General features: G+C 36.6%; 105 protein-coding genes, 3 tRNA genes, 3 rRNA genes and 1 pseudogene (2 of these 112 only partly in view). 47 read left to right on the top strand and 65 right to left on the bottom strand.

The genetic code is table 11. The features are described from left to right. Window positions 1-247 carry the 3' end of a hypothetical protein gene (locus KIK00_RS18985; protein WP_255813867.1) on the top strand. The gene continues 473 nt to the left of window position 1, outside the view, so only the last 247 of its 720 coding nucleotides appear in the window; its start codon lies beyond the left edge, outside the window; its stop codon occupies window positions 245-247. A gap of 85 nt (window positions 248-332) precedes the next feature. On the opposite strand, the gene KIK00_RS18980 is transcribed toward KIK00_RS18985, so the two are convergent. The 6 genes from KIK00_RS18980 to ruvX all read right to left on the bottom strand — a co-directional run bounded on the left by KIK00_RS18980 (window position 333) and on the right by ruvX (window position 4,738). Next, window positions 333-1,142 carry a hypothetical protein gene (locus KIK00_RS18980; protein WP_255813866.1) on the bottom strand — a complete coding sequence of 270 codons (810 nt, stop codon included), beginning with the start codon at window positions 1,140-1,142 and terminating at the stop codon, window positions 333-335. A gap of 37 nt (window positions 1,143-1,179) precedes the next feature. Next, window positions 1,180-2,052 (bottom strand): hypothetical protein, encoded by an 873-nt coding sequence (locus tag KIK00_RS18975; protein WP_255813865.1) that lies wholly within the window; start codon window positions 2,050-2,052, stop codon window positions 1,180-1,182. A 55-nt stretch (window positions 2,053-2,107) separates the two neighbouring features. Further along, window positions 2,108-2,875 carry a nucleoside triphosphate pyrophosphohydrolase gene (gene mazG, locus KIK00_RS18970; protein ID WP_114820976.1) on the bottom strand — a complete coding sequence of 256 codons (768 nt, stop codon included), beginning with the start codon at window positions 2,873-2,875 and terminating at the stop codon, window positions 2,108-2,110. 247 nt (window positions 2,876-3,122) lie between these two features. Next, window positions 3,123-3,677, bottom strand: coding sequence for a DUF5606 domain-containing protein (locus KIK00_RS18965; RefSeq protein WP_184559709.1), 555 nt, complete (start codon window positions 3,675-3,677; stop codon window positions 3,123-3,125). 75 nt (window positions 3,678-3,752) lie between these two features. Then, window positions 3,753-4,325: a peptide deformylase gene (def, locus tag KIK00_RS18960; RefSeq protein WP_149835105.1), complete on the bottom strand. Its 573-nt coding sequence runs from the start codon at window positions 4,323-4,325 to the stop codon at window positions 3,753-3,755. Next, entirely contained in the window at window positions 4,322-4,738 is a 417-nt protein-coding gene (gene ruvX, locus KIK00_RS18955; protein WP_255813863.1) for a Holliday junction resolvase RuvX, read from the bottom strand. Before ruvX ends, def begins: the two co-directional genes overlap by 4 nt. 115 nt (window positions 4,739-4,853) lie before the next feature. Here ruvX and KIK00_RS18950 point away from each other — a divergent pair, with 115 nt between their 5' ends. Continuing rightward, window positions 4,854-5,330: a histidine phosphatase family protein gene (locus tag KIK00_RS18950; protein ID WP_255813862.1), complete on the top strand. Its 477-nt coding sequence runs from the start codon at window positions 4,854-4,856 to the stop codon at window positions 5,328-5,330. Continuing rightward, window positions 5,311-6,204 (top strand): archaemetzincin, encoded by an 894-nt coding sequence (locus KIK00_RS18945; protein WP_255813861.1) that lies wholly within the window; start codon window positions 5,311-5,313, stop codon window positions 6,202-6,204. The genes KIK00_RS18950 and KIK00_RS18945 overlap by 20 nt, the downstream gene beginning before the upstream one ends. 115 nt (window positions 6,205-6,319) lie before the next feature. On the opposite strand, the gene KIK00_RS18940 is transcribed toward KIK00_RS18945, so the two are convergent. Then, window positions 6,320-7,864 (bottom strand): serine hydrolase, encoded by a 1,545-nt coding sequence (locus KIK00_RS18940; protein ID WP_255813860.1) that lies wholly within the window; start codon window positions 7,862-7,864, stop codon window positions 6,320-6,322. A gap of 88 nt (window positions 7,865-7,952) precedes the next feature. Between KIK00_RS18940 and KIK00_RS18935 the strand changes: the two genes are divergently transcribed. The 6 genes from KIK00_RS18935 (at window position 7,953) to rsmD (ending at window position 11,442) form a co-directional block, all read left to right on the top strand. Beyond that, a complete protein-coding gene (locus KIK00_RS18935) occupies window positions 7,953-8,417 on the top strand; it encodes a hypothetical protein (RefSeq protein WP_255813859.1) in 465 nt (154 codons plus the stop codon). A gap of 87 nt (window positions 8,418-8,504) precedes the next feature. Further along, window positions 8,505-8,954: a hypothetical protein gene (locus KIK00_RS18930; RefSeq protein WP_255813858.1), complete on the top strand. Its 450-nt coding sequence runs from the start codon at window positions 8,505-8,507 to the stop codon at window positions 8,952-8,954. Continuing rightward, window positions 8,954-9,451, top strand: coding sequence for a metallophosphoesterase (locus tag KIK00_RS18925; RefSeq protein ID WP_255813857.1), 498 nt, complete (start codon window positions 8,954-8,956; stop codon window positions 9,449-9,451). The genes KIK00_RS18930 and KIK00_RS18925 overlap by 1 nt, the downstream gene beginning before the upstream one ends. 105 nt (window positions 9,452-9,556) lie before the next feature. Next, window positions 9,557-10,051, top strand: coding sequence for a Smr/MutS family protein (locus tag KIK00_RS18920; RefSeq protein WP_255813856.1), 495 nt, complete (start codon window positions 9,557-9,559; stop codon window positions 10,049-10,051). An 18-nt stretch (window positions 10,052-10,069) separates the two neighbouring features. Then, window positions 10,070-10,786, top strand: coding sequence for a DUF3822 family protein (locus KIK00_RS18915; protein ID WP_255813855.1), 717 nt, complete (start codon window positions 10,070-10,072; stop codon window positions 10,784-10,786). 83 nt (window positions 10,787-10,869) lie between these two features. Continuing rightward, entirely contained in the window at window positions 10,870-11,442 is a 573-nt protein-coding gene (rsmD, locus tag KIK00_RS18910) for a 16S rRNA (guanine(966)-N(2))-methyltransferase RsmD (protein ID WP_255813854.1), read from the top strand. Here the strand turns inward: rsmD and KIK00_RS18905 are convergent. Continuing rightward, a complete protein-coding gene (locus KIK00_RS18905) occupies window positions 11,439-11,786 on the bottom strand; it encodes a helix-turn-helix domain-containing protein (RefSeq protein ID WP_255813853.1) in 348 nt (115 codons plus the stop codon). The genes rsmD and KIK00_RS18905 overlap by 4 nt on opposite strands. 84 nt (window positions 11,787-11,870) lie before the next feature. Here KIK00_RS18905 and KIK00_RS18900 point away from each other — a divergent pair, with 84 nt between their 5' ends. Next, window positions 11,871-12,470 (top strand): NAD(P)H-dependent oxidoreductase, encoded by a 600-nt coding sequence (locus KIK00_RS18900; protein ID WP_255813852.1) that lies wholly within the window; start codon window positions 11,871-11,873, stop codon window positions 12,468-12,470. A gap of 70 nt (window positions 12,471-12,540) precedes the next feature. Here the strand turns inward: KIK00_RS18900 and murI are convergent, their stop codons facing one another. The 5 genes and pseudogenes from murI to KIK00_RS18875 all read right to left on the bottom strand — a co-directional run bounded on the left by murI (window position 12,541) and on the right by KIK00_RS18875 (window position 17,851). Further along, entirely contained in the window at window positions 12,541-13,371 is an 831-nt protein-coding gene (murI, locus tag KIK00_RS18895; protein WP_255813851.1) for a glutamate racemase, read from the bottom strand. A 61-nt stretch (window positions 13,372-13,432) separates the two neighbouring features. Next, window positions 13,433-14,557: a radical SAM family heme chaperone HemW gene (hemW, locus tag KIK00_RS18890; protein WP_255813850.1), complete on the bottom strand. Its 1,125-nt coding sequence runs from the start codon at window positions 14,555-14,557 to the stop codon at window positions 13,433-13,435. Window positions 14,558-14,608: 51 nt separating this feature from the next. Next, window positions 14,609-15,559, bottom strand: coding sequence for a PorP/SprF family type IX secretion system membrane protein (locus KIK00_RS18885; RefSeq protein ID WP_255813849.1), 951 nt, complete (start codon window positions 15,557-15,559; stop codon window positions 14,609-14,611). A gap of 51 nt (window positions 15,560-15,610) precedes the next feature. After that, window positions 15,611-16,686: pseudogene (locus KIK00_RS18880) on the bottom strand (RluA family pseudouridine synthase). A gap of 73 nt (window positions 16,687-16,759) precedes the next feature. Next, window positions 16,760-17,851: a PASTA domain-containing protein gene (locus KIK00_RS18875; protein WP_255813848.1), complete on the bottom strand. Its 1,092-nt coding sequence runs from the start codon at window positions 17,849-17,851 to the stop codon at window positions 16,760-16,762. 156 nt (window positions 17,852-18,007) lie between these two features. On the opposite strand from KIK00_RS18875, the gene KIK00_RS18870 reads away from it, so the two are divergent. The 4 genes from KIK00_RS18870 to KIK00_RS18855 all read left to right on the top strand — a co-directional run bounded on the left by KIK00_RS18870 (window position 18,008) and on the right by KIK00_RS18855 (window position 20,632). Then, window positions 18,008-18,991 carry a D-alanine--D-alanine ligase gene (locus tag KIK00_RS18870; protein ID WP_255813847.1) on the top strand — a complete coding sequence of 328 codons (984 nt, stop codon included), beginning with the start codon at window positions 18,008-18,010 and terminating at the stop codon, window positions 18,989-18,991. Between the two features lie 84 nt (window positions 18,992-19,075). After that, a complete protein-coding gene (gene coaD, locus KIK00_RS18865) occupies window positions 19,076-19,540 on the top strand; it encodes a pantetheine-phosphate adenylyltransferase (protein ID WP_047098871.1) in 465 nt (154 codons plus the stop codon). Between the two features lie 56 nt (window positions 19,541-19,596). Beyond that, the gene (locus tag KIK00_RS18860; protein ID WP_255813846.1) at window positions 19,597-19,824 is read left to right on the top strand and encodes a four helix bundle protein; all 228 of its coding nucleotides are present in this window, start codon (window positions 19,597-19,599) and stop codon (window positions 19,822-19,824) included. Between the two features lie 175 nt (window positions 19,825-19,999). Then, entirely contained in the window at window positions 20,000-20,632 is a 633-nt protein-coding gene (locus KIK00_RS18855; RefSeq protein WP_255813845.1) for a trimeric intracellular cation channel family protein, read from the top strand. Between the two features lie 64 nt (window positions 20,633-20,696). Here the strand turns inward: KIK00_RS18855 and KIK00_RS18850 are convergent, their stop codons facing one another. Then, entirely contained in the window at window positions 20,697-21,266 is a 570-nt protein-coding gene (locus KIK00_RS18850) for a DUF2892 domain-containing protein (protein ID WP_149388540.1), read from the bottom strand. A 75-nt stretch (window positions 21,267-21,341) separates the two neighbouring features. Further along, complete coding sequence (locus tag KIK00_RS18845) at window positions 21,342-21,836, bottom strand: dihydrofolate reductase (protein ID WP_255813844.1); 495 nt, start codon at window positions 21,834-21,836, stop codon at window positions 21,342-21,344. 73 nt (window positions 21,837-21,909) lie between these two features. Between KIK00_RS18845 and KIK00_RS18840 the strand changes: the two genes are divergently transcribed. The 5 genes from KIK00_RS18840 (at window position 21,910) to KIK00_RS18820 (ending at window position 26,350) form a co-directional block, all read left to right on the top strand. Further along, window positions 21,910-22,515: a LemA family protein gene (locus KIK00_RS18840; RefSeq protein WP_047377718.1), complete on the top strand. Its 606-nt coding sequence runs from the start codon at window positions 21,910-21,912 to the stop codon at window positions 22,513-22,515. Window positions 22,516-22,518: 3 nt separating this feature from the next. Then, complete coding sequence (locus KIK00_RS18835) at window positions 22,519-22,947, top strand: TPM domain-containing protein (protein ID WP_185097844.1); 429 nt, start codon at window positions 22,519-22,521, stop codon at window positions 22,945-22,947. Further along, a complete protein-coding gene (locus KIK00_RS18830; protein WP_255813843.1) occupies window positions 22,928-23,740 on the top strand; it encodes a YgcG family protein in 813 nt (270 codons plus the stop codon). Before KIK00_RS18835 ends, KIK00_RS18830 begins: the two co-directional genes overlap by 20 nt. Window positions 23,741-23,935: 195 nt before the next feature. Continuing rightward, window positions 23,936-24,457: an NAD(P)H-dependent oxidoreductase gene (locus KIK00_RS18825; RefSeq protein WP_255813842.1), complete on the top strand. Its 522-nt coding sequence runs from the start codon at window positions 23,936-23,938 to the stop codon at window positions 24,455-24,457. A 3-nt stretch (window positions 24,458-24,460) separates the two neighbouring features. Next, complete coding sequence (locus KIK00_RS18820; RefSeq protein ID WP_255813841.1) at window positions 24,461-26,350, top strand: monovalent cation:proton antiporter-2 (CPA2) family protein; 1,890 nt, start codon at window positions 24,461-24,463, stop codon at window positions 26,348-26,350. 1 nt (window position 26,351) lies between these two features. On the opposite strand, the gene KIK00_RS18815 is transcribed toward KIK00_RS18820, so the two are convergent. Next, a complete protein-coding gene (locus KIK00_RS18815) occupies window positions 26,352-27,176 on the bottom strand; it encodes a GIN domain-containing protein (RefSeq protein WP_255813840.1) in 825 nt (274 codons plus the stop codon). 257 nt (window positions 27,177-27,433) lie between these two features. Between KIK00_RS18815 and KIK00_RS18810 the strand changes: the two genes are divergently transcribed. After that, window positions 27,434-29,575 carry a M3 family metallopeptidase gene (locus tag KIK00_RS18810; RefSeq protein ID WP_255813839.1) on the top strand — a complete coding sequence of 714 codons (2,142 nt, stop codon included), beginning with the start codon at window positions 27,434-27,436 and terminating at the stop codon, window positions 29,573-29,575. A gap of 198 nt (window positions 29,576-29,773) precedes the next feature. Then, window positions 29,774-30,151: a YchJ family protein gene (locus KIK00_RS18805; protein ID WP_255813838.1), complete on the top strand. Its 378-nt coding sequence runs from the start codon at window positions 29,774-29,776 to the stop codon at window positions 30,149-30,151. A 171-nt stretch (window positions 30,152-30,322) separates the two neighbouring features. Here the strand turns inward: KIK00_RS18805 and KIK00_RS18800 are convergent, their stop codons facing one another. Together KIK00_RS18800 and KIK00_RS18795 are read right to left on the bottom strand one after the other, a co-directional pair. Continuing rightward, on the bottom strand, window positions 30,323-30,823 hold the full coding sequence (locus KIK00_RS18800; protein ID WP_047377711.1) for a peptidylprolyl isomerase: 501 nt from the start codon (window positions 30,821-30,823) through the stop codon (window positions 30,323-30,325). Window positions 30,824-30,969: 146 nt separating this feature from the next. Beyond that, complete coding sequence (locus tag KIK00_RS18795) at window positions 30,970-31,218, bottom strand: VF530 family DNA-binding protein (protein ID WP_255813837.1); 249 nt, start codon at window positions 31,216-31,218, stop codon at window positions 30,970-30,972. A gap of 120 nt (window positions 31,219-31,338) precedes the next feature. On the opposite strand from KIK00_RS18795, the gene KIK00_RS18790 reads away from it, so the two are divergent. From KIK00_RS18790 to KIK00_RS18780, 3 genes are read left to right on the top strand one after another with little or no spacing between them, the layout of a single operon-like run. Next, window positions 31,339-31,491, top strand: coding sequence for a hypothetical protein (locus tag KIK00_RS18790; RefSeq protein WP_255813836.1), 153 nt, complete (start codon window positions 31,339-31,341; stop codon window positions 31,489-31,491). 42 nt (window positions 31,492-31,533) lie between these two features. After that, a complete protein-coding gene (locus KIK00_RS18785; protein WP_255813835.1) occupies window positions 31,534-32,739 on the top strand; it encodes an exonuclease SbcCD subunit D in 1,206 nt (401 codons plus the stop codon). 3 nt (window positions 32,740-32,742) lie between these two features. Then, entirely contained in the window at window positions 32,743-35,778 is a 3,036-nt protein-coding gene (locus tag KIK00_RS18780; protein WP_255813834.1) for an AAA family ATPase, read from the top strand. Between the two features lie 68 nt (window positions 35,779-35,846). Here KIK00_RS18780 and KIK00_RS18775 read toward each other — a convergent pair whose 3' ends face one another. Together KIK00_RS18775 and KIK00_RS18770 are read right to left on the bottom strand one after the other, a co-directional pair. Next, the gene (locus KIK00_RS18775) at window positions 35,847-36,872 is read right to left on the bottom strand and encodes an Atu2307/SP_0267 family LLM class monooxygenase (RefSeq protein ID WP_255813833.1); all 1,026 of its coding nucleotides are present in this window, start codon (window positions 36,870-36,872) and stop codon (window positions 35,847-35,849) included. A gap of 223 nt (window positions 36,873-37,095) precedes the next feature. Next, window positions 37,096-39,234: a DPP IV N-terminal domain-containing protein gene (locus tag KIK00_RS18770; protein ID WP_255813832.1), complete on the bottom strand. Its 2,139-nt coding sequence runs from the start codon at window positions 39,232-39,234 to the stop codon at window positions 37,096-37,098. A gap of 351 nt (window positions 39,235-39,585) precedes the next feature. On the opposite strand from KIK00_RS18770, the gene KIK00_RS18765 reads away from it, so the two are divergent. Both KIK00_RS18765 and ygiD read left to right on the top strand, forming a co-directional pair. Next, window positions 39,586-40,098: a YceI family protein gene (locus tag KIK00_RS18765; RefSeq protein WP_047377704.1), complete on the top strand. Its 513-nt coding sequence runs from the start codon at window positions 39,586-39,588 to the stop codon at window positions 40,096-40,098. A 79-nt stretch (window positions 40,099-40,177) separates the two neighbouring features. After that, a complete protein-coding gene (ygiD, locus tag KIK00_RS18760; RefSeq protein WP_255813831.1) occupies window positions 40,178-41,005 on the top strand; it encodes a 4,5-DOPA dioxygenase extradiol in 828 nt (275 codons plus the stop codon). A 69-nt stretch (window positions 41,006-41,074) separates the two neighbouring features. Here ygiD and KIK00_RS18755 read toward each other — a convergent pair whose 3' ends face one another. The 3 genes from KIK00_RS18755 to hutH all read right to left on the bottom strand — a co-directional run bounded on the left by KIK00_RS18755 (window position 41,075) and on the right by hutH (window position 44,671). Further along, entirely contained in the window at window positions 41,075-42,556 is a 1,482-nt protein-coding gene (locus KIK00_RS18755) for a S8 family serine peptidase (RefSeq protein WP_255813830.1), read from the bottom strand. Window positions 42,557-42,647: 91 nt separating this feature from the next. Continuing rightward, the gene (locus tag KIK00_RS18750) at window positions 42,648-43,094 is read right to left on the bottom strand and encodes a GNAT family N-acetyltransferase (RefSeq protein WP_255813829.1); all 447 of its coding nucleotides are present in this window, start codon (window positions 43,092-43,094) and stop codon (window positions 42,648-42,650) included. Window positions 43,095-43,183: 89 nt separating this feature from the next. After that, window positions 43,184-44,671 carry a histidine ammonia-lyase gene (hutH, locus tag KIK00_RS18745; RefSeq protein ID WP_255813828.1) on the bottom strand — a complete coding sequence of 496 codons (1,488 nt, stop codon included), beginning with the start codon at window positions 44,669-44,671 and terminating at the stop codon, window positions 43,184-43,186. Window positions 44,672-44,801: 130 nt separating this feature from the next. Here hutH and KIK00_RS18740 point away from each other — a divergent pair, with 130 nt between their 5' ends. Continuing rightward, window positions 44,802-45,563: a hypothetical protein gene (locus tag KIK00_RS18740; RefSeq protein WP_255813827.1), complete on the top strand. Its 762-nt coding sequence runs from the start codon at window positions 44,802-44,804 to the stop codon at window positions 45,561-45,563. Between the two features lie 86 nt (window positions 45,564-45,649). After that, entirely contained in the window at window positions 45,650-47,443 is a 1,794-nt protein-coding gene (gene uvrC, locus KIK00_RS18735) for an excinuclease ABC subunit UvrC (RefSeq protein WP_255813826.1), read from the top strand. Between the two features lie 443 nt (window positions 47,444-47,886). On the opposite strand, the gene KIK00_RS18730 is transcribed toward uvrC, so the two are convergent. Genes KIK00_RS18730 through KIK00_RS18720 form a run of 3 tightly spaced genes read right to left on the bottom strand, consistent with a single transcriptional unit; the run spans window position 47,887 to window position 50,612 of the window. After that, window positions 47,887-48,627 (bottom strand): hypothetical protein, encoded by a 741-nt coding sequence (locus KIK00_RS18730; RefSeq protein WP_255813825.1) that lies wholly within the window; start codon window positions 48,625-48,627, stop codon window positions 47,887-47,889. A gap of 10 nt (window positions 48,628-48,637) precedes the next feature. Beyond that, the gene (locus tag KIK00_RS18725; RefSeq protein WP_077413805.1) at window positions 48,638-49,720 is read right to left on the bottom strand and encodes a PorV/PorQ family protein; all 1,083 of its coding nucleotides are present in this window, start codon (window positions 49,718-49,720) and stop codon (window positions 48,638-48,640) included. A gap of 13 nt (window positions 49,721-49,733) precedes the next feature. Beyond that, window positions 49,734-50,612 carry a DMT family transporter gene (locus KIK00_RS18720; RefSeq protein WP_255813824.1) on the bottom strand — a complete coding sequence of 293 codons (879 nt, stop codon included), beginning with the start codon at window positions 50,610-50,612 and terminating at the stop codon, window positions 49,734-49,736. Between the two features lie 171 nt (window positions 50,613-50,783). Between KIK00_RS18720 and KIK00_RS18715 the strand changes: the two genes are divergently transcribed. Together KIK00_RS18715 and KIK00_RS18710 are read left to right on the top strand one after the other, a co-directional pair. After that, window positions 50,784-51,305, top strand: coding sequence for a GNAT family N-acetyltransferase (locus KIK00_RS18715; protein ID WP_255813823.1), 522 nt, complete (start codon window positions 50,784-50,786; stop codon window positions 51,303-51,305). A 281-nt stretch (window positions 51,306-51,586) separates the two neighbouring features. Beyond that, the gene (locus tag KIK00_RS18710; RefSeq protein ID WP_255813822.1) at window positions 51,587-53,215 is read left to right on the top strand and encodes an acyl-CoA carboxylase subunit beta; all 1,629 of its coding nucleotides are present in this window, start codon (window positions 51,587-51,589) and stop codon (window positions 53,213-53,215) included. A gap of 79 nt (window positions 53,216-53,294) precedes the next feature. Here KIK00_RS18710 and KIK00_RS18705 read toward each other — a convergent pair whose 3' ends face one another. The 13 genes from KIK00_RS18705 to KIK00_RS18645 form a co-directional block, all read right to left on the bottom strand. Next, complete coding sequence (locus tag KIK00_RS18705) at window positions 53,295-53,492, bottom strand: hypothetical protein (RefSeq protein ID WP_255813821.1); 198 nt, start codon at window positions 53,490-53,492, stop codon at window positions 53,295-53,297. Window positions 53,493-53,982: 490 nt separating this feature from the next. Continuing rightward, window positions 53,983-54,090: ribosomal RNA gene (gene rrf, locus KIK00_RS18700) — 5S ribosomal RNA — on the bottom strand. Between the two features lie 155 nt (window positions 54,091-54,245). Further along, window positions 54,246-57,003, bottom strand: a 23S ribosomal RNA gene (locus KIK00_RS18695). A 153-nt stretch (window positions 57,004-57,156) separates the two neighbouring features. Continuing rightward, window positions 57,157-57,230: transfer RNA gene (locus KIK00_RS18690), tRNA-Ala, on the bottom strand. An 83-nt stretch (window positions 57,231-57,313) separates the two neighbouring features. Beyond that, window positions 57,314-57,387 (bottom strand) — tRNA-Ile (locus KIK00_RS18685). Window positions 57,388-57,583: 196 nt separating this feature from the next. Beyond that, window positions 57,584-59,100 (bottom strand): 16S ribosomal RNA (locus KIK00_RS18680). Together the 16S, 23S and 5S rRNA genes with 2 tRNA genes alongside form the textbook arrangement of a ribosomal RNA operon. A 989-nt stretch (window positions 59,101-60,089) precedes the next feature. Continuing rightward, window positions 60,090-60,467, bottom strand: coding sequence for a VanZ family protein (locus KIK00_RS18675; RefSeq protein WP_255813820.1), 378 nt, complete (start codon window positions 60,465-60,467; stop codon window positions 60,090-60,092). Further along, window positions 60,442-60,819 carry a glycine cleavage system protein GcvH gene (gene gcvH, locus KIK00_RS18670; protein WP_047373847.1) on the bottom strand — a complete coding sequence of 126 codons (378 nt, stop codon included), beginning with the start codon at window positions 60,817-60,819 and terminating at the stop codon, window positions 60,442-60,444. Before gcvH ends, KIK00_RS18675 begins: the two co-directional genes overlap by 26 nt. A 107-nt stretch (window positions 60,820-60,926) precedes the next feature. Beyond that, window positions 60,927-67,961, bottom strand: a complete 7,035-nt coding sequence (gene sprA, locus KIK00_RS18665) for a cell surface protein SprA (protein WP_255816685.1) — start codon at window positions 67,959-67,961, stop codon at window positions 60,927-60,929. 57 nt (window positions 67,962-68,018) lie between these two features. Beyond that, complete coding sequence (ruvA, locus tag KIK00_RS18660; RefSeq protein ID WP_255813819.1) at window positions 68,019-68,603, bottom strand: Holliday junction branch migration protein RuvA; 585 nt, start codon at window positions 68,601-68,603, stop codon at window positions 68,019-68,021. Window positions 68,604-68,795: 192 nt separating this feature from the next. Then, window positions 68,796-71,087 (bottom strand): NADP-dependent malic enzyme, encoded by a 2,292-nt coding sequence (locus tag KIK00_RS18655; protein WP_255813818.1) that lies wholly within the window; start codon window positions 71,085-71,087, stop codon window positions 68,796-68,798. 16 nt (window positions 71,088-71,103) lie between these two features. Next, on the bottom strand, window positions 71,104-71,955 hold the full coding sequence (locus KIK00_RS18650; RefSeq protein ID WP_255813817.1) for an ATPase: 852 nt from the start codon (window positions 71,953-71,955) through the stop codon (window positions 71,104-71,106). Window positions 71,956-72,040: 85 nt separating this feature from the next. After that, complete coding sequence (locus KIK00_RS18645) at window positions 72,041-72,304, bottom strand: hypothetical protein (RefSeq protein ID WP_255813816.1); 264 nt, start codon at window positions 72,302-72,304, stop codon at window positions 72,041-72,043. A 362-nt stretch (window positions 72,305-72,666) separates the two neighbouring features. Between KIK00_RS18645 and KIK00_RS18640 the strand changes: the two genes are divergently transcribed. From KIK00_RS18640 to KIK00_RS18625, 4 genes are all read left to right on the top strand, one after another. Next, on the top strand, window positions 72,667-73,125 hold the full coding sequence (locus KIK00_RS18640; protein WP_255813815.1) for a GtrA family protein: 459 nt from the start codon (window positions 72,667-72,669) through the stop codon (window positions 73,123-73,125). Between the two features lie 3 nt (window positions 73,126-73,128). Continuing rightward, entirely contained in the window at window positions 73,129-73,866 is a 738-nt protein-coding gene (locus KIK00_RS18635) for a 1-acyl-sn-glycerol-3-phosphate acyltransferase (RefSeq protein ID WP_255813814.1), read from the top strand. Between the two features lie 30 nt (window positions 73,867-73,896). Continuing rightward, on the top strand, window positions 73,897-75,342 hold the full coding sequence (locus tag KIK00_RS18630; RefSeq protein ID WP_255813813.1) for an MFS transporter: 1,446 nt from the start codon (window positions 73,897-73,899) through the stop codon (window positions 75,340-75,342). Between the two features lie 94 nt (window positions 75,343-75,436). Further along, window positions 75,437-76,393 (top strand): DUF3810 domain-containing protein, encoded by a 957-nt coding sequence (locus tag KIK00_RS18625; protein WP_370647715.1) that lies wholly within the window; start codon window positions 75,437-75,439, stop codon window positions 76,391-76,393. A gap of 433 nt (window positions 76,394-76,826) precedes the next feature. Here the strand turns inward: KIK00_RS18625 and KIK00_RS18620 are convergent, their stop codons facing one another. Beyond that, window positions 76,827-76,970 (bottom strand): hypothetical protein, encoded by a 144-nt coding sequence (locus KIK00_RS18620; RefSeq protein WP_255813812.1) that lies wholly within the window; start codon window positions 76,968-76,970, stop codon window positions 76,827-76,829. Window positions 76,971-77,311: 341 nt separating this feature from the next. Here KIK00_RS18620 and KIK00_RS18615 point away from each other — a divergent pair, with 341 nt between their 5' ends. The 5 genes from KIK00_RS18615 (at window position 77,312) to KIK00_RS18595 (ending at window position 84,676) form a co-directional block, all read left to right on the top strand. Then, window positions 77,312-78,826 (top strand): thioredoxin domain-containing protein, encoded by a 1,515-nt coding sequence (locus tag KIK00_RS18615; protein WP_255813811.1) that lies wholly within the window; start codon window positions 77,312-77,314, stop codon window positions 78,824-78,826. 188 nt (window positions 78,827-79,014) lie between these two features. Further along, window positions 79,015-81,210 carry a peptidase domain-containing ABC transporter gene (locus tag KIK00_RS18610; protein WP_255813810.1) on the top strand — a complete coding sequence of 732 codons (2,196 nt, stop codon included), beginning with the start codon at window positions 79,015-79,017 and terminating at the stop codon, window positions 81,208-81,210. Between the two features lie 60 nt (window positions 81,211-81,270). Continuing rightward, a complete protein-coding gene (locus tag KIK00_RS18605; RefSeq protein WP_255813809.1) occupies window positions 81,271-81,465 on the top strand; it encodes a hypothetical protein in 195 nt (64 codons plus the stop codon). Window positions 81,466-81,510: 45 nt separating this feature from the next. After that, a complete protein-coding gene (locus tag KIK00_RS18600; RefSeq protein WP_255813808.1) occupies window positions 81,511-82,809 on the top strand; it encodes an HlyD family secretion protein in 1,299 nt (432 codons plus the stop codon). A 1,087-nt stretch (window positions 82,810-83,896) separates the two neighbouring features. Beyond that, window positions 83,897-84,676: a GLPGLI family protein gene (locus tag KIK00_RS18595; RefSeq protein ID WP_255813806.1), complete on the top strand. Its 780-nt coding sequence runs from the start codon at window positions 83,897-83,899 to the stop codon at window positions 84,674-84,676. A gap of 98 nt (window positions 84,677-84,774) precedes the next feature. On the opposite strand, the gene KIK00_RS18590 is transcribed toward KIK00_RS18595, so the two are convergent. From KIK00_RS18590 to greA, 7 genes are all read right to left on the bottom strand, one after another. Beyond that, window positions 84,775-84,848 (bottom strand) — tRNA-Met (locus KIK00_RS18590). Window positions 84,849-84,892: 44 nt separating this feature from the next. Beyond that, entirely contained in the window at window positions 84,893-86,185 is a 1,293-nt protein-coding gene (locus KIK00_RS18585) for a TlpA disulfide reductase family protein (RefSeq protein WP_255813805.1), read from the bottom strand. A gap of 61 nt (window positions 86,186-86,246) precedes the next feature. Next, a complete protein-coding gene (locus KIK00_RS18580) occupies window positions 86,247-86,456 on the bottom strand; it encodes a signal peptidase (RefSeq protein ID WP_255813804.1) in 210 nt (69 codons plus the stop codon). Window positions 86,457-86,461: 5 nt separating this feature from the next. Then, window positions 86,462-88,444, bottom strand: coding sequence for a T9SS type A sorting domain-containing protein (locus KIK00_RS18575; RefSeq protein ID WP_255813803.1), 1,983 nt, complete (start codon window positions 88,442-88,444; stop codon window positions 86,462-86,464). A gap of 74 nt (window positions 88,445-88,518) precedes the next feature. After that, complete coding sequence (gene clpX / locus KIK00_RS18570; RefSeq protein WP_047373877.1) at window positions 88,519-89,706, bottom strand: ATP-dependent Clp protease ATP-binding subunit ClpX; 1,188 nt, start codon at window positions 89,704-89,706, stop codon at window positions 88,519-88,521. A 68-nt stretch (window positions 89,707-89,774) separates the two neighbouring features. Beyond that, complete coding sequence (locus tag KIK00_RS18565) at window positions 89,775-90,164, bottom strand: HIT family protein (RefSeq protein WP_002981730.1); 390 nt, start codon at window positions 90,162-90,164, stop codon at window positions 89,775-89,777. 55 nt (window positions 90,165-90,219) lie between these two features. Further along, complete coding sequence (gene greA, locus KIK00_RS18560) at window positions 90,220-90,690, bottom strand: transcription elongation factor GreA (RefSeq protein WP_047373880.1); 471 nt, start codon at window positions 90,688-90,690, stop codon at window positions 90,220-90,222. A gap of 109 nt (window positions 90,691-90,799) precedes the next feature. On the opposite strand from greA, the gene KIK00_RS18555 reads away from it, so the two are divergent. The 4 genes from KIK00_RS18555 to KIK00_RS18540 all read left to right on the top strand — a co-directional run bounded on the left by KIK00_RS18555 (window position 90,800) and on the right by KIK00_RS18540 (window position 94,233). Next, on the top strand, window positions 90,800-91,255 hold the full coding sequence (locus tag KIK00_RS18555) for a hypothetical protein (RefSeq protein ID WP_255813802.1): 456 nt from the start codon (window positions 90,800-90,802) through the stop codon (window positions 91,253-91,255). An 8-nt stretch (window positions 91,256-91,263) separates the two neighbouring features. Beyond that, window positions 91,264-91,713 carry a D-aminoacyl-tRNA deacylase gene (gene dtd, locus KIK00_RS18550; RefSeq protein WP_047383040.1) on the top strand — a complete coding sequence of 150 codons (450 nt, stop codon included), beginning with the start codon at window positions 91,264-91,266 and terminating at the stop codon, window positions 91,711-91,713. A 9-nt stretch (window positions 91,714-91,722) separates the two neighbouring features. Next, window positions 91,723-92,319 (top strand): hypothetical protein, encoded by a 597-nt coding sequence (locus KIK00_RS18545; RefSeq protein WP_255813800.1) that lies wholly within the window; start codon window positions 91,723-91,725, stop codon window positions 92,317-92,319. Between the two features lie 255 nt (window positions 92,320-92,574). Beyond that, complete coding sequence (locus KIK00_RS18540; protein WP_255813799.1) at window positions 92,575-94,233, top strand: S8/S53 family peptidase; 1,659 nt, start codon at window positions 92,575-92,577, stop codon at window positions 94,231-94,233. 83 nt (window positions 94,234-94,316) lie between these two features. Here the strand turns inward: KIK00_RS18540 and KIK00_RS18535 are convergent, their stop codons facing one another. From KIK00_RS18535 to KIK00_RS18500, 8 genes are all read right to left on the bottom strand, one after another. Further along, on the bottom strand, window positions 94,317-94,829 hold the full coding sequence (locus KIK00_RS18535; protein ID WP_255813798.1) for a hypothetical protein: 513 nt from the start codon (window positions 94,827-94,829) through the stop codon (window positions 94,317-94,319). A 53-nt stretch (window positions 94,830-94,882) separates the two neighbouring features. Then, window positions 94,883-95,422, bottom strand: a complete 540-nt coding sequence (locus KIK00_RS18530; protein ID WP_255813797.1) for a hypothetical protein — start codon at window positions 95,420-95,422, stop codon at window positions 94,883-94,885. Window positions 95,423-95,497: 75 nt separating this feature from the next. Continuing rightward, a complete protein-coding gene (locus KIK00_RS18525; protein ID WP_255813796.1) occupies window positions 95,498-96,184 on the bottom strand; it encodes a DUF1361 domain-containing protein in 687 nt (228 codons plus the stop codon). A 6-nt stretch (window positions 96,185-96,190) separates the two neighbouring features. Further along, the gene (locus KIK00_RS18520) at window positions 96,191-97,561 is read right to left on the bottom strand and encodes a DUF4153 domain-containing protein (RefSeq protein ID WP_255813795.1); all 1,371 of its coding nucleotides are present in this window, start codon (window positions 97,559-97,561) and stop codon (window positions 96,191-96,193) included. Between the two features lie 365 nt (window positions 97,562-97,926). Beyond that, window positions 97,927-98,412, bottom strand: a complete 486-nt coding sequence (locus KIK00_RS18515) for a ubiquinone biosynthesis protein COQ4 (RefSeq protein ID WP_255813794.1) — start codon at window positions 98,410-98,412, stop codon at window positions 97,927-97,929. Between the two features lie 92 nt (window positions 98,413-98,504). Beyond that, window positions 98,505-98,795, bottom strand: coding sequence for a hypothetical protein (locus KIK00_RS18510; RefSeq protein ID WP_255813793.1), 291 nt, complete (start codon window positions 98,793-98,795; stop codon window positions 98,505-98,507). Between the two features lie 65 nt (window positions 98,796-98,860). Then, window positions 98,861-99,151: a transcriptional regulator gene (locus tag KIK00_RS18505; RefSeq protein ID WP_077413729.1), complete on the bottom strand. Its 291-nt coding sequence runs from the start codon at window positions 99,149-99,151 to the stop codon at window positions 98,861-98,863. Window positions 99,152-99,237: 86 nt separating this feature from the next. After that, on the bottom strand, window positions 99,238-99,855 hold the full coding sequence (locus KIK00_RS18500; RefSeq protein WP_255813792.1) for a hypothetical protein: 618 nt from the start codon (window positions 99,853-99,855) through the stop codon (window positions 99,238-99,240). A 131-nt stretch (window positions 99,856-99,986) separates the two neighbouring features. On the opposite strand from KIK00_RS18500, the gene KIK00_RS18495 reads away from it, so the two are divergent. Beyond that, a complete protein-coding gene (locus KIK00_RS18495; protein WP_255813791.1) occupies window positions 99,987-100,502 on the top strand; it encodes a hypothetical protein in 516 nt (171 codons plus the stop codon). Window positions 100,503-100,591: 89 nt separating this feature from the next. Here KIK00_RS18495 and KIK00_RS18490 read toward each other — a convergent pair whose 3' ends face one another. The 3 genes from KIK00_RS18490 to KIK00_RS18480 form a co-directional block, all read right to left on the bottom strand. Further along, window positions 100,592-102,097, bottom strand: a complete 1,506-nt coding sequence (locus tag KIK00_RS18490; RefSeq protein ID WP_255813789.1) for a RagB/SusD family nutrient uptake outer membrane protein — start codon at window positions 102,095-102,097, stop codon at window positions 100,592-100,594. Between the two features lie 11 nt (window positions 102,098-102,108). After that, on the bottom strand, window positions 102,109-105,060 hold the full coding sequence (locus KIK00_RS18485) for a SusC/RagA family TonB-linked outer membrane protein (protein WP_255813788.1): 2,952 nt from the start codon (window positions 105,058-105,060) through the stop codon (window positions 102,109-102,111). Window positions 105,061-105,474: 414 nt separating this feature from the next. Then, complete coding sequence (locus KIK00_RS18480) at window positions 105,475-106,239, bottom strand: enoyl-CoA hydratase/isomerase family protein (RefSeq protein ID WP_255813787.1); 765 nt, start codon at window positions 106,237-106,239, stop codon at window positions 105,475-105,477. A gap of 253 nt (window positions 106,240-106,492) precedes the next feature. On the opposite strand from KIK00_RS18480, the gene KIK00_RS18475 reads away from it, so the two are divergent. Together KIK00_RS18475 and KIK00_RS18470 are read left to right on the top strand one after the other, a co-directional pair. Then, window positions 106,493-107,044 carry a phage tail protein gene (locus KIK00_RS18475; protein ID WP_255813786.1) on the top strand — a complete coding sequence of 184 codons (552 nt, stop codon included), beginning with the start codon at window positions 106,493-106,495 and terminating at the stop codon, window positions 107,042-107,044. Between the two features lie 37 nt (window positions 107,045-107,081). Beyond that, window positions 107,082-107,903, top strand: coding sequence for a T9SS type A sorting domain-containing protein (locus KIK00_RS18470; protein WP_255813785.1), 822 nt, complete (start codon window positions 107,082-107,084; stop codon window positions 107,901-107,903). A gap of 72 nt (window positions 107,904-107,975) precedes the next feature. Here KIK00_RS18470 and KIK00_RS18465 read toward each other — a convergent pair whose 3' ends face one another. Further along, window positions 107,976-108,671 carry an SMUG2 DNA glycosylase family protein gene (locus KIK00_RS18465; protein ID WP_255813784.1) on the bottom strand — a complete coding sequence of 232 codons (696 nt, stop codon included), beginning with the start codon at window positions 108,669-108,671 and terminating at the stop codon, window positions 107,976-107,978. Window positions 108,672-108,673: 2 nt separating this feature from the next. Beyond that, window positions 108,674-109,450 carry a DUF4241 domain-containing protein gene (locus KIK00_RS18460; RefSeq protein WP_255813783.1) on the bottom strand — a complete coding sequence of 259 codons (777 nt, stop codon included), beginning with the start codon at window positions 109,448-109,450 and terminating at the stop codon, window positions 108,674-108,676. Between the two features lie 233 nt (window positions 109,451-109,683). On the opposite strand from KIK00_RS18460, the gene KIK00_RS18455 reads away from it, so the two are divergent. After that, window positions 109,684-110,361: a CPBP family intramembrane glutamic endopeptidase gene (locus KIK00_RS18455; protein ID WP_255813782.1), complete on the top strand. Its 678-nt coding sequence runs from the start codon at window positions 109,684-109,686 to the stop codon at window positions 110,359-110,361. A 60-nt stretch (window positions 110,362-110,421) separates the two neighbouring features. Here the strand turns inward: KIK00_RS18455 and KIK00_RS18450 are convergent, their stop codons facing one another. The 5 genes from KIK00_RS18450 to KIK00_RS18430 form a co-directional block, all read right to left on the bottom strand. Then, window positions 110,422-110,583, bottom strand: coding sequence for a hypothetical protein (locus tag KIK00_RS18450; RefSeq protein ID WP_156118866.1), 162 nt, complete (start codon window positions 110,581-110,583; stop codon window positions 110,422-110,424). A gap of 173 nt (window positions 110,584-110,756) precedes the next feature. Beyond that, window positions 110,757-113,252 (bottom strand): phenylacetic acid degradation bifunctional protein PaaZ, encoded by a 2,496-nt coding sequence (gene paaZ, locus KIK00_RS18445; protein WP_255813781.1) that lies wholly within the window; start codon window positions 113,250-113,252, stop codon window positions 110,757-110,759. 110 nt (window positions 113,253-113,362) lie between these two features. Next, window positions 113,363-114,190, bottom strand: a complete 828-nt coding sequence (locus tag KIK00_RS18440; RefSeq protein WP_255813780.1) for an alpha/beta hydrolase — start codon at window positions 114,188-114,190, stop codon at window positions 113,363-113,365. Between the two features lie 224 nt (window positions 114,191-114,414). Then, window positions 114,415-114,786: a transposase gene (locus KIK00_RS18435; protein ID WP_255813779.1), complete on the bottom strand. Its 372-nt coding sequence runs from the start codon at window positions 114,784-114,786 to the stop codon at window positions 114,415-114,417. A 77-nt stretch (window positions 114,787-114,863) separates the two neighbouring features. Then, window positions 114,864-115,343, bottom strand: the 3' portion of a protein-coding gene (locus tag KIK00_RS18430) for a transferase hexapeptide repeat family protein (protein WP_255813778.1). Its footprint extends 114 nt past the window's final position; 480 of the gene's 594 nt are visible here — the last part of the coding sequence; its start codon lies beyond the right edge, outside the window; the stop codon is at window positions 114,864-114,866.

Genomic DNA, 115,343 nt, shown 5'->3' with positions numbered 1-115,343 from the left:
TCTCAATTTAAATCCATCGGGACAAACCGCTGGAACAGCCAATTCTTATATACAAAAAGTGTCTCCTACACTCACAACTCTTGCAGGCATATCTACAGGACATGGAGAACGCACTACAGGATTGAATCATAATCTGTCATCTATTAACTTTTTCAATACAGGAGAAACTTTCAGAATACGCTGCCGTTATACTCAGGATTTCAGATTGTCAAGTGGTAACATTCATATATCTTACCTTACTCCGTAAACAATACAAATGTCAATCACTTCAATAACATTCATATATTCAAAAACCCCACAGATTTCTCTGTGGGGTTTTATATTTAGTATCATTATGGATATGGAAAGTATAATAATACCTGTCCGTTTGTATCATATTTGTAACCCCATTGACTGCTTGAATGCCCTGGCGGATATGTCATATTGCCATTAGCAGGGTTGGGCAGATATTGACTAATCGTTTCTTTTGCTCTGAAATTATTAGTAGATAAACTTTTTTCGTAAAAATCATCATTGATCAAATACAGTTTTTTGAACGGATTTGCAGCATTATCAAAATCAGAATAGGTAGTAGTCGTTATTTTATTATCTACACCTCCCGTTTTTTCTAACACTTCACTCTTAATAAGATTTTTTTTGCTATCAAAATAATAGGATGTATAAAGTTCCCAACCTCCGCTTTTTTGATAGGTTACTATTTTATCTTGCTCATATGTATAGCTTTTTGATGTTTCCAAGTAGGAAGGATAGCCGGTATAGTTTATATACTTTTCAGCTTTTATGGGTCTGTTATTTTCCATTAAATAGATGACCGTTCCATAACTTACAAATCCCTCTGGTCCGAAATGATCCACTTGCACTTTATTACTAGTATATGTCAGCTGGGTAAGTACATTAGGATTAAAAAAACCACCAATACCTGTAGAATAATAATATTTTCCAAGCATTTTTTTTAACCTTCCATTCTCATAGGCAAACTGGTAATATTTTTCAGGGCTAGGCATCGTAGAAAAACGATAATCCATCTCAAAAATATACCCCTTATCAGGTTCTAACTCCGCTTGCGTACTCTCTATTGCATCATCATTTGTACTGCACGAAAATAAACTTAGTGCAAATAAAATATAAAATAAATTCTTCATATCCATCTAATCAGCCGCAAAAATAGGGATAAGCTGTTTAAAAAGAAAATGTATACACATTTCCACCTTCTTCTTTCCCTTTCTCATCAGCAATCATTAATGTTTTATCATCAAGAAAAACAATAGCTTCCTTCTGGGAATTATGATTCAATGAAATTTTCTGAATTTTAGCAGAACTGAAATCGTTAGCAGTAAAACCTGTAAGGACATGTACATTTTTATGCGTGAGCAACACAATTTTATCTTTCGTACTGTTGATGGTAGCTGAAGTGATAGCAGCATCATTATACCCGCCCTGAAGTTTTAATGTTCCTATTAATTTTGCTTCAAAATCACCCTCTTTATTAGGCACCTGGAATACAAGGAAAGTTCCGTCAAAACCTTTGCTTCTGTTTTTGGTGAATAAGTAAAAGCTACCATCCATCTCTACAAAAGCTTCACAATCATATAACAGGTTTGATTTTTTTGGTGGAAATTCTGTCTGACCCTGATAATGGAATTTTGTGGTCTGAACAACTTTTGTCGTAGTCTGTGCAGTGCTGGTAAGATCAGTTTTTAAAATTGCAAGATCGGTACGGTTGTTATCATTATTACCAAAATCTCCGATATAGATATTTCCCTGAGAATCTGATATGATGTCTTCCCAGTCTGTATTTTCAATATTTTCTACCGGTACTTTTGCTAACATTTCTCCTTTGTTATTGATGCCGTATATTGCATTTTTATTCCCCCTGTCTTCTATCACCCAAATGGTATTCTTATCTTTTGATAAAGCAATTCCGGAAACTTCCTTCAACTTCTTGGGCAAAGGAAACTGTATTTTAAGTTCATCCTCTTTTGCAGGAGAATTCTGAGCTTTGGGATTGCAGCTCAATAAAAACAAAACGGGTAAAATCAGAAAGCGTAGCATATTTATTATTATTTTTTTACTGAACATAAGAAGCATTAATTATTCCAATCAGGAGTTATGAAAGTTTTTTTGCCTTTTCCCAGAGAACATCCATTTCTTCCAGAGACATATCGGCAAGTTTTAAATCCTGTTCTTCGGCAAGCCCTTCCATCTTTTGAAATCGTGAAATAAATTTCAGGTTGGTTCTTTCCAAAGCAGAATCAGGATTAATTCCAGAGATTCTGGCATAATTGATCAATGAGAAAAACACATCACCCAGCTCCTGCTCCTTTTTATCGAGATCCGTCTCAGCATGAAACTCCTGAATCTCCTCATCAACTTTTTTCCATGCATCTTCGGCATCATGAAATTCAAAACCAATTCCTTTTACCTTATCCTGGATTCTGTAGGCTTTTACCAAACTTGGCAAACTTTTCGGCACTCCACCCAAAATGGACTTATTTCCTTCTTTTAGTTTTAATTTTTCCCAATTCTGTTTCACCTCTTCCTCATCTTTCACTTCGGTATCTCCATAGATATGAGGATGGCGGAAAATCAGCTTTTCATTAAGAGAATTGATCACATCTGCGATATCAAAACTTTCTTTTTCAGAACCAATTTTAGCATAAAAAACCAGGTGAAGCAGAACATCTCCCAGTTCTTTTTTTATCTCCTGCAAATCATTCTGTAAAATAGCATCTGAAAGCTCATAGGTTTCTTCAAGGGTAAGATGGCGAAGCGACTCTAAAGTCTGTTTCTGGTCCCAAGGACATTTTTCACGCAGATCATCCATGATATCCAGTAATCTTCCGAAGGCCTCTAGTTTCTCCTGTTTCGTATTCATAAGTAATGGGAAATTCAATCTTATACAAATGTAAGGGTTATTTTGGGTCTGTGGTAGTGGTTATGGGTGAAAGTTTTGGTGTATGGGGTGTGAGATACGGAGTGTGGGGTACCAGATTTAATGTTTTAAAATAAAGCTTGAACTTAGCAGAAATTCCCCTAATCCCTATTATCTGCCATCTAATAAAAAACCAAAAGCCTTGTCAGAAATTTCCTGACAAGGCTTTGTATTTTTAATTCAAATTGAATTATCCTTGTTTTCTGTGCGTACTTTTTGGAGCTGATTTTGCAGCTGAAGTAGCTTTTACTTTTGGTGCAGCAGGTTTTTCTGCTTTTGGAGCTTTCTTAGCTTCTTTTTCAATGTTTAGTTCTTCTGCAGGCTCTCCATCCAAAGTTTCAGGCTCTGCCTTTACAAAACTTTCAGGAGTAATATATCCCGCTTTATGAAGAACATTGTACCACTGAGCCAATTTCTTGATATCAGAAGCATATACTCTTTCTGTATCATAGTTAGGTAAAGAAGACAACATAAATTCCTTCAAGTCTGCATCAGAAGATTTGTGAGAGATTGTTTCCTTGTAGTCGTTGTTTTTAGCAATATTTTCAAAAACTTCGAACAAAGGAACTTCTTTCTCAAATGTAAACATGGCAATATTATCCAACAAACTTACCTGGCTTGAGTTTCCAATACTTACTTTTTTCTTACTGGTAACATCTTCAATGATGAATCCGTTTCTTAATTGAGAAACTAATTTGTAAAGTCCTGGTTTTCCAGAAATTGAAATTATTTTTTCTAACAGCATAATTTTATTTTTTGTAAATTCTGCAATCAGCCTTAAGCTTTTTGCTTTATATTATTTCTTTTATCCTTGTTTAAATTATTTTGGAAATCTCATTTTGTAACCAATGTTTACGTCACCCTGAGAGATTTTTGTCAGTTTACCTTTTACCAGTTTCTTCTTCAGAGCACTCAGGTGGTCAGTAAACAGTACCCCTTCAATGTGGTCATACTCATGCTGAATTACGCGGGCTCTAATATCGGAAAAAGTTTCTGTATGTTTCACAAAATTTTCGTCATAATATTCAATAACGATTGTACCTTTTCTTTTTACATCTTCTCTTACATCCGGAATAGAAAGACATCCCTCATTGAACTTCCATTCTTCACCTGATTCTTCAAGAATTCTGGCATTGATGAATACTTTTTTAAACTCTGCCAGTTCATCTTTAATATCTTCATAATCCTCATCTTCGGCAAGAGGTGTAACATCTATTATAAATACACGGATATCCAAACCGATCTGAGGCGCTGCAAGACCTATGCCATTTGCACTGTACATCGTTTCGAACATGTTATCTATCAATTCCTGTAATTCGGGATAATCTTTGTCTATATCTTTTCCCACTTTTCTCAAAACAGGATCCCCAAAAGCTCTTATCGGTAAAATCATCTTAATCTTTGTTCTAAAAAATTCTGCAATATAATGGTTGCACTTACTTTATCTATTAATCCTTTTTCCTGCCTCTTTTTCTTACTTTTTCCACTTTGGGAAATAAAAAACGAAGCCATTTTGGATGTAAATCTTTCATCAAAACGATGGACCGCAATATCCGAAAATTCTTTTTTAAATTCTTCAATGAATTTTAAAATATCGATTTCTACTTCCGAAACGTTTCCTTTCAAATCTATGGGAAGCCCAACTACTACTTCATCTACCTTATTTTCACTGAAATATTTTTTCAAAAATTCCAATAAAAAGCGGTTCTCTACAGTCTCCAGCCCACTGGCAATAATCTGCATATCATCAGTTGCAGCGATACCACAACGAGCCTTTCCGTAGTCAATTGCAAGGATTTGTCCCATAAGTCTGCAAATTTAGTAAAATTTACTGATTTTATTCATAACGCAGTTTTTTTATATAAATCATGTTTTATTCCATTATTTTTTTTATAATTTTAATCTTCCAAAAAACAATTATATGAAGAAACTCATCCTCGTAAGACATGCAAAAAGCGACTGGCCGGAGGAAACGGAGGACTTTGACAGACCTTTGGCAGACAAGGGTTTGACAGACGCTATGCACATGTCCAGATTCCTTAAAAACAATAATATTTCCATCGATCACTTTGTGTCCAGCCCCGCGGTACGCGCACTGAATACCTGTAAAATTTTTAATCAGGCTTATCAACTTGACTGTTCTACTGATGAAAAATTGTATAATCCTTCGGAAAGAAGTTTTGAATCTGTAATTTATGACCTGGATGATACTCTGAATTCAGTTGCTTTTTTCTCTCACAATAATGGAATTTCCAATTTTGCCAATTCTATTTCTGAAGATATTTTCCATTTTCCCACCTGCGGAGTTGCTGGTTTTGAGGTAGACTGTGAATCCTGGTCCGAATTTGACGGTGCCAAAAAGAAACTTCTGTTCTTTTATGAACCGGGGAAAATATAACGTTACGTCTCTCTTTTTTTATGCAGGTCTGTTCATTCTTCTTTTTTCATGTCAGAAACAGAAGAGATCTTATTTTGAATCAATTGCACTGAATGATATAAAACTCTCGGCTTCTCCAAGACCCGGAAGCTGGCGGTATAATCATGATGAGCATTTCCAGACATTTGAAGATTTTCAGAAATTAAAAAAGATAAAGCCCGAACCTGGAAAAAACACTATTTATCTTCAACCCATCGGAAAGTTTGATGAACTTCAGGAAAAAGAAATAGCACTCACAAAAGAATATTTAAAAATATATTTCCAGCTGGAAACAAAAATCCTTCCCGTTTTACCCAATACGATCTTTCCTGATAAAGTCAAAAGAATTTCAGAGGAAGGAAAGGAACAGATTCTGGCAGGTTATGTACTGGACAGCATTCTAATCAAAAGAAAGCCCAAAGATGCTATAGTACTGATGGGAATTACAGAGAAAGATCTTTTTCCAAAACCGGAATGGAACTATGTTTTCGGGCTTGCATCTTATGAAGACGGTGTAGGTGTAACGTCTATGTACAGATTTGCAAATGGTCATTTAACAGACTCCAAATTCAATGAAAGTCTTCTAAGATTAATAAAGATCAGTTCACACGAGATCGGGCATATGTTCGGAATCAGCCATTGCCTGAATGCCAACTGTGTGATGAATGGAACCAATTCACTTCCGGAAACAGATTCTCATCTTGCAAGAGCTTGCTCATTGTGTCAAAGAAAACTGAATTCCAGCATCCATTATAATGATAGAAAAAGACTTTTGGAATTAAAAAATTTCTTCGAAAAACAGCACCTTAATACAGAACTTACTTTAGCTAATCAGGACCTGAATCTTGCACAGTAACCATCATTTTTTGCCAGAGGTGGTTTAATTTCGGCAAAGCCATTTTCCGCTGTATATAATAAGAAGAACGGGCTAAAGCCCGTTCCTATTAAATATTTTTCTACAATTTTGTCTTTTATTTTCTCTTCAAATCCAGATCATCAAAATCAAAACTGAAATCTGTTACATCAGAAATTGCCTTCAGCCTTGCGGATTCTGCTTTTCCGTTTTCGTCATAACTGAAAATAATATAAGCGTCTGCATCATAGCTTCTATCATCCCATTTGATAATGAAAGAATTGTTGGAATAAGGAAGCAGCTCTCCTTTTAATCTTGGAGAGTTTTTACATGAAATTCTGTATACATTTCCTTCTTGTGCAATTTCTACATCGCCAAACCAAACATCATTATAAGTTCCTGTAAACTGTTCTGCTTTTGGCTGAAGAGATTTTTCTTTTTTGAAGGCTTCTGATTTTGCAAAGGCATCTTTCTTCTGTTTGTTGAACTCAGTCTCCATTTTAGACATTCTGTCGCCATATGTTTTCAGCCAGTTTCTGTCTGCCACGCCAAGATAAGAATCTTTCACTGTATTGGTAATGGTATTGAAAGCAGCTCCGGACTGTTGGTTCGTTAAAACTACAATTCCCAGTTTCATATCCGGGATTAAAGTAAACTGTGTAACCGTTCCAATCAATCCTCCTGTGTGCTGTACCTGTTTATGTCCTTTAACATCACTCAGGAACCAGCCTAAACCATATCCGTAGAAGCTTGTATCGTATGGATTTTTTGCCGCAACTCTGTCAGGGATCTGAAGATTCCACAGTTGTTGAACATTTTTATCTGAAACTAATTTTTTCCCATCCTTGGTGGTGAAATTATTTAACAGACATTCTGCCCAAGCTGTCATATCCTTAATATTACTCATAATTCCTCCTGCAGCATTTGCTGTTTCGTTCCAGTCGTGAGGAACAGCAATGGCTTTTCCATCTACTGGAGCATGAGCGTCAATTTTATTGGCTGTAGTTTTTGCTCTGCTGTAACTTCCAAAGCTTGAAGTCATTCCTACAGGCTTCATAATTCTCTGCTCAATAAATTCTGCCCAGCTTAATCCGGAAACCCTGTGAATCACTTCTCCGGCAACAATAAACATGATGTTATTGTAATCCAATTTTGTTCTGAAAGGATTTTCAGGTTTCAGGTATCTTACGTTGTGAACGATATCATTAACCGTTAAGCTTCCTCCTTCCGGAAAAAACATAAGATCTCCCTGTCCAAGGCCTAATCCAGCTCTGTGCGTAATAAGGTCCTTTATTGTTACATTTTGAGAAACATATGGATCATACATTTGAAACTCAGGAATATATTTGGAAACTTTATCATCCCAGTTCAGTTTTCCTTCATCTGCTAAGATCGCCAGTGCCACACATGTAAAACCTTTAGAGTTGGAAGCAATTCCTACCAATGTATTATCATCCATAGGCTGTTTGGTTGTAAGAGAACGTACTCCAAAACCTTTGGAGTAAATCATTTTCCCGTCTTTTACAATTCCTACGGACATTCCAGGTACATCAAAGGTTTTCAGGGTATTTTGGATCAGTTCATCCAGCTTTTTTTCTTCAACCTGCGCATTAGCCAATCCTACGGTCAAAAGAAAAATGAAAAAAGAAAGTTTCTGTTTCATTGTTTATTTTAATTTTCCCAAATTTACTAAATATTAAGTGATGCTAATTTTAGCAGTGTTAAAACTTTATGATAAATCAGTTGTATTCATGAAAAAGACTATTTGTATCTGTATTTTCTCTCTTTTCGCAGTCAGTGGTATCAAAGCCCAGGACAGAACTTCCAATCCGTTACTTTTACAAACCTGGAATCTCAGTAAAATGGATACTTATATTTATACCTACGAAAAGCAGGATGGTTTTGAGGCAAGAAGAGAAGGAATCAGATTTCAGAAAAATGGAAAAGTAACAGGAAACCTGATTAAATCTACATTAAGATATGATACTTTGGAAGAACCGGTTACTAAAAATGAAAAACCAGACCGTTACATCGGGAGTTGGAAAAAAGCTTCAGATTCTACAGTAACTCTAGTATTTCCTTCCAATACAAATATGACCGGTACTTTTGTTATTTCAAAGCTTACTGAGAATCAACTGAAGCTAAAAAAGGTTTTCAGTGTGGATATAGAAAAGAAACTGGATTCTATCCGAAGAACAAAAAATATTACTGACTGATAATTGAAAATTGCCCTCTGAAAGCAATCATATCTGATAAGTTTGTTAAAGCTTCTTATATTTGCAGTCTTAAAAAAATATCAAAAAATGGCAGTAAACAGATTATTAGCTCTATTTTTATTGATGGTAGGCTGTAATTTATATTTCTCTCAGGATGTAACCATCAAAGATGATAAAGTTTTATTGGATGGGAAACAGATTCTGAAGGCTGAAAAAATCAATGCAGCCCAATATTCATTTTTTTCCATGAAGGATGATGAAGAGATTCTTCTTTACCGATATATGGACAATGAAACTCCAAGCTATGTAAGTGATGATTATTTTATCCTGAATTTTCTGCCTGAAAAAACAAAAGTAGAATCAACAGATATAGCCAAAATTGCCAATTTTATGAATTCTAAAAAAGGAATGGAAAAGCTGGTAAAATGGTTATTAAAAGAAAGAGTGATTAATCATGACGGAGAACTGAATTCTGACCGTGTAGCGATATTCAAAGATAAATACCACGAAAATATTACAGAAAGAACCCTAAGATAATGACAAAGATCCTTCTCCTTTCCGACACTCACTCATATATGGATAACCGGATCCTGGAATATGCTTCTCAGGCCGACGAGGTATGGCATTGCGGAGATTTTGGAAATCTGGATGTCATTGAACAGCTGGAAAAGATAAAACCTCTGAAGGGTGTGTACGGGAATATTGATGATGCTAAAATTCAGGCTGAGTTTCCTGAAGTCAACCGTTTCTTCTGTGAAAAACTGGAAGTTTTGATGATTCACATCGGAGGTTACCCCGGAAGATATACTCCACTTGCTAAAAAAGAAATAACCGAAAAAGCTCCAAAATTATTTATTTCAGGGCATTCACATATTTTGAAAGCGATGTATGATGAGAAAAATCACCTGCTGCACCTTAATCCCGGCGCCTGTGGAAAACAGGGCTGGCATAAAGTAAGAACAATGATGCGCTTTGTGGTAGACGGTGAAGAAATCAAGGATCTGGAAGTTATTGAATTGGGACCGAGAGTCTGATCAATGGGAAAGTTTGAGGATTTAAGGGTAAAGGAGTTTGCCTTCAATACGTTTTACTTTCTACCTTTGCACAAAATATTGGGTTCAGACAATTCTTAAAAAATTATGAAGATCGGCGATAAGGTTTCGGTAGTTGATGAAGATTTAAGCGGAGTAATTACTTCCGTAAAGGGAAATATTGTCGTTTTTAAGGATGAATATGGTTTCACTCACCAGTATGCAAAAGAAAAACTGGTTCCGAAGGATTCAGATCTTTATGAAAATATCAGAGTGGTAAGGAAAGCAGAACCTAAAAAGATCATTTCTAAGAAACACCAGAAAAATCATTTGGTTTTAGACCTGCATTTTCATAATTTGGTGAAGAATCCAAGTGATTATGACAGCTTCGAAAGATTGTTTATTCAAAAGGAAAAACTGATTGAAGTGATTGAGTTTTGCAGAAGAAACAACCTGAAGAGACTGGAGATTGTTCACGGTATTGGTGATGGGATTTTACAGAGGATGGTTCGGGATGTATTGGAAAGCCAGGTTAATATTGATTTTTATAATAAGGAAATACTTCACCATCAATCGGGTGCGGTAATGGTAGAATTTCACTAAATTTGCAGCAATTGAAATATGAACGTACTTAATTTACTTTTTACCAAAGACGGATTGATCTGCCAGATTGTTAAAAACAAAAGCATTCTGGAGGAAAAGTCTTATTTCGTTACTGAAGAGACACCAGCCAATCTTATTGAGCAAAAGCTGGATGAAGTTCTTATCAAGCAGCGCTATGACGAGATTCAGGTGATTTCAGCATTTAATCATTTTACCCTGATGCCGGAAGGTTTTTCTGAGCATGAGGCAGGATTTGACCTGATTGCCTTCAACGCTCCTACTGATAGAGAGAAGGAAGAACTGATGCTTTCTATCAACAAAAAATTCAACATTCAATTTTATTATACTTTCCCGAAGAACTACTATAAGAAAATAAAAGAACTGGCCATACCTGCTCATTTTAATTTCTCCGGAGAAAAGTTCCTAAGCTCAATCAATAACAAAACCAATAAAGAAATTCACATTAATCTTTACCATAATCAATGTGAGTTTTTTGCAATTGATAATAAGAAAATCATTCTTTATAATAACCTTGATGTCAACTCAGAAGTAGATTTCCTTTACTTCATTATGTTTACATTGAGCAAGATAGGATTTGGAATCAACGAAACCAACTTTTATGCTTATGGAGAAACTACGGAAAATGAAACATTCATCTCCGAGCTTCAGAAATTTGTTAAAAATCTGAAAATTGTTTTTGACAATATTCCAAACAAAAATTTTATACTTAATTAGGTTGCAGGCTGCAGGTAACAGGGATTAGAATACCCCAGTAATTACCTAAACCTATAATCTATCACCTAAACCCTAACAAAAATATGTTCAGAATAATATCAGGCAAATGGAAAGCCAAAAAAATTGCCGCTCCTAAAAACTTTGATGTAAGGCCTACTACTGATTTTGCGAAAGAGGCTTTATTCAGTATTCTGGAAAACAAATACGATACGCAGTCGATCTCCGTGCTTGATCTTTTTGCAGGAATTGGTTCTATTACCTTTGAATTTGCTTCCAGAGGATGTAAGAGTGTTACTTCTGTAGAAATGAATCCAAAGCATACGGCATTTATTAACTCTACCGCTTCTGAGCTTGATATGGCACTTCAGATCAATGTGCAGAGAGGTGATGTATTTGACTGGCTTAAAAAATTCAGAAATAAAAAATCATTTGAGATTGTTTTCTCAGATGCTCCCTTTGAAATGGAGGAGAAAAAGTATTATGAACTGATTTCTCTGGTTTTAAACAATAAATACCTGAAAGAAAACGGAGTTCTTATTGTAGAACACCAAAGCCGTATGAAACTGGAGCACCCCAATCTAATAGATACCCGAAAATACGGAAATGTAAGTTTCAGTTTTTTTGAACCGAATAAAGAAGATAATCAGGAACTTTAATTCCTGATTATTTTTTTTGATCTTTCCGGAGCTGTTTTCCCCCAATCTGTAATCGCTTCCAATACGGGAAGAAGGGTTTTTCCAAAGTCCGTTAAGGTATATTCAACCATTAATGGAGGTTTTTCTGTAAATACTTTTCTGTCAATAATATCGTCTTCTTCAAGCTGTTTAAGCTGAAGACTCAGCGTCCTTTCCGTAATGGTAGGAATTAGTTTTCTTAATTCATTGTATCTTTTAGCACCATCTATCAGGTGATATAAAATAACTGCCTTCCATTTTCCACCTATAAACCTCATGGTAACACTGGTACAGCATGGGTATGCTTTATCATCTATTGTATACATTTTTATACTATCCTTTTTTACCGTTATTGCAAAGTTAATAAACTTAAATTAATTTTGTAACTATAAAAATGATAGTACAAAATTATGAACTTTTTAGACAAAATGAAAAACAGATATACTGTAAAAAAGTATAACCCTCAGGGAAAAATCAGTGAAGAACAGATTGAAGAACTTAAAGAAATCCTGAATCTGAGCCCTTCATCTATTAACAGCCAGCCGTGGAACTTTATCTTTGTAAATGATTCTGAATTGAAAAAACAACTGGCAGAAGTTTCTTTTATCAATAAAGAAAAAGTATTAGACTGCAGCCATCTGATTATTTTTCAGGTGCTTAAGAATACAGCAGATTTTGAACAGCAGATTGAAGAAAGTCTTCCGGAAGGTAATATAAACTACTACAAAAACAGAGTAAAGTCAAAAGGTGAAGCCAGCGTAAAATCCTGGCTTGGACATCAGGTTTATTTATCACTGGGAGTACTGCTTTCTGCCTGCGCAGCTATGGGAATAGATTCAACTCCGATGGAAGGAATTGAACCAGAGCAATATGATGATCTACTAAAAAATGAAAAATATGAAACGTTATTTGCAGTTGCTATCGGACAGAAAGATGAAACGGATACGAATCAGCCAAAGTTTAATCCAAAGATGAGACTGAAAGCTGAAAAAGTAATTGTGGAAGCGTAACTTAATCACAAATTATTTCACAAAAGACACTCATAAAAAAGTCTGCCTCATACCGAAGCAGACTTTTTATTTATAATACTTTCAATTCTAAATCTATTGTTTTTCCAAAGAACTTCTTAGAGATCTTTTCAAAATTCTTGGTAAGATCGGAAAGGTAGAAGTGATAATCCGGTTTAGGATTGTTATCATTTAAAAGATTGTATTTATCCAGAATAATCTTCAGATGATTGGCTACAATATTCGGAGAGTCAATAACCCGAACTCTGTTTCCGTAATACTGCTTGATTTCATCAATTAAAAGAGGATAATGGGTACAGCCCAAAATGAGTGTTTCAATATTCTTTAATTTGCTATTACTTAAATAATTATAAATAATAGCATGGGTAATAGGATGATTTTTAAATCCTTCTTCAATAGCAGGAACCAGCAATGGCGTTGCCAGCTCATCCACTTTGATCCATTTATTATGCTTTCGGATACTCTTTTTGTATAATCCTGAATTTACTGTTGCTTTGGTAGCAATAACTCCTACATTATTGTGGATTTCGTAGGATACTTTTTCTGCTACGGGATTGATAACGTCTATGACCGGCACCTTACCTGCAACAGACTGCATAACTTCATTTAAAGCATTAGCTGTTGCCGTATTACAGGCAATCACAATAGCTTTACAGTTCTGCTCCAGCAGAAAATTGGTAATCTTTGTAGAATATTCAATAATGGCTTCCTTTGATTTTTCTCCGTAAGGAAGGTGTTTTGTATCCCCAAAGTAAATCAGATCTTCATTGGGCAGAAGTCTTTTAATTTCTTTGGCAACGGTAAGGCCTCCCACCCCGCTGTCGAAAATTCCGATAGGCTGGCTTGGCGAAAGATGTGAATAATCTTGTTTTTTAGTTTTCAAATGAGCTGAAATTTTATACAAAAATAGTGAATTTTATGGCATATCTGTATACATACAAACATTATACAATAAACAAATCTGATGCAATTCCGTCTGCCATAAACCAATGTTTCTCAGGAATTTTTAAATGATCATTTTCAATGATTAAAATCCCTTCTTCTATTTTCGTTTTGATTTCTGTCTGAAAATGCTCCAGTAATCTATCTGAAAATTTATTTTTTAAGCTCGTAAGATCTACACCCCAGATAGTACGCAGACCAATCATAATCATTTCATTGAACTGATCTTCCTTAGAAAGAATTTCTTCCTCTTTGGCCAACAGTTTATCATTAAGCTTTTTAATGTACTGCTGGTTATTGGCAACATTCCAGCTTCTGACATCAAAGCCGTTATAAGAATGTGCTGAAGGCCCTATTCCCAGATATTCCTGATATTTCCAATACGAAGAATTATGACGGGAGTAGAATCCGGGTTTGGCAAAATTGGAAACTTCATAATGTTCAAAGCCGTTATCTTTTAAAAAGTCGGATAAATAATAGAATTCTCTGTTTTGCTCTTCTTCTTTTGGACTTTTTACCTTTCCTTTTGAAATCCAGTTTTCCAAAGCAGTTTTGGGTTCTACCGTCAAAGCATAGGACGAAATATGCGGAACTTCCAATGCTATTGTTTTATTCAGATTTTCTTTCCAGATCTCAAGATTGGAGGTTGGTGAACCGTAGATCAAATCAATACTCAGGTTTTCAAAGCCAAAATCCTGTGCCCGTTTGATAGAACCTTCTGCCTCGGAAGCAGTGTGCGCTCTGTTCATTAATTTTAGATCCTCTTCAAAAAAACTTTGAGTACCAATAGACAATCTGTTCACTGGTGTTCCAGCTAGCTGCTTTAAAAAACTTTTATCTAAATCATCCGGATTGGCTTCCAGAGTAATTTCAATATCTTTTTCAAAACTGAAATACCGCAACACCTCATCAATTAAGGAATTGATTTCATCAACGGAAAGAATAGAAGGTGTTCCCCCTCCAAAATACAGGGATTTCAGCGTTCTGTTCTGTAATTCATCTTTTCTGAGCATCAGTTCAGTTTTCATTGTACGAAGCATATCATCCTTGAAATTCAGGGATGTTGAAAAGTGAAAATTGCAATAACTGCATTTTTGTTTACAGAACGGAATGTGAATATATATCATAAAAAAAGCTCTGAAATTTTTCAGAGCTCAAATTTATTTAAATTAAATTGATTAGTATCTAAATCCTCTAACATTAATAAAGTTGTCAAAGTTATAACCAAGACCAATCATGAAACTGTTTCCACCATAACTCTGGATATCAGATATTCCAAGGTTATAAGTTGCTCCGATCATGAATTTGTTGAATCTCACTTTTACAATTGGAGAAATACTCAGGTTCTGATTATCAAATCTGTTCTGAACCGTTCTGTAGCTAACCCCGAAAGAGAATGCATTGATATCATTAGAGAATGTAGCCATAAGGTTCCAGTCTATCATTCTCGTTGAGTTTGTATTAAGGTTGATTAATGCTGATGGTGCTAATGTAATATTATCAGCAATGTTCCAGTTATATCCTAAGTTTAAGAAGAATTTAATTGGAGAAGGCTCGTAGTTGTTTACGATAGAAGCATCATTGCTTAATGCGATATCATTTACGGAAACACCTCCGAATAAGCCTCTATAGGTAGCAGCCAAACCGAAGTTCGCATACACCATGAAGATATTACTTTCCTCACCTCTCAATAACGGGTCGCCTCCTTCTTCAGTATTAATTTTAGAATAATCAAAGTTCATGTTATAGAAGTTAACACTTGTACCGAAAGAGAACTGGTCTTTTCTATCTCCTTCACTACTTAGAGGAATAAAATATGAAGCACCAGCTGTGATTCCCCCTGCAGAAATAGGTCCATTACTATCTCTGAATACGGAAATACCAGCACCTACTCTATCAAAGATATTCGCATTAATCCCGATTGACTGTACATTCGGAGAATTGTTGAACTTTGAAAATTGTTGTTGATAATTGGCGTTGAGCTGTACGTAATCTGTTTTTCCGTATTGAGCTGGGTTGAACAGGAACTCACCATCCAAAAGATATTGCTGATAGTATGGTAGTGATTCTTGTGCTTTGTATGCATTTGACAAAAGAGCTAAACATACGATAGCATATAGTTTTCTCATAACAAATCTTGATTTCAATTCAACAAATATAAAAAAATTCTCAATATATTTTTAGTTTTCCAAATAATTTCTCCATTTTTTTACGGCATCCGCCATATCTTTGGGCATTGGGCTCTCAAAATATAATTCCTTTTTAGTCGTTGGGTGTATAAATCCGAGGGTATGGGCATGAAGGGCATGTCTTGGTAAAATTTCAAAAACATTTTTAATAAATTGTTTGTATTTAGGAAGATTTACCCCTCTTAAAGGAGTGTGCCCTTCATATCTTTCATCATTAAACAAAGTATGGCCGATATGTCTGAAATGCGCCCTGATCTGATGGGTTCTTCCCGTTTCAAGTTTACATTCTACCCATGTCATGTATTTGAACCTTTCAAGGACTTTATAATGGGTTACAGCGTGTTTTCCCTGGCTGCCATCTTCATAGACAGACATCTGCATTCTGTTTTTAGGATGTCTTCCGATATGGCCTCTGATTGTACCTTCTTCATCCTGAGGGTTCCCCCACACAAAAGCCCAGTACAGTCTTTTGGTAGTTCTGTTGAAGAATTGTTTTGCCAGAAAGCTCAATGCATACTCATTCTTTGCGATCACCAGCAGTCCGGATGTATCTTTATCAATCCTGTGAACAAGCCCCACTCTGTCAAGATCAGACTTTGCTCCATTCTTTTCAAAATGGAAGGCCAGCGCATTCACCAATGTCCCGTCCCAGTTTCCGAATCCCGGGTGTACTACCATTCCAGCTTCCTTATCCACTACCACAAGGTCATCATCTTCATAAATAATATTTACAGGGATATCCTGCGGAATAATGACATTCTCTCTTGGAGGATGGGTAAGCAGTACCGAAATCTGATCTCCAGGTTTCACACGGTAATTCTGTTTTACCGGAGTACCGTTCACTACAACGTTTCCTGCTCTGCAGGTCTGTGAAATTTTATTCCTTGAAGAATTCTGTCTGTAGATCAAAAGGAACTTATCAATTCTTAATGGCTCCTGTTTGCTGTCAACAGTGATATATTAAGATGTTCATACAATCCTTTATTTTCCTCGTCAATATCGATGTTTTCAATACTGTTGGAATCTAATAATTCTTCATCTAAAAAATCTTCGTTATCTTCTGACATTGTTTTATATTTTTTACACAAAAGGCCTCAACATTTTGCAGTTGAAGCCTGTATTTTTGATATTAATCTGATCTTATTCTACGACTACCTTCTTAGCTTTTGGCTTTTGAGCAGGCTGTTGTGTAGTTGTTGAAGCGGCTGGTTTAGCTGTGTGTACTGTAGTAGAGGCGGCAGTAGAAGTTTTAGGCTTCTCTGTTCCTGAAGCTGCAGGTTTAGAAGTCGTTGTCTGAGTCTTAGGGGTCTCAGTTTTTGGCACTTCAGGTTTTGGAGTCTCTCTTCTAGGTGCAGGAGCTTGTACTGGCGGTGCTTCATAGCTTGGTTCATTGTGCACTTCTTCATATCTTACCGGAGGAAGTGAAGTATCCACTTTCATTCTGTAAATAGAATTCAGCTGCTCTATTTTTGCTCTTAATTCTGCCGGAGTTTTCTTACTGGCCCAAAGGTCAATCTGCATTCCCTGATCACGAACATCTCCTGAAGCCGGGTCCTGATAATAAATAATATCCGATTCATCATTGCTTCCGTCTTCATGCTCTACCAATCCTACTTCAAACATACTTTTGGTAATGACAGCTCTTGCTTCTTTTACCGTAAGTCCTACTACATTTGGAATGGAAATATTTCTCATAGGTCCTGATCCTACCACGACATCAATAACGGAAAATCTAGGTAAACGTGCCCCCGGATTTACAGCATTTCCTTTATATAAAATTCTTAAAAGGGCATCCTTCTGAATACTCGGTTCATAAATGGTATCTCCAATTTTAAGACCCACCTGATCCAATCTCTGGAATGCCAGCCCTGAATATTTATTAATAACATCCGGAACGGCAATTGGAGCCCATGTTCTCGGGTTTACTGTAAGGTGTACTGTTCTTCCGTCCTTTACACGGGAACCCGGTGCAGGATAAACCTGAAGAACCTGGAATGGTCTGTATTTAGGATTATAGTTAGCACTGTCTACTTCATATTCCAATCCGGTATCATCTAAAATTTTAACAGCGTCATGTATAGATTTATTAACAATATTAGGAACAGGTATTTCCTGTCCATGATTTGTATGGTGTTCCAACCAGCGAAATGTGAGCCATACCAACCCTGCAAAAACACCGATGGCTATTACTAAATTCAGTAAAACTTTCCAATTGAAAAGTGATTTAAGCATACTTAAAAATACTTTAATTATAACCGCAAATATAGCTAATAATTTTAGAATGGACTTTTTATTTAACACAATTCATTTTTGATCTTAAAATTTGCCGATTTCCCATATTGCATTACATAAAATGTTTAAATTTGCCTTAATTGATACTATATGGTTATGAACAAAAAAAGTGTTGCCGTAGTAATGGGAGGCTATTCTGATGAATATGTCGTTTCTTTAAAAAGCGGACAATTGATTTATGATTCTTTAGACAGAAATCTCTATGATGTATATAAAGTAGTAGTCCTTAAAGATGAATGGTATTTTTTAGGAGAAAATGATAAAAAATACGAGATCAACAGGGGTGATTTTTCTGTAACATTAGATAATGGAGAAACCTTCAAGTTTGATGTCTGCTTCAATATCATCCATGGAACTCCGGGAGAAAACGGAATTCTTCAGGCATACTGGGATGCAATAGGTCAAAAATATACAGGATGTGATTTTTACCAGAGTGCTCTTACTTTCAATAAAAAAGATACTCTTGCCGTACTATCAAAGTATGGAATTCCTTCCGCGAAAAGCATCTATTTAAGAAAAGGTGAGGAAATCAATGTGGATGAGATTGTATCAGAATTAAATCTTCCATTATTTGTAAAACCTAACCAGTCCGGATCTTCTCTGGGAATCTCTAAAGTAAAGGAAAAATCTGAACTTATTGCCGCTACTGAAATTGCATTCAAGGAAGATAATGAAATTCTGATTGAAAGTTTCCTGGACGGTATGGAAGTTTCTGTAGGAGTTATTGATTTTAAAGGAGAAACCATCGTTTTAGGAATCACAGAAATTGTTCCTACCAATGAGTTTTTCGATTATGAAGCAAAGTATGAGGGTGCTTCTGAAGAAATTACACCAGCAAGAATTGATGATGAAACCACAAAAAGAGTGGAAGAAATTGCTAAAAGAGCATACGATTCATTAGGAATGAGCGGTTTTTCAAGAAGCGAATATATTTTAATGAATGGAATTCCTTACATGCTTGAAATGAATACCAATCCGGGATTCTCTCCTGCAAGTATTCTCCCACAACAGGCAAGACACTATGGAATTTCCATTATGGATCTTTGTGGAAATGAAGTTGAAAAAGCTTTAAATAAATAAAATAGAAGTTAGAAATTAGATGTTAGAAGCTAATTCAAGGTCTATAACAGATAATTCACTAATCAAAATTATAACTCGTACAACATGAAAATTGCTGTTTTCCCAGGGTCATTTGACCCGATTACACTAGGACATTACGATATTATAGAAAGAGCAGCCCCGCTATTTGATAAATTAATCATCGCCATAGGGCAGAATTCTCAGAAGAAATATATGTTCCCTCTTGAAAAAAGAATGGAATTTATCCAGAATTCCGTAGCAGAATTTCCCAATGTGGAAGTAGATTCATTTGAAGGCTTAACGGTAGACTACTGTTTTGAAAAAAATGCTCAATACATTATCAGAGGATTAAGAAACCCTGCCGATTTTGAATTTGAAAAAGCGATTGCCCATACCAACAGAACTTTAGCCCACAAAAAACTGGAAACGGTATTCTTACTGACCTCTTCTGGAAAATCTTTCATCAGCAGCAGCATCGTAAGAGAAATTATCACCCACGGCGGTGAGTATGAACTGATGGTTCCGGACTCAGTGAGAGTGGAGAGATAAATATATAAGTAATGAGTAATGAGCAATAAGTAATAAATCATTTTGATAGGATAGATTTGAACCAGATTTTCAGAGAAAGAACGAAAAGTTTTTCTATTGCTATCATTAAAACACTTTCTTCATTATCCTATTCGGACGATATTTCAATAATAAGGAAACAAATTATTCGATCAGCCACTTCTGTAGCTGCTAATTACCAAGCAGTATCCAGAACGAGATCCGAAAAAGAAAAATTTGCTAAGATGCCCATAGTAGTCGAAGAAATTGATGAAACTCAACTTTAGCTTGAAATTATTGAAGAATTAGAATATAAAAATCCGGAAAAAATTCTACATTTAAAAGCAGAATGTGAAGAACTTGTAAAGGTTATGACTAAATATAAGTTTAAACTTTCTCAAATTTAAATGGCATAATTTTTATTATTCATTGCTCATTACTTATCATTCATACTCATAATATATGCACGAACAGTTCAATTTTGCCATAGAAGTCCTGGGGACCATTGCTTTTTCCATGTCGGGAAGTTTTGCAGCCATGCAAAAACGGCTTGATCCGTTCGGAGTGCTTATTATTGCATTTGTAACTTCTGTGGGAGGCGGAACTGTAAGAGATCTTTTGCTTGATATTCCGGTATTCTGGATGCATGATATTCTGATGTGTACCCTGATCCTGGTGACCAGCATTTTTTCAATGATATTCAAATCTCTTGAGAAAAACTTTAAAGTAACCTTATTTATCTTCGACAGCTTTGGCCTTGGATTATTTACCATTATCGGAGTTCAGAAAGGTTTAAACGCAGGTATACATCCTATGATCTGTATTGCATTAGGAACCATAACAGGTTGTTTCGGAGGGATTATCCGGGATATATTGCTCAACAGGATTCCTTTGATTTTCAGAAAGGAAATTTATGCTACAGCATGTATTGTGGGAGGAGCTGCATTTCTCCTGATGACCAAATACACGCCGCTTTCTTATACTTTTGTACAGGTTTTCACCATTATACTGATTGTTGCCATTCGAACATTTGCTGTAAAGTACCATTGGCAGATACCTAAATTTTATGGTTATGATCAGAACTCAGAAATGTAAAATATATTTTCACAGATATAAAAAAAGCACCTTTTCAGGTGCTTTTGATTTTATTTTTTTCTGACTAGAAGAATTTTCCTCTATTTCTCATATTCGGGTTATGCATATGCTTCTGCATGGTTGGCATCTTCAGCTGATCTTTCATCATTTTGATCTGATCAGTCATCATTCCGGCACTGTCTAATCTTTTGGCTTCTTCCAATAATTTCTGCCCTTCCTGTTTTCTTCCTTTAGAAATAGCTGCTGCTGCAAGATTTAAAGTAGCCATCGCTCTGTCGTGTTTCATATTCAAACCATATTCCAAAGCTTTTTTCATGAAAGGTTCTACTTTTGCCGGGTGATCCTGAGCTTGTGTCAATCCTAATAAATAGTGAAAATATCCATATTGAGTTTTATGAAGCTGTCCTTTGTAATCAGTTATTTTTGACAACCACTCGCCGGCTTTTTCCATATTTTGTTTTCTCAGTTGCCAGAATGCCAACAGGATATATTCATTTTTAAAAAATAATAAGATCGGGATTGCAGCTAAGAGAAAAACAACAATACCCCATCCAAGATTTCTTGTGAAAATCATCAGATAAAGTCCTGCCAGGATAAGAAGTGCTGCTATTGCAATTTTTATGTACTTATTCATTATTAAATTTTAGAAGTGCAAAGATAAATAAATTAGAGATTAGAAGCTAGAAGTTAGAGGCTAGAATTCCTATAACTATTCACTCTTAATTCTTTCAAACGTCTGGAAGCAGAAATCATAGCCATTCTTTTCATCTTTATCATGACAGATTTCGTTTGTTTTTTTCCAGATTTTCGGATCTATTTTCGGAAAGAATGTATCTGCTTCAAGATCTGCTTTCACCAAAGTAACCTCAAGCCTGTCTACAGCTTCTATAGTCTGTTCATAGATGTTTCCTCCACCGATAACAAAAACTTCATCATCAATCTTTTTAGCAAACTTCAATGCTTCCTTAATGCTTCCTACAATAAGGATTCCTTCCTCAAACCAGTCTTTTTTTCTTGACACAACAATATTGGTACGGTTCGGAAGAGGTTTCCCAATACTTTCATATGTTTTTCTTCCCATTATAATCGGATGTCCTGAAGTAATATCTTTAAAATGTTTTAAATCTTTAGGAAGATGCCAAAGCAACTGATTATCAAAACCAATTTCATTTTTCTCTCCCATTGCCACCACTATTGTTGTCATTCAAATAATTTTTTACAAAATTAGCACATAATTTGTATATTTGGTTAGCACAAAAAATTTAAAAAAATAAACTATGAAAAATAAAGGATGTTTGGGCGCCGGAACAATTGGTATTGCCCTACTTATCATTGTTGCTGTTCTATTCTTCTGGGGAAAAAGCGGATATAATAATTTCGTAACCAAAGAACAGACAGTCAACACAAAATGGTCAAACGTAGAGACTGTGTATCAGAAAAGAGCGAACCTTATTCCTAACCTGGAAAGAACTGTAAAATCTTATTCAAAATTTGAACAGGAAACTTTGACGCAAGTTGTGGAAGCACGTTCTAAAGCTACTTCTATCAATATTGACCCTACAAACATGACTGAGGCTGATATTGCTAAGTTTCAGGCAGCACAGGGTGAGCTATCCGGAGCATTGAGCCGATTGATGGCTGTAGTAGAGTCTTATCCTAACTTAAAAGCAGACCAGCAGTATATCAACTTCCAAAGAGAATATACCGCTATTGAAAACAGCATCAGAACAGAAACTGTTTATTACAACGAAGCTGCGCAGGATTACAACACCTCTATCAAGACTTTCCCAAATAATATTTTGGCGAATTTTACCAACTTTAAAGAAAAACCTTATTTCAAAGCTGATGCAGGAGCTCAGAAAGCCCCTGAAGTATTCAAATAAATAATGGGTAATTTCCTAACAAATCAACAGATCGCTTCCCTAGTGGAAGCGATTCAGTCTGCGGAAGATCATTCTACGGGAGAGATCAGGGTACATATTGATTCCAATACGGATAGCCGTGATGCTAAGACGGCATTTGAGGTTTTCAAAAAACTCGATATGGATAAAACCGCTGAAAGGAATGCTGTGCTTTTTCATGTCAATTTCGAGCAAAAATATCTGACTATCATTGGAGATATCGGAATCCATGAAAAGGTAAAACAGTCTTACTGGGATCATCTTCACGACTATATTACTGCTGAATTTGCCAAAGGACATTATTACCAGGCACTGAAAAGTGCTATCCTGGAAACAGGACTTGAACTCAAAAAACATTTTCCTGTGGAAGGAGAAAATCCAAACCAACTCTCAAATGAAATTACGTTCTCTTAAAATAGTATTTTCATTTTTATTGCTTTGCTTTTACACTTTTGTATCAGCACAATACACTATTCCCGAAAAACCTGCCGTTCTTTATCCTGTTTTTGATGAAGCCAATCTGCTTTCTCAGCAGGAAAAAGATGCCCTTAATAATAAACTGATCAAGTTTGCAGATACTACCTCAACGGAAATTGAAGTAGTGATCATCCGCTCTACCAAAGGAGAGGATATCAACTTTCTGGCAACCATGTTTGGGCAGAAATGGAAAATCGGAAAAAAAGGGGTGGATAACGGTGTGGTTTTTCTTATCGCAACGGAAGACAGAACAATGTCTATCCAGCAAGGTCGTGCTGTAGAACAATACCTTACCGCTTCAGTAGCAGGACAGATTTTAGATTATATTGTCACGCCTAATTTTAAGAAAGGGCTTTGGTACGATGGAATCAATGGGGGAACCTCAGCTATTATGGAGGCTGTTCAGGGGAAATTCAAACCTGTAGCAACAACGGCTCCTTCTGGTAATGGAAGCGCTTTTAAAGTTCTTATTATCGCTTTTATTATTTTCATCATTATTGCCATACTTTTCGGTAACAGAGGAGGCGGACGTGGTGGAAATAATGACGACGACGATGATGTGATCATTACAAGAAGAGGACGTAGAAATTATCCCGGTGGTTTCTTCCCATTCCCTGGCAGCTTTGGAGGAGGTGGCTTTGGCGGTGGAAGTTCCGGCGGCGGTGGCGGATTCGGAGGCTTTGGCGGTGGCGGAAGTTTTGGAGGCGGTGGTGCATCTGGCGGATGGTAAATCAGTCAATCATTTTCAGAATATATAACAGATCAGGTCATCACGACCTGATTTTTTATTAAAAACCTAAAATAACATAGATTATTTAACTTTTCTTAATGTTAAATTGATTTTTTCGTATTAAAAAATTAACAAAAGCGTTAAAAAACCAACTTTAATTTAATATTTTTCACTATATTTACTGAAAACAGGATTATGAAGAAGACGCTGGTAGTATTTGCACACCCTTACCTGGAGCACTCCAATTCGAATGTAGAGCTCATCAATTTCTACGTTCGCCACCAGCATTATACCCTAAGAGATCTTTACGAAGAATATCCTGACTTTCATATTGCAGCTTTCAGAGAAAGAAAGCGTCTTAAAAATTACGAACGCTTTGTTTTCCAGTTTCCCCTGATATGGTTTGGAATGCCCCCTCTTCTCAGATTATGGATTGATGAAGTTTTCGACAGAGACTGGCTGAAAGAGGGTGAGTACAATCCCCTGGAAGGAAAAGAAGTCTATATACTGGTAACCACCGGCGGAAAAGAAAGATCATTCAGCAAAACCGGCACCTATCAATACACCATAGATGAGCTGATCAGCGGGCTCATTGTTTCTTTAAAGGTTTTCAAAGCCGATATCAAGCATATCAAGATCGTGTACGAAGCCAATAAGCTGTCTAAAAAAGAAATTATCCTGCATAAAAAAGAATTTACAGAACTCCTCAATCAATAATCTATGGAATCCAGCTTAGCGATGAACACATTAATTTTCCTGGGTGTAGCTATTATTATGGTTCCATTGGCCAGGAAATTGGGGTTAAGCTCTGTAATCGGCTATATTTTAGGGGGAATTATTATAGGACCTTATGTGCTTAAACTTACAGGAAACAATGTCAATGACATCATGCATGCCAGCGAGTTTGGAGTCATCATGTTATTATTTCTGGTAGGACTGGAACTCGAGCCCCGAAAATTCTGGGAAATGCGAAAGAAAATAATGGGCTTGGGACTTTCTCAGATGGCACTCACTATTTTATTACTTTTCTTAGTATTCATCAGTGTAGGCTGGAGGGTAGATAAAGCAATTACTATTGCCATGTGTTTTGCATTATCTTCAACGGCAATTGTTCTGCAGACATTGCAGGAAAAGAATAATCTCAAAACCACAGCAGGAGAAGCCTCATTCTCTACCTTACTGTTTCAGGATATTTCGGTAATCCCTATTTTGGCAATACTGCCTATTGTAGCGAACTATAAAGCCAAGCATCATGATAATGAAATTCAGATCCTCATCCAAAAGCTGCCGGAGTGGCTTCAGGCCGGGACTGTAATTTTTGGAGTTGTCCTGCTTATTTTACTAGGCAGGTATGTCTTTGTTCCTTTTTTACGCTATGTTTCAAAATCGGGGATGACAGAACTGTTGACAGCCTCTTCCCTATTCCTTGTTATTGGGGTTTCGGAGCTGATGGTTGTTATTGGTCTTTCTCCGGCACTGGGAGCTTTCCTTGCAGGGGTAATGCTTGCCAACAGTGAGTTTCGCCATGAGCTGGAAGCGCAGATCGATCCTTTCAAAGGACTGCTGTTAGCCGTTTTCTTCGTTAGTGTAGGATCAACTATCAATTTTAATGTTATTCAGAAAGATCCATTATTTATCTTCAGTACTGTCTTCGCTGTACTGGCTGTAAAATTTGTTGTTCTATACACTATTGGAAAGTTTTTCAGGATAGATACTCCTCAGAGTTTTTTTTATGCATTTGCCCTGTCTCAGGTAGGAGAATTTGCATTTGTACTGCTCAATTATGCATCGGATCTTTATCTTTTAGGACCTGAAATGAATGCTCAAATGATGGCAGTTACTGCAATTACCATGTGTATCACTCCAATTCTTTTAATCATTAATGAGAAGTTCATTACTCCGAAATTCATCAAAGAAATTCCCGAAGAAGAACATGATTATAACATTCTTGGTAGTGATGTTATTCAAAAGAAGATCATTATTGTAGGTTTTGGGCACTTTGGAAGCACAGTGGGACGCCTTTTAAAGGCCAATAAAATATCAGCTACTGTTTTGGACCGTGATTCTGACCGTGTAAAACTGCTCAGAAGCTATGGTTTTAAAGTATATTATGGCGATGCTACCAGAATTCCCATTTTAAGAGCTGCAGGAATTGAAGATGCGGAAATTTTGGTTTTATGTCTGGATGATCCGGATGATAACAAATTCATTGCAGAGCTGGTACGTGAACATTATCCTGAGGTGAAAATTTTTGTAAGAGCGAAAAACAGGATTGACGCTTATGATTATCTTAACAGCGGGGTCAATCATATCTACCGTGAGACATTAGGAACAGCAGTAGACATGGCTGTGGATGTACTTCATGAAACAGGAATGAGGAAATATGCTGCGAGGCGTATGGGGCAAAGGTTTATGGCTATTGATAAGGCATCCATCAGAAAGCTGGCCAAAATGAAGGAAAATGATGATGATATTACGCTGTTTACCACAAAAGAAATCCTCCAGCGGGAGGAGGATTTATTGGCTTATGATAATCTTAATTTTGATAATAAAAATTGGGAAGGATCCTCATCCACCGATGAAGAAGACGAAGAGGAATCCCAGGATTAGTTTATTGGATGTTTACGCTTCCGCCACTGCTTTCATCCTTAATTACACTCTTAAGTTCTCCTTTTTTCGAGATATCCACACTTCCACCGGATGAAGCGCCTGCTTTCACACTGGAAACAGCGCTGATCTGAATGTTTGCACCACTGGAAGCATCTGCTTCTACATTATCAGCGATAACCCCTTTAGCTGAAACACTACTGCCTGAAGATGCGCTGATATCGACCTTTTTCGCTTTTCCGGAAATATCCAGAGTAGACCCTGATGAAGATTCAATATCAAGGTTAACGGCCCATATTTTACCATCGTAGCTGCTGCTGCTTATGTTAATATCCATATCATTAGCTTCCAGATCTCCGGAAATGCTGCCTGCACTTGATGCTTCCACATCTGTTTTCTCCTGAGTAAATTTATCTTTTATGATAATCCTCGCAGCTGAATCAGCCAGAAGTTTATTAAAGTCTTTTGTATAAATTTTTGCAGTCACTTTGCTGATATTCATCACTCTGATACCAGGTTTATAATGAATATGCAGTTTTCCGCCGTCATTATCTACAAGAATTTCATTGATGATACTTTGAGGTGCTGAGATTTCTACTTTTTCTGTTTCAGATTTTATGATTTCAGCTTCTATCGCCTGAGAAACCTGAATCTCATCAAAATCTCCGTTAAATTCTTTATGCTGTATCGGGCCGCTTTCTTTGGTCACTACTTTCTCTACCCAGTTACTTCTGTCTTCATCTCTATCTCTGTTTCTGTTCTCATGTTTATCATTACATGAGGCTAAGGCCGCTAAGGCTGAAAAAATAAATAAAGTCTTTGTTTTCATGTTATTTCTTTTGTCAATTATTTTTGTTGATTTCTTTAATTAAATAACAACTAATTTATAAAAAATATTACATTACATTTAAAAATACTGCAATTGTCTGCAATCCAGATTTTTCAGAAAGAACTTAATGCACCCTGCAATGCCTAACTTATTCATTTTAAAATCACTCACAAAACGGTTTCAGTAAATACCTCTGCCAAAATAGATCCTATGATACAAGTTTTTAATATCTTTATGCTTTAATAACAACTATATTTATGAAGAATATTTCATCGGTATTATTAATTTCTGCCTTGGCGTTCAATCAATCTTGTACTACAATGAAACAGACCGATATTCAACAGGAGCTTCCTGCACCTGATCCCTCTTTATCTTCAAACCCTTTTATGAAGAAAAGCAAGCTTCAATACGAAGCTCCGGAATTTGACAAAATCAAAAATGAGCACTTCAAACCTGCTTTTGAATATGGTTTGAAGCAGCATGAAGCTGAAATTGTAAAAATTGCCAACAATCCGGCTGCCCCTACTTTTGAAAATACAATCGTTGCACTGGAAAAAAGTGGTGAAGTCTTGAGAAGAGCACAGATTGTATTCTCTAATCTTACAAGTGCGAACACAAACCCTACTTTACAGGCTTTGGATGAAGAATTTGCACCTATTTTTGCAGCTCATTCTGATAAACTGTACCTGAATGAAAATCTTTATAAAAGAATACAAGCCATCAAAGAAGATGGTCTTGATTCTGAAAGCAAAAGACTTGTACAATATTATAAGCAGAATTTTGAAATTGCAGGAGCGAATCTTTCTGCAGCTGATAAAGAAAAACTAAAGCAGATCAACCAGGAACTGGCTTCTCTTTCTACACAATATGCCAACAAATTATTGGAAGCGAGAAAGCAAGGCGGAGTATTTTTCTCTGATGCAAAAGAACTGGACGGACTTTCTGCTGATGAAATTGCAGCGGCGGCAGCTGATGCTAAAACGGCAGGACAGCCCGGAAAATATCTTCTGGCTTTACAAAATACAACACAGCAACCCCTTTTACAAAACTTAAAAAACAGAGCTACCAGAGAAAAGCTGTTCAAAGCTTCATGGACAAGAGCTGAAAAAGGAGATGCCAACGATACGAGATCAACCATTGAAAAACTGGCTAAACTGAGATTGAAAAAAGCTCAGATTTTAGGAAAGAAAAATTTTGCTGAATGGAAACTTCAAGACCAAATGGCAAAAACCCCTGAAGCCGCTACTAATCTGATGAACCAGATTGCAACTCCGGCAGTGAAAACAGCCAGACGTGAGGCCAAAGATATCCAGGATCTTATTGATCAGCAAAAAGGAGGTTTCAAAGTAGAGCCTTGGGACTGGAACTTCTATGCTGAACAGGTAAGAAAAGCTAAGTTTGATCTTGATGAAAGTGAAATAAAACCTTACTTTGAAATCACAACAGTTCTTGAAAAAGGCGTTTTCTTCGCTGCCGAAAAATTCTACGGACTGACTTTCAAAAAGAGAACAGATCTTCCGGTTTATCATCCTGATGTAGTAACTTACGAAGTTTTTGATCATGATGGAAAATCTATCGCGATTTACTACCTGGATTTCTATACAAGAGATTCTAAAAATGGTGGAGCATGGATGAGTAATTTTGTTGAACAGTCTTATTTATTAGGAACCAAACCTGTAATTGTAAACTGCTACAACTATCAGAAACCAGCTCCTGGGAAACCTTCATTAATAAGCTATGATGATGTTTCAACTATCTTCCATGAATTTGGCCACTCTATTCACGGGATGTTTGCGAGCCAGAAATATCCTTCTCTTTCAGGAACAAATGTACCAAGAGACTTTGTAGAATTCCCATCTCAGATCAATGAGCACTGGGCTTTAGATCCTGTGGTTCTGAAGAATTATGCTGTACATTATGAGACTAAACAACCTATACCGCAGGCTTTGGTAGACAAGATCAAAAAAGCATCTACTTTCAATCAGGGATACATGACTACTGAATTGGTTTCTGCTGCCGAGCTTGATATGGATTGGCATACAGTAAGCAACGACAGCCAGTTTATTCCTGTTCTTGATTTTGAAAAGCAATCTCTAACAAGCCATGGATTTAATTTAGCAACGGTTCCGCCAAGATATCATACTCCTTATTTTGCGCACATTTGGGGAGGTGGATATTCCGCAGGATACTATGCTTATTTATGGTCTGAGACATTGGATAATGATGCATGGGAATGGATCAGTAAGAATGGAGGGTTAACCAGGGAAAATGGTGACCGTTTCAGAAAATATATTCTTTCCGTTGGAAATTCTGTAGACCTGAACCAGGCATTCAGAGACTTTACAGGACACGATCCGGATATCAAACCTTTATTAAGAAACAGAGGTTTTATTAAATAAATCAATGGGAAGCATTCTTTAATCAGAATGCTTCTTTTTTATATAGACCTTACCCCACACTCAATCTGCAAGAGGTAAGATTTTCTGTGTTTTGGCTAAAGCTGATGGATTTTTCTTTGTTTATTTTTTAACGGGTTAAAGCCCGTTCCTATTGAATTTCATTATTTTTGCAGTTCAAAAAAATTTAAAATACAATATATGGACTGTCCCTGCTGTTCAGGAAAATCCTACGAAGAATGCTGCAAACCTTATCACACCGGAGAAAAATATGCTCCTACTGCTGAAGCTCTGATGCGTTCAAGGTTCTCTGCTTTTGCCATCTCAAATGGTGAATATCTCATGGAGACTACACTTCCCGGAAAAAGAAAATACCATAACAAGAAAGACCTTCAGGAATGGGGAGAAATTAACCAATGGACAAAACTGGAAATCATCCGTACTCCTGCTCTAAATCAGGTAGAGTTTAAAGCTTATTATACAGATCAGGATGGCCATCCTCAAGTTCATCATGAGTTTTCGGTTTTTCAGAAAATGCATGAACGCTGGTATTATGTTTCAGGGGAATTTTTAGATTAATAAATGGATATAGGAAATATAATGTGAAGTAATGCTTTGGGTATAGAACCACCCCGTCAAAAATTCTTTGAATTTTTGCCACCCCTCCGGAAGAGGAGAATGCCAAGCATTCAATAACTATTCAGCCTTATAAATAAAAATGTCCGAAAAACCGGACATTTATATTATTTTTTAGTGAGCTTCGTTTCCGTCAATTCCGTGAGCGTGACCATGAGCCAATTCTTCTTCTGTTGCAGGACGTGTGTTTAGAACTTCCACCTGGAAATCCAAAACTTTACCTGCCATTGGATGGTTAAGGTCTGCTACTACCACTTCTGGCGTTACTTCTACCACAAAAGCCTGGAAATTATTCCCTTGGTTATCAGATAAAGGTAAAATAGCTCCAACAGGTGGAGTTCCTGATTCTTTAAACATCTCAATCGGCAATTGTGCGATAGCATCCGCCTGTCTTTCACCGTAAGCTTCTTCAGGTTGAATAGTAAAATCAGCTTTATCACCAGCTTTCAAACCTAAGATGTTTTCTTCAAACTTTGGAATCATCATTCCTACACCGTACAAAAATGTAAGTGGATTTTCTGCTGTTGTTTCTTCTACAAGGACTTTAGTTCCGTCCGCTTCGATAGTGTGAAGAATGTAACGTACAGCTACAACGTGATTGTTTTCGATTGTCATATTTTTTCTTTTTTTCGTGATTACGTTTCACGATTAATGTTACAAATATACTATTTTTTGAAATGATTCAATGAGCTTGGAAGCTGGAGGACGGAAGAAGGAAGCTATGAAAGGCATAAGAAAAATATCTCTTCTTTTTACAGCCTTTATTTTTTTCTACCCTCTTCTCTTTTTTTCTGTCTCAGCATAAAGAGATACAGGCTTTCCACTTTTGTTCTTGCCCAGGGAGTTTTCCTTAGAAACTTCAGAGAAGAGTTGATGCTTGGGTTGTCTGTAAAACATTTTATATTGATCTGTTCGCCTAGCCCTTCGAAGCCTTTATAGTATTCTACAAGTTCTTCAAGGATAGCATCCAGCCTTTTTCCATGTAAAGGATCTTTGGACTGTTGTTCCATCTTTTTTTTGCAAAATTAATTTATTATAAGTTTATACGGAAATCCACACCCCTTCTTCCCTTTTTGTTTCTTATTTTTGAAGAAGCTATTTCTCACCATAAAATTATTCTGTACAAAGATATGAGCAAAAATAACGATGCGAACAGGAAAAAAAATAAAAAGAAGATTGATCAGAAAAAACGTAAAATACAAAATGCAGAAGCAGAAAGGAAAACCCGTTTAAAGCAAATCCGAGAAGACTTCAAAGCAAAAGAATCTGATAATCAACCATAGAAATCGTTGATTACTCAACTTACTTTAAACAATAATAAATTTATGAAAATTCTGCATACTGCCGATTGGCATTTGGGAAAAAGACTGGACCGCTTTTCACGACTGGAAGAGCAGGTTTTGGTAATGGAAGAAATTATAAGCATTGCTGATGAAGAACATGCAGATCTTATTCTTGTTGCCGGTGATCTTTTTGATAATTTTAATCCAAGTGTAGAAGCCGTTGAACTTTTTTATAAAACATTAAAACGTTTATCTCTGAACGGGAAACGTCCTGTAATTGCCATTTCAGGAAATCATGACTCTCCCAGCTTAATCAATGCTCCAAATCCTTTAGCTCGTGAATGCGGAATTATTTTAATAGGTCATCCTAAAGCTGAAATTGCACCTTTCAGTACAGAATATTTCAACATTACCAACTCAAAAGAAGGTTTTATAGAACTGAAAATTGATGGTATAGATTTCCCTGTAAGAATTCTTCACACGCCTTTCGCGAATGAGATCCGTCTAAAGGAATATTTTGGTGAAAATAAAGAGGAAGAAATCAACAAAGTTCTTTCTCAGACGTGGAAAAATCTTGCTGATCAGTTTTGTGATGATTCCGGAGTGAATCTTCTTACCGCTCATTTGTATATGAATAAAAAAGGTGCGGAAATTCTGGAAGAGCCTGAAGGAGAAAAACCTATTAAAATTGGGAATGCAGATCTGATTTTTTCGGACAGTATTCCTGAGCAGATTCAGTATACTGCATTAGGTCACCTTCATGGTTTTCAGAATATCGGAACGAAGGAAAAACCTGTTATTTATTCATCTTCTCCCCTTTGTTACAGTTTCAGTGAAGCTGGCCAGACAAAGTATGTTTCCATTATTGATGCAGAACCTGGAAAAACAGTTTCTTACGAGAAAAAAATACTGAAAAGCGGAAGAACTTTAGTGAGAAAAACATTTACCTCCATCGAAGATACTGTTCAATGGCTTGGTGAAAATCCGAATACCTTTATTGAGCTTACTCTGGAAAGCGAAACTTTTTTAACAGCTAATGAAAGAAGATTAATTTATCAGTCTCATAACGGAATCGTTCATCTTATTCCAAAAGTCAGAAATCTGGAATTGGCAGAAGATCAAAACCATGAAATCAATTTAAGTCAGGATATTGATATCTTATTCAAAGATTATTTTAAATCTAAAAACGGCGGGCAGGAAGCCAATGAAGAACTGATGAATTTGTTTAACGAAATTTTAAATGCATAAGCTATGATCCCTGTTCAATTAACTATCGAAGGACTCTACTCGTACCAGGAACGACAGACTATTGATTTTAGAAATCTTACTGAAGCGGGACTGTTTGGTATTTTCGGGGCGGTAGGTTCTGGAAAATCATCGGTTCTAGAAGCAATTTCGTTTGTCTTGTATGGAGAAACGGAACGTCTGAACATGCGTGATAAAAGGGCTTATAATATGATGAATTTAAAATCAAACAGTTCTTATATAGAATTTGATTTTGTAAATTATGAGAATAAACTTTTCCGTGCTACCCGTGATTTTAAGAGAAATTCCAAAAAATTTGAAGAGGTAAAGCCTAATGCCGTTACTTTCTATGAAAATAATAATGGCAAATGGATTCCTCTGGATCATTCGAATGCAGAAACAATCATTGGGTTAAGCTATTCCAATTTTAAGCGAACCATCATTATTCCGCAGGGACAGTTCAAAGAATTTCTTGAGTTGGGTGCTGCAGAAAGAACGAATATGATGAAGGAGATTTTTAATCTTCAGAAATTTGATCTTCAGAACAATGTTTCCGCGCTCCATGTAAAAAACAGATCTGAGCTGGATCAGCTTGAAGGGCAGTTAAAAGGTTTTGAAGAAATCAATGAAGAGAAAATCAAAATCCAGAAGGAGCAGCTGACAGAAGAACAGAAACTCCTTTCTGAATCCAATGAAAAACTGGAAAAGATTTCCCATTCATACCAACAGCTGAAAAATTTAAAAAGCGACTTTGACAGTTTACAGCAGAATAAGGAAAAATTCAGCAAGCTCTCTGAAGAAAAACCCCAGATGGATGCTCTGGAAGCACAGGCAGAATTATACGACCGTACTTTCAGACTTTTCAATCCTTTAATTATTGAAAAAAATAAGCTTTCAAAAGAAATTACGGAAAAGCGGAATGAGAGAGAACAGCAGATCAAAAGCTGGCAGGAAACTGAAAAGGTTTTTACTGTCATAAAAGAACAGCTTACTGCTCTTGAACCCCAATTTAAGGCTTTAGAACAGTCCAAAATTCAGGAAAATGATATGAACCTCATCATTCAGGTTCTGAAGTTTACTGAAGAAATCAAAATTCTGAATGAAAGAACACAGAAAGGTTCTGAAAAAGTAAAAGAAGTAGATCTCAATAAAGAGAAGATTCAAAAGAAGATTGATGAATTTTCTTCACAGGTGAAAATATTGAAAGAACAAAAACTGGATTCAGCATTGTTATCTGAAGTGGGAAATTGGTTTATTCAACAAAAAAATTTAAAAAAATCACTTCAGGAACAAACGGAAAAGATTGAGAAACATCAAAAACATATCGGAGAAATTGCAGAAGAATTAAAACCTTTTGCTTACAATGAAAATTATAAGGAAGACTTCAGAATCAGAAAAGAAATCTTAGAAACCAAGAAAAAGGAACTTTCCCAAAAACTGGATCATCTCAAAATACAAAAAGAACTTTCCCGTTTTGCCAGTGAGCTTCATGACGGTGAGAACTGCCCTCTTTGTGGTTCTAAAGAACATCCGCATATTGTGGAGTTTCATGATGTAAATGCTGAACTGCAGGACATTCAGGAGAAAATAACATCCGTAGAACAGGAAGCAGCGGGTCTTCAAAAGCAGGAAGCCGAAATTGACAAAATCCTGGACCGAAAAAAAATCTTCGAGGAACAGCTTCTTTCGGAACAAAAAACAGTTCAGCAGATTCAGGAAAATATTGAAAAACATATCCTGAATTTTGCATGGAAACCATTCTCTCCTGATCAGGAAAAGGAGTTTGAGAAAAAACGCTCAGACTCATTTACTTTAGAAAAAAAGATTGAGGAAACTGAGCGAAATATAGCCCAGGAAAGGGAAATGCTGGAAAAAGAAACCAAACTTCTGGAAAAGTACAAGGGTGCGCTGGAAGCTTTCCGGATGGAAGAAGTTTCAAAACAGGAACAGATCAATATCAGCCGTACCGGGCTTAAAATTCTTGACTGGAATGTGTATGCTCAAAAAGAAAAAGCTGAGATTGAAGAAGCTTATCAAAAGCTGGTACAGTCTAACAAGGAAACCGAAGAAAATTACCAAAAGGCATTACAGCAGGAAAAAATTCTCTCGCCGAAACTTGCAGAGCAAAAAGCCATTGTCAGCCAATCTGAAAAACAAATCACCGAACTTGAGAAAGAAATTTCCGCAAATGAGGAGGCTATTGTCAAAGCTTTAGCGGATCAAAATTTCACGGAATTCAAAGCGGTTGAAAATATTTTACTTCAGGAAATTGACATTCAACTTGTGAGAGCCAAAGTTCAGAATTTCAAAGTCGAATTTGAAGCTTTAAACAAATTCATCGGAGAACTGGAATTAAAACTGAAGGGACTTTCCTTCAATAACGAACAGTTTTTTCTGGCTGAGCAGCAATTTCTTGAAGCGCAAAGCGAACAGAAAAAAATCAGTGATTCTGTAGTGACTAAAACCGCAGAAATAGACCGCCTGGAAAAAGAGTTTGTGAAAAAAGAAACTCTTTTAAAAGAACTTGCAAAACTTCAAAAACGTTCAGAAAATTTAAAACTCATGATGAACCTGTTTAAAGGAGCAGGTTTTGTTCAATATGTTTCATCTATTTATCTGAGACAGCTTTGTGATCATGCTAATGTTCGTTTTCATCGGATGACCAGAAATCAGCTGAGTCTTCAGCTTAATGAAAATAATGATTTTGAAATCATTGATTACCTCAACGAAGGAAAGAGCAGAAGCGTAAAAACCCTTTCGGGAGGACAGGCATTTCAGGTATCTTTAAGTCTGGCGCTGGCACTGGCAGAAAGTGTTCAGACCAATGCACAGGCAGATAAGAACTTTTTCTTTATTGATGAGGGCTTTGGAACTCAGGATACAGAATCTGTAAACATCGTATTTGAAACACTCACCAATCTGATGAAAGAAAACAGGATTGTAGGGATTATTTCTCATGTTGAAGAGCTGAAAGAGAAAATTCCTATGGCTCTGAATATTATCAAAGACGAGGAGAGAGGAAGTCTTATTGAGATTATTTAACTCAATCTAAAAGACAAAAGCCACAAAGAACAGACCTTTGTGGCTTTTGCACCTCATAAACTTCTCTGTTATAGTCCTTTTACAACAGGTTTTACTGCTTTTCCAAATAACTCGATAGACTTCATCATCACCTCATGAGCAGGATCTCCTACGTCCATATGGCCTATAAATCGTGTAATTCCGAAGATCTCCTTCATATAAGCAATTTTGTCTGCTACTTCTGCCGGGTTGCCGATAAATAATGCGCCGTCTTTGCTTCTTCCTCCGTCGTACTGCATTTTGGTGTAAGGAGCCCATCCTCTGGAAACTCCTATCCTGTCCATCTGGGATTTATAATTATGAAAATAACCATCAACTGCATTTTGATCGTCACTCACAAAAGTATGTGAATGAACGGCAATCTGCATTTTGGAAACATCATGTCCTGCTTTTTGGTACTCCTGTTTATAGAATTCGATCAGATTTCTAAACTGGACAGGCATTCCTCCAATGATGGCTACCACTAAAGGCATTCCAAGCTGAGCTGCACTCAAAACAGACTGAGGAGTTCCTCCCACGGCTCTCCAGATTGAAAGTTTTCCATCATTTTTTGCTCTTGGATACACAGTTTGGTTCTGCATTGGGGCACGAAGTTTTCCGGACCAGCTTACGTTTTCCTCAGAATTGATTTTCAGTAATAATTCTAATTTTTCGTCAAATAACTGTTCATAGTCATCTAAAGAATATCCATACAACGGAAATGACTCGATGAAACTTCCTCGTCCTACAAATATTTCAGCTCTTCCGTCTGAAATCAAATCCAATGTTGAAAAGTCTTCATATACTTTTACCGGCTCCGAAGAACTCAAAACAGTAACTCCACTGGCTAATTTTATATTTTTTGTTATGCTTGCTGCCGCTGCCAATACTATTTCCGGAGAGGAAACAGCATAATCCGGACGGTGGTGCTCTCCCATTGCAAACACATCAATTCCCACCTCATCCATCAATTTTACCTGATCCAGTATCTCACGGATCTTAATTCCTGCATCTCTATACTTCCCGGTTGACTGGTCAAATGCCAGATCACCGAACATTCCTATTCCTAATTCCATATTGTTGATTTTAGTGTTACAAAATTACCACTATGAAAAATCAAAAACATTGATGTTTGTTAAGATCGAAAAGTTGTTTTTTAAAACACGAATAACACTAACTTGTCACTAATAACGCGACATAGTCATTGCGAGCAAGGCTAAGCAGTCTCAATTGAGCATATGCAGCAATATTAAAATAATATCAAAAAAATCCAGCCTAAAACTAGACTGGATTGTATTATTATTTCTTCAGATACAAATCAAAATAATCTGTGATTTTCTGCATCAAATGAACTCTGTCTTTTCCGATCACATTATGGGGATGTCCCGGATACGTAAAGTAATCCAATTGAACTCCATTATCAACCGCCGACTTAATGAACTTTATAGAATGCTGCCATACTACTACATCATCCTGTGCCCCGTGAATCATCAGTAATTTTCCTTTCAGATTCTGAACTTTATCCAAAAGATTGGCCGCTGCATATCCCTGTGGATTTTCCTGTGGAGTGTCCATATACCTTTCTCCGTACATGATCTCATACATGCTCCAGTCGATTACCGGTCCTCCTGCTACTCCTACTTTAAATACATCCGGCTTACGAAGCATAAAACTTGTTGTCATAAATCCTCCGAAGCTCCATCCATGGATTCCCATTTTTTCTCCGTTTACATAAGGAAGAGATTTTAAGTACTCTACCCCTTTCATTTGGTCATTCATTTCTGTAGTTCCCAGATTTCTGAATACAGCCTGCTCGAATTTCATTCCACGGTTAGAAGAACCTCTTCCGTCCATTGTGAAGATGATGTACCCGTTCTGAGCCATATATTCATACCAAAGGTTTCCGGAAGCTGGGAAAGTATTTGTGATCAGCTGTAAGTGCGGTCCGTTATACAAATAAACAATAGCAGGATATTTTTTATTCGGATCAAAGTTTGTTGGAAGAATAATTTTTCCATACAAAGGAGTTCCGTCATCAGCCTTTAGTTCTACATTTTTAATTTCTGGTCTCTCATAATTCTTTAATGGATTTTCAGAAGTGAGGATATTCGTAGATTTTAAATTGGAAGTATTGATAATATTGGCAACTCTCGGTGAATTGGCATTGCTGTAAGCATCATACAGGTAATTTCCATCGCTGCTTAATGTTCCGATGTGCATACCTTCTGCATTGTCCAGCCTTTGCATCTTGAAGTTCGTCCAGTTGATTCTATATAAATGTCTTTCTAAAGGAGTTTCTTTTGTAGACGTGAAATAAATTTCCTTTTTCTTTTCATTGAATCCTAAGATATCAGTTACCAGCCAGTCACCCTTTGTGATTTGTGCAACCAGTCCTTTTTCTAAACTATAATGGAACAAGTGATTGTATCCTGTTCTCTGACTCTGCCAGATAAAATCTGTATTGGAATTCGGGAAAAAAGTAAGTGGATGCTGCGGCTCTACATATTTGCTGTCTGTTTCTTCAAATAATGTTTTTACCAGTTCCCCGGTAGCAGCATCGTATTGGTTCATTTTCATATGATTCTGACCTCTGTTCAAAACACCTACAAAGATGTATTTTGAATCCGGACTCCATGTAACGGCCGTCAGATATTGGTCTTTTTCACCTTCAACTTTTAAGAAAGTAGTAGATTGAGTTTTAATATTGAAAACCCCTAATGTCACCTGGTGAGAAGTCTGCCCAGCCATTGGATATTTGATATTGTGGTTTACAGCAGGCGTTACAGACCAGTCAATGATCGGATAATCAGCTACCATGCTCTGATCCATTTTATAGAAAGCTACACTCTCAGAGTTAGGTGCAGGAAAAATTCCTGTGTCTATCCCGAATTCATTTCTGTGAACAGCCTGTCCGCTGATGATATTTTCATTCGTTTCGTTGGTTACAGCAATAGTTTTCCCGTTTCTGTTTACAAATAAATTATTCCTTACTGTGAAGGCAAAAGTCTGACCGTCACCAAACATTTTCACGTTCGAAGCATCCTGATCAATGGCAGCCGTATTTTTTACTTTCCAGTCGTTTCCTGATTTTTCAATCCACGACATTTTACCGCCTGTAGTAAAATACCCATTAGAGGTCCCTGTAAATTTGATTGATGGAACAGCTTTCAGCTTATCACTAGATAGGTTTCGGTTTAGCTGGTTCAATGAGATCAGAGTATCCTGCTTGTTGGTTTTCAAATCTGTAATCAAATAACCGCCTTTTACTGCCTGGATGTAAGATTTTCCGTCCGCAGCCCATGAAAACTGGGAAATATTTTTCACAGCAAGGTTGGTTCTCATTCCATTTACAGCCTCCGCCATAGTAAACTTCTGGGTCTGGGCAAATGCTGAACTGCCTAAAACCAGCATCAATAAAGAAAATTTATGTAATTTCATTGTATAAAATTGAATCCACCAAAAATAAGAAATAAAAATCATTCGTTAAGAAATGTTAAATTAAAACATTCATAAAATGGAATTCATGTATTCAAAGGAATTATTTCTTAACTTAATAGTAGAATTTTTTAAAGTCAATTGTGAATTGTCAATACGCTCCGCTTGTCAATTTTTAAATTTTGGAAAGTTATATACGCTCATCATTCACTTGCGAAGCTAAATTGACGATTGACATCTATAAAATTTGATATTTTAAATGTAAAGTGTATTTCTTATCCTATATCAATGACTTGTATATGTTCTCTATCCTAAATTTGCATCATTAATAACAAACAAAAAATACAAAATACAATGGCAACAAAATGGATTTTAGACCCTACGCATAGTGAAATTACTTTCAAAGTAAAACACATGATGATCTCTAACGTAAAAGGAAGCTTCAGAACTTTCACAGCTGAAATTGAATCTGAAGACGAATTCTTTGCAAATGCTAAAACTACAGCTACGATTCAGACTGATTCTGTATTCACAAACAATACAGACAGAGATAATCACTTAAAGTCTGCAGAGTTCTTCAATGCTGAAGTACATCCTACGATCACTTTTGAATCTCAGGCATTAAATAACGCTATCGTTGGAAACCTTACCATCAACGGAATTACAAAACCTGTAACGCTTGATGTAGATTTCGGAGGAATCAATGTAGACCCATGGGGAAATACAAAAGCAGGTTTCTCTTTTGAAGGAAAAATCAGCAGAAAAGATTTCGGATTAAACTGGAATGCAGCTCTTGAAGCAGGAGGTGTAATGGTAAGTGATGATGTGAAAGTAGCTGGTGAATTACAGTTTGTAAAACAAGCATAGTAAATAACATATATTACAAAAGGTTCAGGGATTTTCTAAAAGCCTTGAACCTTTTATTTTTTTATAATCTTCAATATTTATGAACCTCAACGATCTTCAAAACATAAGCGACGGTTTCAAAAGCACACAGAGAATGCCTGTTTTATTTCTTGGACATGGTTCACCGATGAATGCCATTGAAGAGAACCAATTTGTACAGGGTTTCCGAAAAGCAGCCTCTGAGATTCCTAAACCTAATGCAATTCTTTGTATTTCTGCTCACTGGTATACAGCTGGAACTTTTGTAACAGCTATGGATATGCCAAAAACCATTCATGATTTTTATGGTTTCCCGAAAGCACTTTTTGATGTGCAGTATCCTGCTCCCGGAAGTCCGGAACTGGCAAAGGAAACTGCAGAACTACTTCTTCCGGTAGATGTGGAAGAAGACCACAGCTGGGGACTGGATCATGGTGCATGGTCAGTGATCAAACATATGTATCCTGATGCAGATATTCCTGTGATTCAGCTGAGTATAGACCATACAAAACCACCGCAGTATCATTATGATCTTGCCAAGAGACTCAATAAGCTGCGTGAAAAAGGAATTCTGATCATCGGAAGTGGAAATATTGTTCATAATCTTCGTCTCATCGACTGGAAAAATATCAATACAGTGGGAGCTGGCTGGGACTGGGCAGTAGAAGCCCGGGAGAAAACCAACAACTGGCTTCTTGACGGTAATTTTCAGAATATTATTGATTATCAGAAACAGGGAACTTTCTTACAGTATGCTGTGCCTACACCTGATCATTATCTTCCTTTATTGTATACTTTAGGCTTGAAAGATCAGTCTGAAGAACTTACTTTATTCAATGATGAACTTATCGGAGGATCTTTGAGCATGACGAGTGTAAGGATCGGATAGCCTACTCTAAAAATAAAAAAGGAAATACCTCAGCTGAGATATTTCCTTTTCTTTTTATGGAATGGTTATTTATTGTACAGCTTTCAGAACATTGATGTTTCCGTAGCCATAGCTTGAATTAACATTTGGATAGTAAGTTGCAGACTGTCTCATTTTGTTAAGTACCTGCTCTCTCGTCCATGATGGATTTTTAGCCCAAACCAGGGCTGCAATTCCTGCTGTAGCTGCTGTAGCTACTGAAGAACCACCCACATAATCTGCCTGACCGTTGTAATAACTCAAAACCGGAACGGTATTTCCTGAAGCTCTTTCCATCTGGAAGGTAAAGTCGATCTGGCTCCCTGAGTGGCAAACATCACATTTCTGATTGGATGTATTTTCTTTTACTCCTGTGATCGCCTGAGTTTCCGACATTGATGCAGGGAAAATTACTCCAACGAAGCTGGTAAAGCTGGTAGAAGTTCCTCCGGCACAGAAAATCAGTTTTCCTTTAGAATAAGCATATTTAACACCATCTTCAATTTTTCCAACGGAGAATATATGTCCCATTGACATAGAGATGATTTTTACACTGGTATTGTTACCTAATTCTGTAAAAGCAGTCTTTACAGCAGTCTGCTCACTGGAAGTTTCCAGGACAACATTTTCTGCAGCTCTGTATGCAATCAGATTGGCATTGTAGGCTACTCCTACAGGCAATCCTGCATTATTTCTCGGAGCTGTCATCACAGAAGCCATTTTTGTTCCGTGCCCGCACTGATCTCCCGATCCGTCTGAGTTATACAATCCGAATTTACTGATCGTTCTTCCTGATGAAGCACCATTGTTAAAACTTCCTCCTAACAAAGTCTGTTCTGGAGAAACTCCGGTATCAATAAGCCCGATTGTAACGCCTGCTCCTGTACTGTAACTCCATGCTTCAGGGATGCTGTGCTTGGTGAAAGCCCATGGAATTTTTGCACTTGGTGTGGTAGATGTATAATCTGCTGTACTTAATGTTGATGATGAAAAACCACATCCTGATGAACCACTTCCAGAGGATTTTGCAGCAGCATTATACTGAGCCTCAAACTCAAAATAATGATAGTCTGCCGGCTCTACATATCGGATTGTTTTCATTTGTCTAAGGGCAGTAACAGTTTCTTCATTTTCAATCACAACATCCATCTGATTAAGATATTGATCTGAAAGAAGAAGGAAATTTCTTTCATCTTTTCCTTCATATTTTTTGATCACAGAAAGGACTTCCTTTTCCATATCACTGCTCTTTGCAGATTTGCTTCTGTCAAAGTCATCCTTAGAAGCTCCAAAACCGATGGATACCATTTTGTTTCCACGGAAAATAGCACTCCATACAAAATGATCAGATTCATTCTTCCAATTGAAAGTACCATCCGCTTTAATGGCCTGATTGATCCTTTCATTGATCTGCTTTGCAGTCAGCGGATCTTTCTGAGCCATTTCTGTTTTTACATTTTCATTCTGAAGTTCTTCTCTGGAACACGAGTTTAAGGCAAAAAATATTGCCATTAGGAATACAGTTTTTTTCATATGTTATAATTTTGGTTGGAGCCACAATATAACACTTTAACGGGAATTAAAAATTGAAAAAAAATGAATTTACCATTACATGAATATTAAATTACAATACTTTCTCGTAGCAGACACTTTGCTCTATTCCAACGTATTGCCCATAATTGGGTATTCTGTAAAAACCACTTTTTTCATAGACTGAGATGGCACTTTTCAGATCCTGAGAAGTTTCCAAAACCGCTTTTTTAAAATTCAATTCTGCTGCCCAATTTTCCAATTCTTTTACAATGGCTGAACCTAGTCCTTGTTTTCTGAATTCCGGATTGGTAAACATTCTTTTTATTTCTACAGTATCTTCTGAAAAGGGTTTAAATGCTCCACAGGCTGCAGGAATATCATCTATGTAAGCTACTACACAGTTTTTGATGGTATCAATTGTATTGAACTGAGCAAAGAAATCATCATCCTCTCCATTATGCTCGGCTAAAGTGGCATCGAGGGATTTTACAAGATTTTGAAAATCTGTGTTGCTGGAATCTGTTCTGATTATGTACATTTAATTTTATTAAAGATTCAAAAATTTAATAATTAAAACATTTGTGAAAACAAAAAGCTCCCTTTCGGAAGCTTTTATTTTATTTTAGATTAGTTGACAACAAATTTTCTTTCGTTAATCAACTCTGCAATTGCTAGCATATCTTTTCCAATTAATCTGTCATCTTCAAGCTTAGTAACTTTAGAACGAAGAATGGCGAAGTTTTCTTCAATCACTTTAGAGCATTTTGCCGGTCTTCTGAACTCAAGTCCCTGAGCAGCAAACATCAGCTCTACTGACAGAATATTTACAAGGTTTCCAAGAACCTGATTGAACTTTCTTCCTGAGATACTTCCCATAGAAACATGGTCTTCCTGACCTAAACTTGTAGGAATAGAATCGGCCGATGCCGGGAAACATAATGTTTTATTTTCCGTAACCAAAGCAGCTGAAGTGTACTGAGGAATCATAAATCCAGAATTTAATCCTGAGCTTTCCGTCAATAATCTTGGTAATCCGTACTTCCCTTCTAATAATAAATAACTTCTTCTATCGGAAATATTTCCTAATTCTGCTGCAGCCAGTGTAGCATAGTCTAAAGGCAGAGCCATCAACTGTCCGTGGAAGTTACCACCCGAAATAGATTCTTCAGCACTTAATACAATTGGATTGTCTGTTACAGAGTTCAATTCTGTTTCTGCCATTCCTTTAAGGTGCTCAAAAGCATTTCTGCTGGCTCCGTGAACCTGTGGTACACATCTCATAGAATAAGGATCCTGAACTCTCTCACAATCTTCGTGAGCTTTCATATTTTCTGATCCTTTTAAAAATTTAAGCATTCTTGCCGCTACTTTTTTACTGCCTTCAAAAGGTCTGATCTCATGAAGCTCTTTTTTGAATGGGCTCGCAGAACCTCTGTATGCTTCAATACTCATTGCAGCAGTCATATCCGCAAGATCTAATAAGTATTCAAACTTTTCAAGTCCTTTTATCGCATGAGCAAGGATAAACTGAGTTCCGTTAATCAGTCCCAGACCTTCTTTTGGTCCTAAAACCAATGCTTCAAGGTCATGTTTCTGCAGAACTTCCATGGTCTCAGAAACCTGATTTCCTTCCCAAACCTGTCCTAAACCAAGTAAAGGCAACACCAGATGTGCCAAAGGAGCCAGGTCTCCCGAAGCTCCTACAGATCCTTGTTCAGGAACCACGGGAATAATATCTTTTTCAAGCATCAGAATCATCCTTTCGATAACTTCAAGAGAAACTCCGGAAAATCCTTTTGAAAGGGCATGAACTTTAGCAATCATCATAATCTTGGAAAGTTCTTTATCAATTGGTTTTCCTACTCCTACTGCATGAGAAATGATCAGATTATATTGTAACTGAGCTGTTTCGTCTGCTGATATTTTAGTATCACATAAGGGTCCGAACCCGGTATTGATTCCATATACACATCTGTCAGACTCTACTATTTTCTGTACGTTTTTCTGAGATTTTAAAATTTGTTCTTTTGCGGCTTTATTAAGCTTGGCTTTATTTGGCTTTTTACAGATTTCCAGAACATCATGGAAAGTAAAAACATCTACTCCGTATATCATTTCTAAAAAATTTTCTTAAAATTACGCATTTAACAATAATTGGAAAAGCTAAATTTTAATCTTCTATATTTTTATATAAACAAGGGAATTAATTTACTATTTTAGCCCCGAAAATTAAAAACAATAATACATGAGACTGAAAACTCTACTCCTTGCTTTATGTGTAGCAAGTACAACTGCTTTCGCCCAGAAAGTAAAATATTCTAAAGAGGACATCAAAAAAATGGAAACTTACCTTTTTAATGAAGGTTTTAATACTCCATCTCCTAAGAAAACATCTACCATCATCTTAAAAGACGGAACTACCTACAAAGGTTTCTGTAATAAGATTGAAACCAAAAAAGGACAGATCTACGAAGTCGCTATCAAAGACAGTATCACAAAAAAGAACGCTACTTTTACTGCTGATCAGATCAATGAGATGTATGTGTATCCAAGCAATGCAGAAAAGATTGCAAAGGTGGCAAAATACATGGGAAATATCAGAAACTTCGGAACTAAGAAGCTGACGAAAAACACCAATAATGATAGGATTTATTTTGTAAACCAGACAGTTTCTTTAAAGAACAAAAAAGATGATAAGGAATTTCTGATGCAGGTTATCAATCCAGGTTTTGATGATATTATTTCAGTATACCATGATCCTAGGGCTAAAGAAACAACAGGTTTTTCTGTAATGGGGTCTCCACAGCTTGGAGGCGGGGTTATCAAATCTTATTATGTAAAAAAAGGCGACAAAGTGATGTGGCTGCATAAAGATGATTTTGAAGACAATTATGATTTTCTATTTGGAGACAATGCTCAGTTTATGAAGCAATATCCTAAAAACTCTGTAGAATGGGATTACTTCAGTTTTCTTGTGAATGAATATACAGCCATGACAAACGGATAAAACACTTCCATCAATAAAATAAAACCTGCAGACTCATCTGCAGGTTTTTCTTTTTTAAATAGGGAAAGTTTCCTTAATTTTGTTATATGAATCCTTCTTTAGAACTACAGCTCAAAACCTTACCATCCGAACCCGGCGTTTATCGTTATTATGATAAAAACGAACAGCTTTTGTATGTTGGGAAAGCTAAAAATCTTAAAAAGAGGGTGCTCTCTTATTTCAACAAAAACCTTTCCGGATACAGGATCAAAATAATGGTCGGTAAAATCCAGCGATTGGAAACAACAATTGTAAACAGTGAGTACGATGCACTTTTATTGGAGAATAATCTGATCAAGGAACATCAGCCGTTTTATAATGTCATGCTGAAAGATGACAAGACCTATCCGTGGATCTGCATCAAAAATGAAGATTTCCCAAGAATTTTTCTCACAAGAAATGTAGTTAAAGATGGATCCGAGTATTATGGTCCTTATGCAAAAGTACGTCCTGCAAAGATTTTACTGGATACGATCAAGCATATTTACAAACTCAGAACCTGCAATCTGAATCTTTCTCCGGCAAAGATTGCGGAAGGAAAATATAAAGTCTGCCTGGAATATCATATCAAAAACTGTGAAGGACCGTGTGAAGATCTTGAAAGCAAGGCAGAATATGATGAAAAGATAGATGCCATCCGTGGAATAATCAAAGGAGATTTCCGCAAAGCAAAGGATTATCTGGTTAATCAGATGATGAAACTGGCCTCTAATCTTCAGTTTGAGCAAGCTCAGATCATTAAGGAAAGACTTGATATTCTTGAGGATTATCAAGCTAAAAACACTGTCGTTAATCCTAATATTGATGATGTGGATGTTTTTGGAATGACCAGTGATGAAACCGCAGCCTATGTCAATTTCTTTAAAATCAGAAATGGAAATATCATCCAGAGTTTTACTACTGAGATCAAAAAGATTCTTGAAGAAACAGATGAAGACATTATGGAAGAAGCATTGATTGAGATCCGTCAAAAGTTTTCTTCTGATTCCAAAGAAGTTCTGCTGCCATTTCATTTGTCTGTAGAAATTCCTAATGTAAAACTGATTGTTCCTAAGGTTGGAGATAAAAAAAGAATCGTAGAGCTTTCTGAAAAGAACGCTAAAGAATATCGTTTGGAAAAACTAAAACAGGTTCAGATTGTAGATCCTGAAAGGCATACTAACAGAATCATGGCTGAAATGCAGAAACTTCTCAGAATGCCGGTTGAGCCCAGACATATTGAAGGCTTTGATAACTCAAATATTCAGGGAACCAATCCTGTCTCAGCATGTGTTGTTTTCAAAGACGGCAGACCAAGTAAGGCAGATTACAGAATCTTCCATCCTAAAACTGTGGAAGGACCTAACGATTTTGCAACTATGGAAGAAGTAATCTACCGCCGTTACAAAAGGATGCTTGATGAAGGTGAAGATCTTCCCCAGCTGATTCTGATAGACGGAGGAAAGGGACAGCTGTCTTCTGCTGTAAAGAGCCTGAGATTACTGGGACTTTACGGAAAAATTACCATTGTAGGTATTGCCAAAAGACTGGAAGAGATTTTCTTTCCTGAAGACCCTATTCCTTTATATCTGGATAAAAAATCCGAGACTTTAAAAATTCTGCAGCGTGTACGTGATGAGGCTCACAGATTTGGTGTAAAGCATCACAGAACCAGAAGGAAAAATTCAACTATTAAATCTGAACTGGAAGAAATTCCCGGTGTTGGAGAAAAAACTATTGAGCTGCTTCTGTCTAAACTAAAGTCTGTAAAACGTATCAAAGAAGCCGATATGGAAACCCTGGAAGAAATTTTAGGGAAAAGTAAGGGTAAAGTGATTTGGGAGTTTTTCAACGCCAATTGATGATCTGACGTAGTTCAACGGTTCTTTTTCACTAATAAATACTTCTTTTTTTATAAAATTTTATATCTGTTTTTTATTTCATTAATCAGTAACAAGAATCAACATTCCCTTAAACACAAGATAATTTATCAACAAAAAATACAAATAAATAAATATTTTACTAAATAATAGCATTATTTATATTTTTTTCATAAATTAGTATTATCAACTAATAACGGTAATACTATGAAAATTTTTCTCATTTTATAAATCTTTTTGCATTTTCATTTACCAATACGGATGATGACTATTTTTTGTTTCTGTATAGTATATGTTTCTTGTAGAAAATCCAGTTACAAACACCTTTTAAACTTTTCAAAAAAATGAAAAACACATCAGCATATATATTATAAAAAGGCTCTTTTTTAAGAGCCTTTTATGTTTATTATTTTGTTATTTTCAGATTATTTTGCCACAAAAACTTCTTTGGAATATCTTCCGTCAGCCTGTGGGATATCTATCACAATGCTTCCGTTTTCAAAATATCCTATGGTAGTATTTCCATCAGCCAGCTTTACAATGAAAACTGAGTTCTTAGAAGTTGTTTTGAAAGCTGCAAATGGTACTGAGCTGCCAGACCTTGCTAAAATAAATTGATTAGGATCAATCTGTATTTTCTGAAGATCCAGTTTTCCATTTGAGTAGTTATTCGCTTCCGGAGCCGTAGTAGATACAACAGATACAGCAGACTCAGAAGATGTATTCTGACCATTAGTGGATGCTGGTAATAATGCAGCAGAGTTAGAAACCGGCATTTTTATTAAAGCTTCTTTCAGTGCATCCTGTAATCCTTCGTCAAATTCTTTGATTTTTGAACCTCCTTTGGACTCCAGAATCATATTATTATTACAATCTTTAAACTGTACTATTACTTTATTCTTGAATAAATTTTTATCATTAATTACATCAGCATTAATTACATTACAGAAATTATTTTTAGCTTCTGAAGGCCAGTTATCTTTAATTACCGGAAGTATAATATATTTTTTTCCTTTCAAAGCTTTAGTGAAAAAGTCTTTCAACCCATAATCTTCCTTAAATGTTTCAAATTTTTCAGGAACTGCAACATATTTGTAGTCTGAAACTTTCTGTGCAAAAGCTATTGTTGAGCATACTGCCAACATCAGCATTGATACCTTTTTCATTTTTATTATTTTAATCGTTTCTGAATGCTCCCATATCCAATTTCAATGAGAAGAAGTTAGAATAGAAATTAGATCCTCCAATTCCTGAATTTGTAATCGCATAATCCAATGTAAGCCCTCTGTATCTTATCCCGAGACCTGCACTTGGCTGGAAAGAAACTTTTCTCTTAAGATCTTCTATATCTGTAATAGACTGGAATCTATTGATCCCTAATCTAACAAAAATCATTTTCTGATAGCCTAACTCAGCTCCGGCATATGGACTGATACTTGCAAAATCTGTGGAAATTAATGAAGCGGTTTTAGCAAAATCTACGTTAATACCTGCTTCTGGTAATACATACACGCTGCTATTGATTTCAAATAATTTGCTGGCGCCTACATTCAGCTTAGGCATTGTAAGTTCCAGTTTATCTTTAGGTGCCGGGTTGAATTCTTCCCCATTTACAACAGTTGAAAGTTCTTTCTGATTGATACTCCAGAAGTTTACGGTAGTAGTGATATCTCTTACCATACCACCAAACTTCCATCCATTATCTGCTTTATAGATAGCACCAACATCAAACCCAAAACCATAACCGCTAGCAAATTTACCCACATTTCTGTAGACAATTTTAGCATTCACCCCAACATCCAGTTTAGGATTTCCTCCCGGTCTGAATGCATAAGAAAGAATAGCCGCGTAATCGGATTGAGAGAATTTAGTGATCTTATCATAATCAATGTTCCCTTCAGAGTCAATCATCTGGGTAGTATTCAGAATATTGTCTACCCCAAGTCTTACCACTGAAACACCAAAAACACCTTCTTCAAGTACTTTCGCATACGCCAGATAGTCGTATTTTGCGATAGACTCAAAGTATTCTGCGTGCATGGCTGCACCCTGCCAATCTCTTTCAACTGACATCAAACCTGCAGGGTTCCACATAGGAGAATATACATCATCCTGATTGGTGATTACTGCCCCACCCATTGCAAGACCTCTTGCTCCGGCTCCGATATTTAAGAATTCATTGGAATATTTCCTGATAATCTGAGATTGAGACAGCCCAAACAGCAGTGAAAATGCAAGTAAAAGATATTTTTTCATCATATAAATTTGATGCTTAGTTTAAGTTTTTAGTTTTTCTGGCTTTAATTAATCCATTTACAATGATAGCCAGTATCATAACTCCTGAAGCAATATAAAATATAGGGCTCATATGTTCTGATTCCCCAAAGATAAAAAAAGCTAGTATAATTCCGTAAACAGGTTCTAAATTAACTGTTAAAATTAAAGTAAAAGGTGATATATACTTCATTAATTTTACCGATTCTAACATGGGAAAAGCGGTAAAAACACTGGCTAACAAGCATATTAACGCCAAATCGCGGTAGTTTATTTCATTCATTTGAAAAATTTGCCCTGAAAGCAAATAAAATATCATTAAAATAAACCAACCACAGAAAATTTCATAAAAAATAATATTTCCTGAACTCGTTTTGCCAAATATTTTACCGTTAAAAACAGAAAAAACAGTCCCAAATACAGCGCAAAGGATTCCATAAATAATTCCTTCTTTAAAATGAAACTCTGTTTTAAAAATTAGTAGTATACAGGCAACAATGACCGTTCCCATAATGACTTCAGATATATCAATTTTTCTTTTAAAAATAATAGGTTCCAGAATCGAGGCAAAAAGTGTAGATAAAGAAAGACAACTTAGTGCAATAGAAACATTGGAAACTTTAATGGAATAAAAAAAGCAATACCAATGGAGTGCCATTGCAAAACCTATTGCTGCCAGCTGAAAAAATATTTTTTTCGAAACCTTTATACTTTCCTTCTTAAAGACTCTGATGAATACAAAGAGAAAAACAGAGGCAAACAACATCCTGTAAAACACAAGGATCTGAGCATTGGCATGAATTAATTTTCCCAAAATTGCAGTGAAACCCCACAAAAACACTATTAAATGCAACCTGAAAAGCGCCAATTTATGCATAACCTATCTCCTTTGAATTTTAACGTGCAAATTTACAAATACGCTTTTATAAATCTTGCAAAAAAATATAAATTTACATTAATAAAAAGATAATAAATAAAGTTTTTAATAGCTTTACTCTTAATTCAGAACGTTTTCTATTAATTTAATAAAAAGATCAATCAACCAATTATGATATTAAGTCCGAGCATTGAAATCAAAACAAAACATCTGACCTTAAGGCCTGTCGAAGACTTACACATAGATGATATTTTGGAGCATTTTACAAATGAGGTGACTAGGTACATGCCTTTTGACCCGCAAGGGAATAGACAGGATATAGTAACCTTTGTTAATGAATCAAAAAGATCTTTATCACAAAACACAGATCTTGTAATGGTTGCTCTGGACTCTAATGGTGATTTTGCAGGATGTTGCGGTATCCATAATATAACGGAAGAATCTGTTGAACTTGGCTTATGGCTAAAAAAGAGTTCTCAAGGGAAAGGATTAGGAACTGAAATCATAACGATCCTCATAGAATTCCTGGAAAAGAATTTTACTTTTGAGTATATTTTATATCCTGTAGATGAAGAAAATATAGCCAGCAGAAAAATTCCGGAGAAATTAGGCTTTATTCCCACTAAAAAATATAAAAAACATAAAAATCATGTTACCGACCTGAATATTGTAGAATATAGAAAATATTACTAACAACTGCAGGCATTACTAAAAAACCCTGAAAATTTGTTAAACTTTCAGGGCCTTCAAATAATAAACTATTAAAAAAATAAACTAGGAACAGAGTAATTTTCAGAGGTTATCACCCTCCATTACTCTGATGTAAAGTTAGAAAAAATATAAATTATTTAAAAATATTTTTTAGTTAAAAATTTCACAATTTACTAGAAACCAAAGTATTAAACAGCTGTTTTACTTCCTATTTGTATTCCTCATAAAAATAGTATCTTTAAGCGTAAAAAATTGAAAATTTTATGGATATCGAATTCAATAAACGAGAAGATCAAAACAGATTAAAATTATCTGAAATAAATCGCTTACTCACTGAAATCAAAAAAGGAGGAGGTGAGAAGAGGCTTCAAAAGCTTCGTGATGAAGGAAAAATGACAGCAAGAGAAAGGGTAGATTATCTTCTCGATAAAGATTCAGATTCCATAGAAATAGGAGCATTTGCAGGATATGAAATGTATAAGGAGCATGGAGGATGCCCTAGCGGAGGCGTTGTAGTTGTTATCGGCTACGTTTCCGGAAGACAATGTATCATCGTTGCAAATGACGCTTCTGTAAAAGCGGGTGCATGGTTTCCAATCACAGGAAAGAAAAATCTGAGAGCACAGGAAATTGCCATGGAAAATAAGCTCCCGATCATCTATCTGGTAGACTCTGCTGGTGTTTATCTTCCAATGCAGGATGAGATCTTCCCGGATAAAGAACATTTTGGAAGAATTTTCAGAAATAATGCTAAAATGAGTTCTATGGGAATCATCCAGATCTCTGCCGTAATGGGAAGTTGTGTAGCCGGAGGAGCTTATCTTCCTATTATGAGTGATGAAGCCATGATTGTAGATAAAACAGGCTCTATTTTCCTTGCCGGAAGCTATCTTGTAAAAGCAGCTATTGGTGAAAGTATTGATAATGAAACCTTGGGAGGCGCTACCACCCACTGTTCTATTTCAGGAGTAACAGATTATAAGGCTAAGGATGATAAAGATGCTTTGAATAGAATCAAGAATATCATGAAATCTCTCGGAAGTACTGAAAAAGCTGGCTTTGACAGAATTGAAAGTTTTCAACCAAAAGAAAACCCTGAAAATATCTTCGGAATTATGCCGGTTTCCAGAGCTGAGCAATATGACACCTATGAAATTATTAAATGTATTGTGGATAACTCTGAATATGAAGAATACAAACCAGATTATGGTAAAAGTATTATCTGTGCAACAGCCAGAGTTGATGGGTGGTCTGTAGGTATTGTTGCCAATCAGAGAAAGCTGGTTAAAAGTGGTAAAGGAGAAATGCAGTTTGGTGGAGTTATCTACTCAGATTCTGCAGACAAAGCTACACGATTCATTGCTAACTGTAATCAAAGAAAAATACCTTTAATCTTCTTACAGGATGTTACCGGGTTTATGGTAGGTTCCAAGTCAGAACATGGCGGAATTATCAAAGACGGAGCTAAAATGGTAAATGCAGTTTCCAATTCTGTAGTTCCTAAATTTACCATCATTACAGGTAATTCTTATGGAGCCGGAAACTATGCAATGTGTGGAAAAGCTTACGATCCAAGATTAATTGTTGCATGGCCTTGGGCAGATCTAGCCGTAATGGGAGGAGCACAGGCAGCAAAAGTACTTGCTCAGATCCAGGAATCTACATTAAAGAAACAAGGAAAAGAAATTACTGAAGAAGAACACAACGAAATTCTTGATACAATTTCAAAAAAATATCAGAAACAAACTGAATCTACATATGCAGCAGCAAGATTATGGACAGATGCCATCATCAACCCTGCAGATACAAGAAAATGGATTTCTATGGGGATTGAAGCAGCCAATCACGCTCCTATTACTGAGAAATTCAACTTAGGAGTAATTCAAGTCTGATCAATACATTTATAAATAAACACACGGCTATTTCTGTTTGAAATAGCCGTGTTTTATTTATACCTTTAAATTATAAGAATTACTTGCCATATTCTTCTTCGCAAAACTCTATAGGCCCTCCAAGCCTCATACAGCATTGATATTTGCTCAAACAAATTCCATTAGGCCATCCCGGAGGATAGCACATTCCAAATGCCGGATCATCCGGACACGTCGGCCCTCCACTTCCTTTCAGTGATTTTAAACCCTCTCTTGAAATCTTTACTAGATTTTTCATAGTTATTTAGTTTTTGATAGTTCCTACTCTATTGTAGCTTTTCGGATTACGCTTTTTCTAATATACATTTTTTTCAACATATGATGAAATTTAATAGAAAATTTTAATCTTAGATTTAAAGTATTCTTAGGTAAGATTTATAAATGATAATATAGGAGTAATAAGTGACTCATAGGAGCCTTCTCCCGCTATCCATTCATACTCCTCACGCCAGCACTCTCCCGAGCTCCAACCCAATGGCTCTCCCACACATGCTGCGGGGTAACCATTACTATCGGGGCTATAAGGAAGAGAATTATGAATTATAAGTTATGAGATCCGGATTTCAGGCTGCAATTGATCAACTTTGATTATAAATATTATTACTTATTGCTCATCATTTATCTGTAAGCTGGGCTGGGTTGAACTGGGCTTAGCCGGATAGGTGGGGTTATACAACAAAAAAAAATCCTTTATCATAAGATAAAGGATTTTTTAAAAATAAAATAAAAACTGGCGGCGGCCTACTCTCCCGCTTTCGCAGTACCATCGGCGCTGGTGGGCTTAACTTCTGTGTTCGGAATGGGAACAGGTGAGCCCCACCGCTAAAACCACCCTAAAGAAGGTATATAGCATCTGGCTTTTTGCTCATTGCTTTTGGCTTTTTGCCAATCGCTAACTGCTAGTTGCCAATTGCGTTTTTAAGCGATAAAAACTTTCACAAAGACAAAACCTTCAATGCACATAAAGCACCTGGTTTATATAGTAACCATAGACTATAAATCTACGGGTAATTAGTACTACTCGGCTATGACATTACTGTCTTTACACCTGTAGCCTATCAACGTCGTCATCTCCAACGACCCTTAAAAGATGTCTCATCTTGAGGCGAGTTTCGCACTTATATGCTTTCAGTGCTTATCTCTTCCAAACGTAGCTACTCAGCGGTGCACCTGGCGGTACAACTGATACACCAGAGGTTTGTTCAATTCGGTCCTCTCGTACTAGAATCAAGCCCTCTCAAACATCTAACGCCCGCAATAGATAGAGACCGAACTGTCTCACGACGTTCTGAACCCAGCTCGCGTGCCACTTTAATGGGCGAACAGCCCAACCCTTGGGACCTTCTCCAGCCCCAGGATGTGACGAGCCGACATCGAGGTGCCGAACCTCCCCGTCGATGTGAGCTCTTGGGGGAGACTAGCCTGTTATCCCCGGAGTACCTTTTATCCTATGAGCGATGGCCCTTCCATACGGAACCACCGGATCACTATGTCCTGCTTTCGCACCTGATCGACTTGTAGGTCTCACAGTCAAGCACCCTTATGCCATTACACTCTACGCACGGTTACCAAGCGTGCTGAGGGTACCTTTGAAAGCCTCCGTTACTCTTTTGGAGGCGACCACCCCAGTCAAACTACCCACCACGCAATGTCCTTCTAAAAGAAGTTAGGCTCCAAGTAAGTAAAGGGTGGTATTTCAACGTTGGCTCCACCTACACTAGCGTGCAAGCTTCAAAGCCTCCCACCTATCCTACACATTACTTACTCAAAGTCAATACGAAGTTATAGTAAAGGTTCACAGGGTCTTTTCGTCCCATTGCGGGTAATCGGCATCTTCACCGATACTACAATTTCACCGAGCTCGTGGCTGAGACAGTGCCCAGATCGTTACACCATTCGTGCAGGTCGGAACTTACCCGACAAGGAATTTCGCTACCTTAGGACCGTTATAGTTACGGCCGCCGTTTACTGGGGCTTCAGTTAATGCCTTCGGTTTAACCCTAAGCACCTTCCTTAACCTTCCAGCACCGGGCAGGTGTCAGACCCTATACAGCATCTTTCGATTTAGCAGAGTCCTGTGTTTTTGATAAACAGTCGCCTGGGCCTCTTCACTGCGGCCACCATTGCTGATGGCGTCTCTTCTTCCGAAGTTACGAGACTATTTTGCCTAGTTCCTTAGCCACGACTCACTCGAGCACCTTAGGATTCTCTCCTCGACCACCTGTGTCGGTTTTGGTACGGGTTGCTTCACTTCGGCTTTTCTTGGATCAGATTACACTACAGCAGCTTCGCCCGAAGGCTAGGCCTTGACTATTCCGTCAGTCTTTAGCAGCTACATCCAACCGTCCCCTTTTTAGTGTGAGCAAGTATGGGAATATTAACCCATTGTCCATCCACTACCCCTTTCGGGTTCGCGTTAGGTCCCGACTAACCCTCAGCTGATTAGCATGGCTGAGGAAGCCTTGGTCTTTCGGTGAGCAGGTTTCTCGCCTGCTTTATCGTTACTTATGCCTACATTTTCTTTTCTATCCGCTCCACAATACCTCACGATACTGCTTCGGCGCAAATAGAATGCTCTCCTACCAGATATATCTAAAATATAAATCCATAGCTTCGGTAATATGTTTATGCCCGATTATTATCCATGCCGGACCGCTCGACTAGTGAGCTGTTACGCACTCTTTAAATGAATGGCTGCTTCCAAGCCAACATCCTAGCTGTCAATGCAGTCCAACCGCGTTGTTTCAACTTAACATATATTTTGGGACCTTAGCTGTTGGTCTGGGTTCTTTCCCTCTCGGACATGGACCTTAGCACCCATGCCCTCACTGCCGTAGAACATTTATTAGCATTCGGAGTTTGTCAGGAATTGGTAGGCGATGAAACCCCCGCATCCAATCAGTAGCTCTACCTCTAATAAACTTATATACGACGCTGCACCTAAATGCATTTCGGAGAGTACGAGCTATCTCCCAGTTTGATTGGCCTTTCACCCCTACCCACAGGTCATCCGAAGACTTTTCAACGTCAACCGGTTCGGTCCTCCACTCTGTGTTACCAGAGCTTCAACCTGCCCATGGGTAGATCACAAGGTTTCGCGTCTAATCCTACTAACTATGCGCCCTATTCAGACTCGCTTTCGCTCCGGCTCCGGTACTTAATACCTTAACCTCGCTAGTAAAATTAACTCGTAGGCTCATTATGCAAAAGGCACGCCGTCACAGCTTAATGCTGCTCCGACCGCTTGTAGGCGTACGGTTTCAGGTTCTATTTCACCCTTCTATTCGAAGTGCTTTTCACCTTTCCTTCACAGTACTTGTTCACTATCGGTCTTTCAGGAGTATTTAGCCTTGGAGGATGGTCCCCCCATATTCAGACAGGATTTCACGTGTCCCGCCCTACTCATTTATCACTCAAATATGCCTTTCATATACGGGGCTATCACCCTCTACGGCCGTTCTTTCCAGAACATTCTATTAAACATATATCAGCTTTTGGGCTAATCCGCTTTCGCTCGCCACTACTTACGGAATCTCTTCGATTTCTTTTCCTCCGGGTACTTAGATGTTTCAGTTCTCCGGGTTTGCTTCCCCTAAGGGATGACTGGTCTTCAACCAGACGGGTTGCCCCATTCGGACATCTGCGGATCAATTCGTGTGTGCCAATCCCCGCAGCTTTTCGCAGCTTACCACGTCCTTCTTCGCCTCTGAAAGCCTAGGCATCCGCCATACGCCCTTAACGATTTCTTTCCTATTGGTTACTCAAGCGCTTTATGCGCTCGGTTTTCTCTTTGTGATGTCTTTACCGTTAATGTCAATGATCTTAATGTCTTCTTGTTCAACTGATGAACAGATGTTGTTTTTGGCTCCATCCGTAACTTTTAAATCAGTCTTCCAAAACTGTGGAGAATAAGGGAGTCGAACCCTTGACCTCCTGCGTGCAAGGCAGGCGCTCTAGCCAGCTGAGCTAATTCCCCCTCTAGGTGCTGTTGGCGATTTGCTCCTTGCTGTTGGCTTTATTGCCTTCAGCTATAAGCTATTTGCCAGCCGCTTTAATTAGTAGTCTCGGGCAGGCTCGAACTGCCGACCTCTACATTATCAGTGTAGCGCTCTAACCAGCTGAGCTACGAGACTTTGTATGAGTAATGATCCATGAGTAATAAGTAATCCCTTTTCCTCTTCTGCATTTCTCAATCTCTTTCCCTTTACTAATTTCTAGTGGGTTTTGTATTGTTAATATAACCAACCAAACAAAAAACTAAAGCTTTACTTTAAGTAAGTACTTTGTACTTGCGTACTAATTTTGTTTATCGTCCCTAAAGACGCTCTAAAATGAGATGTTCCAGCCGCACCTTCCGGTACGGCTACCTTGTTACGACTTAGCCCTAGTTACCTGTTTTACCCTAGGCAGCTCCTGTTACGGTCACCGACTTCAGGTACCCCAGACTTCCATGGCTTGACGGGCGGTGTGTACAAGGCCCGGGAACGTATTCACCGCGCCATGGCTGATGCGCGATTACTAGCGATTCCAGCTTCATAGAGTCGAGTTGCAGACTCCAATCCGAACTGAGACCGGCTTTCGAGATTTGCATCACTTCGCAGTGTAGCTGCCCTCTGTACCGGCCATTGTATTACGTGTGTGGCCCAAGGCGTAAGGGCCGTGATGATTTGACGTCATCCCCACCTTCCTCTCTACTTGCGTAGGCAGTCTCACTAGAGTCCCCAACTTAATGATGGCAACTAGTGACAGGGGTTGCGCTCGTTGCAGGACTTAACCTAACACCTCACGGCACGAGCTGACGACAACCATGCAGCACCTTGAAAAATGTCCGAAGAAAAGTCTATTTCTAAACCTGTCATTTCCCATTTAAGCCTTGGTAAGGTTCCTCGCGTATCATCGAATTAAACCACATAATCCACCGCTTGTGCGGGCCCCCGTCAATTCCTTTGAGTTTCATTCTTGCGAACGTACTCCCCAGGTGGCTAACTTATCACTTTCGCTTAGTCTCTGAACCCGAAAGCCCAAAAACGAGTTAGCATCGTTTACGGCGTGGACTACCAGGGTATCTAATCCTGTTCGCTCCCCACGCTTTCGTCCATCAGCGTCAGTTGTTGCTTAGTAACCTGCCTTCGCAATTGGTGTTCTAAGTAATATCTATGCATTTCACCGCTACACTACTTATTCCAGCTACTTCAACAACACTCAAGACATGCAGTATCAATGGCAGTTTCACAGTTAAGCTGTGAGATTTCACCACTGACTTACACATCCGCCTACGGACCCTTTAAACCCAATAAATCCGGATAACGCTTGCACCCTCCGTATTACCGCGGCTGCTGGCACGGAGTTAGCCGGTGCTTATTCGTATAGTACCTTCAGCTACCCTCACGAGGGTAGGTTTATCCCTATACAAAAGAAGTTTACAACCCATAGGGCCGTCGTCCTTCACGCGGGATGGCTGGATCAGGCTCTCACCCATTGTCCAATATTCCTCACTGCTGCCTCCCGTAGGAGTCTGGTCCGTGTCTCAGTACCAGTGTGGGGGATCACCCTCTCAGGCCCCCTAAAGATCGTAGACTTGGTGAGCCGTTACCTCACCAACTATCTAATCTTGCGCGTGCCCATCTCTATCCACCGGAGTTTTCAATATCAAATGATGCCATCTGATATATTATGGGGTATTAATCTCCCTTTCGAAAGGCTATCCCCCAGATAAAGGCAGGTTGCACACGTGTTCCGCACCCGTACGCCGCTCTCTAGATCCCGAAAGATCTATACCGCTCGGCTTGCATGTGTTAGGCCTCCCGCTAGCGTTCATCCTGAGCCAGGATCAAACTCTCCATTGTATGTTTGTCTGACTCACTCAAAGTTTTTTAACGCTTTAGTTTTTCCTTACTTGGTTGTTATATTGTATGTCAATGATCTTTATATCTTTCGCTTTGTAACGAAGCACTCTCTTCTGTCAGTGGCGCTCCGTATTTGCGAGTGCAAAAGTAAAACTTTATTTTGATTTGACCAAATGTTTATGAAGAAAATTTTAAAGTTTTTTAAGTAACCTTAATCCTCTTCCAAAACCTCAATCTCTATACTCCTGCGCTCCCTGTAATTGGGACTGCAAAGATACAAACTCTTTTTAAACCCGCAACTCTTTTTGTGAAAAATTTTAAAGTTTTTTTGCCCGTCTCTTCTGAAGTATATTAATGTTTTATGCTTAGCTAAAAGCTCCTCTGCGCTACTGTTATACTCTCGTTTTTCAGTGGGGCAAAGATAGAAACTTACTACACACCACGCAACTTTATTTAACATAAATTTTACCTTTACGTAATATTAAGCCCTAATCAACTGGAACGCAGTGAGAAAAATTTTAAACATTTGTTTGGAGGGAGGAGGGATGCGGGAGAGGCGTGGAGAATGGGTGGGGTGGAGAGTATTTGTAATGGGTAATGAAAGGTATACATATATATAATAGCTAATGCTGTTTTAAAACAAACATGCTTTAGATAAGTTGGGGATAATGTTCCTTCTATTGAATAGAATGAACCCGGTATTTTGTAATCTGATCCTCATAACACGAACCCTGGATCATCATTCATAACTTATCATTCATAATTCGTCTCATACCCTAGCCCTGATAGAAATGATTACCCCGCAGCAGAGATTAGAGAGATGAGGGCATGAAGGGCGGGAGAGCAAAGGCGCGAGGAGTAAAAATGAATAGCAGGATGGAGCTCCTATAAAAGTTAGAGGGTTTGAAGGTGAAAGGGTTTGGGGAAGCTTTAATGCTCCCTGTAGAGGAAAAAAGAAATACAGTTCTTTACAAAAGCCGTTGGTATGACTAAAAGAATCGCTTGATTAATAGCTTATATATATAGTATCCTAACAGACATCCGATAGTATCTGCTACGATATCTAATGTTTCCATAGATCTCCCCAATCCCATTTCTTCCTGTAAAATTTCAGTAAGGAACGCATAGATAAGGATGATCTGAAAAAAATATGAGAATTTTATTTTAGGAAATGCAGCAATAAAAGAGAAACCTAAGGCTGCGAATATACTTAGATGTAAAATTTTATCAATACCACTGAACATGAACCAATATTCATGGTTCTCTTCTCCGGGTTTAAGAAGCATATAAGTAAGAAATGCCCAATAAATGGGCAATATCTTACTAAATATTTTTGAAATCTTATCCAATGATAGCTTTGTAATCATCTGCAGAAAGTAACTCAGACTGATCTGCCCCATCAGCAATTTCCAATTTGATAATCCATCCGTCTCCATAAGGATCTGTATTTAACAGTTCAGGCTGAGCCTCTAATTCTGAATTGAACTCAATAACCTTTCCAGCAATAGGTAAGAATAGATCTGAAACAGTCTTTACCGCTTCTACACTTCCGAAAACATCTCCTCCATTAAGATCATCATCTACAGTATCTATGTCTACATATACGATGTCTCCAAGTTCTCCCTGAGCGAAGTCTGTAATACCGATTGTAGCAACGTTACCTTCGATCTTGATCCATTCGTGATCTTTGGTGTACTTTAATTCTGATGGTGTGTTCATTTTTTAATTTTTATTTTGTACAAATGTATTCAAAAATATAGTAGCTTCAAATATTGGATATAAAAAAAGTCCTTCAAAACTGAAGGACTTTTAAGTTTGTATCATTTTTAGAATCCGCCTCCGGATTCGCCAAATGTAAATGTGGCTGAAATACCGGCTCTGATCGTAGACAGCGGGAATGCTGTAGAGATCTTATACTTGGAGGTCATCTGTTCATAGAATACTCTCAGATTCAGATTCTCGGAAACATTATAATCTGCAGAAAGTTTGATATTCATCAGTCTTTGTCCTCCTGTAACCTGGGCATCATTCAAGAGGATATTCATAATGGAGGTCTTACTGTCTCTTAATGAAATATCTCCTCTGATGTTAAGATCACTGCCTTTTCCTCTTGTTCCTCTTCCTCTGATGTTGGCTGTTCCCAATCTGAAGTTTCTGACAATATACCCAAGTCTTACCACATATTCTGTATTGGCATCTTCAGTAAGCGTCTGGTTTACCAGTCCCAATACCATCATTCTTGTTTTGTTGTATTGTATCCCAAACTGCATATTGTTTCTCATGGTAACATCTATCCCGATAAGTGGTGAGAAAGATTCTACATATCCCACCTGTGCAAATGTATATGGATTGATCTTGTCTCCAGCATTTTTGATTACGTTCCCTAAATCATCTACTGTCTGGTAGTATCCGTTCGGGTTACCATGATAATCTACATTGCTTTGAATACCAGTTGCTGTATAGGTAGCTGTATAGGCATGTAAGATATCAAACTTCGTGAATTGCCCACTGATTATCGGGATATTTTTTAATCCGGAATAGGTAATTCTCCAGTTTGGTAATGGGAATCCTGCTTTTTTAGGATTAGTCATTGGTGTCACAGATTTCCCTTCCATAGCAGCTCTAAAGGCAGGGATTAATACATAGGCATTTCCAATGCTATAATGCTGAGCAAATCCATTGTTATCCAATACTGCTCCCGGACCTCCCAGCTGTTGGGAAAGAGCTCTTGCATTTTCTCTGATCGCCTGATAAACAGCCTGTCCATCTTTAAATGATGTGCTAAGAAGTGTCGTTGTATTGGAATATGTTATCATTTCGCTGGCAAATGTAAAATCCGTATCAGGAACCCCACCATTGGTATAGTTAAATCCTGTATGTGAGAAGTTACTGTTAAAGGTATGCAACACATTAAGATCAACTCTTAGATCGTTCATTGGCATCACCTGTAAGTCTGCTCTCAATTCTTTGGTAGACATTCTTACATATGGATCTGTCATATAATTGGAATCACTCACCCATCCGTTTTCCATTACGGTTCTTCTGATGTCTGCCTGTGATCCTAAAAGAAATCCTAGTGTTGGACCTCCCAATGTCTGTCCGGATCCATACCAGTTTGGAGCTGATATTAGTCCCGGAAGTACCGTTCCATTCGTTTCGTTATAACTTACGTTTAACTGTTTGAAAGAAGTCAGGAAGAATGCTGCACTTTGAAGTGGAGTAAGCTTATTTTTAAATTTATATTTCTTATATCTGTATCTGTTTTTCTCCCATTGTTTTGTATACACATTGTTCAGAGAGTCCATCTCCTGTCTGCGTTTCTGAAGTTTGGCATTAATATTTTTGAAATAGTTAAACTGACCAAAGAACTTCGGAAGGTCTGCTGAAGCTGTTGCCTGAATAACATTGGTATTCTGTCCAACAGATCCTAAACTTGCTGTCTTGTTCGTATTAGGATCGATAAATCCAGTCAACGAAGTAGATCTTGCTGCCCAGTTATAGGTAAATCCGTATCCTACTTCAGCATCAATGAAATCCAGATAAGGCAGGTACTGGAACGGCAGTTTATAGTTCAGCTGTGCTCTGTGATTATACAATACCGGTCTTCCGGCTCTGAATACATTCCCGAAGATTGATTTGTTATCCATAGAATTCACATCCAGATTATCATTAAGGGTTCTGGTTGCAGAATTGATTTCCAGTTTTAATGATTTGGTGAAATTGAATCCTAATCCATACTGCCATCCAAAGAAGAAGTTTCTGTTTCTGATGGCATCAAAATTACTATTCATATCTCCGTTAAGGATCGCTTCTACATTTCTGAACTCAAGTTCGTTATAATTTCTGTCGATTTCAGTTCTGAAAGATATTCTTGTAGGAATAGGATTAAAATTGAATTCTTTCACCCATCTTAAATACTTCGTAGACTTCGCGGTATCACTGATCATTTTATTGAAAGGTTTGATTACCCACGGCTTAAACGTATAGTTATAATCAACATATCCTCTCAGATACTGTCTGTAATTTCTCTTGGTATAGATATCTCTGAAATAATCATCATTATAAACAGCTGTTACCGAAACGTTTTCGATGTCATAGAACTTAGGTTTTTTATTCGGATTTACTCTTTCTTTATGCATATTAACGACACCGATACTTCTCTGCTGAGTATAGGTTCTCGCTACTTTTTTCAACTGATCCTTGTTTGGTGCCTTATTGAATTCTACATCGGTATCCAGAGGATTGTACTTCGGATCTTCAATGGTCTGTGAGTAAGAATAGTTTAAAGGAATTTTCACCCCGGTTTTCTCCGGAAGGAATTTATCTACATTGATCGCTGTATTAATACTGAATGCAGATTGAGTAGACTGAGTTCTTTCCGCAGGTTTTGAATCAATATTACCGAAACCAACAGATGTATAAGAAGCATTGGCATTCACTGTTGCCAAATCTCCCATATTAAAGTTCAAGCTGGCATTTCCTGCATATCCTCCATCATTCTCAATTTCAGAAAGACGGATTTCATTTACCCAAAGAACTCTTGTTATAGTGGATGCCTCTCTTGGATCAGAATTCCTCACCCCAATCATAATTGTGGTAATATTTCCTAAACTTGGTCTACCTTTGATATAAATATTTTTATAAGGTTGCTGATACCCTGGGTCAACCGTTCTATTGGTAATAGTAACCCCTGATTTGTCCCTTCTGATTTTAGCATCTACAAAATTCTGAACATCAAAATCGACCTCATTTTCCATTGGCCAGATCTCCATAGGAGCTGTTGCTGTAGTAGGAGTCAGGTTTAATGATGATTCATACTCGTAATAGTTATCAGTAGCATCACTTCCGAAACGGATAAAGAATTTGGTTTTCTCATCCATTCCTATTACTCTGTTCAATGGATCATGAGCGTGTACAAACAACTTCAATTTTTTGTATCTTCTCATATCCAACGTTGTATTTTTGAACACTCCTCTTGCCTCAGTTTTAAGATCTTTTACTTTCATGTAAAGCGAAGCTTCATTCTGTCTCTGAGCTCCGGCATTTCCACTTAGTACCTGTCTGTCAATTCCCGGAGGCAATACATATGGAGGTTGGTTCAATGCATTTTCTTCAATGTTTACACTTCCTACTTCAAAATTTGGATCTGTTACAGAACCAACTCCTTCGTCTGCACCAGGAACATCATTACTGGCAATTTTACTGGTATACTTTCTCCAGTCTGATCTTACAAGATCCATTGTTCCGAATCTTAAAGTAGAGGTCTGATCAAATCCTGCCAGCATTAATCTTGCAAATCTTACATTGTTCAATACTGATGGATCTGCAGTTCCTTCGGCTTTATCATAATTAGCAACAGGAATTCTAAACAGGTACCATTTTACATCTGCAGTCTGCCCGTTCTGGAAGCTTGCTTTTACTGTTTTTACATCTACAATATTGTTCCCTCCCAGCGCTAAACTTTGCTGATCCAGTTTGATCACATACTGATTATAGTTTTCTGTCTGGTCAAGGTTGTAATCTTTATTGATATCTTCTGCATCCGGAGTTTGTGAAGCTACGTTCAGAGAGTTTGCTTCTGAATTTCCTTCCGGGTTTCTGAAATATTTGTATCGTTCTACAACTGAAGCCGCCTGACTTCCTGTAAATTTATCAGAAAGATAGAATACAAAGTCATCCACTGCAGGGTCAGCAATATTGGTAACCGGGTTTACAAAAGTATTTCCAAATCTCATTGCTTCCTGATCAGAAGTAAGACCATCATATCCGGCATCCTGCACTCTTCTGTCATCTCCTTCTGTAGAGAAGGCATATAAAATTGGCGGTTGTTTTGGCTGGGTCCCCCAGTTTGAATTTGTAGTAGAAGATGGTGTACCAGGAGTTGGCAATCCATTTTCATACTGCATTTTTCCATCCTTAAGTACATCTTCAGAAACGTTTCCTAAATGAAGTAAAAGTTTTGGATCAGTACCCAGTGTTTTACCATCTGCATAAGGGTCCATCATCCAGAATTCAACGTATTCAATGTTTGAAGTAACAAAGTTCGGAACACTGATTGATCTCATAATCCCTGCCCATCTGCTTTGCGCCTGTTCTGTTAAAGGGTTTACGTTGTATGGTCCTTTTTCTTTAGGGAAATAAGAGATATCGAATGTATTGGTGAAAGTTTGCTCTCCGGCTACGAAATCTCTGTTATTGTAAATCTCTGAATATTGTACTCTTCTGGAAGCGTGATTGGATACGGATTGTGGTGTAATTCCTGAAGGAGCTTTCCCTCCAACACCCCAGAATCTAGGGTCGATATTATACCATGTTAATAGCCCTCTTCCATATCCGCTTGTTAAGTCATCATTACCAGGTATCGTATTAAATGGCGGCAATTTATTTTTTTCGGGTTTTGAAGCTAAGCTCCATGCTGCCGGTTCTTTTAATGAGATCTTGGAAGTTGTCTGTTCAAAATCGTCAATATAAGACTGGTTATTTGTTCCTTTATTCAGCCCGGGCATCAGATATGCTGCTTCCATCTTAAAGTTTAAGTTAGATGGTGCTTCCGTTTTTACCATTGGAAGTTTATTGGTAAGTCTTGTCAGATAAGGAGCCTGATTATTGTACATCAAGTTGATCCCTGCCATGGTGTTATTTACCGCTTCCTGTCCAAAGTTTACTTTTTGGGTAAGAGGAGACTCTGAATAATTGATCACAGTTCCTCCTAATATAAAGTTCTCACTGAATCTTCTTTCTAAATTTAATCCTAAGAATCTTTTTCTTTGGGTATTAAATGTCAATTGGTTTTCCAGTGAAATATTAATGGCCTGTCCGGACTGTTTTACATTTTCATTGATGATAGTAACCGTACCAAGCATATAATCTACCGTGTAGTCCACTCCTTCTGTAAGCTGTACTCCGTTTGCAGCTACTTTTACTGATCCTTGAGGAACGTTTACTGCTCCTAAAGATATACCTTGACCCTGAACACCTTTATAACGACCTTCCAATGTATATCTCTGTGCAAGGTTACTGGAGAGAGCTTCTTGTTTTTGTTTGGTATAAAGATCCTGGAAAACGTATTGAGGATTAAAAGTTCCTCCTAAAACCTTTTGCATGTAGTTACCAAAAGGCTGTACTTTCGTAAAGATTACTCTTCCGGTTTCCGGTCTGATGGTAATCCCGTTAACAAAGTCAAAAATACCATCTCCTTTGCTTCCGTCTTTATTATTCTGGATGTCTCCGTTCATGTTAAGACGATCCCAGTTAAATAATTTCAGTAAATTCTGATCTTTTACAGGAGTATCCGGAAGATAGTTTACTTTACCTCCTGTTTTTGGATCTCTGTAATATGCATTAAGAATAAATCCATCTTGCGCTACCTGTCCTGCATCTATCGAATAGATGTTCTTCATCATCAGGTCCCACATCGGAGATTGAGTGTTCACTTTATTATTCACTCTCAATACCTTAGTAACCAATACAGGACTTTCTTCAGAAAACTCTCCTACTTTGTATACTTTGTTACTTCCGTTAACGGTAAACGAGTATGAAACTGCTAAAAGCTGCTGGTCATTAAGTTTTTGATTTAATGAAATATATCCAAGCTGTGGCTGGAAGGTAAACTCATTACTATTCAGCTTTCTTGCTTTTGTATTGTATATGAATTGTTCTCCATTATCATAAGGAGTGGGATCTGCTCCAAGCACCTGTCCCTGGAAAAGAGTACCATAGTTTTTTCCTGCTTCTCTGGTTCCGGCTACTGTAGAAACATCATCATACAAACCATTCAGAGAGTTATCCGGCAAAGTAACTCCGCCAGGACCTTCTCCCAGGTCTCTGATCCCAATAATACTTTTCTGGTAAGCCAGGTTACTGTTTCCTTGGTCAAGTACCCAGACTTCCAATCTGGTAATATTGATGGTTGAGTTGATTTGTGGATAATTAAGTAACGCATCATCATATTTATTCAGGAAATAGTGTCCTAAAAAGTAGTGCTGGTTTTCTTCATAGTCAATGGCATTGACTTTAAAGTTATTCATAACACCACCGCCCTGTACTACAATATTACGAGCTTCACCCTGTTGTTGGGAAAGGACTACGGTTCCGAATGTTTTTCCTAACTGAAATTCTGTTTTCACCCCGAACAATGATTGTGAACCACGAATCAGACTGGTTGAAAGCGGCATATTTACGTTACCAAATTCAACTCTTTTAATGATTTTATCTTCTCCTCCTTCGTTGGGTTTATCTACATTTCCAAGACCTTTGCTTTGAAGATCTTTCCAGCTTCCTTTTGCCTGCCAAACAAGGTTCATCCTGTTTTCGAAAGCAAAACCACTCTGGGTATCATAATTAGCCTTTAACTGAAGGTTTTCCCCTACTTTACCCAATAATCCCAGCTGAATTCTCTGATCAATATCAAAGGTAAAACTGGTCCTGTTTTGAGGCAGGATCATCGGGTTATCTATTTTTTGGTAAAGTCCGGCAAAATCCAGAGATGCATACCCTGAAGGAATGATTTCAATTTTATTACCTCCAAAAATCGTTTCAAAAAGCCTGTTATTAATCAACAATGAAGGGATAAGTCCCTTCTTCCTTGCGTCTGACCTGTCTCTTCTGAAAAGAAGGTTATATTTATCAGATTTTTCCTTGTAATAGGCCTTAGTCTGGGTTGCAAGCATGTATTCTTTATACTCCTGCGGAGACATTGCTGTAGGAGGCCCCGTTATGGTATTTCCGATTTTAGGATACACATAGTACATCCCGGTTTTTATATCGTAATAGGCTTCGTACCTCGTAGGGTCGGCCACTTCATATTGTTTTCTTATAATCGCCGTGTCTTTTTGTACCTGCGCAAAAGCGCTGACAGACATAAACAGGAACGACAGGAACAAAAATATGTTAAGATGCTTACTATTCGCCACCAAATGTTAAATGTTTTTTAAGATTTGTTTAACCAATTCTTCTACCGAGATGCTTGGATTTTGTTTTATAATTTTATCCGCAATCTTCTCGCTCGCACGTTTAGGAATCCCTAAAACTTCTAATGCAGATAACGATTCTTCCTTAATTTTATTATCCACCATCACAGAAATATTCGCGTTTGGATCGCTGTATTTCTGTACTTTATCTTTAAGATCTACGATAATTCTTTCAGCAGTTTTCGCACCGATTCCTTTTGCTTTTTGAATCAGCGCACTGTTTCCGGAAAGTATTGCAGAAGCGATCTCATCAAGGCTTAATGTTGACAGCAGAATCAATGCTGAAACAGCACCCACTCCATTAACGCTTATTAACAGATTAAACATTTCTTTTTCTAAACGTGTGTTAAATCCAAAGAGAAGATGAGCATCTTCACGGATGATCTGCTGGATAAATAAGAAAGTCTGCTGATTCAAAACCAGCGTCTGTGAGGTCATCAAACTGATTCCCACGTAGTAACCAACTCCTTGGACATTGATGACAGCGTAGGTAGGCGTAAGTTCTTGGACGTTGCCTTGTAAAGAAAATATCATTATTAATTTTTAAAACTCCCAAATATAGCAATTTAAACTAATTAATGTTTTCATTTCATGTGCGAATGATTTTTAACTTAAATTTCAAATAAGAATTCAAGGAATTAACAGAAAAGCAAAAGACTCCAAAATATGGAGTCTTTTATTATAGTAACACTGCTTAAAGTGTCGTTTTTTGAATAAGAAATCTGATTAGTTTGATTTCTTTTCTCTTCTTTGAGCATCAAGAACAGCAATTGTAGCAAGGTTGACGATCTCATCTACGCTTGAACGCATCTGAAGAACATGTACCGGCTGCTTTAATCCCATTAAGATAGGTCCTATTACCTGCGCCACTTTCATTCCTCTTATAATTTTGTAAGAAAGGTTAGCACTTTCCAGATTCGGGAAGATGAATGTGTTCGCTGGTGTTGTTCCTAATTTTGAGAAAGGATAATCGCTCAGGTGATCCGCATTCATTGCAAAATCCGGCTGAATCTCACCATCTACAATCATTTTAGGGTATTTCTCATGAAGGATGCTCACTGCTTTAGCCACTTTCTTGGAAGTTTCAGAAATGGCAGCAAAGTTTTCAAATCCAAGCATGGCAATTCTTGGTTCTATAGCAAAAGATTTCACTGTAAATTCTGCCATTTTAGCAATATTCACAAGATCTTCAGAGGTAGGATTCTGATTGATGGAAGTATCTGCGAAGAAAATAGGTTTCTTTTCAGACAGAATCATCATCATTGCCGCTACTTTGTCTACTCCTTTATCTTTTTCAATAACTTCTAAAACAGGACGTAAAACTGAAGTATAGTTTTTAGAGAATCCTACGATAAGACCATCGGTATCACCATGTCTCAGCATAAGAGGTCCGAAATAATCTCTCTGACGAACATATCTCTTCGCTTTGTACTCGTTCATTCCTTTTCTCTGACGAAGTTTCCAAAGGGTTTCTCTGTATTTTTTTCTGTTTTCTTTCTGATCGTCATCGCTTGGATCAATGATTGGAACATCCAGGGTAATTCCGTAACGCTCCATCTGCTCCTTGATGTATTTTTTATCTCCCAGAAGACTTGGATAGGCAATTCCTTCTTCATAAAGGATTTGAGCTGCTTTCAATACGTTATATTCTTCAGCATTTCCAAGGGTGATTCTTTTCGGATTGGATTTAGCACGGCTCTGCATCATTCTTACCAATCTCTCATCTCTTCCCATTCTGTCTAAAAGCTGGTGCTCATATTCTTCAAAATCCGTAATCGTTTTTCTGGCAACACCACTTTCAATAGCTGCTTTCGCTACGGCACTTGATACTTTTGTGATCAGTCTGTTATCAAACGGTTTCGGAATGAAGTAATCTCTTCCGAACTGCAGGTTCTGAACGTTGTATGCTAAAATTACAGCTTCCGGCACCGGTTCTTTTGCTAAATCAGCAATCGCGTGTACGGCAGCCAGTTTCATTTCTTCATTAATCCCTGTAGACTGTACATCCAATGCTCCACGGAAGATATAAGGGAATCCTAATACGTTGTTTACCTGGTTAGGATAATCACTTCTTCCTGTTGCCAGGATTACATCTTTACGAGTTTCAATGGCAAGATCATAAGCAATTTCCGGATCAGGGTTAGCCAGAGCGAATACGATAGGATTTTCGTTCATGCTCAACAGCATTTCCGGAGTCATTACGTTTCCTTTTGATAATCCGACGAAAACATCAGATCCTTTTACAGCATCTTCTAATGTTTCAATATCCGTCTGAGCGATGAAATCTAATTTTTCAGGGGTAAGGTTTTCTCTTTTATGGTTGATAACCCCCTTACTATCACACATCAGGACATTTTCTTTTTTCAATCCTAATGAAATATAAAGCTTCGTACATGCAATAGCTGCTGCACCTGCTCCATTGACCACCATTTTCACTTTATCAATATCTTTATTTGCAATCTGCAAAGAATTGATCAGTGCTGCTGCTGAGATAATAGCAGTTCCGTGCTGGTCATCATGCATCAAAGGAATATTCAACTCCTCTTTCAGTCTTTGTTCTATATAAAAAGCTTCAGGAGCTTTAATATCCTCAAGGTTGATCCCTCCAAAAGTAGGAGCAATCCCTTTTACGATTTCAATAAATTTATCAGGATCTTTTTCATCGATCTCAATATCAAATACGTTGATATCTGCAAAGATCTTGAACAAAAGTCCTTTCCCTTCCATTACCGGTTTTGAAGCTTCAGCACCGATATCTCCCAGTCCAAGTACGGCAGTACCGTTAGAAATTACTGCTACCAGGTTTCCTTTTCCTGTATAATCATAAACAGTTTCCGGTTTATCATGAATTTCCATACAAGGAACAGCTACTCCCGGAGAATAAGCCAATGACAGATCTCTTTGAGAAGAGTGCGGCTTTGACGGGATTACTTCAATTTTTCCTTTGGGTTCTGCTTTATGATAATCTAGCGCGGCCTGGCTAAAGTTCTTTTCGTCACGATTGTTGTTACTTGACATAAAATTTTGTTTTTTGTTAAAGTATATATTTAATGTGGTAATCTACTAAGCTTTCAATTGGTTTCTGCACAACATGTCCCACATTTAAATTAAGTTCTGTAGCTACAGAACGTAGTATATTTTCATAATAATAAGCAATAGAGCCGATGAAATTGATCTCGGCATCTTTTGCTTCCTCATAAGGAAGAACCTGATATTCAAAGAAGCTTTTCATTTCTTCAAACACCATATCTCTGAAATAAGGATGATCTTTTCTTTCGATTACAAATTTGGTAAAGTTTGCCAAATATGCATTTGGTCTTGGAGTATGATACATATTTTTCAATGCATCTTCTACGGTAAGCTGATAGTTTGCTTCAAATTCTGTGTGAAGGTCTGAAGGTAGTTTTTTCATGAAATATCTGCGTACCAATTGCTTTCCGATAGCACTGCCGCTTCCTTCATCCCCAATCAGGAATCCCAGTGAAGGTAATTCTATCTTCAGATTTTCACCGTCAAAAAAACAGGAATTTGATCCTGTGCCAAGAATACACACGATAGCCGGTTTTCCGCTGTATGCTGCATATGCTGCCGCCATCAGATCTTCCTTTACAATAATTTCTGCTTTTCCAAAAACTTTCGTGAGTTCTTCTTCTATGGTTTCACAGTTTTTTTTCACACCGCATCCGGAACCATAAAAAAAGACCTTGGTAATTGAATTTTTAACCGACACCAGATTGCTATTTTTCTGTATCTCAGGAGCGATAAGTTCTCTGTTAATAAAATTCGGATTGAAACCGATTGTTTCTGTTTTCAGAAAAACTTTCTTAAAGTCATCAAGTATTACCCAATCCGATTTAGTAGAACCACTATCTACAATAGCAACCATATTTTAGATTTTAATTTAAGGGTGCTAAATTATGAATTTATCTTCAATTAGCGTTTATAAACAACCTGGAAGCTGTCTAAAATCATTAATGTTTAATCTGTGTCTTTTTTTCGTTGAATTGCAATAGCCAATCTTCTATTTCATCTTCCAGATAAGAAGCCTGTAATACCATTGCATTGATAAAATCATCAGGCACTGGTTCTCCTTTGGAGTTTTCAAGATTCCACAGTTCATCTGACATATTTTCATATTCTGAATACACTCTTTTGAAGCGGGAATTTTCTTTCTCAAGAGCCTCAATATTTTTCTGTTGAAGCTGGAATTTTCTGTATTTGTTTTGACTTTTCATACAAATATTATTAATAATTGGGTCATAAAATGTAGGGGTATATGCTCTTAATCGCGCACTACAAGATAGAAAAAACCATCAACACAAGAAGTTGAAAATGAATTTATTATCAGGTCATTATTACATCATTCTGAATATTAAAATTAGAAATAATTTTTATTAAAAAAAATATTTTAACAACTTTTTTCAGTGTTTAACATATAGTTATAAATTTGCATATCCATATTGTGAAGGTTTGGTATTATTGGCATTCTAAAACGGTTATTAACAGCCGGAATACAGTAAGACCTTTATATTCTGAGGTATAATCATTTCAGTCTTCATACAATATGTACTTATATATTTAGTTTTATATTCATTACATGAAAGAAATACTCTTACGCCAGAAACAGGTTCTTTTCTTCATCATTGCAGGAGGACTGAGTGCCGTTGTAGAAATAGGCAGCTTTAAGATTTTCAGCACTTATCTTCCACATTTCTTTGCAAAGGAAATCAACTTCCATGGTATACATTATCCTTTAAGCAACATTTTTTCTACGAGCTGCGGGATTATTACCAATTATTTCCTGAGTATCTGGTTTGTGTTTGAAAGAGGAAAGCACTCAAAGAAAAAAGAGTTTGTTTATTTTATGGTGGTCTCCTTTTTTTCAACGTTACTCAGTCTAGGTTTTTTCCAGATCTTCTACAGTTTCATATTTAAAGATAATATCAATTTATTTTTTTATACCTTGAGCCCGGAAATGATCAGCAAAATTGCAGCAATATTGCTGGTTTCCATTCTGAATTATTCGGTAAAAAAGAAAGTAATTTTTAACGGTTAGACTGTGACAAAAATTTTAAATTATCTCTGGAGATTCTGGCTGTTGCTGTTAGCATTTTTTCTGACAGTTATTATTGGGATCCCGGTCTATATTTTATCCTTTAACAAAAAGCATTATAAGTACGGCTATAAACTTGTCAGACTCTGGTGTTTCGGAATGTTTTACGGAATGGGTTTCAGATATGATCTCATTAAACTTTCGGAACAGGAGAAAGACAAAAGTATTCCTTATGTTTTCATCTCTAATCATACATCTATCATGGATATTATGCTTACCTGCATTGTCTTTCCAGACCATCCGATATGTTTTGTAGGGAAGAAAGAATTGGTAAAAATTCCTATTTTCGGAACTATATATAAAAGGATATGTGTAATGGTAGACAGGGCAAGTGCAAGAAGCCGTGCTGATGTATACCGCAGGTGCGCCGAGAAAATGGAGGAAGGTAACAGTATTGCTATTTTTCCTGAAGGCGGCGTACCGGACGACACTTCTATAATTCTGGATGATTTTAAGGACGGAGCATTTATGCTGTCCTCAAAACATAACTCTCCTATCGCTGTTTACACCTTTATCGGACTCAAGGAAATGTTCCCTTTTGAAAACTCAAAAGGCTATCCCGGAAGAGTAAAGGTGTATTTCAATGGAATCATTGAGCCTACCGATTCGCCAAAAGACTTAAAGGCAGAGGCTTATGAAGAAATAAAAAAAACCTTAATCAGGTATTCCGTTGAAAGTAAATAGCTATATTTGTTTGTGAAATCTATAATAAATATGTCAAATTATTCTAAACAAACCAATTGGGCCCAATTCATTCCATTGGTTACTGTATTCTTCTTTTGGGGATTTGTAGCAGCCAGTAATGATATTCTGATCCCCGTTTTTCAAAAAGCCTTCAATCTATCTCAAACTGAAAGTATGCTGGTACAGATATGCTTTTATGTAGCGTATACTGTAGGTTCTTTAATTTATATGATTGTATCAAAGAGCCTGAAACAGGATTTGATCAATAAAATCGGGTACAAAAACGGCCTTATTGTGGGGCTTCTTATTTCCGCAATGGGAACCCTATTGTTTTACCCGGCTGCCAATATGCATTCTTTCCCTTTAATGATCTCCGGATTATTTATTGTAGGCTTAGGCTTCTCTCTTCAGCAGATTGTTGCCAATCCGCTTGCTATTGAGGTGGGCCCAACAGAAACAGGATCTCAGAGGTTAACAATGGCTGGGGGAATCAATAACTTAGGAACTACAATAGGTCCGCTTATTGTTGCATTTGCCATTTTTGGTTCTGCAAGCGCAGGCAACACGGAAGCAAGTATAGAAAGTGTAAAAGTACCTTATCTGATATTGGGAGCAGCTTTTGCTCTTGTAGCTTTAATGCTTAAATTTTCTTCTCTTCCTGCTGTAACTCCAACGAATACTGAAAACACAGATGATTCAACTCCGGGAGAGCACAGAAAATCAGCATTTCAGTATCCTCAATTGGTGATGGGAATGATCGCGATCTTCGTGTATGTAGGAGTAGAAGTTTCTACAGCCAGTAATCTTCCGGCTTATATGGAAAAAAACTTAGGCTTTGAAACAAAAGATGTAGCCCCTTATATCTCTTTATACTGGGCATCCTTGATGATCGGCCGTTGGACAGGTGCTGTAGAAGCATTTGATGTGAATGCCGGATTTAAAAAGATCTTAAGATTCTTAGCTCCTTATCTTGCATTTGGTGTATTTTTATTTGTAAATGCTATTGCAAAGCATGATCTGTCTCCTTTCTATGTATATGGGTTCATTATTATTGCTATGATTATCTGCGATATCTTAAGTAAGGGAAATCCTGCAAGAATGCTTTTAATCTTCTCCTTGGCTGGTATTGCAGCTTTACTAATAGGGATGTTCACTACAGGAATGGTGTCTGTCTATGCATTTACAAGCGTAGGTCTTTTCTGCTCTACTTTATGGCCATGTATTTTTGCCCTTGCCATTAATGGACTTGGAAAACACACCAATCAGGGTTCCGGATATCTTATTATGATGATTATGGGTGGAGGTATCGTAAGCTTTATACAGGGGTATATTGCAGATATTACGAATATTCATTTCAGTTATATCGTAGGGGTTATTTGTTTTGCTTATCTTGCATTCTATGCGATCCGTGTAAGTGGGATTCTAAAAGCCCAGGGCATTGATCTTGATAAAATATCTAAAGGTAATGGTCATTAATATAACGAAAACAATATATAAAAAGAAAAGGTTTTGGGCAGGTATATTACTTGCCCAATTTCTTTTGTTTTATGTTTGCTCAAAATCAGAAGTGATGATCTCGTTTTTTGAAAGCTTTTTTGAACTTCAAAAAGGGACGCATCAGGCATTGTTCAGCTGGATTCCATTTTCTATGGGAGATCTTATTTATATCGTATCAGGTGCTGTCCTTTTATATTATTGCATCAGTATATTCAGGAAACAACGAAGACATGATTCTATGCTCAGAATTCTGATCATCATCAATATTATTTACTTTATCTATCAGATCTTTTGGGGAATGTTGTATTTCCAGACTCCTATCATCAAGAAACTTTCAAGCCAGAAAGAACCGGATGTGGAAAAGGCCAAAAAACTTGCTCTTTCTTACCTTGAAAAATGTAAGATAACCAGGCAGGCTGTCCGGGAAGACAGTAAAGGGGTATTCATCATTACAAACCTCAATTCTATACAGCAGGAAATTCTGCATCAACAGGCAAAATTACCTTCTTATATCTCAGATAAAAATGCACCACAGATTTTGGATATTAAACCCAGTTTATTCAAAAATGTAATGAGCTTTACAGGCATTTTGGGATATTACAATCCTTTTACTGCTGAAGCTCAATACAATGCTGAATTACCTTCCACATTCATCCCTTTCACAACGGCGCATGAAAGTTCCCATCAGCTGGGCTTTGCCAGAGAACAGGAGGCTAATTTTGTGGGGTATTTAATAGGCATTCATTCCAGTAATCTTGAGTTGAGATACAGTACTGAGTTTTTTACTTTAAAAAGCCTTTTAAGGTTCATTGTGGAAGAAGATCCGGAGTTCGTCAAGAATATTCTTCATCAATATTCTTCTGCTATGAAAAGAGACCGTATGTATGAAAAGAATTTTGTTCTCAGTCATCAGGGCTGGCTGGATGATTTTTTTGGATACACCAACAACCTCTTTCTGAAAAGCAACCAGCAGGAAGGTTCTGTCACCTATTCTTACTTTATAGATCTTCTCTTAAACTATGAAAAATAAATAAAAAAAGAATCGTATCAGGCGATACGATTCTAAAAACACAAATGATGAAAAAAAATTTATTACCTTGACTTGTTCCCTCATTCAAGGCGATGTAAAAGTACGACATATTTTATAAATACAAAAACATTTATATCCTTTTTTAAAACTTTATGAAAACTTTATGATTTTTTAAGTTTTTTTGAGTTTACACCCCACCCTTACAGATCATAATCAAAAGTATTATTTCATACAAAAAACATCGTTAAACCCCGTATAACCTATTAAATATTTACAAAATCAAACATTTGTTTAAATAAAAAACATTCGGTTTTCACCCTGTTTTCATCGTTTTAAAAAATGGAGTTATCCTCTGCATTTTATGGTATATATCTAATATTTATATTCCAAAAATTTCAAGATTTTTGATCAAAAAACAATAGCCTTTATTATTCTAATTTGTTCCTTTTTTCAAAACAGGAATTTCCAGATAACTGTCATTATACCATTTTATTTCAATGGGTTTCCAGGCATCGTCATCGTTAATCTTTGCTCCAGGTAAAAAGGCAGCATACTTTGTTACAAAGCAAGGCTCCATTTGATTCCCGCAGGTGAAATTTAATGTAAACGATAACCATGAAAAATTTAAAAATACCTGCCTGCGGGAACCGGGTCTTACCTATCTTAAGACCAATTCATTTGAAAAATCCCATATTCTAAAGGTCTTATCTTATCAAATAATACCATTAATCAATCTACTCTAAAACCATAGGGTATATTAGAATATCATATTTCAGAATTGAATTTGGAACCCAATTTTGTGAAATAAAATATTGAAAGTCAAATCTAATCTACCAACAGTCGTTTATATCTCACTAATAAAAGAAAAAAATTTTTGTATATTTAAAACATCTGTGTATTTTAGATAAAAATATTAACATGATTTTTGACAGACTAATTAACCATCTAAAACTCGATAAACAGGAATTCATTTTCCAGTTCAACTCACATCCCAATTATCCATCTGCACTGGCTTTCAGTGATACACTTAACTTTATGGGAGTGAAAAATGACGCTTATGAGCTTGACAAAGAATATTGGGACGAACTTCCGGAAGAATTTATTGCTATTGTTGAAAATTCATTTTCTCTCGTAAAAAAGTCAGGAAACAATTATTCAGTATACTCAGAAAAAGCAAAAACCTTCGGTAAAGAAGAGCTTTATACCAAATCAACTGATTTTGTACTGTTGTTTGAAAAGACGGAAAATGCAGAAAATAAGTTAACCTTCAATTTCAAGCCGGTTCTTTATTTAATTTTTGCTGCTGTTCTCGCCTATTCGTTTATAAGCCAAACTATTTATGAAGCCCTATTCAATCTTCTTTCTTTGGCTGGAGTATATATTTCACTTGAAATCTTTAACCAGAAATTCGGGAATACATCTACCGTAATCGGAAGTATATGTGGAGGCGGAGGAGCTGCTGCCAGCCAGACAGCCAACTCATGTGATAAAATTATAAAGCAGGATAAGACCAGTATTTTAGGTTTAAAATTTGCAGACTTTTCCCTGATCTATTTTGCAGGACTTGCTGTGCTGGGGTTATTTTTACCGGCTACAGCTTATATTGTAAAAGGATTTACCTTTGTTTCTGTACTTGCAATAGGGTATTCTCTATACATTCAGGCTTTTGTAGAAAAAACGTTTTGTAGAGTTTGTCTTTTGATTATTTCAATCCTTGCAGCACAAATAGCAGTAAGCAGTTTATTTTTTGAGAACCTTTCTTTCAGTATCGGAACACTTTTATTGACTGTCATTTTATGGGCTCTCGTATTCTCTGCTGTTATTTATTTCAATACTCTTCTTGAACAAAAAGAAGCTCTTCAAAAATCAAATGCGAAAAACCTTAGATTCAAAAGAAATTATGAACTGTTCAAAAACCAAATGGAACAGAATCCAAAAATCGAATTCCAGGATACTGAAACTTTTGCTGTTGGGAAAAGAGATGCTAAACTTCGTATTTCTATCGTATCCAATCCATATTGTGGTTTCTGTAAGGATGCTCATAAACTGGCAGAAGGCCTTTTGGAAAAATACCCTGATAATATCTCTTTACAGATGAGATTCAATTACAGTCCCGAAAGAGCTCATGAAAAATACACACAGCTTATTTCAGACTTAACTCATATCTACCACAATAAGCCTGAAAAAGAGTTTTTACACGCTGTAGAAGAATGGTTTGAAACTAAGGACGAAAGCAAAATCAATGCTCTTTCCGGAGGAAATGTAACGTCGGAAAACCTGAATCCTCTGGTAGAGATGTCTGCTGAAAACAGTAATGCAGGATTAAACTTCACCCCAATCTTTATCATTAACGGATACCAATTTCCTGACAAGTATGATCGTGAAGATATTTTATTCTTTATTGATGAATTAATAGAAGATGATGAGATTTAGTAAATAAATATCATTCATTTGAAAATTTCACTATCTTAGGAAAAACAAAAAATAACATCTGATAAGGTGTAAAAGAGCAGAAAACAGTGACAAATGGGACTATTTCCGGTTTACCATTTCATTGAAATATAATTGAATTAAAGTAAATGTCGTCACACGCTGACGGCATTTTATAATGAGTAGTAGTTTTGAAAAAAAAGTTTCCTTTTTATAAGCAACCAGATACCAAAGACTGCGGCCCTACATGTCTCAGGATCGTAAGTAAGTATTATGGTAAAAGTATATCTCTGCAACAGATTCGTAACCTTTCCGAAACAACACGTGAAGGAAGCAGCCTTCTTGGGCTAAGCGATGCAGCAGAAAACCTCGGATTCCGATCAATGGGAGTCCAAATAGATTTCAATACCCTCACAGAAGAGGTTCCTTTCCCTTGTGTAGCACACTGGAATAAAAACCATTTTGTTGTTGTATACAAAATTGACAAAAATAATAAAGTATATATTTCGGATCCCAGTTATGGGCTTATTACGTATACGAGAGAAGAATTTATCAAATCCTGGATCGGAGAAAATGCAAACGAAAATACCGAAGAAGGAATTGTTCTGATTCTTGAAACAACCCCGGCATTTTTCCAGACTGAATTTGATGCTGAAGAAAGTAAAGCCAGCTTTACTTTTCTCTCCAAATATCTCCTTAAATATAAAACACTCGTAATCCAACTGGCCATAGGACTTCTGGGAGGAAGTTTATTATCCCTGATATTCCCGTTTCTTACTCAGAGTATTGTAGACGTCGGGATCCAGAACCAGGATATTAACTTTATCTATGTAGTTTTACTAGCACAGATTATGCTGTTTCTTGGAAGAATGGGAATTGAAACTATACGAAGCTGGATTCTTCTTCATCTTTCGGCAAGAATTAATATTTCCATCATCTCCGATTTCTTTATCAAGCTCATGAGGCTTCCGATAAGTTTCTTTGATACGAGAATGACCGGAGATATCATGCAGAGAATAAATGACCACCACAGAATTGAGCAGCTGCTTACAAGTTCATCATTAAATACCTTGTTCTCACTGGTAAATCTTATCATTTTCAGTATTGTTTTGCTGTTTTATGATTACAGATTATTCATTGTTTACCTTGTTGGGGCCATACTGTATATTGGCTGGATCAGTTTCTTCCTGAAAAAAAGAAAGGAACTTGATTACAAAAGATTCTCTCAGGTCTCTCAGGAACAAAGTAAAGTGATCGAGCTCATCAACGGTATGCAGGAGATTAAAATGCATAATGCTGAAAAACAGAAGCGATGGGACTGGGAATTTCTTCAGGTAAAACTATTTAAAATCAGAATAAAATCACTTTCATTAGAACAATGGCAGTCCGTTGGAGGGAACTTTATCAACCAGATGAAAGATATACTGGTAAGTTTCCTTTCTGCAAAGCTGGTTTTAAGCGGAAATCTTACTTTAGGGATGATGCTTTCTGTACAATATATTATTGGACAGTTGAACAGCCCTCTTCTTCAGCTTATCGACTTTATCAAGCAGACTCAGGATGCTAAGATTTCCCTTGAAAGATTAGGGGAAATTCATGATAAAGATGATGAGGAGGATAAAAATGAGCAGTATGCTACAGATATTCCAAAGAAAGACATCGAGATCAAAGATATGTCATTCCGTTATATTGGTTCTGACGTTCCCGTTTTTGAAAATTTAAGTCTTACGATCCCTTATCAGCAGACTACAGCTATTGTGGGAGCCAGTGGAAGTGGAAAAACAACTCTGTTGAAACTGTTAATGAAATTTTATGATCCTGACCAGGGCGAAATCAGAATCGGAAGCACCAATATGAAGAATATTTCTCCAAGATACTGGAGAGATCATTGCGGAGTGGTAATGCAGGAAGGCTATGTATTCAATGATACTATTGCCAATAACATTGCTGTAGGTGAAGATCATATTGACAAACAAAAACTGAGACGTGCTGTAGAAATAGCCAACATCAAAGAATTTATTGAAAGTCTTCCGCTAAGTTATAATACGAAAATCGGAAATGAGGGCGTTGGGGTCAGCGGTGGTCAGAAACAGAGACTATTCATTGCAAGAGCCGTTTACAAATCTCCTGAATATATTTTGTTTGATGAAGCAACATCGGCATTGGATGCCAATAATGAGAAAGTGATCATGGAGAATCTTGAGCAGTTTTTCAAAGGTAAGACAGCAGTAGTTATTGCCCACAGACTTTCCACGGTAAGACATGCGGATAAAATCATTGTACTGGATCAGGGTAAAGTTGTAGAAGAGGGCAGCCATGCAGATCTTGTAGATTTAAGAGGCGAATATTACAGACTTGTAAGAAACCAGCTTGAGTTAGGAAGCTAGCAAACATATAGCGAAATCCGAAAAGCTTATAGAGTAGGAAAACAAAAACTAATATTAATTATGAAAAATCTCAAAAAACTTTCGAGAAAAGACCTGGCATTTGTTAGCGGAGGTGTAGTTATTCCGGACAACAACTGTTGTGGTTCCTGGTGTCTTGGCAGCTGGATGCCATGCAATATCCACCATATTGCTTGTCCACCGGATGCAGATACTTCACCACCATCGTGGTATGACGGGAATTGCCCATTTGGTTAAATTATATTCCCCCTGAAATACTGGGGGAAATTTTATCTTAGAAAAATGAAAGAAGACGTTTTAGACAATATTGAACTCCGCTCAGAAAGCGTACAGGATATTCTTACCCAGCCCCCTCATTGGATGATCCGCTGGGGAAATACTGTTATATTTATTATTCTCCTGCTGATTCTCTTAATGAGTTACATTATAAAATATCCGGAATTTGTACCGGCACCTATTATTGTAACTTCGCAGAATCCTCCAGAGAAGATCGAAGCAAGGACAAGCTCCAAAATTGAAAAAATATTCATAAAAGATCATCAGGAAGTTAAAAAGAATGATGTTCTGATGGTAATGCAGTCAGCAGCCAACTATAAAGATATTTTAGAGCTGAAAAAACTGGTAGACTCCATTACTCCTGATAATTTATATAACTTCCCTCTTGCCCAGGCTTCAAGGTTCAAATTGGGAGAATTACAGGGCGAATACAATAGTTTTGCAAAAGCATTTCAGGATGAAGCCCTTTTTACAAGATTACAGCCTTATGCTCCGGAAGACCTGGCAGCCAATCAGAGTATTTCTGAATACCGCGTAAGAATTGCTACTTTAAAACAGCAGAAAAGTCTGGAATCAATAAAATATGATCTGACTAAGAAAAACTTCAACAGGTCTCAGGAACTTTTCAATCAAGGAGTTATTTCGGCTATGGAACTTGAAAATGAAAAGATCAAATATCTTCAGGCCCAGCAAAATCTTGAAAATCTTAAAATCTCCATATCACAAATGGATGAGGGTATTTCCAATCTTAATAAAACTAAAAGTGGAACTGCCATTAATACAGAAAAAGACAGAATTACATACTCTTCACAAACTTTACAGCTCCTTGAACAATTGAGAAAATCATTGAAACAATGGGAACTGAATTATCTTGTTATATCATCTACAGATGGCGTTGCCAGTTTCCAGCAGTTTTTTGGCGAAAACCAGTTTGTAAAGGTTGGTGAACCTATCCTTTCTATTCTTCCTAAAAATAAAGAGCAGTTGGTGGGCAGAATGTCTGTTCCTACCACCAACTCAGGAAAGATCATTCCGGGTGAAAAAGTACTGATCAAACTAGACAACTACCGATTCCAGGAATATGGTATCATCGAAGGAAAAGTACAGAATATATCTCTGATTCCTGATGATAAAGGAAATTATTATGTAGATGTGATTTTACCAAAAGGATTAAAAACAAGCTACAATAAAACACTTATATTTGATAAAGAACTTAGAGGCAGCGCAGAGATTGTAACGCAGGATCTTCGATTGATTGAAAGATTCTTCTATCAAATCAGAAAGCTGCTTGGATATCAGGTATGATAAAGATTTAGATAAAAAAATAAAAGCCGTTTTACAGACTGTAAAACGGCTTTTTATATAGTGTATTTTAGATTGGTCACACATACCTTATTTTACATAAAATACGATGAGCATAGTTCTTTTATTACAACCTTAATTTTCTACTGAGAGGTGATAATTTTTAAAAATGAAAAAATTAGGAAGAAATGAAAAGATAAATTTGCAGTTATTCTAAAAATAAAAACTGCAATCATTAAATCAATGATTGCAGTTTTTTGTAGCGAAGACAGTACTACAAAAATTGATACAATTAAGAAATAATGGATTAAGTTACAGAACCTTTGCAGAGCAAAACGAACTGTACGCCATTGGTGACTAATGCTAAAACTGGACAAAGTATTCATAATTACGGTTTTGCGGTTGATATTGGACTGATCATTGGACGGGAAGGCTATAAGCTGGGACACTGCTAAAGATTCGGATAATGATAAAGTTGCCGATTGGTATCGATGTGTAAAAATCTTCCAGAAACGGATGGGAATGGGGTGGAAACTGGAAAACATTTAAGGAGACCTCCCTCACTTTGAAAAGAAAAACGCTAATAACAAACCTTATAATTGGCGATAACTTCTCGGGATATGTAATTTTATAAGACTTTCTCAAAAGTTTCTTAAAATTACGGAAAGCCGTATTTTTTTATATATTTTTTTACATACACAAAAGTAACTCACAATGAGCCATTTAACATAAAAAATAATTCTTCCATTGTATGATTTATTTTAATATATTCGATGCGAGTTTTTAAATTATTAAATAATCTTTAAAAAAACACTTATGAAAAAATCATTATTAGTAGGCGCTTTATTCATTGCTGGTATAGTTAGCGCGTTTCCATTCAGAACTTCTTGTGGAAAGGTTCTTCAGGTTAGCCAAACAATAGCAAATAATATGTCGGATAATCAATTATCTTACGGATCTTAATGGTGAAACGTGTCCACAGCATGCTGGGTCTACAGTTGTAACTGTAATTTACAGCCACTAAAAAAAATTAAAAAATTCACTATCAAGACCGTCATAAGTTTGACGGTCTTTTTTAATAAGAAACTATATGAAAAAATTTATCCTGCTGATTAATTTATTAATGGTAACATTTTTTTTCTGTCAGAAAAAATTTGACGTAGTATATGAAGCTGATTATAAACTCAACTACAAATTATCTAAATCAAGCAACTATAAAAAAACAACAACTTTCGCTCTGTTGATTAATCAAGACGCTTCCTTTTTTAAGAATATGAATAAGTATATAGCAGATTCGCTAGAATTTGAAAAGGTGCATCTTCCTCTTAATGAATCAATGAAATACGTGACTGACTTTAGAGAAACCATCGGAACAGCATCTGCCAAACTTTACGTGACTACAGAAGTTAATTATGCAGATTATTCATACGATGAGCCCAATAGTATTGTTTGGAAAACTAAAAACGAATTTAAAAATGTTCTTGGCTTTAAATGCCAAAAAGCAGAAACAGCTAAATATGGAAGAACTTGGACCGCCTGGTTTACAACTGATATTCCTTTTCAATATGGACCATATAAATTCAATGGATTACCTGGACTAATTGCAGAAATATATGATTCTAAAGATGAGTATCATTATTCACTTTATTCTTTCAGGAAAAGAAAATATACTTGTAAGTCTGCCAATGTCGCAATTAATGCTAAAAAAACGACAAAAGAGAAGGTATTTGAACTTTTAAAAAATAGAGTTGCAGGTAGAATGCAAGTTCATGAGCAGTTTATTGAAAATAAGGAAGATCTTGAAATGATAAGAAGAAATGCAGAAACTGCTGCAAAAGACTACAACCCCATAGAATTAAGTATTTACTAAAAACATCTTTTACTAGGTATTTTTTATTCCTAAAAAATATAATCGGGGATGTTTTCGGGGGTTAAATAAAGAAACCGCCCTGTTTAAGGGGCGGTTTGTAGCGAAGACGGGAATTGAACCCGTGACCTCAGGGTTATGAATCCTGCGCTCTAACCAACTGAGCTACCTCGCCTTTTTGGTGGTGCAAATATAGAAAATATTTCTTTACCTCCAAAATTATTTTAACTTAAAATATTCCAAAACATCTCCCACATGATCTGGTTTACTGATAATCTTATTGTTAGCATCTAAAATAAAATACGTCGGAGTTGCATGAATATTGTACATATCCGTGTAACTGCTGTTCCATCCTCTCAATTCTGAGTCATTCACCCATGGAAATGCAGCAATCTTTTTAGTATAAGAATTTTTGTCAACATCTAAAGACAGTCCTACAACCTGAATATTTTTTGATTTCAGATCATTGTATTTTTCCAGAAGTTTCGGAAGTTCACTTTCACAGTGTGAGCATGTGGATGACCAAAACACAATAACCTTTTTATCAGCCTTTATATCGTATAATGACTTCGCAGTAGTATTTACAGGTGACTGGAACTTATAGTTAGGGAAAGCCGCTCCCATTTCAATGTTGGCATTCGATTTCAGTGTAGAAGCAAGCCTGTCATTGATGGTACATTTAAGATTCTTGGCAAGTGATAAATATTTGCTCTTATACTCATCCATCTCATATACATCAAAAATATCGATCAGTTCTGATAAGACAGTCTGCCCTCTTGGAGTTTCCACTTTTAACCGGTCTAACAGTTTATCTACTGAAGCGACAACATTGGTATTTCCTCCAGAGTTCAGAAAAGATACTAATACTGGTCTCAATAATGACGAGGTTTCAAGCATATCATTTGATTTATCCAGAAAGTTGATTATTTCCTCCTGATCTACTTTTTTGGCAGGATCCTGTGAGGTAGAAAGAAATTTACTGTAATTCGTGTTATAATAGGTAATAAATGGATGTTGAGCAGCATCAATAGAGCTGGAAGCACCGGAAAGTCTGTCAATCTCTATTTTCAGTGCTTTTCCAAAGTCTGTATTGTCTTTATAATATTCTTTGATCTGTGCTAAAGCCGGCAAAATAAGTTCTTTCTTTTGTGAACCTTCCTGCTGCTTACTCATCAGATTATTCGCTTCATCCAGATAGGCAACATCTTTAACTTTATTATTCTGGATATCCAGTTTAAAGTTGACATTTTTATTTTCAGAAATAAAGCTTACGGTATTATTAGAGCCCGGGAAATAGACTTTCATCATTCCCATATAGCTGTTTGGATATTTAAAAGTCCATGTATTATTCTTACTCTGTTCTTTAGTAACAATAATATCTTTCGAACCGTTTAGTGTATATAGAATAGCGTCCTGATCTTTAAAGTCTGCCGGAGTCTGAATGGTAACTGTAAATTGAGCCTGCAGAACAAATGCGGCCAAAACCGCAGATAGCGTATAAATCTTTTTCATAGAGTAAAAATAAAAAAACTCTCTGACTAATCAGAGAGTTTAATATTATTTTAATAAAATTTTATGCTTTTACGCTCTTGTACATTTTTGTAAAGTACACAATAAATCCTATTGCTACGATACCCAGTACATATACATACATATCAATGGGTGCAGGTGCTCCGGTACCGTTTCCTCCATTTCCTCCCCCTCCTGGGATTGGCGGTGCAGCATTTGCTAAAGTTATAGCAAAAAGAAAAAGAGCTAAGACTAGTTTATTAATAGTTTTCATGTGGCTTATTTTAAGATTTTAGTGTTAACAGTTTCTCCCTTGTCAGAAACGATTTTTACAATGTATGAATTTTTAACTGAGCCATCTAGCTCGATTACAAAATCTCTGGATGCATCAACCGCTTTTTTAGAGATTACCAGTTTACCGCTCATATCATAAACTTGAATATCTGCTTTTTTCCATTTTGGATCAAATCTCACAATATAATTTGTAACAGATGGATCATAAACAACAAGTGTTCTGGAAATACCAGTAGCTGTCTTATCTACACCTAAAGTAATATTACTTGGTTCTCCATAATACAAATTAGCTTCCTCATTTGTTACTGCTACAACATCTCCTTGTTTAGCCTGAACTAAACTTCCATTTTCTGCTTTATAGTAGAAACCGATTCCTGAAGATAACTGGTGTGCACCAGCAGGAATAAGTTCTGCATTTTCTCTGATCTCGAACTTATAAGATTTAACCTGATCAAGTTTATAGTTAACTAACTTAACGTTTTTACCTTGAAAGTTACCCTCATTAGCTTCGTTGATATATAACCAATAGTTTGTATAATTGTTATCATACCCACCATTTAATGATTCTTCGTAAGTACCGATGATTCTGCTGCCAGCTGAAGCCTGAACCGTAGAAGCTACAGAAACCTGATGTCCTGTTGTAAATGATGGAGAAACTACGTAGTACGTTCTAGAAATTTCATTACCATTAGCATCAAGACCAATTACCCCAAGCTGTTTCACAGTATTGACTGTGTTCTTACCAGCAATTTTAGCTGCATTTACATCGTAAGGAGTACCTGCTGTTCTTGCAGTAGCTTTGAATCTTCTCAGTGTGTTAAAATTTAAAGTCTGAGCTGTATTGTCTCTTAACTTTATTTTAAACGACTGCATAGGTTTGATTACAACCTTATCTACGTCTCCAACAGCTGGAGCAACACCGTCACCTGTTGGTACAAAAGTAACAACTTTAGCACCTGTAGCATAGGTAGAGCCACTTGAAAGAGTAACAACTGTACCTGGATCATATTCAATACCCCAGATATTGTTTACAGCGTTTCCGTCAGATCCAGTAATACTTTCTGTATATCCTATATTAGATAAATCTAAATTGGTAAGGAAAGGGTTTCCGAATTGATACCAGTTTTGTCCAAATGTTCCAGCCCATGGGGATGTTGTAAATTCAAAACTGTCATCAAGATAAGTATTGTACTTCTCGTTGTATTGGTTTACACCGTTACCATTAGTTCCGAACACCACATTGGAAGTTCCTAAATTAGATTTTCCTCCATTCTGCAATGTTAAACTAGCAGCATATGGTGCATAAGGTTTCCCGTTAATGTTATAAACCGTAGCAGCACCTGCAGGAGCACTTGGATTCCAGTCATTATTCTTAACCTTTAGCATATAATAACCTGAAGGATCCCAAGTAGTCGAGGTAGGAGCTAGATTCAAAGTAGTAATAGAAACAGCATTAGCATTATCCCATTTAAGAATTGGATTATCATACCTTCCGGTATTGAAAGTTTTCCCAACTTCTGTAGATAATGAATTGTAGGCTTTACCAGAGAAAGGCAAAGCAACCTGTTGGAAGTAATTACCGGTACCATTACTTGTAGTTCGGTATTCTTTGGTGACAATACCTGTAATATTGGATTGGGATAATCCGTCAATGTACAGCTGGCCATACGTGGAAGCAGCAAAAGAAGCAGGAGTGTTAAGTCTTAAGATGATATTTCCACCGTCAGTTTTATCACCTGTTCCGGCAGCATCAATTGTCTTAAAACTATCTGTAGCAGATCCTACAACCATAATATTTCCATGTACGTCCAAAAGACCATTACCTCTTGTCTGTACACCTCCACCACTATAAACTAGGGTGCCTTCGCTCACATACATATTAGCATTAGCGTCAACATGACATAGTATCTGCGCCTGAACAGAATAACTAATTGCTAAAAGACCTATAGCAAATAAACTTTTTCTCATTGTATAAAATATTTGTGTGTTAATACAATCTTCACCCGCAAAGGTATTATTATTTTTCTTAAAAAAAAAATATTTTATCTATTAATCAAAACATTATCTTCTGTCAAGATGATCTCTTTGTCCTCTCCTATTGAAAACATATAGTCTTCTAGAACTTTTTCGGTAGTACCTCTCAACCCTCTTGCTCCTAATCCTTTTTCAATAGTTTCCTCTACGATTTTTTCAATTGCACCATCTGTTATTACCAAATCTGTACCATCCATCTTGAAAAGTTCCACAAATTGATTCACAATCGAATTTTTTGGCTCTTTCATAATTCTTACCAAGGTCTCTTTCGTGAGTTTATCAAGGTAAGTGATGATTGGAAATCTTCCTAAAAGTTCCGGAATTAATCCGAAAGTACGAAGATCAATTGCATTAATATTTGTTAATATATATTCGTCTTCATCTGTCTTATTGATTTTCTCAGAACTGAAGCCTATCGCCTGCTTGTTCATTCTTCTTTCAATAATCTCTTTAATTCCGTCAAAAGCACCACCAGCAATAAACAAGATATTCTGAGTATTGACCTGGATATATTTCTGATCCGGATGTTTTCTACCTCCCTGCGGCGGAACATTGACGATACTTCCTTCCAGCAGTTTCAATAATCCCTGCTGTACTCCTTCTCCGGAAACATCTCTTGTAATACTTGGATTGTCTGATTTTCTTGCAATCTTATCAATCTCATCAATGAAAACAATTCCTTTTTCAGCTTTTTCCACATCATAATCTGCTACCATCAGAAGTCTGGACAGAATACTTTCAACATCCTCTCCTACATATCCTGCTTCCGTTAAAATAGTAGCATCTACGATACAGAAAGGAACATTCAGTTCTCTGGCGATAGTTTTTGCCAGAAGAGTTTTACCTGTTCCCGTCTCCCCTATCATGATGATGTTTGACTTTTCAAGTTCCACTTCTCTGTTTTCGTCCTGTGCGTGGAGTAATCTTTTATAATGATTATATACAGCAATGGAAAGCTGTTTTTTTGCCTGATCCTGACCTATCACATACTGATCAAGAAATTCTTTGATCTCTTTTGGCTTTTTAAGTTCAGCCATACTGTCGGCAGGTGAATATCCTGTTTTGGATGCACCATCTTTTACAATAGCATGTGCCTGCTCTATACAATTTTCACAAATAAAACCATTCTGGCCAGAAATCAGCATCTGTACTTCATTTCTTTTTCTGCCACAGAAAGAACATTGGTTTGAGTTCATATGATATAATATATATGTATATGTTAAAGAAAATCGTAAAAAATTACTTTTTTACGATTTTCTGGTTGTTAAGAATTAATAATTGAGTTTTGAATCTCTGTATATTCTTCGTTCGTTAATTTTAATCTTTCATTTCTAAAATTCATGTCTTCCATCTTGTTTAAAGGAATCAGATGGATGTGTGCATGAGGAACTTCAAGTCCTACCACCGCTACTCCTACTCTTACACATGGAATTGCAGTTTTGATCTTCTTGGCTACCTCTTGGGCAAATCCCCAAAGGTTTTTGTATTCTTCACTTTCAAGATCAAAAATCAAATCCACTTCTTTTTTCGGAACTACTAAAGTATGTCCTTTCACCAAAGGCATTGCGTCTAAGAATGCAATAAAGTTTTCATTTTCTGCAATCTTATAAGAGGGAATCTCGCCATTGATGATCTTTGTGAATATAGTGCTCATTTTATCAGAGGTTAGGGTTAGATATTAGAAGTTTAGAAATAGAAACTGTATCAGACTATAAAGAAATGTCTAATACCTCAAAAGACAGTTTGTTTCCGTTCGGTAAAGTAATTTCGGCAGTTTCGCCAATAGCTTTCCCCAACAGACCTTTTGCGATAGGAGTGTTTACAGAAATCCTTCCTGTCTTCAGGTCACTTTCGTTATCCGGTACCAATGTAAATACCTGCTCTTGCTTCGTAGCATTATTTTTAAGTTTCACTGTTGTTAAGATGGAAACTTTTGAAGTATCTAATTGGCTTTCGTCTATAATTTTAGAAGTAGAGATAACGTCTTTCAGCTTGGAAATTCTCATTTCAAGCATCCCTTGAGCCTCTTTAGCCGCATCGTATTCTGCATTTTCTGACAAATCACCTTTGTCTCTTGCTTCCGCGATCTGCTGAGTGATTTTTGGTCTCTCTACAGTTTCCAACTGTTCCAGCTCAGCTTTCATTTTCTCTAGGCCCTCCTTAGTTACATAGCTTGCCATAATTTTCAAAATTTAGTTTTAGTATAAAAAAATAATCCGACATTTGCCGGACAATGTTTTCGTGTTGTAATCGTTTAATTTTTACAAATATATAAAAATTTAAATTGAAATGAAAAAAACTTTTTCAATCTTATCCATTTTCAGTATATTGATTTTCAGTAATTTAACTATAAACTCTTGTGGAAGCAGAGAAGATACTGTGAACTGTTTCCCCAATACTCCCATTAATGTATCCCTTAATCTAAACCTGCCTGCTTACTATGCTTTGAACAATATTAACGGCTGGATTTATGTGAATGAGCAGCAGTCCGGAACAAGAGGACTGATTATTGTCCGAACAGCAAATGGATTTAAGGTATACGACAGGAATGCTCCTCACATATGCCCTGATAACAATACAACCCTGGAAGTAAAGGACAATATTGCTATTATCTGCCCGCAGGACAACACAAGATGGATCTTAAGTACGGGACAGCCAGAGGCAGGAGCTAAAACATCTCTACCGCCTAAAACCTATCCTTACAATTATGATGCTCCAAGCAAAACTTTAACTGTTTACTATTAGAATATAAAATGAAGATCGTTATACAAAGAGTCTCTGAAGCCAGTGTAAAGGTAGACGGAAAAATTGTTGGTGAAATCGGAAAAGGATTAATGCTGCTGGTAGGTGTGGATGAAAATGATGAAAAAACAGATGCAGACTGGCTTGTACAGAAAGTTTTAAACCTAAGAATCTTTGGAGATGAGGAGGGTAAACTTAATCTTTCTGTGAAGGATATTTCAGGAGAAATCCTTTGTATCAGCCAATTTACATTGATTGCAGATTATAAAAAAGGCAATCGCCCGTCTTTCATAAAAGCAGCAAAACCTGATAAAGCTATACCTCTTTTTGATTATTTTAAAGAAGAAATAGCCCAATCCGGATTAAAGACGGAAAGCGGAATCTTCGGAGCGGACATGAAGGTTTCCCTGATCAACGACGGACCTGTCACTATTGTAATGGATTCGGTTACCAAAGGCTAAATTATAGAGATGAATAACAAAAATACATTCATTCTTTATCTTGCAGTGACTTTAATTTTCCTGTTTGGAATAGTATTAAGCCTGAACAATTATAGTTTCGCCGGATATTACATTGATAAAATAATTAACTGGCTTTGGCTATTGATGACTATTTTTATCATGATCAGATTTTGGAAGAAAAAAGTGATTAAAGTATACTTTGGCCTTTTAATCTCAGGAATCATTCTTAGCATTTTACCCATGATGATTCCTTTTTTTGGCATCCTCCATTATTTTTCAACTATAGGCTGTGACCAGCGAATTCAGCTGGATGATACTTACAGAATGGAGAGAGGGCGTCCGGGAGCACTGTACAATCCACTTATTACAATTTACCAGAAAGAAGGAATCTTCGAAAAACAAATTTCAAGAATTCCCTATTCAAACATTGTAGAAAAAATAGCACAGCCTTCTAATGAGACCTATTTAGATGATAAAAGAGTGCCGATCCAAGAGGCTAAACTCATCAATATCAACAAGGACAGCATTGGTATTGAATATCAGATTATAAATAGAAAGAAACTGATTTACCATAAGAACAAATTAGACTGGTTCGATGATTTTTAAAATTAAATTTATATACCTCAACAAAACCATTCAGTGATTCTGGATGGTTTTTTGTAACCATACAAAGTATATTTTCCAAACCTCACAGACTTTTGAAACCTGTGAGGTTTGTTATAAAAAAATTAATGAAAGTCTTTATACATAAGGGAAGAATAATAAAATAAAAAATAAATTCACAAAAACGTGATTTGTTTTTATTTTATTATTATTTTTGATATAAATCAAAACTGATTTACAACCATTTAACAAAATTGTATGAAAACAAAAACCAACTTTTTCGCATTGTTTGCGTTCTGTTCTTCCCTGGCTTTTGGTCAGGACAGCCAGCCCAAACTGAATCAGGACCAAAATTCAATCATCTATGTATGCTTTTCAAAAGGCATTAATTCAGAAAAAACTGCATTCAGCAGAAATGCTGATCTGGAGAGGTTTTCAAGAGAAAATAAAATTTCGTTCAAGTATGATCTTGATTTTACAGACAGTAAACTTGATGAAATGGCCAGAAGCAGCAAAGCAATCGGAAACTCCTCAGAATCTGTAGAAAAACTGAAAAGAATTTATAAGGCAGACCTGCCTCTTCAAAACGAAGAAACCACTCAAAAGATCATTCAGAGTCTTGAAAGATTTCCTGAAATAGAATATGTGTCTGTAATGAGTGCAACCCCTATTGAACCTCCTTTGGTAAATGCTTTTGTGGTGACTCCTGATTTAGAAAGCTTACAGACCTATCTGAATGACAATCCGGGAATCAATGCAAAATATGCTTGGTCAAGAGGAATCACCGGACAGAACATTCGTGTAAGGGATGTTGAATATGGTTTTTACAAAACTCATGAAATGCTGACTAACCAAAACTCTATACAGCTTGAGCCAGGATATTCTCCCAATGCAGGATTAGCTAATAATAACTATCGTGACCATGGGACTGCTGTAGTAAGCATTCTAGGTTCTATCAAAGATAATACAGGACTTACTGGAGCAGCTTACAGCGCTTCTGAGATAAAAGGATATATGGAATGGACCACTGTGGGATACAATAGAGCCTCTGCGGTAAGCAGATCTATTAATGCATCTCAGTCCGGAGATATTATATTATACGAAATGCAGACTGGTGGAAAAGACGGTCAGTATTGCCCTGCTGAGTATGATAAAGTAATCTGGGATCTTACCAAAGCAGCTACTGATTCAGGTATTATTATCATTGCAGCAGCAGGTAACGGAAATCAAAACCTGGATGATCCGTTTTATGCAACTTATCTTGCAAGAGGAAATAGCGGTGCTATTATTGTAGGTGCAGGATCTCCTAATACCACCCATTCAAAATTAAGTTTCAGTACTTATGGAAACAGAGTGGATGTTCAGGGCTGGGGAAGCAGTGTAATGGCAGCAGGTTATGGATCTTATGCGAAATATGATAATGATAACAACAGGACTTATAATTATTTCAGTGGTACAAGTTCTGCAACACCTGTAGTATCTTCTGCAGCTATTTTAATTCAGTCTTTCTATCGTCAGACTACGGGTCAGAACCTAACACCATCTGCGATGAAAAATCTCTTGATCTCTACAGGAATTCCTCAGGGAGGAACTGTAACTGGCCAGAAGATTGGACCTCTTCCTAATGTAAAAAATGCGATACTGCAATTGGAAAGCAACTTTGCCACACCTGTAAAAACATTGTCTCCGCTGGAGGTTAAAATTTATCCTAATCCATCCAGCAGTACTATTGCTATTCAAAGTGCAGAAAATAAAAAGCTGGATTTTGAGATCATCAACCTTCAGGGACGTACTGTGATCAAAAGTTCTGTTTTGCCTAATGAAAAAATTGATATTTCACAACTGCCAACAGGCCAGTATATCATCAATATCAATGAAGGTCAAAGAAGAGTTGTTGAGAAATTCACAAAACTCTAATAAAATTTTTTATACATTTTACTTCACATCAAACCCTCTTTCAGAATACTGAAAGAGGGTTTTTATAGTAAGTTTTTATAGAATTATTTAGTAGGAACGCTGCTGAAATTAAGCGCTACTTTAATGTTCATGTCTGAAGAGGTTTGATTCTTCAGTTCATAAACTGTTCTTACGGTCAATCCAGAGCTTTTTACAATTTCATCCAGAAAACCTGTATCGTTCAGATCCAGATTTAAACTGGAAGAGTTGGTAGATATATTAGAACGTGATGCTACCAATCTTTCTCCTGTTCCGTTGGATGAAACATATATTTTAACGGTTTTGAATGCACTCAGATTTCCTCCTGAAGGGGAAGCAACAGAAATTTTTGCATCTGAAATTCTTACGTCTTTAATCTTTGCATTGTTATTTCCTCCGAACCATGTCTGTACATTGGTAGCCGTTGCAGTGGAAGAAACTTCTTTATCTGCCGGAACACCTGTAGACACTAAAACATTCGTTGTGTATGGAAATGTATTCTGAACCAGCGACTGTACGGTTCCGCAACTTACGAGTACAGCTGAGGCGGCCATTGCTGTTAGAACTATATTTTTCATAATTTTAAATTTTAAAGTTTAGTTTGCAGAAATTGTACCAAATTGATTTGGTCTTATTCCACACTTATGGTAAAACTTCCTTTGGTATTTCCGGAAGCCATATTACTTTTCCCGATAATTAACCATACTTCACCTTTACCCGGAGTATCATAAGTGATTTCTCTTCCAAAAGGCCCATCATAGTCCCCGTTAGGAAGTTTGATCTGATTGAAACGGATATTGAACTCTTTCTCTTTGGTTGAAATTTTTGCTTTGATATTCGGGCGTTCGTAATGAGTCAGTTTCAAGATCAGTTCCTGATCCTCTTTTTTGAATTCTTCTCCCAAAGTAAAAGGAAGCTGGGTGGCATCAGCTGTTCTTATGATCTGACCTTCTTTTTCAGTTCTCATTACACCTTTACGCAAAACTTCTTTGGTAGCCGGAGCATTGTTAATGATTGAATCTCTTTTTCTCAATGCTACAGAATCTGCTTTTACAACAGAATCCGGCATTTCTGTTACAATGGTAGAATCCTTGTCCTGAACTGCTGTCACGGCAGGTTCTTTTTTACATGAAATAATAATCAATGGAATCAACAATAAGCTTTTTTTCATAATAATTAAGTTTAAGAATGTACCAACATATCATTCTGGTGAGCTCTATTAAATGCTAAAACTGTTCCAATCCTGCTATAATAATTTATTTTCCGGCTGCAATTCTCTTTCATTATTAGTTTCAACCCATTTAAATGTGAAATACATAAAATTGAGCATAATTCCCATCAAAACAGTGACACCCCATGTCTTGGTATATTCCATCGGATAAATAAACCGTACCACAATATCAGAGAAAAGACCAAAAGGATTATTGAGCACATCCCAGCTGTTCCATCTCAAAAACCTCCCCAGATATACTCCAAAGCTACTCATGAAAAGGAAAAATATAATCACCGCATTGATGATATTTCTTTTGCCATACTCGGAAAGGCATTTTTCAATATCATTAAGGCTTATAAAACCACAGATCAGGCCCGTCCAGGCATAGGAAAGAATAACAATCAGGTCATACCATATCGGGATCTCATTTCTTGCTCTGAGGTGAAAAAGATCCGTAAGAATGTAAGGTGAATTGGGGAAGAATAATATCCAGACTATAATAATAAAGATGATTGATATTTTACTTTTGATATTAAAAGCAAGAATGAAAGAACTTAGTAATAAAGGAATCCATGCCAGAAAAAGATTCCAGTTGAGAAACAAAAACACTTTTGTATCACTGATATAGTATCTGAAAGCAGAGAGACTGAAACAGAATACAGTCATCAATATCAGCAGCATATTGATTTTGAACCTTGAAGATGCAACGAGCTTTCTCATAACCTGTTATTGAATGGTTTGATAGTAAATAATCTTTGAAAGGAATGTTTTGGAGGTTTCTCTTTTTACTTTCGTCTGCAAAGTCTTTTTAAGCTTTTGATCATTTTTTTCATCTGCATATTTCAAAAGTGCTTTTTCACTGAAGTTGATAGAAGTTAAATGATAGCTGACCGCAAAATCTTTTCTTTTCATGTTCTGGGAAGTAATAAAACCACCCCAATTAAAGTAACTGCACACTAAAATGGTTCCATAAAAGTACCAAACCATTGTATTGACAAGGAATATGTTTCTTTTCTGTTTTTGAATTTTAATAAAGGTCAAAGCCAGACCAACCAGTGATAAAAGCAGGAAAGCAAAAACCCCTAATCTTTTATAAGTGAATGCATAATTAACGATATACTCATAATTTTTAACAGCTGCTGACATGACAAGAATTGCATTGAGGAAAATCCAGATTTTGGCTAAAATTTTCAAAAATCCTGCTTTCGGATCAAAATTAAATCCTGATTTAAAGTAAAACATGATGACCAGAATAGCCATTATGATAGACATGATCACGGCATTCACTCTTTCATGGGTTTCTTCGGAAAGCTGAACGGGAGTTTTTACGGCTTCATAAAACTGTTCATAATTGTAAGTAATAATAAAGAAGATCAATAAAATATTCAGCAAAACAAAAGAAATTACACCACTCATTCTTTCCGCATCAAGATCAAGAAAAGAATAAGTTGCCTTTGGAACCCGGGAGTCTTTATGAAATTCGTTATCCAGAAAATGATTGTTTTTATAGATGAGTTTTTCCACCGCATAGTTCCAGTAATTAAAGGCAATAAAAAAACCTAATACAAAGAGACAGAATACCTGCCATAGATTAATATCCAATTCATAATCTGTGAAAAGGGCTGCAAAATGGTTGCTTCCTACAGAATAAATTCCAAAGAACACAGAAACCAGCACCAGCGGAATTAAAATGAAAGCCAATGTCTTTTGCCACAATCCGGGAACATTCTTTTTAGGCAGCCATTCATCAAAACTGAAAAAACGGCAGAATGAAGTGCAGCAATTCACGATAAAAACTGGAATTAAAAAGAGGATTTTCAACCTTCTGTTCTTTGATTTATACCCAAGCAAAAGTAGTGAGCTTACCACTGCAATAAAGGAAGGAAAATCTCCATACCATGTAAATGCAATACTGGATAAAATGCTTGTTGCAAAAAGAATATACAGGGTTTTGGTTTTATTTTTCTCCGGAGTTTTAAACAGGGTTAATACTGCATAAGTGATTCCCAGAATTCCAAGGTTCAGTCCGACATCCTGATTATAGAAGACAATGACAAACAGGATAGCGGTAAGAAATATATAATGATGTGTTTTCATGAGGTTAATTATTTGAAATTTAAATAATTGAAAGATTTAATGTGTCCAAGTGTAGAGATTAGCAAAAATTAAAGAATAGGGTGAGATATAGAAAAGTAATAGGGATATTAAGCAACAATAGAAGCACAGAGTTTCCGTTACTTTTCTTTTCCGAGACATCACTCAAATATTCCATAAGTTCATATAAAGTGATAAGCAGATTAGTGACAGCAGCAATAAGCACATAATAAAACCCCAGTATTACAAGAGCTTCGGCCTTTGTAATCCAAAATAAAAGCATTAAAGATGTACCCAGAAAAAAGGAGATCAAGAATGTTTTTTCTCCTAACGGACTGAATTTTACTTTACCCATTAGACACCGTTTTTTAATGAAGAACAATATTTTCTTTCTGTTGAATAAAGTCCATTATATGTTCATACTTCTGCCACAACAGTTCTTCAAAATCCCAGTGATAGAAAGCACGCATACTCTGTCCCTTTCTATAGGCTTTGATATAAATTTTCACATATTCCGGCAGAATAATTGTTCCTAAAACAATTGCAGCCAAAAGATGTGCATTGAGCTTACCATTTCCTAAGAGCAAGTACTGCATGGCAATTTCATCTTCGAAGTTGGTTCCACAACCGGTGATCAGATGGTGTACATCATGATTTTCCATTTTTGGAATCATTGAAAAGCCATGTTTTTTGTAGAATTCACCAAGTTTTCTTCCCAGGGAATCTTCCTGAAATTCCAGCAGCTGCTTTTCAGTGAACTGCCATTGTCTTTTTTTCTTTTTAAAATATTTTCTGTATAATTTTTGAGTTTTGTCGTACACAAAAAGCAGAAACTGAACGCGTATTTTTTTCATAGTGTATTTATTTAATGTAGACTATTAAGTCCTATAATCGTATAAAGAATGGCAATGGGGATATTGATAGTTAATTAATAAAAATCCAGCGTTTAGCTTCCCGAAAATGGGCTTCCGAAAATCCCTACCGCTAACTCTACCCAGATCAACGCAAGAGCCAGCAAAATGAAAATGCAGACCAGAACTTTCTGACTTTGTTTTTTAATTTTACTCCTGACCAAATTGATCAAAAAAGCTGTTGTAAAGAGTAAAGTTCCTGCTATCAGAAAATCTGAGGCTGACCAGTTTACTTCTTTAGAAAATAGATTTCCCAGCAATGGAATACACAGTAAAACCAATGGCAGGGCATAAATTGTGACTGTTTTTTGTTTTTGTGTTATCATTTTATTTAAAGTTTAAATTAAAAAGTACTTTGTAATTCAAAGTTGATTTTCAAAAAAATATAGCCTTATCGTCCCAATAATTTTTCAAGAGCATCCAAATGCTCGGTAAACGCCTGTCTTCCACTTTGTGTAACACGATAAGAGGTTTTGGGTTTCTTCCCGACAAATTCTTTTTTCACTTCAATATAGCCTGCTTTCTCCAATGCATTACTATGACTGGCAAGATTTCCATCTGTAATTTCCAACAAGGCTTTCATTTCTGAAAAATCAACCCAGTCGTTGACCATAAGAACGGACATAATGCCCAGTCTTACGCGGCTTTCGAATTCTTTATTGAGTTGATTTATTTTGATCATTTTACTTTATCTTAAATATTTGGGAAATTGTATTCTTTAGAATTATTTCTTATGCTTTAATTTTTAAACATCACCAATCTGCATTATTATTTATACTTCTTATGCATAATCAATCCATAGACAATATGCAAAACACCAAAACCAATAGCCCAAAACACTAATCCCCAACCTAAAACAAATAAAGAAATAAGTCCTAAGATAATCTCAAAATATCCCAGGTATTTCACATCCGTTAATGTATACCGTTCTGCAGCCACCAGAGCCAATCCATAAAAAATCAGAGTAGCCGGAGCTATGAAAACAAAAAGATGATGATAAAGAAGTGCCAGGCAAAAAACTCCTCCTGCTATCAAAGGAACTGCAAAGGTAATCAAAAGCCGTTTTGTAGTTACATCCCAGATCTTCACCCCTTTCTTTTTGCTTTTATTGGCGGTAAAAACATAACCACTGAGGATAGCAACAACAAGAATTACGATTCCAATCAACACCAGCTCTTTAACTAACGCCGGACCGAGAATATTTCTGTCTCCATCAAAATAGCTGATTCCTTCCCTCTGAAAAACAAAATACACATATATAGCCCCAATAATTGCCGTTAATCCGGCAACAACTCCGGATAACCCACTTAAAGAAATGAATCTGGAAGACCGCTCCATCATGGAACGGATATGGGATAAGTCTTCGTGATAGTTTTTTGTCTCCATAAAAAGAACTTTGAATTACAAAGTTATAATTTATTTTCAATCCTCCAAATAATACTATTAAATTTTGAAAATATTTTACACTCTCATTCCAGCAATTCCTAACTTTAATAAAATAATATAATTGAAATGATATGTCAAAAATTCAAGCAGATTATACGCAGGTACATTTGGAGGAGAATATTCCGCTAAGTGATCAGGAAATACAAAAATTTGAAACAGATCAAAGAAAAATCACGCGGGTAATGCCTGTTATTCTTGGGGGCTGTACATTTTTTGTTATGGCTTTGTCTGCTTTCTTTATTAAAGACGATTTCAGCAAATTCAAATATTATGATTATATCCTGTTTGCAGGAGCGGGATTGGTACTGTTTGGTTTTGCTTATTTAATGTCTCTCCTTGTAACCGGATATGACCGCCGTAACTGGAAAAAAGATAAAATCAATGGCAAAAGCAAACTATCAAGCATGGTTATTGGTTCAGACACCACAGAATATGGTGAGTACCTTACATTTGCCGGCCCGGCAAAAAATGACAAGATAAGAATCCTGGTGAATCCTGAAGATTATTCCCAATATAAGACCGGAGCAAAAGTTGTTGTCATGTATTTAAAATACAGCAAAACAGCTCTTTCTATTAGGAAATTATGATGACTCTGCAGCAACTGATTTTCGTTTCATTAAAAAAGAAAACCCCGCCAAAAAGCGAGGTTCTCAAGATATATTAAAATTTGTTATTTTTATAACGGATTCTGAACAATCAATGGGTTAGCATTGATTTCAGTTCTTGGAATAAGGAATTCCCAACGCAAATCTGTATTAGCAACTGTCATCACGTTATTAGTCACTACAGAAGAATGATTAGCACCTGTTCTGTCTAAACCTTGGTTTAGTCTTTTCAGATCTAAGAATCTAAAACCTTCGCCCCAAAACTCTAACCTTCTGCTGTTAAGAATTTCTGTGATATAGGCAGTGCCTGTTGTAGTAGCACCCGTATAAGAAGGATTTCTGTTTTTTGCAAACACATCAAAAACGGCTTTCGATCCTGCTTCGTTTCCTAATCTGGCCAAAGCTTCCGCTTCAATAAGATACATTTCTGCAGATCGCATATAAGGAACATCTACCCTACTGTCTCCCTGGCTTGCAGCAATAAACTTCTGACTTGTATATGGGAATTTAGAATATGTTGAAGGTAAAGCAAGCGCTGTATGCGCTCCTGTTGGATCAAAATTCTTAGTTCTTATATCTGTAGATGGGAATGATAAAAACAATTTACTGTTAATTGCTTTAGGAGCCTGACGAATATTGGTAGAGTTAAAATTTCTCGACATATAAGCACCAAAATTTGAGAATGAATCTCCTTGATCTGCAATAATGGTAGCACCCCACATCCATTCACCATTAGCAGCTAAATTATTAAATCCAGCTGTATAAGCTGTATTATCCATTAAAGCAAATCCCACACGAGCCGATTGAGCTGCAGTTACAGCCGCCGTATAATTACCTTGCGTTAATGCAACCCTAGCTCTCAATCCCAAAATCACCTTATCATTAAAATGCGACTTCGTAGCTCTGGTAACCCCTGCCAGTCTGCTTGCAGCCTCATCAAGGTCTTTATTGATCTGGGTATATACTTCTTCTACTGTATTTCTCGCTAAAGGTATTTCATTCGCCACCAGCCTGATTGGAACTCCAAGCTGAGTATTGTTTGTACCCGCTATATACCTTTTACCATAAATCTGTACCAACATATAATAACAGAAAGCTCTGAAAGCATATGCTTCACCAATTGCTGTCTTAATAGTAGCAGCATCAGCAGCAGTTGGCGCAGGAACTGAAGGACCATTAGCAATAACTAAGTTTGCATTTCTTATTAATGCATAATAAAATTGATAAGGATAAAAATCATTAGACCCACTTTCATTTACCTGATCCTGCCATCTTACTGTTGATACATACCAGCCATTTCCTGTGGATGGAAATACAAGATCATCAGCTAAGGCATCCATCATAATCATGATACCTCCCTGACCATTCTGTCCCTGACTATCATTTTGTCTTGAATACATATCTCTATGCATCCCATTAACAATCGCCATGAGATTAGAAGCACTTGAGTAAGCCGCTTCTTCAGAGGCTGCTGTAGTAGGATCCGTTTCAAGATAATCACTCTCACATGAAACCATTCCTGTAAAGACTGAAAGAACAACAGCCCATTTTATATATTGTTTTTTGATATTTTTCATTACTTAATTATTTAAAATGACACATTAAATCCTATAGTTACCACTCTCGCCGGAGTATATCTGTTTGATGCAGTACCGTTGAATGCCTGCGCTGGTTCCAATCCTTTTCTAGCTGTTTTACTCCATAAATTTTCACCGGAAACAAGAATTCTTAAACCTGATACTCCAAGCTGAGATAAAGTTTCAGGACTGAAACTATAGCTTAAAGTAGCTTGTCTGAATGTTATAAAATCTGAGCTCACCAGCCATCTTGATGAATTTCCGGCATTTGAACTTGTATAGGTTGATGAGTTCAATGCAGGCACATCCGTGATCTGCCCCGGAGTTGTCCATCTATCCAGAATATCCGTACTCAAAGCTCCTCCTTGTGAGTAGCTGGACATCAATGCTGCATAGTTGGAGTCATATGTTTTTCCGCCTAACTGATACGTAAACATTGTAGATAATGACCATTGTTTATACGTAATTGTTGTTCCGAAACTTCCGAATAAATCAGGAATTGCTGTTCCGGAATAATCATATTTTGCTTTATTAAAATTAGTGGTAACTTTTTCTCCATTCACAGTTCTGATATCAGCAGCTGTTGTATTGGCATAAGCATCTGCAACCAGGAATAAAGGAGAGCCATCCGCAGGGTCTACGCCGTACCATTGTCTTAACCAATAATCATATATTGAGTGCCCTACAGAAATTTTCTTGGTACCATTGATAATTTCTGTTATTCCATTGGATAGTTCTGTAATCTGATTTTTAAGTGTAGATGCATTAGCATTAATATTCCATGTGAAATTTTGAGTTTTAATAATATCTGCATTAATACTAAATTCAAATCCACGGTTATACATTGTTCCTACGTTCCTGCTGATTGTATTATCAGGAACCCCCGCAGAAACAGGAAGCGGAACCGGGAAGATCAGATCTTCAGTAACTCTTTTATAGTATTCCACAGAACCTGTAATTCTGTTATTTAAAAACCCAAAGTCAATACCTATATCAGTTTGTTTGTTAGCCTCCCAGGTAATTGAAGGATCTGCCAAGAAGCCGAATAAGATTCCAGGTTCCTGAGCATTGTTATATCCTAAAGTATAAGTACTTTTATACATATAATAACTGTCTGTTCTGTCATTTCCTACTTCACCATATGAACCTCTCAACTTCAGTTCACTGATAAGGTTAGAGTTGCTTAAGAACTCTTCTCCCTTCAGTCTCCATCCTGCACCAACGGACCAGAAGGAATCCCATCTTACGTCTTTGGCAAATCTGGATGAACCATCCCAGCGAATGGATCCTGAAAGTAAATATTTTGATTTGTAATCATAATTCAATCTTGAAAACACCCCTTCTTTTCTATAATTGTCTGTACGGGAAGTAAGTGTTGCAGGTGTTACAAAGTTAATCAACTCATCATTATCGTCAACAATCTGGCCTTTTTTATATCCATATAGGTATTCATACATGAATTTATAACTTTCATGCCCTAAAAGGAATTCAAAATTATGATCTCCGAATTTCCTTTTGTAGTTCAGGAGCTGGTTCCACGTGAATGTTTGCTCAGTAAAGCTGTATTTTTCTGCTGAACCTAGCGGAGCTGCATCCCCGATAATTTTGTTACCGTATGTACTTCTTCTGTTATTTCTGATATCATACCCAACGTTAGTAGATAAAGTAAGGTAAGGATCTACTTTGATTTCAGCATACGCTCTTGAAATGATATAATAATTTTTAGAAAGATCTTTATTTAAAAGAGTTTCCTGGATGACGTTTCTTCCAGCCGCTGCATCAGCACCTCTGGCACTTCCTGCATCATACATTATATTCCCTGCACTATCATAAAGTGTGGCAAATGTATTAGGGTCATGAGCATAAGGGCTATAAATAGGCCCCATTGTTCTTGTCCATCTGTATGGGTTGATATAAGCAGAATTGTTATCCACACCTTCTACAGAATTGTTCCCATTAGAAGATACTCCACTGATGCTTGTTCCTAATTTTAACCAGCTCTTAACCTGTGAATCTACTTTTAATCTTGCTGTAAATCTTTCAAAATCTGACTTGATAAGGTATCCTGTTTCATTGGTATATCCTACCGAAGAAAAGTATGTCGTAGTATTACTTCCTCCACTGTAATTCAATTCATAGTTTTGTCTGAAACCTGTGTTCATCAAAGGTTTTTGCCAATCTAAATCTGTATATTTAAGTTTTGCATCTGGGTTTAAAACACCATTGACAACTAACTGATTGTCGGGAACATTAAAAACATTGGTTTTCAAAACTCCCGAAATCAACTGTGCTGTAGCATAAGCATTTGCATCAGCTATAGTTGTACCAGGTACTGAGGTCATTCTACCATTTCTTATTGACTCCCAAATAAGAGGATAATACTGATGAACATTTACTCTGTCATATTCCGGAATTGATCTTCCAACCGCTCCTGTACTCATACTAAAGTTGAATGCATCTTTTCCTTTTCTACCGGATTTTGTAGTGATCAAAACAACACCATTGGCTGCAGCAGAACCATACAAAGAAGTGGAAGCAGCATCTTTAAGGATATTGTATGATGCAATATCATTGGGATTAATAGCAGCAAGAGAACCGGTATATATGGTTCCGTCTACTACGTATAAAGGATTTGTTGTAATACCATAAGAACCTATTCCACGGATCTGAATACTTGGTGAGCTTCCCGGCTGTCCGGTACCGGTACTTACTTTAACCCCGGCACTGGCTCCATCTAAAGCCTGGCCAATACTCGTTATAGGTCGGTCTGCAAATTGTTTGGCCTTTACTTCGGTATTGGAACCTACCATAGTCTCCCTTTTCTGGCTTCCATAAGCTACTACAACGATTTCATCGATCTTAGTATCCTGGGGTATTGTATCACGTTTTGTTTTTTGAGCTTCCACCAGATGTCCTCCTACAAAGAACAGCACAGCAGTACTCAACATTAATTTCATTTTCATATTTAACATATTTTAACAGTATGAAAGCAAATATATATAATAAAAACTATTAAAAACGTAAACAAAACGGCATTTTAATTAATTAAATTCAATTAATTGAAATTTTTAATCAATATCTTACTATTTATTAAAAAAATATGTTAAAACTTAGTTAAATTAGATTTTTAAAAAGCACAAAACAACATAAAAACAGTTAAATCAATGATAATTCAAAACCAAAAAGACTATTAAATTATCAAATAATCACAATCAGAAACAAAAACATGAAAACAAACCAATTAAACCATAATAGTAAATAGCTTCAGTATGATTATTTTCAAATAATAGAAGGCATAAAAAAATCCGGAGAAACATTTTGTTTCTCCGGATGTATATGGATTAAAATCCAACTATTTTTTACAGTTAAGAGGAAAATTATTTTACTCTCAATCTTTCTTTAATAGACTCAATATTTTTCTTAGCAGAATCTTTCAGGATAAGACTTGCACTCATATGAATTCTTGCAGGCATTAATTCATTGAAATGGTCCGTACCCTCCCATGAAACTTTTTTAATTAATGCTAAAGCATCGGTACTTCTTGACGCCAACGTCTGTAAAAAGGTCTCCAGTTTCTCATCCATCTCCTGAATAGAAGCTGATACGGAATGGTAAATATTATGCTGCTCAGCCCACTCAGCAGATCTGAAGTCTGCATCAATAGCCATTGCTGAGAATTGTGACTTTCCGATTTTTCTTTCTACATAAGGTCCTATTACAAAAGGTCCTATTCCAAGATTGATCTCAGTAAGTGCTAAAGCTGAATCTTTTGTTGCAAAACAGTAGTCTGCTCCGCATGCAATTCCAACTCCACCGCCGGTTGTTTTTCCCTGAACTCTTACTACTACGATTTTCCCACAGTTCCTCATGGCATTTAAAACTTTTGCAAAACCACCAAAAAATTGTGTGGAAGCTTCCAGTTCTTCAATGGCTAAAAGCTCATCAAAACTTGCTCCAGCGCAGAATGCTTTTTCACCTGCACTTTTAACTAAAATAGCTTTCACCTCATCTTTCGCGCCTTCCTCAAGAATGGTTTCTGCCAGTTTTTCTAAAATGGCTCCCGGAAGAGAGTTACTTTTAGGCGTTCCGAAACTGATCTCGGCAATATTATTTTTAATTTCTGATGCTACAAATTCGCTCATTATTATTTTTATTGGATTCTTACAAAAATACGAAATACAGCTCTTTCAGAGAAACTTAAAAGAGATAATTTCCATTATTAATCTACCTTTTATAAAGATCTGTTACGTAGAAATACGGAGTAAGTAATTTGGTATTTTCTACTCTAACACTCACTTTTTATTAATCGTTCCTTTGGAGTAAGAAATAATAATCAATGGCGGAATCTGAAAAGCCCATAACAGAGTAAGAAATTTAAAACTAAAAATCATTATCATGGAAGAGTACATTGGAATTGTAAAATTATTTGCAGGAAATTTCGCACCTAGAGGCTGGATGTTTTGTGACGGAAGTTTAATTAGCATTTCAAGAAATTCTGCCTTATTCTCTATTTTAGGAACAACTTACGGCGGAGATGGTATCTCTACTTTCGCTCTGCCAAACTTAAAAGGACGTATGGCTTTAGGTGCAGGAAATACAAGTGGTAACGAATATTATCCGTTGGGAGTAATGGCCGGTACTACAGTGAATACTCTCTTAACCACAAATCTTCCAAGCATAGCAGGTGGGTTTCAATTGAAAGTTGCTAATAAGAATGCCAACTCATCAACACCTACCGCAGCATCTTCTATTGCTATTTCAGGAACACAGGTAGGAAGAGATTTCAATGTGGTATCCAGCTTTGTCAATGACTCTAATCCTGATACTGCCATTAACGGGCAAAGCATTTCTTTTATAGGACAAAATTCACCAGTGAATAATATGCCTCCTTATCTGGGTTTAAATTACATCATCTGCGTTGAAGGTATTTATCCCCCAAGAGATTAACATACATAATAACCTAATTATTTAAAACAAAAAAATCATGAAAAGCACTACTCTTTTTACAATTTGTAGTCTGCTCATTTCAATTTTTTCATTCGGGCAGACCAGTACAGAACAATTTGAAACAGAATCGCACGGAAGTACAAGCTTCACCGACAATGGAGTCATTTTCAATATCATTTCACATGTAAGTGTCTTTGATATTCAGGGGAATTTCCCGGGAACAGGCTGGAATGGAACAGCAAATGACAACAGATATATTGACAATTCCAACGATACTCAATCTCCACCATCATTCAGCATTAAAACTACTTCAAATTTATTTAAAGTAAACAGGTTCTGGATGTATCTTTCTGCATTGAACCTGGATCTCAATGTACCGGGAACACTTACCGTAACAGGAAAACTAAGCGGAGTAACAAAATTTACCCAAACAAAATCTACAGGCTTTGCAACAAGTTTAGGTTCTACAAACGGATATACTCTGATTGATCTTACCAACTTAAACGGCCAAAATTACTCCAACATCATTATTGATGAACTACAACTAACTGTTGGTGGAGCATTCAGATATGTAGGCCTGGATGCTTTCACTTGGGTAAAAGACAGCAACCTGGTATTGGGTACTTCTGAAGCTAAAAGCATTAAAAAAGACCTGACTGTTTATCCTAATCCAACCAACGGGCCTCTTTCTATTGCAACAGAGAAATCCGGTGAAGCCAAAATCTATAGTGTAGACGGTAAAATGCTGAAAACGGTACAAACTCAAAAAGGGAATAATGAAACCAATATTTCAGAGCTTCCAAAAGGAGTGTATATTATTAAAACAGCAACAGAATCTACCAAAGTTATTAAAAACTAGTTTCAGGAAATTTCGCATAAGTTCCATATCCCATAAAGATTCTAATTCATGAATGACAAATCCCTTGTTTGATTAAGGGATTTGTTTTTTCAATGCCAGAATATACTTGTCTATATACAGCTGTTTTTCTTTTGATTTGTACTGCTGAATGTATCTGGGATGTTCCAGAACAGTCATGGTATCAAACAGTTTTGCTTCTTTGTTAAGTTTTGAAATAAAATCAGCATTTTTTTTACCCAGGATAAATACCTCCGAAGTATCCAGATTGAGACTGATATGCTTCTTCAGAGATTCAATCATAAAGCTCTTCACAGCCTCGAACAGCTCTTTATCATCATAATAATTCGCATTAAGCCATCCGTTTTTTGTTTTTCTTACGATAGCCAGCGGAAACGGAGAATTGATATAAATATCTTTATAGAAAATATCTGCACCGCCATATTCTTCAATCATATCATACATAAAAACGGAAGAAACTTCATGAGTATGGGCAGATTTCATTTTTATACCACAAATACTTTCGAGTCTTTTAGTATCGGTAAACGGAACGCCTGTAACCCCCGCTCCATGACGGCTAGGATTGATTCCAATAATGAATTTTCTCTGAGCTGAATCATTATAATATTTGTGATAAAACTTCTGCATGACCGTCAATGTTTCGGGGTTATCCAAATAGGGGTTCAGAACTTCAAAGCCGTCGGGAAGATTTCCTCTATAGCTAAGGTTTTTATTGAACTCGATGACATGATCTGCAAAAGTTATATTCATACTTAATTTTTAAGAAAAACAAAATTTTCAGGTTGATCGTCATCACCATCCTCGTCTTCCTCCTCATCTTCGTCACTTAAAGCCAATTCAATATCAATAAATTGAATGTATAAACCACAAATTTCTTCGTTAGCATCATAAGCAAAGTACACAGGATAAGTACCATCACCAAAACCACTTGCAAACATTGGAATCTGATAATTGGTACCAGGAATCGTCCAATTGATCCAGTCTCCTGCTTCTCTCTGGTTGTTAGGATTAGCTTTGTAGCTTTGTGAGAAAAGCTCGGCGAAATAATCATCATAAACATTGTCGACATCTATTCCATCTATAAATTTATCTACAAAAGGAAGTACTTCTTTATCAGTAATACAACCTAAACCAGCATCTACTCCGAAACCAAAAAAATCGTCTTCGGTTACATCCTCCAGTTCTTCAATTCCGACTAAGGCTTCTCTGTAAATAACAGGTTTTTCTTTGGTAAATTCAACTTTTACAACAGCATACCTGTCTCCCCAGTCTTCAGATTTTACCACGGCAATAGTCACAGGAAAATTTCCTTTCGGAACCTGAATAAAATAAGGCGACTGATTCGCGTTTAGATAAACAAGCGGATCTCTTACCACAACTTTTCCAGAAGGAAGGGAAACATTTCCGATTTCCATCGTCTCCATTTTCTGTCCCAGAATTTCATCTGAAGTAAAATACGTTTCCAGATCTGTAGGACAAATCAAAATATTTTTCACTTCTTCCCACTTTTGCATCCAGTTTTCGTTCATTGCTCTTGATTTTATGATTGAATTTTAAAAGTAGTACTTTTTTACAAGAGAAAGAAGAAGTTGAAACTAAGAATCTATTAAAAATTAATCATTCACTTCAATAAATTATTGATTAAAAAGAAACTGAATCATCATATTTTATAATCCTATTCTCAAGTTTAATTCATATTTATTTTTTTTATTATATTCGTTTTCAATGAAATAGAACTTCATTTAATGAAAACTTTTAACCCATGATTGGAATTATAATTGAGCTTATCATTTCCTGGCTGCTTCTTAAATTCGGGGCAAAAAAGGATCTTTCTGTTTTAGGATTTAAGCCTAATCAAACAAGATTGATTCATTGGAGTATTGGTTTTCTTTTGGCTGCGGCGATTTGCAGTCTTTACCACATCATGACAACAGCATTTATTAATAACAGCTGGATTCTGAATAAGCACTTCACATTTTCTGCAGCGTTAATGAGCTCATGGTGGGTTGTAAAGTCTGTATTGTTTGAAGAATTATTATTCAGAGGAGCTTTACTTTATCTTGCTATTGAAAAATGGGGGAATACCAAAGCCTGTCTTTTATCTGCCGTCTGCTTTGGAGTCTACCACTGGTTTTCTTATAATGCATTTGGAAATCCTTTTCAGATGGGAATTATTCTTGTGATGACCGCCATCTTTGGGTGGATGCTTGCCATTTCTTTTGCTAAGACCAAATCTATGTACCTTCCTATAGGCCTCCATCTGGGCTGGAATTTATTTAATATTGTTATATTCTCAAATGGACCGCTAGGCAAACAGTTCTTTATGAAAGCTAATGAAAGCCACCTTGAAGGGATTCCGTCACTGCTTGTTTTTTTGTTTCAGATATTTGCTTTGCCTCTTTTAATGTATGGATATTTTAAACTTAAAAAGACACTATAAAAATAAAGCTACAAATCACGGGGATTGCAGCTTTATGTATTGTTTTAAGTTTAAAAAAATCTAAGAATCGGCACATATATAACATGCTCTTGCAATATCAGGCCATCTTCCAGGGAGACAACAGCTTCCGGGAGGACAAGGATTAAGGACACAAGACCAGTTTGGCCCGGATCCTTTAAGAGATCTCAACTCATGTCTTGAAAGTTTTTTTAAGTTTTTCATAGTGGTCAGTTTTGATATTCTCTCCTACTCTATATGCTTTTCGGATTTCGCCTATTAAAGTTAATCATTTTTAATTATATTCTGTAATCCTTGTCAAGATTTAAAACTTGGGCATAAAAAAGTCCCTCTCAGTTTAAACTAAAAGGGACTATAAAGTTATATTTTATTTTGAATTAAATTAATCCAAACTGCTGGAAGTGGTGGGTAAAATGCTTTTTGTGCATCAATTCCCACATTTCTTTATTCAGTTTTCCAAATACATAATTCATGTGTTCTGCCTGTGGATTTTCTTTGTAATAGATCACAAATTTCTTCAGGTTATCCATGAATGATTGTTTTGCAGCTTCCAGATTTCTGTGTGTTGGTTCCGGAAGTGAGCCATCTTTCGGAAGGAACGGAGCTGTAAATTCTTTCGGCATTGTTCTGTGGTTGTAAAGGGAATCCTGCCATTTTTCAAGATTTTCCTCTGGAGTGAAGCATTTATCTGCTTCCGGTTCTCCAAAACTTACCAGAACTGCCTGTTCCAAGTGCTCAATCATCTGCTGTGGTGACATTTTCCCCCAAAGCGCAGGAGTACTTTCTGTTAATCCATTCAACATTTTCTGAATATTTTTTACATTCAGATCAATGAAAGGGGATTGCTTTGCTACCAATGTTAAGATTGTTGCTACACAAACTACCTCATCTCTTTGGTTTACAACTTCAACCAGCCATTTTACAACACCGGAAGGAATATTTCTTCCTTTTACTCCTCTGTTGATTTTTTCTTTTGCTGTTAAATAAACCGTGATGGTATCTCCGGCGTATACAGGTTTAAAGAAACTGCATTCTTCTAATCCATAATTAGCAATTACAGGCCCTTTTTTCCCTGAAACAAATAATCCTGCTGCTGCTGAAAGGATGAAATATCCGTGAGCTACAGTTTTATCAAAGATTGTACCTGTTAAACTTGTTGCATCGGTATGGGCATAGAAATGATCCCATGAAACATTAGAGAAGTTAACAATATCTGCATCAGTAACTGTTCTTCCTGCTGTTTCTAAAGAGTCTCCTACTTCAACTTCCTCAAAATATTTCTGGAAAGGATGTTTATCTGAGAATTTTTTCTCTGCTCCCTGTTGATAAATTTTAGTAATGGCTTTCAATACATCCGGTGATCCCTGAATGGCTGTTTTCTGTAGGAAGAAATGAAGACCGCTCAGTCCGCCCATTTCCTCACCACCTCCAGCTCTACCAGGGCCTCCATGCATCAATGTAGGAAGTGGAGAACCGTGACCTGTGCTTTCTTTGGCGTTATCTCTGTTCAGTACAAAGATTCTTCCGTGTTGGGAAGCCATTTTCCATGAAGTTTCGGCGATAAAGTTCTCGTCATGAGAAATGATAGAACCTACCAAACTTCCTTTTCCCCTTTTTGCCAGTGCAGCTGCTTCTTCAGCATCTTTATACGGCATCAAGGTAGATACCGGCCCGAAAGCTTCTACATCGTGAGAGATATTTTTTTCGAAAGGCTTGTCGTTCAGGAATAGTTTCGGACTCATAAATGCTCCATTTTCATAGTTGGCATCTACCAGTTCGTGTTTTCCGTCATAGACAAGTTCTGTTTCTGATTTTAAAATATTTACTTTTCTCAGAACTTCTTCATACTGCTGTTTTCCCACCAAAGATCCCATTTTGGTTTCTCTGCTTAATGGGTTTCCGATTTTTGTTTGATCTAAAGCTTTAGACAAAGCATTCTGAACATCACCAATTAAATGCTCAGGAACGATAATTCTTCTGATTGCAGTACACTTTTGTCCTGCTTTTGTTGTCATTTCGTTGCGAACTTCTTTGATGAATAAATCAAATTCAGGTGTTCCCGGTTTTGCTTCCAGTCCAAGGATAGAACAGTTCAGGGAATCTGCTTCCATATTGAAACGAACAGCATTCCCTGCAATAGATGGAAGTGATTTTAATTTTCTTCCTGTATGGGCAGAACCTGTAAATAACACAGAGTCTCCGTCTTGTATATAATCCAGAATATTTCCTGGTTCTCCGCACACTAGCTGAACAGCTCCCTCAGGTAATACTCCACTTTCAATCATATCCTGGAATACTGCATTGGTAAGGTAAGATCCGAAAGGAGATGGTTTTACAATAGAAGGAACACCCGCTAATAAGGAAGTGGATAGTTTTTCCAACATTCCCCATACCGGAAAGTTGTAAGCATTGATCTGTACAGAAACTCCTTCACTCGGCGTTAAAATATGAGTTCCTAAGAAAGTTCCGTTAGCCGAAATTTTCTGAGTGTCTCCATCTACCCAAAATGAAGTATTAGGAAGCATTCTTTTTGCCAATCCGGAATAAGTAAAGAAAGTTCCGAAACCTCCTTCAATATCCACCCATGAATCAACGTGTGTAGCTCCTGTTTTGTATGATAATTCGTAGTATTTTTTCTTTCTTTCCAAGAGGTAAAGGGCTACTTTTTTCAGCATTTCCCCACGGTCATAGAAAGTCATTGAAGAAAGGTTTTTATATCCTACGGTTCTTCCGTAGTCAAGAGCCTGTTCAAAATTAAGCCCTTCTGTATCGGAAACAGCAACCTGCTCTCCTGTAACGGCGTTGTACAAAGGAACTCCGCTTCCGGTACCTTCTACCCATTGTCCGTAGATATAATTTTTTAACTTTTCCATATAGTTTTTTACTTTTTGCTTAGATTATTCTTTTTAATAAGCTTATCTAAACCTTATAGGTTTTAAAAACCTATAAGGTTTGAGTATACAATCATTCTTTCAGATAAAAATTATTTCGATTCCTGATAAGGAAACATTTTCACCAATCCTTCATATAAACTTCTGTGAAGAATGGTTGCATGGTTGTCTGTTTCCATCATTTTATATTCTAATGTCCAGTTTTTCTTTCCGGCTTTTTTCAAAACATCGTAGAAAGCTTCAGCATCTTTTATCATCACCGGATGTTCTCCTTTTCCTACAGAAACATAGACAAACTTTTTTGTATCCGGAGATTTTGAAAGTAATGTTCCTGCCTGTTTCAAAAGACTTTCATCATCCCACCATAAACTTGGGCTAATGATAAAATAGTTATTGAACATTTCCGGCTTTTTCAAAAGGATTTCGGTTGCCAAAAGCCCTCCCAAAGATTGACCGAAAAGGTATTTATCTGTTGTTTTAAACTGACTTTCCACATAAGGTTTTAATTCTTTTTCAAGGAATGCTATAAACTTATCAGAGTGCCCTGTTGTAGGATAATCTTTCTGCAAATCTTTTAAATCTGTATGAAAAGTAAAATCTCTTTTTCTGTCTACATTAGCAACTCCCACCACAATGGTTTCCGGCATGGAATACATCTGATTAAAGAATTGTACTAATCCTGTAACGTGGATAAAATCTTCATTCATACTTCCATCTAACAAATAGATCACCGGGTATGATTTTGTTTTATCATATCCCTGTGGAAGATAAATATTCAACGTTCTGTCTTCATTTAACGTTTTGGACTTAATCGTCCTCACTTCTCCTATTGTAAGTGGTTTTGTAGCAACCGTCTGTGCTGACAGCGTACAACCTACCGCAAACATTATGCTGCATGCAAGTGCAATTTTTTTAATCATATTTTATTTTGTCTCTTGTTCACGAGTATTTAAATTATTCCAAATCCATAAAGTCATATTCTACACTAGAAATATGATACTTTATAAAATCTTCTGTTGTATCAAAAAATTCCATCAATTGCATCCTCTCTAATTTATTTGTTTTAGATAAATTGATATAGGAGCTATATGATGTATATTTCCATGCGCTAATATCATTTACATAGCCGTGATTTACCAGATTGTTATAGAACAAGCTTAGTCAAATATTTTTCGTTCTGAACTCTTTTACGTTTCAAAAAGTCAAGAAAAAGAGCACCTTTCCTATTGTATCTTTTGTTATAAGCTTTAGCATATGCATTCAATAAATTACTAAAGGGTTTCATTAGATACTTATGTTCAACTTCATTCAATTCTTTAAACCTCAACAGCAAATGAAAATGATTTGGCAATAAACAGTAAGCATAAATATCAGCAACAGGAATAATATATTTTAATAATTTATTCAAAAAATACTGATAGTTTTCATCTTCACGGAAAATTAAATCTTTTCCAACAGCGTGGGAATATATGTGATAGATATATCCACACTCGAAGCTTTCTGTATTATTAGCCATTTATTTATCATTTTGTGTGTTTTTATTTTGGTAAGTTCAAACCTTATAGGTTTTAAAAACCTATAAGGTTTACACTGTTATTTTATATCATCCCAAATGCTATAATCCACAATTTTCGTTGGGATCTGCTGAACATATTCTGTAAAAGGTTCACAAGGCAGAATAGCTTCTTTTCCTTCTCTTGCCAGCTCCTGATATAATTTTGTTCCTTCTGTTTTCCAGTGTATCATTTCATCGGAAACGTCACGGATAATTTTTGCAGGACTTCCTACAACAAGTTTTCTTGGTTCACATGTAAAATTAGCCGGTACAAAAGCCAATGCTCCGACAATACTTTCATCACCGATATAGGCTTTGTCCATTACCACAGCGTTCATTCCGATCAGACAGTTTTTTCCGATATGCCCTGAATGAATAATCGCGCCATGTCCTATGTGTGCGGATTCTTCCAATATGGTTTCTATATTCGGGAAAACGTGAAGCGTACAGTTTTCCTGTACATTGGCTCCGTCTTTAATGATAATTTTCCCCCAGTCCCCACGAATTACTGCATTGGG

The organism is Chryseobacterium sp. MA9, assembly GCF_024399315.1.
GTDB lineage: Bacteria > Bacteroidota > Bacteroidia > Flavobacteriales > Weeksellaceae > Chryseobacterium.
This window is presented reverse-complemented; position numbering and strand designations above follow the sequence as displayed.

Coding starts and splice junctions, on each gene's coding strand:
- KIK00_RS18980 (WP_255813866.1), bottom strand. CDS start 1,142: ATGAAGAATTTATTTTATATTTTATTTGCACTAAGTTTATTTTCGTGC.
- KIK00_RS18975 (WP_255813865.1), bottom strand. CDS start 2,052: ATGCTACGCTTTCTGATTTTACCCGTTTTGTTTTTATTGAGCTGCAAT.
- mazG (WP_114820976.1), bottom strand. CDS start 2,875: ATGAATACGAAACAGGAGAAACTAGAGGCCTTCGGAAGATTACTGGAT.
- KIK00_RS18965 (WP_184559709.1), bottom strand. CDS start 3,677: ATGCTGTTAGAAAAAATAATTTCAATTTCTGGAAAACCAGGACTTTAC.
- def (WP_149835105.1), bottom strand. CDS start 4,325: ATGATTTTACCGATAAGAGCTTTTGGGGATCCTGTTTTGAGAAAAGTG.
- ruvX (WP_255813863.1), bottom strand. CDS start 4,738: ATGGGACAAATCCTTGCAATTGACTACGGAAAGGCTCGTTGTGGTATC.
- KIK00_RS18950 (WP_255813862.1), top strand. CDS start 4,854: ATGAAGAAACTCATCCTCGTAAGACATGCAAAAAGCGACTGGCCGGAG.
- KIK00_RS18945 (WP_255813861.1), top strand. CDS start 5,311: ATGAACCGGGGAAAATATAACGTTACGTCTCTCTTTTTTTATGCAGGT.
- KIK00_RS18940 (WP_255813860.1), bottom strand. CDS start 7,864: ATGAAACAGAAACTTTCTTTTTTCATTTTTCTTTTGACCGTAGGATTG.
- KIK00_RS18935 (WP_255813859.1), top strand. CDS start 7,953: ATGAAAAAGACTATTTGTATCTGTATTTTCTCTCTTTTCGCAGTCAGT.
- KIK00_RS18930 (WP_255813858.1), top strand. CDS start 8,505: ATGGCAGTAAACAGATTATTAGCTCTATTTTTATTGATGGTAGGCTGT.
- KIK00_RS18925 (WP_255813857.1), top strand. CDS start 8,954: ATGACAAAGATCCTTCTCCTTTCCGACACTCACTCATATATGGATAAC.
- KIK00_RS18920 (WP_255813856.1), top strand. CDS start 9,557: ATGAAGATCGGCGATAAGGTTTCGGTAGTTGATGAAGATTTAAGCGGA.
- KIK00_RS18915 (WP_255813855.1), top strand. CDS start 10,070: ATGAACGTACTTAATTTACTTTTTACCAAAGACGGATTGATCTGCCAG.
- rsmD (WP_255813854.1), top strand. CDS start 10,870: ATGTTCAGAATAATATCAGGCAAATGGAAAGCCAAAAAAATTGCCGCT.
- KIK00_RS18905 (WP_255813853.1), bottom strand. CDS start 11,786: ATGTATACAATAGATGATAAAGCATACCCATGCTGTACCAGTGTTACC.
- KIK00_RS18900 (WP_255813852.1), top strand. CDS start 11,871: ATGAACTTTTTAGACAAAATGAAAAACAGATATACTGTAAAAAAGTAT.
- hemW (WP_255813850.1), bottom strand. CDS start 14,557: ATGATATATATTCACATTCCGTTCTGTAAACAAAAATGCAGTTATTGC.
- KIK00_RS18885 (WP_255813849.1), bottom strand. CDS start 15,559: ATGAGAAAACTATATGCTATCGTATGTTTAGCTCTTTTGTCAAATGCA.
- KIK00_RS18875 (WP_255813848.1), bottom strand. CDS start 17,851: ATGCTTAAATCACTTTTCAATTGGAAAGTTTTACTGAATTTAGTAATA.
- KIK00_RS18870 (WP_255813847.1), top strand. CDS start 18,008: ATGAACAAAAAAAGTGTTGCCGTAGTAATGGGAGGCTATTCTGATGAA.
- coaD (WP_047098871.1), top strand. CDS start 19,076: ATGAAAATTGCTGTTTTCCCAGGGTCATTTGACCCGATTACACTAGGA.
- KIK00_RS18855 (WP_255813845.1), top strand. CDS start 20,000: ATGCACGAACAGTTCAATTTTGCCATAGAAGTCCTGGGGACCATTGCT.
- KIK00_RS18850 (WP_149388540.1), bottom strand. CDS start 21,266: ATGAATAAGTACATAAAAATTGCAATAGCAGCACTTCTTATCCTGGCA.
- KIK00_RS18845 (WP_255813844.1), bottom strand. CDS start 21,836: ATGACAACAATAGTGGTGGCAATGGGAGAGAAAAATGAAATTGGTTTT.
- KIK00_RS18840 (WP_047377718.1), top strand. CDS start 21,910: ATGAAAAATAAAGGATGTTTGGGCGCCGGAACAATTGGTATTGCCCTA.
- KIK00_RS18835 (WP_185097844.1), top strand. CDS start 22,519: ATGGGTAATTTCCTAACAAATCAACAGATCGCTTCCCTAGTGGAAGCG.
- KIK00_RS18830 (WP_255813843.1), top strand. CDS start 22,928: ATGAAATTACGTTCTCTTAAAATAGTATTTTCATTTTTATTGCTTTGC.
- KIK00_RS18825 (WP_255813842.1), top strand. CDS start 23,936: ATGAAGAAGACGCTGGTAGTATTTGCACACCCTTACCTGGAGCACTCC.
- KIK00_RS18820 (WP_255813841.1), top strand. CDS start 24,461: ATGGAATCCAGCTTAGCGATGAACACATTAATTTTCCTGGGTGTAGCT.
- KIK00_RS18815 (WP_255813840.1), bottom strand. CDS start 27,176: ATGAAAACAAAGACTTTATTTATTTTTTCAGCCTTAGCGGCCTTAGCC.
- KIK00_RS18810 (WP_255813839.1), top strand. CDS start 27,434: ATGAAGAATATTTCATCGGTATTATTAATTTCTGCCTTGGCGTTCAAT.
- KIK00_RS18805 (WP_255813838.1), top strand. CDS start 29,774: ATGGACTGTCCCTGCTGTTCAGGAAAATCCTACGAAGAATGCTGCAAA.
- KIK00_RS18800 (WP_047377711.1), bottom strand. CDS start 30,823: ATGACAATCGAAAACAATCACGTTGTAGCTGTACGTTACATTCTTCAC.
- KIK00_RS18795 (WP_255813837.1), bottom strand. CDS start 31,218: ATGGAACAACAGTCCAAAGATCCTTTACATGGAAAAAGGCTGGATGCT.
- KIK00_RS18790 (WP_255813836.1), top strand. CDS start 31,339: ATGAGCAAAAATAACGATGCGAACAGGAAAAAAAATAAAAAGAAGATT.
- KIK00_RS18785 (WP_255813835.1), top strand. CDS start 31,534: ATGAAAATTCTGCATACTGCCGATTGGCATTTGGGAAAAAGACTGGAC.
- KIK00_RS18780 (WP_255813834.1), top strand. CDS start 32,743: ATGATCCCTGTTCAATTAACTATCGAAGGACTCTACTCGTACCAGGAA.
- KIK00_RS18775 (WP_255813833.1), bottom strand. CDS start 36,872: ATGGAATTAGGAATAGGAATGTTCGGTGATCTGGCATTTGACCAGTCA.
- KIK00_RS18770 (WP_255813832.1), bottom strand. CDS start 39,234: ATGAAATTACATAAATTTTCTTTATTGATGCTGGTTTTAGGCAGTTCA.
- KIK00_RS18765 (WP_047377704.1), top strand. CDS start 39,586: ATGGCAACAAAATGGATTTTAGACCCTACGCATAGTGAAATTACTTTC.
- ygiD (WP_255813831.1), top strand. CDS start 40,178: ATGAACCTCAACGATCTTCAAAACATAAGCGACGGTTTCAAAAGCACA.
- KIK00_RS18755 (WP_255813830.1), bottom strand. CDS start 42,556: ATGAAAAAAACTGTATTCCTAATGGCAATATTTTTTGCCTTAAACTCG.
- KIK00_RS18750 (WP_255813829.1), bottom strand. CDS start 43,094: ATGTACATAATCAGAACAGATTCCAGCAACACAGATTTTCAAAATCTT.
- hutH (WP_255813828.1), bottom strand. CDS start 44,671: ATGATATACGGAGTAGATGTTTTTACTTTCCATGATGTTCTGGAAATC.
- KIK00_RS18740 (WP_255813827.1), top strand. CDS start 44,802: ATGAGACTGAAAACTCTACTCCTTGCTTTATGTGTAGCAAGTACAACT.
- uvrC (WP_255813826.1), top strand. CDS start 45,650: ATGAATCCTTCTTTAGAACTACAGCTCAAAACCTTACCATCCGAACCC.
- KIK00_RS18730 (WP_255813825.1), bottom strand. CDS start 48,627: ATGAAAAAGGTATCAATGCTGATGTTGGCAGTATGCTCAACAATAGCT.
- KIK00_RS18725 (WP_077413805.1), bottom strand. CDS start 49,720: ATGATGAAAAAATATCTTTTACTTGCATTTTCACTGCTGTTTGGGCTG.
- KIK00_RS18720 (WP_255813824.1), bottom strand. CDS start 50,612: ATGCATAAATTGGCGCTTTTCAGGTTGCATTTAATAGTGTTTTTGTGG.
- KIK00_RS18715 (WP_255813823.1), top strand. CDS start 50,784: ATGATATTAAGTCCGAGCATTGAAATCAAAACAAAACATCTGACCTTA.
- KIK00_RS18710 (WP_255813822.1), top strand. CDS start 51,587: ATGGATATCGAATTCAATAAACGAGAAGATCAAAACAGATTAAAATTA.
- KIK00_RS18705 (WP_255813821.1), bottom strand. CDS start 53,492: ATGAAAAATCTAGTAAAGATTTCAAGAGAGGGTTTAAAATCACTGAAA.
- KIK00_RS18675 (WP_255813820.1), bottom strand. CDS start 60,467: ATGATTACAAAGCTATCATTGGATAAGATTTCAAAAATATTTAGTAAG.
- gcvH (WP_047373847.1), bottom strand. CDS start 60,819: ATGAACACACCATCAGAATTAAAGTACACCAAAGATCACGAATGGATC.
- sprA (WP_255816685.1), bottom strand. CDS start 67,961: ATGTCTGTCAGCGCTTTTGCGCAGGTACAAAAAGACACGGCGATTATA.
- ruvA (WP_255813819.1), bottom strand. CDS start 68,603: ATGATATTTTCTTTACAAGGCAACGTCCAAGAACTTACGCCTACCTAC.
- KIK00_RS18655 (WP_255813818.1), bottom strand. CDS start 71,087: ATGTCAAGTAACAACAATCGTGACGAAAAGAACTTTAGCCAGGCCGCG.
- KIK00_RS18650 (WP_255813817.1), bottom strand. CDS start 71,955: ATGGTTGCTATTGTAGATAGTGGTTCTACTAAATCGGATTGGGTAATA.
- KIK00_RS18645 (WP_255813816.1), bottom strand. CDS start 72,304: ATGAAAAGTCAAAACAAATACAGAAAATTCCAGCTTCAACAGAAAAAT.
- KIK00_RS18640 (WP_255813815.1), top strand. CDS start 72,667: ATGAAAGAAATACTCTTACGCCAGAAACAGGTTCTTTTCTTCATCATT.
- KIK00_RS18630 (WP_255813813.1), top strand. CDS start 73,897: ATGTCAAATTATTCTAAACAAACCAATTGGGCCCAATTCATTCCATTG.
- KIK00_RS18625 (WP_370647715.1), top strand. CDS start 75,437: ATGATCTCGTTTTTTGAAAGCTTTTTTGAACTTCAAAAAGGGACGCAT.
- KIK00_RS18620 (WP_255813812.1), bottom strand. CDS start 76,970: ATGGAGCCTTGCTTTGTAACAAAGTATGCTGCCTTTTTACCTGGAGCA.
- KIK00_RS18615 (WP_255813811.1), top strand. CDS start 77,312: ATGATTTTTGACAGACTAATTAACCATCTAAAACTCGATAAACAGGAA.
- KIK00_RS18605 (WP_255813809.1), top strand. CDS start 81,271: ATGAAAAATCTCAAAAAACTTTCGAGAAAAGACCTGGCATTTGTTAGC.
- KIK00_RS18600 (WP_255813808.1), top strand. CDS start 81,511: ATGAAAGAAGACGTTTTAGACAATATTGAACTCCGCTCAGAAAGCGTA.
- KIK00_RS18595 (WP_255813806.1), top strand. CDS start 83,897: ATGAAAAAATTTATCCTGCTGATTAATTTATTAATGGTAACATTTTTT.
- KIK00_RS18585 (WP_255813805.1), bottom strand. CDS start 86,185: ATGAAAAAGATTTATACGCTATCTGCGGTTTTGGCCGCATTTGTTCTG.
- KIK00_RS18580 (WP_255813804.1), bottom strand. CDS start 86,456: ATGAAAACTATTAATAAACTAGTCTTAGCTCTTTTTCTTTTTGCTATA.
- KIK00_RS18575 (WP_255813803.1), bottom strand. CDS start 88,444: ATGAGAAAAAGTTTATTTGCTATAGGTCTTTTAGCAATTAGTTATTCT.
- clpX (WP_047373877.1), bottom strand. CDS start 89,706: ATGAACTCAAACCAATGTTCTTTCTGTGGCAGAAAAAGAAATGAAGTA.
- KIK00_RS18565 (WP_002981730.1), bottom strand. CDS start 90,164: ATGAGCACTATATTCACAAAGATCATCAATGGCGAGATTCCCTCTTAT.
- greA (WP_047373880.1), bottom strand. CDS start 90,690: ATGGCAAGCTATGTAACTAAGGAGGGCCTAGAGAAAATGAAAGCTGAG.
- KIK00_RS18555 (WP_255813802.1), top strand. CDS start 90,800: ATGAAAAAAACTTTTTCAATCTTATCCATTTTCAGTATATTGATTTTC.
- dtd (WP_047383040.1), top strand. CDS start 91,264: ATGAAGATCGTTATACAAAGAGTCTCTGAAGCCAGTGTAAAGGTAGAC.
- KIK00_RS18545 (WP_255813800.1), top strand. CDS start 91,723: ATGAATAACAAAAATACATTCATTCTTTATCTTGCAGTGACTTTAATT.
- KIK00_RS18540 (WP_255813799.1), top strand. CDS start 92,575: ATGAAAACAAAAACCAACTTTTTCGCATTGTTTGCGTTCTGTTCTTCC.
- KIK00_RS18535 (WP_255813798.1), bottom strand. CDS start 94,829: ATGAAAAATATAGTTCTAACAGCAATGGCCGCCTCAGCTGTACTCGTA.
- KIK00_RS18530 (WP_255813797.1), bottom strand. CDS start 95,422: ATGAAAAAAAGCTTATTGTTGATTCCATTGATTATTATTTCATGTAAA.
- KIK00_RS18525 (WP_255813796.1), bottom strand. CDS start 96,184: ATGAGAAAGCTCGTTGCATCTTCAAGGTTCAAAATCAATATGCTGCTG.
- KIK00_RS18520 (WP_255813795.1), bottom strand. CDS start 97,561: ATGAAAACACATCATTATATATTTCTTACCGCTATCCTGTTTGTCATT.
- KIK00_RS18515 (WP_255813794.1), bottom strand. CDS start 98,412: ATGAAAAAAATACGCGTTCAGTTTCTGCTTTTTGTGTACGACAAAACT.
- KIK00_RS18510 (WP_255813793.1), bottom strand. CDS start 98,795: ATGATAACACAAAAACAAAAAACAGTCACAATTTATGCCCTGCCATTG.
- KIK00_RS18505 (WP_077413729.1), bottom strand. CDS start 99,151: ATGATCAAAATAAATCAACTCAATAAAGAATTCGAAAGCCGCGTAAGA.
- KIK00_RS18500 (WP_255813792.1), bottom strand. CDS start 99,855: ATGGAGACAAAAAACTATCACGAAGACTTATCCCATATCCGTTCCATG.
- KIK00_RS18495 (WP_255813791.1), top strand. CDS start 99,987: ATGTCAAAAATTCAAGCAGATTATACGCAGGTACATTTGGAGGAGAAT.
- KIK00_RS18490 (WP_255813789.1), bottom strand. CDS start 102,097: ATGAAAAATATCAAAAAACAATATATAAAATGGGCTGTTGTTCTTTCA.
- KIK00_RS18485 (WP_255813788.1), bottom strand. CDS start 105,060: ATGAAAATGAAATTAATGTTGAGTACTGCTGTGCTGTTCTTTGTAGGA.
- KIK00_RS18480 (WP_255813787.1), bottom strand. CDS start 106,239: ATGAGCGAATTTGTAGCATCAGAAATTAAAAATAATATTGCCGAGATC.
- KIK00_RS18475 (WP_255813786.1), top strand. CDS start 106,493: ATGGAAGAGTACATTGGAATTGTAAAATTATTTGCAGGAAATTTCGCA.
- KIK00_RS18470 (WP_255813785.1), top strand. CDS start 107,082: ATGAAAAGCACTACTCTTTTTACAATTTGTAGTCTGCTCATTTCAATT.
- KIK00_RS18465 (WP_255813784.1), bottom strand. CDS start 108,671: ATGAATATAACTTTTGCAGATCATGTCATCGAGTTCAATAAAAACCTT.
- KIK00_RS18460 (WP_255813783.1), bottom strand. CDS start 109,450: ATGAACGAAAACTGGATGCAAAAGTGGGAAGAAGTGAAAAATATTTTG.
- KIK00_RS18455 (WP_255813782.1), top strand. CDS start 109,684: ATGATTGGAATTATAATTGAGCTTATCATTTCCTGGCTGCTTCTTAAA.
- KIK00_RS18450 (WP_156118866.1), bottom strand. CDS start 110,583: ATGAAAAACTTAAAAAAACTTTCAAGACATGAGTTGAGATCTCTTAAA.
- paaZ (WP_255813781.1), bottom strand. CDS start 113,252: ATGGAAAAGTTAAAAAATTATATCTACGGACAATGGGTAGAAGGTACC.
- KIK00_RS18440 (WP_255813780.1), bottom strand. CDS start 114,190: ATGATTAAAAAAATTGCACTTGCATGCAGCATAATGTTTGCGGTAGGT.
- KIK00_RS18435 (WP_255813779.1), bottom strand. CDS start 114,786: ATGGCTAATAATACAGAAAGCTTCGAGTGTGGATATATCTATCACATA.